At 72.2% G+C, this 112,699-nt stretch carries 101 protein-coding genes, 2 tRNA genes, 1 pseudogene and 1 riboswitch (2 of these 105 only partly in view); of the genes and pseudogenes, 22 read left to right on the top strand and 82 right to left on the bottom strand.

The window, feature by feature from the left end; translation table 11 throughout:
- On the top strand, positions 1 to 1,509 hold the 3' portion of the coding sequence (locus AB0L33_RS22320; RefSeq protein WP_365684044.1) for a S8 family serine peptidase. The gene continues 2,769 nt to the left of window position 1, outside the view; 1,509 of the gene's 4,278 nt are visible here — the last part of the coding sequence; its start codon lies beyond the left edge, outside the window; the stop codon is at positions 1,507 to 1,509.
- A 75-nt stretch (positions 1,510 to 1,584) separates the two neighbouring features.
- On the opposite strand, the gene AB0L33_RS22325 is transcribed toward AB0L33_RS22320, so the two are convergent.
- Positions 1,585 to 2,772, bottom strand: a complete 1,188-nt coding sequence (locus AB0L33_RS22325) for a PP2C family protein-serine/threonine phosphatase (protein ID WP_365684046.1) — start codon at positions 2,770 to 2,772, stop codon at positions 1,585 to 1,587.
- A 177-nt stretch (positions 2,773 to 2,949) separates the two neighbouring features.
- Here AB0L33_RS22325 and AB0L33_RS22330 point away from each other — a divergent pair, with 177 nt between their 5' ends.
- Entirely contained in the window at positions 2,950 to 3,414 is a 465-nt protein-coding gene (locus AB0L33_RS22330; RefSeq protein WP_365684047.1) for an MSMEG_6728 family protein, read from the top strand.
- Positions 3,415 to 3,418: 4 nt separating this feature from the next.
- Here the strand turns inward: AB0L33_RS22330 and AB0L33_RS22335 are convergent.
- A pseudogene (locus AB0L33_RS22335) lies at positions 3,419 to 4,855 on the bottom strand (FAD-dependent oxidoreductase); the annotation flags it as partial.
- A gap of 48 nt (positions 4,856 to 4,903) precedes the next feature.
- Between AB0L33_RS22335 and AB0L33_RS22340 the strand changes: the two are divergent.
- The gene (locus AB0L33_RS22340; protein ID WP_365684048.1) at positions 4,904 to 5,554 is read left to right on the top strand and encodes a TetR/AcrR family transcriptional regulator C-terminal domain-containing protein; all 651 of its coding nucleotides are present in this window, start codon (positions 4,904 to 4,906) and stop codon (positions 5,552 to 5,554) included.
- A gap of 27 nt (positions 5,555 to 5,581) precedes the next feature.
- Here the strand turns inward: AB0L33_RS22340 and AB0L33_RS22345 are convergent, their stop codons facing one another.
- Together AB0L33_RS22345 and AB0L33_RS22350 are read right to left on the bottom strand one after the other, a co-directional pair.
- Positions 5,582 to 6,631 (bottom strand): glucose 1-dehydrogenase, encoded by a 1,050-nt coding sequence (locus tag AB0L33_RS22345; RefSeq protein WP_365684049.1) that lies wholly within the window; start codon positions 6,629 to 6,631, stop codon positions 5,582 to 5,584.
- A gap of 24 nt (positions 6,632 to 6,655) precedes the next feature.
- Complete coding sequence (locus AB0L33_RS22350; protein ID WP_365684050.1) at positions 6,656 to 8,008, bottom strand: peptidase C39 family protein; 1,353 nt, start codon at positions 8,006 to 8,008, stop codon at positions 6,656 to 6,658.
- A 192-nt stretch (positions 8,009 to 8,200) separates the two neighbouring features.
- Here AB0L33_RS22350 and AB0L33_RS22355 point away from each other — a divergent pair, with 192 nt between their 5' ends.
- Both AB0L33_RS22355 and AB0L33_RS22360 read left to right on the top strand, forming a co-directional pair.
- Positions 8,201 to 8,785, top strand: coding sequence for a hypothetical protein (locus AB0L33_RS22355; protein ID WP_365684051.1), 585 nt, complete (start codon positions 8,201 to 8,203; stop codon positions 8,783 to 8,785).
- 381 nt (positions 8,786 to 9,166) lie between these two features.
- Positions 9,167 to 11,056 (top strand): AAA family ATPase, encoded by a 1,890-nt coding sequence (locus tag AB0L33_RS22360; RefSeq protein ID WP_365684052.1) that lies wholly within the window; start codon positions 9,167 to 9,169, stop codon positions 11,054 to 11,056.
- Between the two features lie 154 nt (positions 11,057 to 11,210).
- Here the strand turns inward: AB0L33_RS22360 and AB0L33_RS22365 are convergent, their stop codons facing one another.
- The 10 genes from AB0L33_RS22365 to ribD form a co-directional block, all read right to left on the bottom strand.
- A complete protein-coding gene (locus AB0L33_RS22365) occupies positions 11,211 to 12,377 on the bottom strand; it encodes a hemolysin family protein (protein WP_365684053.1) in 1,167 nt (388 codons plus the stop codon).
- On the bottom strand, positions 12,374 to 13,735 hold the full coding sequence (locus tag AB0L33_RS22370; RefSeq protein ID WP_365684054.1) for a hemolysin family protein: 1,362 nt from the start codon (positions 13,733 to 13,735) through the stop codon (positions 12,374 to 12,376). The genes AB0L33_RS22365 and AB0L33_RS22370 overlap by 4 nt, the downstream gene beginning before the upstream one ends.
- A 186-nt stretch (positions 13,736 to 13,921) precedes the next feature.
- Positions 13,922 to 14,389 (bottom strand): PH domain-containing protein, encoded by a 468-nt coding sequence (locus AB0L33_RS22375; RefSeq protein ID WP_365684055.1) that lies wholly within the window; start codon positions 14,387 to 14,389, stop codon positions 13,922 to 13,924.
- A 25-nt stretch (positions 14,390 to 14,414) separates the two neighbouring features.
- Entirely contained in the window at positions 14,415 to 15,263 is an 849-nt protein-coding gene (gene hisG / locus AB0L33_RS22380) for an ATP phosphoribosyltransferase (RefSeq protein ID WP_018103938.1), read from the bottom strand.
- Between the two features lie 63 nt (positions 15,264 to 15,326).
- Complete coding sequence (locus tag AB0L33_RS22385; protein WP_018103937.1) at positions 15,327 to 15,599, bottom strand: phosphoribosyl-ATP diphosphatase; 273 nt, start codon at positions 15,597 to 15,599, stop codon at positions 15,327 to 15,329.
- Between the two features lie 34 nt (positions 15,600 to 15,633).
- Entirely contained in the window at positions 15,634 to 16,119 is a 486-nt protein-coding gene (gene ribH, locus AB0L33_RS22390; protein ID WP_365684056.1) for a 6,7-dimethyl-8-ribityllumazine synthase, read from the bottom strand.
- A gap of 34 nt (positions 16,120 to 16,153) precedes the next feature.
- Positions 16,154 to 17,452, bottom strand: coding sequence for a bifunctional 3,4-dihydroxy-2-butanone-4-phosphate synthase/GTP cyclohydrolase II (locus AB0L33_RS22395; RefSeq protein ID WP_365684058.1), 1,299 nt, complete (start codon positions 17,450 to 17,452; stop codon positions 16,154 to 16,156).
- Positions 17,449 to 18,093 carry a nicotinamide mononucleotide transporter family protein gene (locus tag AB0L33_RS22400; RefSeq protein ID WP_365684060.1) on the bottom strand — a complete coding sequence of 215 codons (645 nt, stop codon included), beginning with the start codon at positions 18,091 to 18,093 and terminating at the stop codon, positions 17,449 to 17,451. Before AB0L33_RS22400 ends, AB0L33_RS22395 begins: the two co-directional genes overlap by 4 nt.
- A complete protein-coding gene (locus tag AB0L33_RS22405) occupies positions 18,090 to 18,683 on the bottom strand; it encodes a riboflavin synthase (protein ID WP_365684062.1) in 594 nt (197 codons plus the stop codon). Before AB0L33_RS22405 ends, AB0L33_RS22400 begins: the two co-directional genes overlap by 4 nt.
- Positions 18,684 to 19,784, bottom strand: coding sequence for a bifunctional diaminohydroxyphosphoribosylaminopyrimidine deaminase/5-amino-6-(5-phosphoribosylamino)uracil reductase RibD (gene ribD, locus AB0L33_RS22410; protein ID WP_365684064.1), 1,101 nt, complete (start codon positions 19,782 to 19,784; stop codon positions 18,684 to 18,686). It abuts the gene before it with no gap.
- 155 nt (positions 19,785 to 19,939) lie between these two features.
- A riboswitch (FMN riboswitch) is annotated at positions 19,940 to 20,070 on the bottom strand.
- A 276-nt stretch (positions 20,071 to 20,346) separates the two neighbouring features.
- Between ribD and AB0L33_RS22415 the strand changes: the two genes are divergently transcribed.
- Entirely contained in the window at positions 20,347 to 22,692 is a 2,346-nt protein-coding gene (locus tag AB0L33_RS22415; protein ID WP_365684066.1) for a chitinase C-terminal domain-containing protein, read from the top strand.
- Between the two features lie 119 nt (positions 22,693 to 22,811).
- Here AB0L33_RS22415 and AB0L33_RS22420 read toward each other — a convergent pair whose 3' ends face one another.
- Positions 22,812 to 23,984, bottom strand: coding sequence for an ROK family transcriptional regulator (locus tag AB0L33_RS22420; RefSeq protein ID WP_365684068.1), 1,173 nt, complete (start codon positions 23,982 to 23,984; stop codon positions 22,812 to 22,814).
- 121 nt (positions 23,985 to 24,105) lie between these two features.
- Between AB0L33_RS22420 and AB0L33_RS22425 the strand changes: the two genes are divergently transcribed.
- Together AB0L33_RS22425 and AB0L33_RS22430 are read left to right on the top strand one after the other, a co-directional pair.
- Positions 24,106 to 25,335, top strand: coding sequence for an MFS transporter (locus tag AB0L33_RS22425; protein WP_365684070.1), 1,230 nt, complete (start codon positions 24,106 to 24,108; stop codon positions 25,333 to 25,335).
- 153 nt (positions 25,336 to 25,488) lie between these two features.
- A complete protein-coding gene (locus tag AB0L33_RS22430; protein WP_365684072.1) occupies positions 25,489 to 26,880 on the top strand; it encodes a solute carrier family 23 protein in 1,392 nt (463 codons plus the stop codon).
- A 10-nt stretch (positions 26,881 to 26,890) separates the two neighbouring features.
- Here AB0L33_RS22430 and AB0L33_RS22435 read toward each other — a convergent pair whose 3' ends face one another.
- From AB0L33_RS22435 to AB0L33_RS22450, 4 genes are all read right to left on the bottom strand, one after another.
- Positions 26,891 to 28,591 (bottom strand): NAD(P)/FAD-dependent oxidoreductase, encoded by a 1,701-nt coding sequence (locus tag AB0L33_RS22435; RefSeq protein WP_365684074.1) that lies wholly within the window; start codon positions 28,589 to 28,591, stop codon positions 26,891 to 26,893.
- Between the two features lie 55 nt (positions 28,592 to 28,646).
- On the bottom strand, positions 28,647 to 29,444 hold the full coding sequence (locus AB0L33_RS22440; RefSeq protein ID WP_365684076.1) for a carbon-nitrogen hydrolase family protein: 798 nt from the start codon (positions 29,442 to 29,444) through the stop codon (positions 28,647 to 28,649).
- A gap of 277 nt (positions 29,445 to 29,721) precedes the next feature.
- On the bottom strand, positions 29,722 to 30,177 hold the full coding sequence (locus tag AB0L33_RS22445) for an Lrp/AsnC family transcriptional regulator (RefSeq protein WP_073967758.1): 456 nt from the start codon (positions 30,175 to 30,177) through the stop codon (positions 29,722 to 29,724).
- Between the two features lie 94 nt (positions 30,178 to 30,271).
- On the bottom strand, positions 30,272 to 31,738 hold the full coding sequence (locus tag AB0L33_RS22450; protein WP_365684078.1) for a GuaB1 family IMP dehydrogenase-related protein: 1,467 nt from the start codon (positions 31,736 to 31,738) through the stop codon (positions 30,272 to 30,274).
- A 307-nt stretch (positions 31,739 to 32,045) separates the two neighbouring features.
- Here AB0L33_RS22450 and AB0L33_RS22455 point away from each other — a divergent pair, with 307 nt between their 5' ends.
- Complete coding sequence (locus AB0L33_RS22455; protein WP_365684080.1) at positions 32,046 to 33,068, top strand: terpene cyclase; 1,023 nt, start codon at positions 32,046 to 32,048, stop codon at positions 33,066 to 33,068.
- A gap of 175 nt (positions 33,069 to 33,243) precedes the next feature.
- On the opposite strand, the gene AB0L33_RS22460 is transcribed toward AB0L33_RS22455, so the two are convergent.
- The 4 genes from AB0L33_RS22460 to fmt all read right to left on the bottom strand — a co-directional run bounded on the left by AB0L33_RS22460 (position 33,244) and on the right by fmt (position 37,638).
- A complete protein-coding gene (locus AB0L33_RS22460; protein ID WP_018103922.1) occupies positions 33,244 to 34,260 on the bottom strand; it encodes a sugar-binding transcriptional regulator in 1,017 nt (338 codons plus the stop codon).
- Positions 34,261 to 34,407: 147 nt separating this feature from the next.
- The gene (gene rpe / locus AB0L33_RS22465; RefSeq protein WP_365684082.1) at positions 34,408 to 35,091 is read right to left on the bottom strand and encodes a ribulose-phosphate 3-epimerase; all 684 of its coding nucleotides are present in this window, start codon (positions 35,089 to 35,091) and stop codon (positions 34,408 to 34,410) included.
- Positions 35,092 to 35,205: 114 nt separating this feature from the next.
- On the bottom strand, positions 35,206 to 36,639 hold the full coding sequence (locus tag AB0L33_RS22470; RefSeq protein WP_365684084.1) for a transcription antitermination factor NusB: 1,434 nt from the start codon (positions 36,637 to 36,639) through the stop codon (positions 35,206 to 35,208).
- A 66-nt stretch (positions 36,640 to 36,705) separates the two neighbouring features.
- Complete coding sequence (gene fmt, locus AB0L33_RS22475) at positions 36,706 to 37,638, bottom strand: methionyl-tRNA formyltransferase (RefSeq protein ID WP_365684086.1); 933 nt, start codon at positions 37,636 to 37,638, stop codon at positions 36,706 to 36,708.
- Between the two features lie 243 nt (positions 37,639 to 37,881).
- Between fmt and AB0L33_RS22480 the strand changes: the two genes are divergently transcribed.
- Positions 37,882 to 38,358 (top strand): hypothetical protein, encoded by a 477-nt coding sequence (locus AB0L33_RS22480; RefSeq protein ID WP_365684088.1) that lies wholly within the window; start codon positions 37,882 to 37,884, stop codon positions 38,356 to 38,358.
- A 251-nt stretch (positions 38,359 to 38,609) separates the two neighbouring features.
- On the opposite strand, the gene AB0L33_RS22485 is transcribed toward AB0L33_RS22480, so the two are convergent.
- The 14 genes from AB0L33_RS22485 to pyrR form a co-directional block, all read right to left on the bottom strand.
- A complete protein-coding gene (locus AB0L33_RS22485; RefSeq protein WP_365684090.1) occupies positions 38,610 to 40,742 on the bottom strand; it encodes a primosomal protein N' in 2,133 nt (710 codons plus the stop codon).
- Between the two features lie 128 nt (positions 40,743 to 40,870).
- Positions 40,871 to 42,079: a methionine adenosyltransferase gene (gene metK / locus AB0L33_RS22490; RefSeq protein WP_018103916.1), complete on the bottom strand. Its 1,209-nt coding sequence runs from the start codon at positions 42,077 to 42,079 to the stop codon at positions 40,871 to 40,873.
- 239 nt (positions 42,080 to 42,318) lie between these two features.
- Positions 42,319 to 43,521 carry a bifunctional phosphopantothenoylcysteine decarboxylase/phosphopantothenate--cysteine ligase CoaBC gene (gene coaBC / locus AB0L33_RS22495; RefSeq protein ID WP_018103915.1) on the bottom strand — a complete coding sequence of 401 codons (1,203 nt, stop codon included), beginning with the start codon at positions 43,519 to 43,521 and terminating at the stop codon, positions 42,319 to 42,321.
- A 134-nt stretch (positions 43,522 to 43,655) separates the two neighbouring features.
- The gene (rpoZ, locus tag AB0L33_RS22500) at positions 43,656 to 43,928 is read right to left on the bottom strand and encodes a DNA-directed RNA polymerase subunit omega (protein ID WP_003970369.1); all 273 of its coding nucleotides are present in this window, start codon (positions 43,926 to 43,928) and stop codon (positions 43,656 to 43,658) included.
- A gap of 82 nt (positions 43,929 to 44,010) precedes the next feature.
- Positions 44,011 to 44,628, bottom strand: coding sequence for a guanylate kinase (gmk, locus tag AB0L33_RS22505; RefSeq protein ID WP_026171628.1), 618 nt, complete (start codon positions 44,626 to 44,628; stop codon positions 44,011 to 44,013).
- 38 nt (positions 44,629 to 44,666) lie between these two features.
- Complete coding sequence (locus AB0L33_RS22510) at positions 44,667 to 44,990, bottom strand: integration host factor (protein WP_018103912.1); 324 nt, start codon at positions 44,988 to 44,990, stop codon at positions 44,667 to 44,669.
- Between the two features lie 245 nt (positions 44,991 to 45,235).
- Entirely contained in the window at positions 45,236 to 46,075 is an 840-nt protein-coding gene (gene pyrF / locus AB0L33_RS22515) for an orotidine-5'-phosphate decarboxylase (protein WP_365684093.1), read from the bottom strand.
- Positions 46,072 to 47,181, bottom strand: a complete 1,110-nt coding sequence (locus AB0L33_RS22520; RefSeq protein ID WP_365684095.1) for a quinone-dependent dihydroorotate dehydrogenase — start codon at positions 47,179 to 47,181, stop codon at positions 46,072 to 46,074. The genes pyrF and AB0L33_RS22520 overlap by 4 nt, the downstream gene beginning before the upstream one ends.
- 55 nt (positions 47,182 to 47,236) lie before the next feature.
- Positions 47,237 to 50,545 (bottom strand): carbamoyl-phosphate synthase large subunit, encoded by a 3,309-nt coding sequence (gene carB / locus AB0L33_RS22525; protein WP_365684097.1) that lies wholly within the window; start codon positions 50,543 to 50,545, stop codon positions 47,237 to 47,239.
- A complete protein-coding gene (gene carA, locus AB0L33_RS22530; protein ID WP_365684099.1) occupies positions 50,538 to 51,677 on the bottom strand; it encodes a glutamine-hydrolyzing carbamoyl-phosphate synthase small subunit in 1,140 nt (379 codons plus the stop codon). Before carA ends, carB begins: the two co-directional genes overlap by 8 nt.
- Positions 51,674 to 52,249 (bottom strand): hypothetical protein, encoded by a 576-nt coding sequence (locus AB0L33_RS22535; protein WP_365684101.1) that lies wholly within the window; start codon positions 52,247 to 52,249, stop codon positions 51,674 to 51,676. Before AB0L33_RS22535 ends, carA begins: the two co-directional genes overlap by 4 nt.
- On the bottom strand, positions 52,246 to 53,532 hold the full coding sequence (locus tag AB0L33_RS22540; protein WP_365684103.1) for a dihydroorotase: 1,287 nt from the start codon (positions 53,530 to 53,532) through the stop codon (positions 52,246 to 52,248). The genes AB0L33_RS22535 and AB0L33_RS22540 overlap by 4 nt, the downstream gene beginning before the upstream one ends.
- Positions 53,533 to 53,534: 2 nt before the next feature.
- Positions 53,535 to 54,527: an aspartate carbamoyltransferase catalytic subunit gene (locus tag AB0L33_RS22545; protein WP_365684322.1), complete on the bottom strand. Its 993-nt coding sequence runs from the start codon at positions 54,525 to 54,527 to the stop codon at positions 53,535 to 53,537.
- Between the two features lie 84 nt (positions 54,528 to 54,611).
- A complete protein-coding gene (gene pyrR / locus AB0L33_RS22550) occupies positions 54,612 to 55,196 on the bottom strand; it encodes a bifunctional pyr operon transcriptional regulator/uracil phosphoribosyltransferase PyrR (protein WP_365684105.1) in 585 nt (194 codons plus the stop codon).
- A gap of 221 nt (positions 55,197 to 55,417) precedes the next feature.
- Here pyrR and bldD point away from each other — a divergent pair, with 221 nt between their 5' ends.
- Positions 55,418 to 55,918, top strand: a complete 501-nt coding sequence (bldD, locus tag AB0L33_RS22555) for a transcriptional regulator BldD (RefSeq protein WP_018103903.1) — start codon at positions 55,418 to 55,420, stop codon at positions 55,916 to 55,918.
- Positions 55,919 to 56,084: 166 nt separating this feature from the next.
- On the opposite strand, the gene nusB is transcribed toward bldD, so the two are convergent.
- The 14 genes from nusB to AB0L33_RS22625 all read right to left on the bottom strand — a co-directional run bounded on the left by nusB (position 56,085) and on the right by AB0L33_RS22625 (position 69,282).
- Entirely contained in the window at positions 56,085 to 56,516 is a 432-nt protein-coding gene (gene nusB / locus AB0L33_RS22560; RefSeq protein WP_365684107.1) for a transcription antitermination factor NusB, read from the bottom strand.
- A gap of 2 nt (positions 56,517 to 56,518) precedes the next feature.
- The gene (efp, locus tag AB0L33_RS22565) at positions 56,519 to 57,085 is read right to left on the bottom strand and encodes an elongation factor P (protein WP_365684109.1); all 567 of its coding nucleotides are present in this window, start codon (positions 57,083 to 57,085) and stop codon (positions 56,519 to 56,521) included.
- A gap of 51 nt (positions 57,086 to 57,136) precedes the next feature.
- Positions 57,137 to 58,243: a M24 family metallopeptidase gene (locus AB0L33_RS22570; RefSeq protein ID WP_365684111.1), complete on the bottom strand. Its 1,107-nt coding sequence runs from the start codon at positions 58,241 to 58,243 to the stop codon at positions 57,137 to 57,139.
- 69 nt (positions 58,244 to 58,312) lie between these two features.
- On the bottom strand, positions 58,313 to 59,167 hold the full coding sequence (locus tag AB0L33_RS22575; protein ID WP_365684113.1) for a Pro-rich N-terminal domain-containing protein: 855 nt from the start codon (positions 59,165 to 59,167) through the stop codon (positions 58,313 to 58,315).
- Between the two features lie 124 nt (positions 59,168 to 59,291).
- The gene (gene aroQ, locus AB0L33_RS22580) at positions 59,292 to 59,732 is read right to left on the bottom strand and encodes a type II 3-dehydroquinate dehydratase (RefSeq protein WP_365684115.1); all 441 of its coding nucleotides are present in this window, start codon (positions 59,730 to 59,732) and stop codon (positions 59,292 to 59,294) included.
- Positions 59,729 to 60,823, bottom strand: coding sequence for a 3-dehydroquinate synthase (gene aroB, locus AB0L33_RS22585; protein WP_365684117.1), 1,095 nt, complete (start codon positions 60,821 to 60,823; stop codon positions 59,729 to 59,731). The genes aroQ and aroB overlap by 4 nt, the downstream gene beginning before the upstream one ends.
- Positions 60,820 to 61,362, bottom strand: a complete 543-nt coding sequence (locus AB0L33_RS22590) for a shikimate kinase (RefSeq protein ID WP_361025542.1) — start codon at positions 61,360 to 61,362, stop codon at positions 60,820 to 60,822. Before AB0L33_RS22590 ends, aroB begins: the two co-directional genes overlap by 4 nt.
- Positions 61,359 to 62,543, bottom strand: a complete 1,185-nt coding sequence (gene aroC / locus AB0L33_RS22595; RefSeq protein ID WP_365684120.1) for a chorismate synthase — start codon at positions 62,541 to 62,543, stop codon at positions 61,359 to 61,361. Before aroC ends, AB0L33_RS22590 begins: the two co-directional genes overlap by 4 nt.
- Before the next feature lie 145 nt (positions 62,544 to 62,688).
- Positions 62,689 to 63,516, bottom strand: coding sequence for a shikimate dehydrogenase (locus AB0L33_RS22600; RefSeq protein ID WP_365684122.1), 828 nt, complete (start codon positions 63,514 to 63,516; stop codon positions 62,689 to 62,691).
- Positions 63,513 to 65,240: an endolytic transglycosylase MltG gene (mltG, locus tag AB0L33_RS22605; protein WP_365684124.1), complete on the bottom strand. Its 1,728-nt coding sequence runs from the start codon at positions 65,238 to 65,240 to the stop codon at positions 63,513 to 63,515. Before mltG ends, AB0L33_RS22600 begins: the two co-directional genes overlap by 4 nt.
- Before the next feature lie 95 nt (positions 65,241 to 65,335).
- Positions 65,336 to 65,809 (bottom strand): Holliday junction resolvase RuvX, encoded by a 474-nt coding sequence (ruvX, locus tag AB0L33_RS22610; protein ID WP_365684324.1) that lies wholly within the window; start codon positions 65,807 to 65,809, stop codon positions 65,336 to 65,338.
- A gap of 8 nt (positions 65,810 to 65,817) precedes the next feature.
- Positions 65,818 to 68,487: an alanine--tRNA ligase gene (gene alaS / locus AB0L33_RS22615; RefSeq protein ID WP_365684126.1), complete on the bottom strand. Its 2,670-nt coding sequence runs from the start codon at positions 68,485 to 68,487 to the stop codon at positions 65,818 to 65,820.
- Positions 68,487 to 68,834, bottom strand: a complete 348-nt coding sequence (locus AB0L33_RS22620; RefSeq protein WP_365684128.1) for a DUF6167 family protein — start codon at positions 68,832 to 68,834, stop codon at positions 68,487 to 68,489. Before AB0L33_RS22620 ends, alaS begins: the two co-directional genes overlap by 1 nt.
- A 7-nt stretch (positions 68,835 to 68,841) precedes the next feature.
- Entirely contained in the window at positions 68,842 to 69,282 is a 441-nt protein-coding gene (locus AB0L33_RS22625) for a DUF948 domain-containing protein (RefSeq protein WP_365684130.1), read from the bottom strand.
- Between the two features lie 215 nt (positions 69,283 to 69,497).
- Here AB0L33_RS22625 and AB0L33_RS22630 point away from each other — a divergent pair, with 215 nt between their 5' ends.
- Positions 69,498 to 71,642: an AAA family ATPase gene (locus AB0L33_RS22630; protein ID WP_365684132.1), complete on the top strand. Its 2,145-nt coding sequence runs from the start codon at positions 69,498 to 69,500 to the stop codon at positions 71,640 to 71,642.
- Here AB0L33_RS22630 and rpsD read toward each other — a convergent pair.
- The gene (gene rpsD / locus AB0L33_RS22635; protein ID WP_018524225.1) at positions 71,630 to 72,244 is read right to left on the bottom strand and encodes a 30S ribosomal protein S4; all 615 of its coding nucleotides are present in this window, start codon (positions 72,242 to 72,244) and stop codon (positions 71,630 to 71,632) included. The genes AB0L33_RS22630 and rpsD overlap by 13 nt on opposite strands.
- A gap of 188 nt (positions 72,245 to 72,432) precedes the next feature.
- Here rpsD and AB0L33_RS22640 point away from each other — a divergent pair, with 188 nt between their 5' ends.
- Entirely contained in the window at positions 72,433 to 73,134 is a 702-nt protein-coding gene (locus AB0L33_RS22640; protein WP_365684134.1) for a DUF2470 domain-containing protein, read from the top strand.
- A gap of 18 nt (positions 73,135 to 73,152) precedes the next feature.
- Here AB0L33_RS22640 and AB0L33_RS22645 read toward each other — a convergent pair whose 3' ends face one another.
- The 4 genes from AB0L33_RS22645 to AB0L33_RS22660 all read right to left on the bottom strand — a co-directional run bounded on the left by AB0L33_RS22645 (position 73,153) and on the right by AB0L33_RS22660 (position 77,493).
- Positions 73,153 to 74,532: a replication-associated recombination protein A gene (locus tag AB0L33_RS22645; RefSeq protein ID WP_365684136.1), complete on the bottom strand. Its 1,380-nt coding sequence runs from the start codon at positions 74,530 to 74,532 to the stop codon at positions 73,153 to 73,155.
- A gap of 71 nt (positions 74,533 to 74,603) precedes the next feature.
- Positions 74,604 to 75,239, bottom strand: a complete 636-nt coding sequence (locus AB0L33_RS22650) for a vitamin K epoxide reductase family protein (protein WP_365684138.1) — start codon at positions 75,237 to 75,239, stop codon at positions 74,604 to 74,606.
- Positions 75,240 to 75,523: 284 nt separating this feature from the next.
- Positions 75,524 to 76,786 (bottom strand): histidine--tRNA ligase, encoded by a 1,263-nt coding sequence (gene hisS, locus AB0L33_RS22655; protein WP_365684140.1) that lies wholly within the window; start codon positions 76,784 to 76,786, stop codon positions 75,524 to 75,526.
- Between the two features lie 11 nt (positions 76,787 to 76,797).
- Positions 76,798 to 77,493, bottom strand: a complete 696-nt coding sequence (locus AB0L33_RS22660; protein WP_365684142.1) for an MBL fold metallo-hydrolase — start codon at positions 77,491 to 77,493, stop codon at positions 76,798 to 76,800.
- Positions 77,494 to 77,642: 149 nt separating this feature from the next.
- Here AB0L33_RS22660 and AB0L33_RS22665 point away from each other — a divergent pair, with 149 nt between their 5' ends.
- Together AB0L33_RS22665 and AB0L33_RS22670 are read left to right on the top strand one after the other, a co-directional pair.
- Complete coding sequence (locus AB0L33_RS22665; RefSeq protein WP_365684144.1) at positions 77,643 to 78,437, top strand: peptidylprolyl isomerase; 795 nt, start codon at positions 77,643 to 77,645, stop codon at positions 78,435 to 78,437.
- A 172-nt stretch (positions 78,438 to 78,609) separates the two neighbouring features.
- Positions 78,610 to 79,839, top strand: coding sequence for a DUF349 domain-containing protein (locus AB0L33_RS22670; protein ID WP_365684146.1), 1,230 nt, complete (start codon positions 78,610 to 78,612; stop codon positions 79,837 to 79,839).
- A gap of 66 nt (positions 79,840 to 79,905) precedes the next feature.
- Here AB0L33_RS22670 and AB0L33_RS22675 read toward each other — a convergent pair whose 3' ends face one another.
- The 15 genes from AB0L33_RS22675 to pgsA all read right to left on the bottom strand — a co-directional run bounded on the left by AB0L33_RS22675 (position 79,906) and on the right by pgsA (position 95,081).
- Complete coding sequence (locus AB0L33_RS22675; protein ID WP_365684148.1) at positions 79,906 to 82,464, bottom strand: RelA/SpoT family protein; 2,559 nt, start codon at positions 82,462 to 82,464, stop codon at positions 79,906 to 79,908.
- Between the two features lie 150 nt (positions 82,465 to 82,614).
- Positions 82,615 to 83,166: an adenine phosphoribosyltransferase gene (locus AB0L33_RS22680; RefSeq protein WP_365684150.1), complete on the bottom strand. Its 552-nt coding sequence runs from the start codon at positions 83,164 to 83,166 to the stop codon at positions 82,615 to 82,617.
- Complete coding sequence (gene secF / locus AB0L33_RS22685) at positions 83,166 to 84,257, bottom strand: protein translocase subunit SecF (RefSeq protein ID WP_365684152.1); 1,092 nt, start codon at positions 84,255 to 84,257, stop codon at positions 83,166 to 83,168. Before secF ends, AB0L33_RS22680 begins: the two co-directional genes overlap by 1 nt.
- Position 84,258: 1 nt before the next feature.
- On the bottom strand, positions 84,259 to 86,013 hold the full coding sequence (gene secD / locus AB0L33_RS22690) for a protein translocase subunit SecD (protein ID WP_365684154.1): 1,755 nt from the start codon (positions 86,011 to 86,013) through the stop codon (positions 84,259 to 84,261).
- Positions 86,014 to 86,160: 147 nt separating this feature from the next.
- The gene (gene yajC, locus AB0L33_RS22695; protein WP_365684156.1) at positions 86,161 to 86,622 is read right to left on the bottom strand and encodes a preprotein translocase subunit YajC; all 462 of its coding nucleotides are present in this window, start codon (positions 86,620 to 86,622) and stop codon (positions 86,161 to 86,163) included.
- A 165-nt stretch (positions 86,623 to 86,787) separates the two neighbouring features.
- The gene (gene ruvB, locus AB0L33_RS22700; RefSeq protein ID WP_365684158.1) at positions 86,788 to 87,861 is read right to left on the bottom strand and encodes a Holliday junction branch migration DNA helicase RuvB; all 1,074 of its coding nucleotides are present in this window, start codon (positions 87,859 to 87,861) and stop codon (positions 86,788 to 86,790) included.
- Between the two features lie 76 nt (positions 87,862 to 87,937).
- Positions 87,938 to 88,564, bottom strand: a complete 627-nt coding sequence (gene ruvA, locus AB0L33_RS22705; protein WP_365684160.1) for a Holliday junction branch migration protein RuvA — start codon at positions 88,562 to 88,564, stop codon at positions 87,938 to 87,940.
- Positions 88,561 to 89,130, bottom strand: coding sequence for a crossover junction endodeoxyribonuclease RuvC (ruvC, locus tag AB0L33_RS22710; RefSeq protein ID WP_365684326.1), 570 nt, complete (start codon positions 89,128 to 89,130; stop codon positions 88,561 to 88,563). Before ruvC ends, ruvA begins: the two co-directional genes overlap by 4 nt.
- A gap of 132 nt (positions 89,131 to 89,262) precedes the next feature.
- Positions 89,263 to 90,015 (bottom strand): YebC/PmpR family DNA-binding transcriptional regulator, encoded by a 753-nt coding sequence (locus tag AB0L33_RS22715; protein ID WP_365684162.1) that lies wholly within the window; start codon positions 90,013 to 90,015, stop codon positions 89,263 to 89,265.
- Positions 90,016 to 90,076: 61 nt separating this feature from the next.
- Positions 90,077 to 90,670: a pyridoxal 5'-phosphate synthase glutaminase subunit PdxT gene (pdxT, locus tag AB0L33_RS22720; RefSeq protein WP_365684164.1), complete on the bottom strand. Its 594-nt coding sequence runs from the start codon at positions 90,668 to 90,670 to the stop codon at positions 90,077 to 90,079.
- A gap of 6 nt (positions 90,671 to 90,676) precedes the next feature.
- Entirely contained in the window at positions 90,677 to 91,597 is a 921-nt protein-coding gene (gene pdxS, locus AB0L33_RS22725; RefSeq protein WP_073967803.1) for a pyridoxal 5'-phosphate synthase lyase subunit PdxS, read from the bottom strand.
- Positions 91,598 to 91,748: 151 nt separating this feature from the next.
- Positions 91,749 to 92,297: a membrane protein gene (locus AB0L33_RS22730; RefSeq protein WP_018524205.1), complete on the bottom strand. Its 549-nt coding sequence runs from the start codon at positions 92,295 to 92,297 to the stop codon at positions 91,749 to 91,751.
- A 38-nt stretch (positions 92,298 to 92,335) separates the two neighbouring features.
- Positions 92,336 to 93,496 carry a glycosyltransferase family 4 protein gene (locus AB0L33_RS22735; protein ID WP_365684166.1) on the bottom strand — a complete coding sequence of 387 codons (1,161 nt, stop codon included), beginning with the start codon at positions 93,494 to 93,496 and terminating at the stop codon, positions 92,336 to 92,338.
- Positions 93,493 to 94,434, bottom strand: a complete 942-nt coding sequence (locus AB0L33_RS22740; RefSeq protein WP_365684168.1) for a phosphatidylinositol mannoside acyltransferase — start codon at positions 94,432 to 94,434, stop codon at positions 93,493 to 93,495. Before AB0L33_RS22740 ends, AB0L33_RS22735 begins: the two co-directional genes overlap by 4 nt.
- Positions 94,431 to 95,081 carry a phosphatidylinositol phosphate synthase gene (gene pgsA, locus AB0L33_RS22745; RefSeq protein WP_365684170.1) on the bottom strand — a complete coding sequence of 217 codons (651 nt, stop codon included), beginning with the start codon at positions 95,079 to 95,081 and terminating at the stop codon, positions 94,431 to 94,433. The genes AB0L33_RS22740 and pgsA overlap by 4 nt, the downstream gene beginning before the upstream one ends.
- A gap of 375 nt (positions 95,082 to 95,456) precedes the next feature.
- On the opposite strand from pgsA, the gene AB0L33_RS22750 reads away from it, so the two are divergent.
- The gene (locus AB0L33_RS22750; protein ID WP_365684172.1) at positions 95,457 to 97,667 is read left to right on the top strand and encodes an elongation factor G-like protein EF-G2; all 2,211 of its coding nucleotides are present in this window, start codon (positions 95,457 to 95,459) and stop codon (positions 97,665 to 97,667) included.
- Positions 97,668 to 97,822: 155 nt separating this feature from the next.
- Positions 97,823 to 99,493, top strand: a complete 1,671-nt coding sequence (locus AB0L33_RS22755; RefSeq protein ID WP_365684174.1) for a hypothetical protein — start codon at positions 97,823 to 97,825, stop codon at positions 99,491 to 99,493.
- A gap of 81 nt (positions 99,494 to 99,574) precedes the next feature.
- Here AB0L33_RS22755 and AB0L33_RS22760 read toward each other — a convergent pair whose 3' ends face one another.
- Positions 99,575 to 100,135: an HIT domain-containing protein gene (locus tag AB0L33_RS22760; RefSeq protein ID WP_365684176.1), complete on the bottom strand. Its 561-nt coding sequence runs from the start codon at positions 100,133 to 100,135 to the stop codon at positions 99,575 to 99,577.
- Positions 100,136 to 100,201: 66 nt separating this feature from the next.
- Here AB0L33_RS22760 and AB0L33_RS22765 point away from each other — a divergent pair, with 66 nt between their 5' ends.
- A complete protein-coding gene (locus AB0L33_RS22765; protein WP_365684177.1) occupies positions 100,202 to 100,873 on the top strand; it encodes a potassium channel family protein in 672 nt (223 codons plus the stop codon).
- A 100-nt stretch (positions 100,874 to 100,973) separates the two neighbouring features.
- On the opposite strand, the gene thrS is transcribed toward AB0L33_RS22765, so the two are convergent.
- From thrS to AB0L33_RS22780, 3 genes are all read right to left on the bottom strand, one after another.
- On the bottom strand, positions 100,974 to 102,950 hold the full coding sequence (gene thrS / locus AB0L33_RS22770) for a threonine--tRNA ligase (RefSeq protein ID WP_365684179.1): 1,977 nt from the start codon (positions 102,948 to 102,950) through the stop codon (positions 100,974 to 100,976).
- Positions 102,951 to 103,040: 90 nt separating this feature from the next.
- Entirely contained in the window at positions 103,041 to 104,228 is a 1,188-nt protein-coding gene (locus tag AB0L33_RS22775) for a hypothetical protein (RefSeq protein WP_365684181.1), read from the bottom strand.
- On the bottom strand, positions 104,228 to 104,794 hold the full coding sequence (locus AB0L33_RS22780) for a DUF4365 domain-containing protein (RefSeq protein WP_365684183.1): 567 nt from the start codon (positions 104,792 to 104,794) through the stop codon (positions 104,228 to 104,230). Before AB0L33_RS22780 ends, AB0L33_RS22775 begins: the two co-directional genes overlap by 1 nt.
- A 189-nt stretch (positions 104,795 to 104,983) precedes the next feature.
- Between AB0L33_RS22780 and AB0L33_RS22785 the strand changes: the two genes are divergently transcribed.
- The gene (locus AB0L33_RS22785) at positions 104,984 to 105,709 is read left to right on the top strand and encodes a 3'-5' exonuclease (protein WP_161210470.1); all 726 of its coding nucleotides are present in this window, start codon (positions 104,984 to 104,986) and stop codon (positions 105,707 to 105,709) included.
- A 76-nt stretch (positions 105,710 to 105,785) separates the two neighbouring features.
- On the opposite strand, the gene AB0L33_RS22790 is transcribed toward AB0L33_RS22785, so the two are convergent.
- Both AB0L33_RS22790 and AB0L33_RS22795 read right to left on the bottom strand, forming a co-directional pair.
- Positions 105,786 to 105,857, bottom strand: a tRNA-Val gene (locus tag AB0L33_RS22790).
- Positions 105,858 to 105,896: 39 nt separating this feature from the next.
- Positions 105,897 to 106,343, bottom strand: a complete 447-nt coding sequence (locus tag AB0L33_RS22795) for an SRPBCC family protein (protein ID WP_365684185.1) — start codon at positions 106,341 to 106,343, stop codon at positions 105,897 to 105,899.
- A gap of 83 nt (positions 106,344 to 106,426) precedes the next feature.
- On the opposite strand from AB0L33_RS22795, the gene AB0L33_RS22800 reads away from it, so the two are divergent.
- Entirely contained in the window at positions 106,427 to 108,907 is a 2,481-nt protein-coding gene (locus AB0L33_RS22800; protein ID WP_365684187.1) for a hypothetical protein, read from the top strand.
- Between the two features lie 61 nt (positions 108,908 to 108,968).
- On the opposite strand, the gene AB0L33_RS22805 is transcribed toward AB0L33_RS22800, so the two are convergent.
- A tRNA-Val gene (locus tag AB0L33_RS22805) sits at positions 108,969 to 109,040 on the bottom strand.
- Between the two features lie 54 nt (positions 109,041 to 109,094).
- Positions 109,095 to 109,586 carry a TIGR02611 family protein gene (locus AB0L33_RS22810; protein ID WP_365684189.1) on the bottom strand — a complete coding sequence of 164 codons (492 nt, stop codon included), beginning with the start codon at positions 109,584 to 109,586 and terminating at the stop codon, positions 109,095 to 109,097.
- Positions 109,587 to 109,776: 190 nt separating this feature from the next.
- On the opposite strand from AB0L33_RS22810, the gene AB0L33_RS22815 reads away from it, so the two are divergent.
- Together AB0L33_RS22815 and AB0L33_RS22820 are read left to right on the top strand one after the other, a co-directional pair.
- A complete protein-coding gene (locus tag AB0L33_RS22815) occupies positions 109,777 to 110,190 on the top strand; it encodes an SsgA family sporulation/cell division regulator (RefSeq protein WP_003959770.1) in 414 nt (137 codons plus the stop codon).
- A 192-nt stretch (positions 110,191 to 110,382) separates the two neighbouring features.
- The gene (locus tag AB0L33_RS22820) at positions 110,383 to 110,958 is read left to right on the top strand and encodes a CGNR zinc finger domain-containing protein (protein ID WP_365684191.1); all 576 of its coding nucleotides are present in this window, start codon (positions 110,383 to 110,385) and stop codon (positions 110,956 to 110,958) included.
- 4 nt (positions 110,959 to 110,962) lie between these two features.
- Here the strand turns inward: AB0L33_RS22820 and AB0L33_RS22825 are convergent, their stop codons facing one another.
- The 3 genes from AB0L33_RS22825 to AB0L33_RS22835 all read right to left on the bottom strand — a co-directional run.
- Complete coding sequence (locus AB0L33_RS22825) at positions 110,963 to 111,118, bottom strand: hypothetical protein (protein ID WP_199879161.1); 156 nt, start codon at positions 111,116 to 111,118, stop codon at positions 110,963 to 110,965.
- Positions 111,119 to 111,273: 155 nt separating this feature from the next.
- Complete coding sequence (locus AB0L33_RS22830; protein WP_365684193.1) at positions 111,274 to 112,245, bottom strand: acetylxylan esterase; 972 nt, start codon at positions 112,243 to 112,245, stop codon at positions 111,274 to 111,276.
- Between the two features lie 238 nt (positions 112,246 to 112,483).
- Positions 112,484 to 112,699 carry the 3' end of a hypothetical protein gene (locus tag AB0L33_RS22835; protein WP_365684195.1) on the bottom strand. 246 nt of this gene lie beyond the right edge of the window, so only the last 216 of its 462 coding nucleotides appear in the window; its start codon lies off the right edge, out of view — the gene reads right to left on this strand; its stop codon occupies positions 112,484 to 112,486.

Raw genomic sequence — 112,699 nt, forward strand, 5'->3', positions numbered from 1 at the left:
AACCGGTTCGCGCCGGTGACCGCGCACGCGGTGGGCGGCTCGCTGGGCGCGCTGTCCGAGGCCCACCCGACCGTCGCCGACCAGGACATGACCGGCAAGCAGGTCACGGTGCCCCGGGACGCGACGCGCTTCGAGGTGTCGATGGGCAACACGTCGGACCCGGACGCGGACCTGGACCTGTACCTCCTGGCACAGTCGGGGCAGCTCGTCGCCTCGTCCACCAACGGCGGCTCCCGCGAGTCGATCGTGGTGGACAAGCCCAAGCCGGGCTACTACCTGCTCTACATCGCGGGTACGGACGTGCCCTCGGGCAGCACCGAGTTCGACATCCAGGACACGATGTTCTCCTCGTCGCTCGGTTCGGTCACCGTGGACCAGGACAAGCCGGTGCGCCTCGCCGGCGGCGAGTCGACGAAGATCAGCGGCCGTCTGGTCGCCGACACCCTGCCGCCCTCGGGCCGCCGCCTGGTGGGCCGGTTCTCGCTGGCGAACGACACCGGCACCACGCTGGGCAGCGCCGATGTGCTGATCGGCAAGGTGTCCACCCCGCACGCGGAGATCACGTCCTCCTTCGGCCCGGCCCTCGGGTTCAGCCTGGACGACAACGGCCGCGTGGCCGGTTCCAAGCAGGTATCCGGCAAAGGCCGACCGATGCGCTGGGACGCGGACAAGGGGGTCACGCTGCTCGACAACGCCGACGCTCGCGACGGCCACGTCCTCGGCCAGAGCCGCTCCAAGGGGTACGCCACCGGCCAGCTGACGCTCGCCGAGGGCACCCGGGCGGGCGTCTGGGACGCGGACGGCAAGCTCACCACGCTGCCGCTGCCCGACTGGGAGACCTACCGTTTCGCGCGCGGCTTCGCCGTGAACGACTCCGGTACGGTCGTCGGCAACGCCACGGGCTCCGTCACCGACCCGGCGACCGGCCGGTCCATCGAGGTGAACGAGGGCTTCGCCTGGAACGCGGCGACGGGCTTCCGCAAGCTGCCGCACCTCACCGAGCGCCGCAGCCTCACCGAGCCGATCGCCATCAACAACGCGGGCACGGTGGTCGGCCACTCCTCCAAGGACGGCAAGCGCCGCGCCGTCAAGTGGGACGCGGACGGAAAGATCACCGACCTGGGCACGCTCCCGGGCATGGCCGACAGCTACGCGGAGTCGGTCAACGCCTCCGGCGTGATCGTCGGCGCGAGCGGTGACGACGCGTTCGTCCTGAAGCCCGGCGGCACCATGACCCGGCTGCCGGACTTCGGCTTCGACGCGAAGGCGCTCGCGGTGAACGACGCGGGCTGGATCATGGGCACGGCCCAGACCGCGCCGGATTCGGACACCGCGGTCGTCTGGGACCCCGAGGGCCGCATGTACGCCCTCTCGGCGATGACCGGCTCCTCACGCTTCGTTCCGCTGGAGGGCATCTCCCTCAACGACCGGGGCGAAGTGGCGTACTACGCCATGGACACGCAGGACGGGGGCACGACCAAGGTCGTCCTGGCCAAGCTGCCCTCCTGACGCTTCCTCGACCGCCCGCCCTCCCCGCCGCCACCCGGTGGCGGGGAGGGCGGCGTGCTGTCTGCGTACCGCACGTCAGTCCCGCAGTCCGGCGGCGATCGGGCAGTCCCGCACGGCACACACGTCGCACCCGAGCTCCGCCGCCCGGAGCGGAACGTGGGCCCCGCCGCCCCGAGGCGCGTCGACACCCTCCGCCGGGCCCTCGAACTCCAGCAGCAGCAACGCCGAATCGTCCGCGCCGCACTGGGCGGCGTGCCGGTGCACGTCCTCGCGCACCCTGGTCAGGCAGTGGCCGAGCGGTCCGTCGCGCAGCAGGCCGCTGTGCGAGCCCAGCGGGTAGAAGCGGCCGTCCTCGTCCCGGGCCTCGGCCAGGCCGTCGGTGTGGAACAGCACCCGGTCCCCGTCGTGCAGCAGACCCCGGTGGCGTCCCGGCTGCCCGTCGCCCAGGGCGTCGAGTCCGAGCGGCATCCCGGGCCGGTCCGGCTCGGTCCAGGTCACTCCGCCGCCCGCCCGGACCACCAGGGGAGCCGGATGACCGTAATTGAGCACGGTCATCCGGCCGTCCGAGGTCAGCTCGGCGAGTACGGCGGTGGCGAACCGTTCGTCGTCCGGCCTGCGGGCCAGGGCGCACCTCAGTCGCACCCCGACCTCCTCCAGGCTCGGCGACACCGCCGCGTACTCCCGGAACGACCCCAGCAGGGCCGCCGCGAGCCCGGCGGCCCGCAGGCCCTTCCCCTGGACGTCCCCGATCAGCACCCGGACGCCGCCCCGGACGGGCACCACCTCGTAGAAGTCGCCGCCGATCCGCGCAGCGTCCGCCGCCGACTCGTACGACGCCGCGATGCGCACGGGCCCCGCCGTCTCGGGGACCGCCGGGGCCAGGGCGTCCTGGGCGGTGGCGGCCACGTCGCGCATCAGGGCGAGCCCGCACTCGTGGCCCTGCCGGACGCGCGCCGCCGCCGCGGAGACGGCGGTGACCACGGCGACGGCGAGCACCGACACCACCGCCCAGTGGGTGGCGAGCACGCCGTCGTGGTACGCCAGCACGGTGGCCCAGACCGCCGCGAACAGGCCCGTGCCCGCCACGGCCGGGGCACGGCCGCGCGCCGACGCGACGACCGGGCCCACCGCGTAGAGGGCCAGCAGCTTCACCTCCTCCCCGAGGATCAGGTCGAGGAGGGCGACGGCGAGTACGGCCCACGCACCGCCGCAGTCGAGATACTTGAACGCGGCACTGCGGGAAGGACGGGGACGGGTGGCCATGCCCCCGAGTGTTACCGAATGCGGATTCCAGAACAGGCGATGACGGCGTCGCCGGACGGAATTCCGGCGCGCAGCGGCCATTGGGGACATACGACAGGGCCGTTCTGCCCTGTCGCGGACCGACCGAGGTCCCGCACACGGGGAGCGGAACGGCGTCCGTCCGGGTAGACAGGTCGCATGCAGACCTTTCTCCCCTGCTCCGGCTTCGCGGAGTCGGCCGCCGTTCTGGACGCCAGGCGGCTCGGCAAGCAGCGGGTGGAGGCCCTGCAGGTGTTCCGCGGCCTGACCGTGCCCGGTTACGGGTGGCGCAGGCATCCCGCGGTGCGCATGTGGGCCGGGTACGAGGAGGCGCTCGTCCGGTACGGCCTCGACATCTGCGCGGCCTGGACGGCCGAGGGGCGCGCCGACACCTGCGCCGGCACCCTCGTCCACGACTTCCGGGCCCACACGGACGGCGCGCCGGTCCGCCCGCAGCCCGAGCTGGCGGCGGAGGGGGAGCTTCCGCCGTGGCTGGGCGACCCGGAGTTCCACCGGAGCCATCAGTCGGCGCTGCTCCGCAAGGACCCGGAGCACTACCGGGACCGGTTTCCGGGCGTGCCGGACGACCTGCCGTACGTGTGGCCGTCCTCGGACCGCGCGTAGCGCGTCAGCCGGTCGTGGTGAACCGGCGCAGATAGGCGTCGAGGCCGTCCGGCGCGGTGCCGGCCCACCCGATGTACCCGTCCGGCCGTACGAGGAAGAGTCCCGTGCCGTACGCGGCGGGCGCGCTCCCGCCCACCACCCGGGCGACCGGTCCGGCCATGCCGCCGGGTGCGCCGGTCCCGAGCGCGAGCAGCGTCCAGTGCGGCCCCCGGAAGGCGTCGAAGAGCCGTACGCCGTCGACGGTCGCGTCGGGGGCGCGGTCGCCGGCCCGGAGCGCGTCCGCCCCGACCGCCTCCCGCGTCTCCTCGGTGAGCGAGGAGTCGCGGTATCCCAGGCCCAGCTGGCGGGTGGCGCCCCCTCGGCGGACCTCGCCGCGGTGGACGCCGGTGGAGAGGTCGAGCATCTGCGCGGCGACCGGGCGGCGTTCCTCCTCGTAGCTGTCCAGGAGCGTGGCCGGGGCGCTGCCCGTCAGGACCGCGCCCAGCTTCCAGCCCAGGTTGTAGGCGTCCTGGACGCTGGTGTTCAGGCCCTGGCCGCCCGCCGGGGAGTGCACGTGCGCGGCGTCCCCGGCGAGGAAGACCCGGCCCGCCCGGAAGCGGTCGGCCAGGGCGGCGCGGGGGCGGAAGTCCGAGGCCCAGCGCACCTCGGTCACGGCCTCGGCGGGGATGTGCGAGCGTCCGGCGATCACCTTGCGGATGCCGTCCGGGGTGAGGTCGACGTCGGCGCCCTCCTCGAACCGGGCGGTCATCTGGAAGTCCTCCGTGCCGGCCAGCGGGCACAGGGCGAGGAAGCCGGCGCCTTCGCGCGGCGGGAAGATGTGCCAGTTGTCGCGGTCGAGTCCGGTGATCCGGACGTCCGCGACCAGGGTCGGGTGCGGGTCGACGGTCTCGCCGGTCATCCCGATCCCCAGCGCCCGGCGCACCGCCGACCGGCCGCCGTCCGCGGCGACCAGGTAGCGGCCGCGCAGCGCGCCGCCGCCGGAGAGCCGCACGGTGACGCCCTCCGCGTCCTGCGCGAGACCCACGGCCTCCCGGCCGAAGGCGATCTCGCCGCCCAGCTCCGCCAGCCGCTCGGCCAGGATCTCCTGGGTGCGCCACTGCGGCACCATCCAGGGCTTGTTGTACGGCGAGTCCTCGCTCGGCTCGGCCGGGTCGAACATGCGGTGCTCGCCGGCCCGCTCGCCGTCGCGCCAGACCATGCCGACCGGATAGGTGCCGCCCGCCGCGTGGATCGCGTCGATGACCCCGAGGTCGTCGAAGACCTCCATGGTGCGGGGCTGGATGCCCTTGCCCCGGGAGCCGGGGAACAGCTCATCGGCGCGTTCCAGGACGAGCGCGCGCACGCCGCGCCGGGCCAGGTCCACCGCGAGGGCGAGACCGGTGGGCCCCGCACCGACGATCAGTACATCCGCATCCATGACCATTCTCCTTAACGCCGTTAAGTGCTCGGTGGTTCCGAGCGTGCCCTTAACGGCGTTAAGCTGTCAAGCGTGAGTACCGAACGACGCACCCCCCTCGACCGCCGCCGGGTCGCGGACACGGCGTTGAGCCTGCTGAACGAGGTGGGCCTGGACGGGCTGAGCCTGCGCGCCATCGCGAAGGAGCTGGACGTCAAGGCGCCCGCCCTGTACTGGCACTTCAAGGACAAGCAGGCCCTGCTGGACGAGATGGCGACGGAGATGTACCGGCGCATGCTCGCCGGCACCCCACTCGACCCGGCCGACACCTGGCGCGAGCGGCTGCGGAAGACCAACCACGCCCTGCGGACGTCACTGCTCGGCTACCGCGACGGGGCCCGGGTGTTCAGCGGTTCGCGCTTCACGGGCGCGGTGCACGCCGAGCAGATGGAGGAGAGCCTGCGGCTGCTGACCGCCGCCGGATTCACCCTGGCCCAGGCGGTGCGGGCGGCCACGACGACGTACATGTTCACGCTGGGCTCCGTCATCGAGCAGCAGGGCGCCGAGCCCCTGCCGGGCCGGCGCAGGGAGGGCTTCGACGTGGCCGAGCGCGCGCGATTGCTGGCCGCCTACCCGCTGACCGCCGCGGCGGGTGCGGAGATCTTCGCGGACTTCGAGCAGCACTACGAGGAATCGCTCGACCTGGTGATCGCGGGCATCGCGGCGGCCTACGGCGTCGACTGACGGCGGGCACGGCCGACGGGCCCGCCGTCAGTCCAGATCGATGACGACCTTGATGTCCCCGTCCTGCGGGGTGAACGCGTCGGCGGCGTCCCGCAGCGGCACCCGCCGGGTGATCATCCGCTCCAGCCAGGCCGGATCGGCGCGGCCGAGGGCCTCGGCGCCCGCGCGGTAGTGCCGCAGATTGGCGTTGACCGAGCCCACCACGGCGACGTTCCCCCGCACCAGCTCGTTGTTGAGCGCGCCCGCCGCGACCGGCAGCCGATGGGCCTCGGGCGACACGCCGATCAGGCAGACGATCCCGTAGCTCGCGGTCCCCCGCATCGCCCCCAGGACCACGTCCCCGGCGCCCGTCGCCTCGATCACCACGTCGGGCCGGAGGGCGGCGGCCACGTCGTCGACGGCGCCGCTGTGGTACGTGGCGCCCAGCCCGGCCACCAGACCGGGCTTCGGCCCCGAGGCCACCCGGTCGAGGACGTGGACGTCCAGCCCGCGCCCGCGGCCCAGCAGCGCGGCGAGCAGGCCGATCGGCCCGGCGCCGGTGACCAGGACCCGCTCCGGCGCGAACCAGGAGCGCGCGCCGATCCGCTCGATCTGCTCCCAGGCCTTGGCCAGCACGGTGGCCGGTTCCAGCAGGACGCCGACGCGCTCCAGGGACGGGTCGAGCCGGACCGCGTAATCGCTCTCGACGGTCCAGAACCGGCTGGCGTAACCGTGCCGCTCCTTGATCCCGCGCTCGGTGTAACGCCCGTTGCGGCACATGTCGAACTCACCCCGGGCGCAGGCGCCGCACGGTTCCGGGTCGGGGCGCCGCACGACGCCCGCGACCAGGTCACCGGCGGCGAAGCCGCTCCCCGCGGGCGCCTGCCGCACCCGGCCCAGCGACTCATGACCGATGATCAGCCGGTCCTCGCCCTGCGGTGCCCGGCCCAGCGCACCCGCCACGATCTCCCGGTCCGTGCCGCAGACCCCCACGGAGATCCCGTCGACCAGGAGCTCCCCCGCACCCGGCACCGGGTCGGGGACCTCGCGGACCTCAAGGCTTCCGGCGGCCGAGGGCCGGACGGTCACGGCACGCATGCGCCCTCCTTCGTACCGCCGGGCTCAGACCAGCCCGAACGACCGCAGCGCCAACCGCTGCGCCGGGGTCGGGTGGGCCGGCCAGTAGACGTAACAGACCCCGCCGGTCCCGCTCCTGACCTTGCCGCTCGCGTCGTACCGCTTCGTGCGCAGCCAGATGTTCTCCCACTCGCGGCGCCGGTAGACGTGGCGGACCGCGTCGTCGTTCGGCGACGCCGGGTCGTTGGCGATGACGTCGCCGTCGGCGGTGAAGCCGATGACCGTCATCAGGTGGCCCGAGGTGCCGTAGCCCGCACCCGTCAGCTCCTCCTTCAGGAAGGACTGCGAGGTGATGACGGGGATGCCCGCGCGGACCAGGGTCTCCACGTCGTTCAGCGAGCCGAGCCGGGTCACGGCGGCGCTCATCTCGTGGTACGTGGCCGCGTAGGCGGCGTTGAACGGCCAGTTGCCGCAGCCCTCGTACTGGTTGTCGTACGTGAAGCGGGCGGCGTGGCAGACCGAGGGGTCCTGTATGCCGGGCGCCACCCAGGACAGGTCCTCGGCGGAGGGCTCGCGACCCCAGTACTCGATGATCATCTGCGAGGAGGTGGGGCTGCACCACGCCTCGCCGCCGTTGTCGTACTCCGGGTACTGCCCGACGTGGACGTTCTGCGAGTAGCGCGGCACCGGCAGTTCGCGGGCCAGGCCCGGGGTGCTCGCGGGCACCGTGAAGCGGTCAGGGACGTCCGAGGCCATCGCGCCCACCCGCCACACCGTCGGGGTGAGGCGGCTGCCCGGGGTGCGGTACAGCGTCAGCCGGAGGCGGTACGACAGCAGGCGCAGGCCGCTCGCGGCGTCGTCCACCGAGAAGGTGTCCGTCCAGATGGAGCTCTTGCCGTCGCTCTGGTCGTCCACCGAGGTGCGGCGGATGTCCGCGTCACCGGCGGCCCAGCGCCCCATCACGTACCACGGGGTGTCGGTGCCGTCCGAGTAGCGGCCGCTCAGCTCGATCTGGAGCCAGGTGCCCGCCGGGGTCTTTGCGTTCCAGGAGGCGATCACCTCGGTCGCGGGGACGCGGGAGCGGTGGACGGGCGAGGTCCAGGTCGCGTACTCCCAGGAGGCGGTGGTTCCGGTGTGCGGGTCGGTGTAGTCCGTACGGCCCAGCGGTTCGGCGATGACCAGACCGGCACGGCGGCCGGCGACCGCCCGGGTCCCGGCGCGGTCCCCGCAGCGCCAGTCGGTGTACGTGGTCCAGGCGTGGTTGTCCACCGAGGGCGGCGCGGGCCGGGCGCGGCGGGAGGCCGCTGCCGAGGAGGCGGCGGACGACAGCGTTCCGGCACCGGCGGCCGCCACGACGGCGGCGGCGAGCACGGTGCGGCGTGAGGTGGGACTGGGCATGGGCGAGACCCCCGGTCGTCGTCTGCGGAATGGGGCTGCGGTGCACGACAGTGCGCCAACTATCGCGGTTCGCGTCCCGGTTCGGCCAGCGATTCGACCCGTGCCGATCAACCAATATTGGTCTCTACCACTGGCGTGACCTGCGGCTGGGCCGAACGGCCTACCGCCCGCCCCGGCTCGTAGGCTGGACGCATGAACGATCTCGCGCTCCAGGCCGCGCGGCTCACCGCCCTCCCGCCGTCCTGCGGACCGGCGCGGCTGGTCGCCGTCGACGGGCACGCGGGATCGGGCAAGAGCACCTTCACCGGCCGCCTCGCGGCGGCCCTCGGCGACGCGCCCGTGCTGCACCTGGACGATCTCGCCACGCACCAGGAACTGTTCGCCTGGACGGGACGGCTGCGCGAGCAGGTGACGGGCCCGCTTTCGCGCGGCGAGCCCGCGCGCTACGCGCCGTACGACTGGACGGCCCGGACCTTCGGGCCGGTCAGGACCCTGGAGCCCGCGCCCGTGGTCCTGATCGAGGGCGTCGGCGCCGGGCGGCGCGCCCTGCGGCCCCTGCTGGCGCGGCTGTTGTGGATGGACCTGCCCGCCGGGGAGTCCTGGGCGCGCGGGCGACGGCGCGACGGGCCGGGGCTGCGCTCCTTCTGGGACGGCTGGACGGCGGCCGAGACCGCGCACTTCGCCTCGGACCCGTCGCGCCCCTGGGCGGACGTTCTGGTACGGCAGTTGCCCGAGGGGTACGAGTTGCTGGAGGGGCCCGTGCGCCGGCCGCGCTGAACCGTTCCGTCACCCGGTGTGACCGGCTCGCGCCGCCCTCTCGCGCCGCCGGAAAACGGCTCGGAAGTACCTCAACTCCGCTTGACCCGGGGGCGGTACAGGTCTTACGTTCTCAATGTGCGGCTTTTCGGAGCCCCCACAGACGCGAAGCCCCCGGTTGTTCCCCCGTGACCGGGGGCTTCGTCCTGTGCTCGCGGCGCCCTTCCGGCGCCTTCTTTCTCACCCTGGGTCACGGCGCCCCTCCGGCCCGCGGCACCCTTCGTCGGATACTCACCGCACAGGTACGATGCCTCTCGGTGCGGTCAATTCCCGTCCACGGCACAGCGATTCGGCGCGCTTTCGGCGGCGGGACATCCTGGGGGCACGTTTGTGGGGGACCTGATGGACTTCGGTACGCAGGGCGCGCAGGCCCCGGCCGACCTCGCCTGGCTGCGGGGCGTGGACGCCTACACGATGGGCGCGTATCCGCAGGCCGAGGAAGAATTCCGGGCGGCCGTGGGCCAGGACCCCGGCATGGCGGACGCCTGGCTCGGGCTGCACGCCCTGCGCGTCGACACCGCCTCGGCGCTGCTGCACATGCACCGCCACCGCGACCGCTTCGGCGAACAGCGCACCCGCTACCGGCGCACGCTCAACTCCTGGTACTGGCTGGGCTGGTGGGTGCAACCGGTGCTGGAGAGCCCGCGCGACCTGCTCCTCGCGCACGCCTCGCACTGGCTGGACGGCCGCCATGTCGCGGAGCTGGACCGGGCACTGGCCGCGCTGCCACCGGTGGAGACCGATCCCCAGGTCCGCTTCCTGCACGCCTGCCGCTCCTACCTGGTCAAGGACTGGGAACAGCTCGTGCGCCACACCGAGCAGCTGATCGACGACCCCCTGCTGGGCATCGAGGCGGGGCTGTTCGGCGGAATGGCCCGGGTGCGCCTTGAGATGTACGGGCAGGCGGAGCCGATGCTCGCGACGGCCCTGATGCGCTGCCGCAGCGAGCAGCCGCAGCGCAAGGAGCTGCGCTACTGGCTGGCCCGCGCCCACGAGGGCACCGGCCGCAGCGCCGCCGCCCTCCCCCTCTACCGCGCCGTGCACCGCATCGACCCGGCCTTCATGGACACCTCCGCGCGCCTGGCGGCCATCGCGGACTACGACGGGCTCGACGGCTCCGAGGACGTGCCCGGTCTCGCCTCCGTGTCCCTGACCGGTGTGGAGGCGGACGCGTTCTGCACGGAGGGCGCCCCGCCGCCGGGCGCCGACCAGGCGGCGGACGGGCGGGAGCTGCCGCCCGGCGGAGAACCGCAGGACGTGCCCGGTGCCGGGAGCCCGCCGCTGCCCGGCACGGTGCGGGCGAAGTCGTCGGCGCAGCCGTTCCCGGCCGGGCCCAGCGACCCGGCGCTGCTGGCCGAGGCGCTGGCCGAGCTGGAGCGGATGGTCGGCCTGGAGCCGGTGAAGCGGCAGGTCAAGGCCCTCTCGGCGCAGCTCAACATGGCGCGCCTCCGGGCGGGCCAGGGGCTGCCCGTACAGCCGCCGAAGCGGCACTTCGTGTTCTCCGGACCGTCCGGTACGGGCAAGACGACCGTGGCCCGCATCCTGGGCCGGGTCTTCTACGCGCTGGGCCTGCTCGGCGGCGACCACCTGGTGGAGGCGCAACGCGCGGATCTGGTCGGTGAGTTCCTGGGCCAAACCGCCGTGAAGGCGAACGAGCTGATCGATTCGGCGCTGGGCGGGGTGCTGTTCGTGGACGAGGCGTACAGCCTGTCCAACACCGGCTACAGCAAGGGCGACGCGTACGGCGACGAGGCGCTTCAGGTGCTGCTCAAGCGGGCCGAGGACAACCGGGACCACCTGGTCGTCATCCTGGCCGGCTATCCGGAGGGCATGGACCGGCTGCTGTCCACCAATCCCGGGCTCTCCTCCCGCTTCACCACCCGGGTGGACTTCCCGAGCTACCGCCCGCTGGAGCTCACCGCGATCGGCGAGGTGCTGGCCGCCGAGAACGGCGACGTGTGGGACGAGGAATCGCTGGAGGAGCTGCGCTCGATCAGCGGCCACGTGGTGGACCAGGGCTGGCTGGACGAGCTGGGCAACGGCCGCTTCCTGCGGACCCTGTACGAGAAGAGCTGCGCCTATCGCGATCTCCGGCTCTCCGGCTGCACGACGATGCCGAGCCGGGACGACCTGGCCACGCTGCGGCTGCCGGACCTGATGCAGGCGTACGGCGAGGTCCTGTCCGGGCGCGGTCCGGTAGGCCGGGGGCAGCAGGAGCCGCCGGGCATGTGAAGCGGTGCCGCCCGCCACCGGAGACGCGGTGACGGGCGGCACGGACGGACGCGGGGCTCAGCCCACCAGGGGGTGTCTTGTCGCTCAGGGTCGGATCAGGCCGCGGCGTCTGGTGCGGTGCATCGCAAGGCGCCGCAGCGTCTCGATAGCGGAGCTATTGGGGCGTTTCGGCAACGCCGCGAGGTGCCGTGCCAGGCGTCGCGGACCCGGCCATGATCGGCAAGACACCCCCTAGGGCCCCCGCCCCGTCCGGGTCCGTCGTCCGCTCCTCCGTCCGGCGCGGCTCCGCCACCCGGTGCGCGGGGTCGCGGACCTCACCGACCAGCGTCTCCAGGACGTCCTCCATCGCGACCAGGCCGAGCACCCGGCCGGAGGCGTCCGCGACCTGGGCGAGGTGCGTGGCGGCGCGGCGCATCACGGTGAGGGCGTCGTCCAGCGGGAGTTCGGCCCGGACGGTGGCCATCGGGCGCCACAGCTGCTGCGGCACCGCGCGCTCCCGGTCCTCCAGGTCGAGGACGTCCTTGACGTGCAGGTAGCCCATGAAGGGCCCGCCGCCCTCGGCGCAGACCGGGAAGCGCGAGAAGCCCGTGCGGACCGTCAGCTCCTCGATGCGGCGCGGGGTGACCGAGGGGTCCACGGTCACCAGGGCCGCCCGGCGCAGCAGGACGTCGGTGACGGGGCGGCTGCCCAGTTCCAGCGCGTCCTCCAGGCGTTCCTGCGCCTCGGGTTCGATGAGACCGGCCTGCCCGGAGTCCTCGACGAGGCGGTTGAGCTGCTCGCTCGTGAAGACGGCCTCCACCTCGTCCTTCGGTTCGACGCCGAAGAGGCGGAGCACCAGCCGGGCGCAGGCGCCGAGCGCGGCGGTGACCGGGCGGCAGAGCCGGGCGAAGCCGACGAGGCCGGGGCTCAGCCAGAGCGCGGTCTTCTCGGGCGCGGCCATCGCCAGGTTCTTCGGGACCATCTCGCCGATGACGAGGTGGAGGAAGACGACGAGGGCGAGCGCGAGGACGTAGCCGAGCGGGTGGATCAGCCCCTCGGGCAGGTGCACGGCGGCGAACACCGGCTCCAGGAGGTGGGCGACGGTGGGTTCGGCGACGGCTCCGAGGGTCAGGGAGCAGACGGTGATGCCGAACTGGGCCGCCGCCATCATCTGCGGCAGGTTCTCCAGGCCGTACAGCACCTGGCGGGCACGGCCGGAACCGGCCGCGGCGAGGGGTTCGATCTGGCTGCGGCGTACGGAGACGAGCGAGAACTCCGCGCCGACGAAGAAGCCGTTCGCCAGGACCAGGAGTCCGGCGAAGACCAGCTGGACGAGGCTCATCGCGCCGCCTCCAGGACCGCGGGCTCCGAGGCGTCCGCGCCGGCGGCGCCGGCCGTCCGGACGAAGCGGACCTTCTCGGCCCGGTAGTGGCCGACCTGGCGGACGGCGATCCGCCAGCCGGGGAGTTCGGCCCGGTCGCCGGGGGCGGGGATGCGGCCCAGCAGGTCGGCGACGAGTCCGGCGACCGTCTCGTACGGGCCGTCGGGCACGTCGAGTCCTATGCGGCGCAGGGTGAGGACCCGGCAGCTGCCCTCGGCGTCCCAGGCGGGGCTGCCGTCCTCGGGCGGGGCGGGGGCCAGCTCGGGGCGGTCGGCGCCCTCGGCGTCGTGCTCGTCGCGGACCTCGCCGACCAGCTCCTCGATGATGTCCTCCAGGGTGACGACCCCGGCGGTGCCGCCGTACTCGTCGACGACGACGGCGATCGGCTGCTCCTTGCGCAGCCGCTGGAGGAGCTGTTCGACGGGCAGCGTCTCGGGCACCAGGAGCGGCGGCACGGCGATCCGGCCTGCCGTGGTACGCAGCCGGTCGGGGGCCGGGACGGCCAGGGCGTCCTTCAGGTGGATCATGCCGACGACCTCGTCGATGCGCTCCCGGTAGACGGGGAAGCGGGACAGGCCGGTGGCGCGGGTGAGGTTGAGGACGTCCTCCGCGGTGGCGGAGGTCTGCAGGGCGCTGACCTTCACGCGCGGGGTCATGACGTGCTGGGCGGTGAGCCCGGCGAGCGACAGGGTCCGCACGAAGAGATCGGCGGTGTCCTGTTCGAGGGTGCCCGCCTCGGCGGAGTGCCGGGCGAGGGAGACCAGCTCCCCGGGGGTGCGGGCGGAGGCCAGCTCCTCGGTGGGCTCGACGCCGAGGAGGCGTACGAGGCGGTTGGCCGCGGTGTTCAGGGCCCCGATGACCGGCCGGAAGAGGCGGGTGAAGCGGGCCTGGGGTCCGGCGACGAACCGGGCCACGGTCAGCGGGCGGGAGACCGCCCAGTTCTTCGGGACGAGTTCGCCGATGACCATCTGGACGGCCGCCGCGAGCAGCATGCCGGTCACCACGCTGACGGTGGGGACGGCGCCGTCGGGCAGCCCGGTCAGGGCGAGGGGTCCGTCCAGCAGCTGGGCGAGCGCCGGTTCGGCGAGCATGCCGACCACCAGGGAGGTGATGGTGATGCCGAGCTGGGTGCCGGAGAGCTGGAAGGAGAGCTCGCGCAGGGCGTCGGTGACGGTGCGGGCCCGCCGGTCGCCCTCGGAGGCGGCGCGCTCGGCGTCCGCGCGTTCCACGGTGACCAGACCGAATTCGGCCGCCACGAAGAAGCCGTTGGCGAGGATGAGAAGGAATGCCGCGCTGAGCAGCAAGAGGGGGGTTGTCATGCCGCCGCCTCCGCGGAGGGGGCGGCGCAGGTACTACCGGACGATCCGTCCATTGCTGGAGGGAGTCACTCCTCGGGTCGCAGGAAAATCCCCGCCGGCCACGCGGGCCTTCGGGCGGGGCGGGGCGCACACGGGGCGCCACCGCCCTCCAGAGTAATCAACGGGAGGCCCTGCGGGGCAGGGGGCTCAGCCGTTGTTGTCGGTGCCGGTGCCGTGGTTCTCGGCGAGGGCGCGCAGGGCCCGGGCGTCCTGGATGGCCCGCTGCTTGGCGATGCCGGGCTGGATGCCGAGTGCGGGCATGCTGGTGCCGTCGCTGAGGTCGAGGAAGACCCAGGGGTCGCCCACCCGCAGGTTGACGCGGACGATCTCGGCCCAGGAGAGGCGGCGGCTGCGCGTGAGGTTGACCACCGTCACGCCCTCCTCGTCCGCGACCACCTTGGGGCGGCTGAGCAGCGCCAGGACGCCGAAGAAGAGCAGCGCGGTGAAGACGAAGCTGACCCGCTCGCCCCCGCTGAGCTGTTCGAGGGTGAAGGCGACGACGGTGATGACGGCGAACATCACCGCGCCGACGGTCAGCAGGACCACCCGGGTGCGGGTCGGCCGGAAGGTGACCGGCAGGGCCGGCGGGCCGGGCGGGGGCGTGGGGGCTGACATCGTGCTCTTCTTCCGTCTCCCGCCGTCAGAGACGGCAGGCGTGGATCGCGGTGGTGAGGATGGCGCGGGCGCCGAGGTCGTACAGGTCGTCCATGATCCGCTGCGCCTCGGCGGCGGCGACCATCGAGCGGACGGCGACCCAGCCCTCGTGGTGCAGCGGGGAGATGGTCGGCGACTCCAGGCCCGGCGTGAGGGCGACGGCGCGCTCCAGGTGCTCGACGCGGCAGTCGTAGTCCATCATCACGTAGCTGCGGGCCACCAGGACGCCCTGGAGGCGGCGCAGGAACTGCTGGACCTTGGGCTCGTCGGCGGGGGCGCCGGTGCGCCGGATGACGACGGCCTCGGAGGTCATGATGGGCTCGCCGATGACGTCGAGGCCGGCGTTGCGCAGGCTGGTGCCGGTCTCCACGACGTCCGCGATGACCTGGGCGACGCCGAGTTCGATGGCGGTCTCGACGGCCCCGTCGAGGTGGACGACGGAGGCGTTGACACCGGCTTCGGCGAGGTGCTTGGCGACGATGCCCTCGTAGGAGGTGGCGATCGTGAGGCCGTCGAAGTCCTCGGGGCCCGCGACGGTCCCGGGCTTGGTGGCGTAACGGAAGGTGGAGCGGGCGAAGCCAAGCTGGAGGATCTCCTCGGCCTCGGCGCCGGAGTCCAGGAGCAGGTCGCGGCCGGTGATGCCGATGTCGAGGCGGCCCGAGCTGACGTAGATCGCGATGTCGCGGGGGCGCAGGTAGAAGAACTCGACCTCGTTGGCGGGGTCCACCAGGACGAGTTCCTTGGACTCCTTGCGCTGCTTGTAGCCCGCCTCATGGAGCATCGCCATCGCAGGCCCGGAGATAGCACCCTTGTTGGGGACGGCGATGCGCAGCATGAGGTCGGGTTTCCTTTGCGAAGGGTGTGGCGGGATGACGTACGGGAGGGTGCGGGGCCTGGCTCAGAGGTGGGCGTAGACGTCGTCCAGGGAGATCCCGCGCGCGACCATCATCACCTGGACGTGGTACAGCAGCTGCGAGATCTCCTCGGCGGCGGCGTCCTTGCTCTCGTGCTCGGCGGCCATCCAGACTTCGGCGGCCTCCTCGACGACCTTCTTGCCGATGGCATGGACCCCCTTCTCCACGAGTTCGGCGGTGCGGGAGGTGGAGGGGTCGCCGTTGGCGGCCTTGAGCTGCAGCTCGGCGAAGAGCTCTTCGAAGGTTTTGTTCGCCATGATGTGCTCAGAATACGGGGTGCCGCGCCCGCACTCAGCGCCAGGGTTCGCTGACCGAGCGCAGTGTGGCGGCGGTGGCGACCGCGGCGGTGACCGCTTCGTGCCCCTTGTCCTCGTTGGACCCGTCGAGACCGGCGCGGTCGAGCGCCTGCTCCTCGTTGTCGCACGTGAGTACGCCGAAGCCGACCGGGACACCGGTGTCGACGGCGACCTGGGTCAGGCCGTTGGTGACGCCGTGGGACACGTATTCGAAGTGCGGGGTGCCGCCGCGGATGATCACACCGAGGGCGACGATCGCGTCGTACCCGCGCCCGGCCAGCACCTTCGCGACGACGGGGAGCTCGAAGCTGCCCGGGACCCGCAGCAGGGTCGGCTCGTCGATGCCCAGCTCGTGCAGGGCGCGCAGGGCGCCGTCGACGAGCCCGTCCATGACCTTCTCGTGCCACTGCGCGGCGACGACCGCCACACGGAGGTCGCCGCAGTTGCGTACGGACAGTTCGGGTGCGCCCTTGCCGCTCATGTCTCTCCTGGGTTCTCTGTACGGGAGTGCTGCTCTACTGGTTGCCGCAGGCGGACGCGGGGACCGCGTCGAGCCAGGGCAGGTCGTGTCCCATGCGGTCGCGCTTGGTGCGCAGGTACCGCAGGTTGTGCTCGCCGGCCTGGACGGGCATCGGCTCGCGCCCGGTGACGGTCAGTCCGTGCCGGGTGAGCGCGGCGGTCTTGTCCGGGTTGTTCGTCATCAGGCGCAGGCTGCGCACGCCGAGGTCCGCGAGGATCTGTGCGCCCGCCGCGTAGTCCCGGGCGTCGGCGGGCAGGCCGAGCTCCAGGTTGGCGTCGAGCGTGTCGATGCCGCGCTCCTGGAGCTCGTACGCGCGGAGCTTGGAGAGCAGGCCGATCCCCCGGCCCTCGTGGCCGCGCAGATAGACGACGACGCCGCGCCCCTCGTCCGTGATCCGCTCCATGGAGGCGTGCAGCTGGGGGCCGCAGTCGCAGCGCTCGGAGGCGAAGATGTCGCCGGTCAGGCATTCGGAGTGGACCCGGACCAGGACGTCGTCGCCGTCCCCGAGGTCGCCGTGGACCAGTGCGACGTGTTCGACGCCGTCCACGGTGGAGCGGTAGCCGTACGCGGTGAACGCGCCGAAGCGGGTGGGGAGCCGGACCTCGGCCTCGCGGCGGACGGTGGGCTCACTGCTGCGGCGGTACGCGATCAGGTCCTCGATGGAGATGATCGTGAGGCCGTGCTTGCGGGCGAACGGCACCAGCTGGGGGAGCCGCAGCATGACCCCGTCCTCGCCCGCGATCTCGACGATCGCCCCGGCGGGCCGGAGTCCGGCGAGCCGGGCGAGGTCGACGGCGGCCTCGGTGTGGCCGTTGCGCACGAGGACCCCGCCGGAGCGGGCGCGCAGCGGGAAGACGTGACCGGGGCGCACGAAGTCGCCGGGGCCCGCCACGCCGCCGGCGAGCAGCCGGAGCGTGGTGGCGCGGTCGGCGGCGGAGATGCCGGTGGAGACGCCGTGGGCGGCGGTGGCGTCCACGGAGACGGTGAAGGCGGTCTTCATCGACTCGGTGTTGTGGTCCACCATCTGGGGCAGTTCGAGCCGTTCCAGCTCGTCGCTCTCCATGGGCGCGCAGATCAGTCCGCGGCACTCGCTCATCATGAACGCGACGATCTCGGGGGTGGCCTTCTCGGCGGCGATGACGAGGTCGCCCTCGTTCTCGCGGTCCTCGTCGTCCACGACCACGACGGGCCTGCCCGCCGCGATGTCGCGGACGGCCTGCTCGACGGGGTCCAGGGCCAGGTCCTCGACGGGCTCTTCGTGGTCCCGGTGCAACCAGGCGGGCTGGGCAGTCATGCCGTGGCTCCTTCCAGAGCGGGTGTCCGCGTGCGCAGCCACCAGTCGCGCATGCCCCACAGGACGAGGGCGCCGTAGACGACGTAGATGAGTCCGGAGAAGGCGAGTCCGCTGTGGAAGTTCAGCGGGACGCCGACGAGGTCGACCAGGAGCCAGGCGAACCAGAACTCGACCATGCCGCGCGCCTGGGCGAGCATCGCGACCAGCGTGCCCGCGAAGATGTACGCGTCCGCCCACGGGCTCCAGGAGAGCGAGGGGAAGGCGGTGAACAGGCCGCCGACCGCGAGGGTGCCGAGGGCCGCCCCGCCGACCAGGTAGCCGCGTTCGCGCCAGGTGGCGAACCGGACCGCAATGGAGCCGTCCTGCGCCCGCTGCCGGCCCCGGGTCCACTGCTGCCAGCCCCAGACGGCGACCGCGATGACGATGACCTGCTTGCCGACGCTGCCCGCCTGCTGGACGGAGACGTTGGCGGCGACCAGCACCACGCCGGACAGGAGCTGGGCGGGCCAGGTCCACACCGAGCGCAGCCAGCCGAGCGCCAGGGCGATCAGGCCGACGGTGTTGCCGATCATGTCGGACCAGATGATGTGCTGGTCGAGGACGGTGAACGCCTCGGAGTTCAGCCAGTTCAGCGCGCTCACTTCGCGCCCTCCAGAAGTCGCTCGACGTACTTCGCGATGACGTCCACTTCGAGGTTGACCGGGTCGCCGGGCCCCTTGATGCCGAGCGTGGTCAGCGCCAGGGTGGTGGGGATGAGGCTGATGGTGAAGTAGTCGGGTCCGGCGTCCACCACGGTCAGGCTGACGCCGTCGACGGTGATCGAGCCCTTCTCCACCACGTAGCGGGTGAGGGCGGCCGGGAGCGAGATCTTGACGATCTCCCAGTTCTCGGAGGGCCGGCGCTCCAGGATGCGGCCGGTGCCGTCGACGTGGCCCTGGACGATGTGGCCGCCGAGGCGTCCGCCGAGCGCCATGGGGCGTTCGAGGTTGACGCGGGAGCCGGTGGTCAGGGCGCCGAGGCTGGAGCGGTTCAGCGTCTCGGCCATCACGTCGGCGGTGAACTCGTGCTCGCCGAGGTCCACGACGGTCAGGCAGACGCCGTTGACGGCGATGGAGTCCCCGTGCTTGGCGCCCTCGGTGACGACGGGTCCGCGCAGGCGGAAGCGGGAGGCGTCGTCCAGTTGCTCGACGGCGGTGACCTCGCCCAGTTCTTCGACGATTCCGGTGAACATTCAGTTCTCCTTCCGGGCGCGGCCGGGGACGGCGGTGACGCGCAGATCGGGGCCGATGCGGACGGTCTCCGTCACGTCGAGGCGCAACGCCTCGGTGATCGTGGAGATTCCGGCGTCGGCGAGGGCGGCGGGGCCCGCGCCGATGAGGACGGGTGCGAGATAGCCGACGACCTTGTCGACGAGTCCCGCGGCGACGAAGGCGCCGGCCAGGACCGGGCCGCCTTCGAGGAGTACGGAGCGCACTCCGCGCTCGTGGAGGGCGGCGAGCAGGGCGGCCGGGTCGAGACCGGGGCCCCCGGCCGCGCGGGGCAGCCGCAGGACCACCTCGTCGGGCAGGTGGCCGGTGTCCGCGTCGTCGGCGACCGCGACCAGGGTGGGCGCGGTGGCGTCGAGGACCCGGGCGCCGGGCCGTACGGCGGTGGCGCGGGTGTCCAGGACGACGCGCAGGGGCTGGACCGCGCCGTCGATGCCGCGCACCCCGAGCTGGGGGTCGTCGGCGCGGGCGGTGCCGGAGCCGACGAGGACCGCGTCGGCCTCGGCGCGCAGCCGGTGCACGTCGGCGCGGGACTCGGCGGAGCTGATCCAGCGGCTGGTGCCGTCGGCGGCGGCGACCCGGCCGTCCAGGCTCGCCGCGTACTTCCAGGTGACGTGCGGGCGGCCGCGGCGGACGGAGGTGAGCCAGGCGGCGTTGCCCGCCTCGGCCTCGTCGGCGAGGAGGCCGGCCTCGGCCCGGACACCGGCGGCGCGGAGCGTGTCGGCGCCTCCGGTGGCCTGCGGGTTCGGGTCGCCGACCGCGTACACGACACGGGCGATCCCGGCCTCGATGAGCGCCCGGGCGCAGGGGCCGGTGCGGCCGGTGTGGTTACAGGGTTCGAGGGTGACGTAGGCGGTCCCGCCGCGGGCCCGGTCGCCGGCCGCGCGCAGGGCGTGGATCTCGGCGTGCGGGCCGCCGGCGCGCTGGTGGAAGCCCTCGCCGGCGGTCGCTCCGGCGGCGTCGAGGACGACGCATCCCACGACCGGGTTGGGGCTGGTGGAGCCGAGGCCGCGGGCGGCGAGCGCGATCGCTCGGCGCATGGCGGTGATGTCGGCTGCGGTGTCCACCGGGTCCTCCTGCCTCTTCGGGCACGGACTCCGGGGCCTGTCGATGACGACAGAAGAAGCGGAACGCACGACGGGGACGCCTGAAGCCGGAAAACACGGAGGGGTCCGGTGATCCGGAACCTCCGCCGACGGCGGCGTACCCGCGAAACGGCCCGCCGCGCACTGCCTCCCATCCGGACTTTAACCGTCGGTCCAGGAATTTCACCTGGTCAACCGGCCGCTGGATGCGGACGGGTCGCGGACTGTAACCGCCGGTTCGGAATTGCACCGACCCCGGAGTGCGCTGCTGCTGGTACACGATCAGTGTGCCACGACCCGGCGGGGGCCAACCGGGTGAACGCTGTGGAGTGGCTCACAGACAGCACGTGACAAGAACTCTTTCGGACATCCGCACGGAAAGTCCCGCGATTGGTCCAGACCTATTGACGCACTGGTCTAGTCCTCTTAATCTCTGCGTCACCTCCGAGGAGCGGTTCCGCGGTGTGCGCACGCCCGGGACCAGGCACGACCCGCCCCCCTTTGTTCAGTTGTGTTCTGCCGACCTCCCCAGGAGGAACCGAACGTGCTGTCCCCCACCCGTGCGAGAGCGTCGCTCCTCGCCGCCGGCGCAGGCATCGCCGCGCTGCTGATCGGCTCGCTCTCCGCGACCCCCTCACAAGCCGCCGACCAGGAGTCCTGTCGCCCCGACGGGCTCTACGAGACGCCGGGCGTCTCCGTCCCCTACTGCTCCGTGTACGACTCCGAGGGCCGCGAGAAGATGGGCGCCGACCACCCCCGGCGCGTCATCGGCTACTTCACCAACTGGCGGACGGGCAAGGACGGCAAGCCCGCCTACCTGGCCTCCGACATCCCCTGGGACAAGGTCACCCACCTCAACTACGCCTTCGCCCACGTCGACGGGTCGAACAAGCTCTCCGTGGGCGCGGACGGGCCGGAGAACGCCTCCACCGGGATGACCTGGCCGGGCGTCAAGGGCGCCGAAATGGACCCGGACCTCCCCTACAAGGGCCATTTCAACCTGCTCAGCAAGTTCAAGAAGCAGTACCCGAACGTGAAGACGATGGTCTCCGTCGGCGGCTGGGCCGAGACCGGCGGCTACTTCGGCGACGACGGCGAGCGGGTCGGCTCGGGCGGCTTCTACTCGATGGCCACCAACGCCGACGGCTCGGTCAACCAGGCCGGGATCGACACGTTCGCGAACTCGGCGGTCGACTTCATCCGGAAGTACGGCTTCAACGGCGTCGACATCGACTACGAGTACCCGACCACGATGAAGGACGCGGGCAACCCGCTGGACTGGACGCTGTCCAACGCCCGCCGCGCCGGTCTGGTCAAGGGCTACGCCGCGCTGATGAAGACCCTGCGCGAGAAGCTGGACCGGGCGTCCGCCGCCGACGGCCACCACTACCTGCTCAGCGTCGCGGCCCCCTCCTCGGGCTACCTGCTGCGCGGCATGGAGACGTTCCAGGTCCAGAAGTACCTGGACTACGTCAACATCATGTCGTACGACCTGCACGGCGCCTGGAACGAGTACGTCGGTCCGAACGCCGCGCTCTACGACGACGGCAAGGACGCGGAACTCGCCCAGGCGAGCGTCTACTCGACCTCGCAGTACGGCGGCACCGGCTACCTGAACACGGACTGGGCCTACCACTACTTCCGCGGTTCGATGCCGTCCGGCCGCATCAACATCGGCCTGCCGTACTACACCCGCGGCTTCAAGAACGTGCAGGGCGGCACCAACGGCCTGTGGGGCAAGGCGGCTTCGACCGACTGCCCGGCCGGTGCGGGGCTGACCAAGTGCGGTGACGGTGCCGTCGGCATCGACAACCTCTGGCACGACCTGGACACCAACGGCAAGGAGTCGCCGGCCGGGTCCAACCCGATGTGGCACGCCAAGAACCTGGAGAAGGGCATCGTCGGCGACTACGTCACGGACTACGGGTTCCCCGCGGACACGAAGCTGACCGGCACCTACGTCCGCAACTACGACTCGACGCTGGTCGCGCCGTGGCTGTGGAACGCCGACAAGAAGGTCTTCCTCTCCACCGAGGACGAACAGTCCGTACAGGCCAAGGCGGACTACGTGGCCGACAAGGGCATCGGCGGCACGATGATCTGGGAGCTGGCCGGCGACTACGGCTGGAACGCGGACAAGGGTCAATACGAGCCCGGCTCCACGCTCACCTCGACCATGTACGACACCTTCAAGAAGGCCGCCCCGTACGGGGCGAAGCGCTCCACGATCGACCTGCCGACGCAGGCGCTGGACATCGACGTCTCCTTCGGCCAGTTCCCGCTGGGCGACTCCAACTACCCGATCAGCCCCAAGCTGACGATCACCAACCACACGAAGGCGACGCTGCCGGGCGGTACGGAGTTCCAGTTCGACTACTCCACCTCGGCGCCCGCCAACGCCAAGGACCAGTCGGGCTTCGGCACCACGATCGTGCGCAGTGACCACACGGCCGCGAACAACGTCGGCGGGCTGAAGGGCGACTACAACCGCGTCTCGCTGAAGCTGCCGTCCTGGCAGAGCCTGGCGCCCGGCGCGTCGGTCCAGGTCGACTTCGTGTACTACCTGCCGACGTCCACCCCGTCCAACTGGACGGTGACCTTCGGCGGCAAGTCCTACGCGCTGGCGGCGGACCTGGCCCGGGGCACGACCCTGGTCGAGCCGGACACGGGCTCGACCCCGGCACCCGACCCGTCCGGCTCCACCGGCCCGAGCCCCGACCCGTCGGGCGGCACGTGCACGGCTGCGGCGTGGAGCGCGAGCACGGAGTACGGCACCGGTTCGACGGTGAGCCAGGACGGCCACCAGTGGAAGGCGAAGTGGTGGACGAAGGGCGAGAAGCCCGGCACCACGGGTGAATGGGGCGTCTGGCAGGACCTCGGCGCCTGCTGAACCCCGGGGCGGGGCCGCGCGGCCCCGCCCCGTACCGACCAAGCCCGTCCGGCGATCGAGGACGGAACCGGCAGCGCCGGTCCGGGGCCACCCGCGAGGGCCCCGGGCCGGGACCGGGATCAGGCGCCCGTCGCGAACAGCGCGTCCTGCGCCGCGTCGCGCGCCGCGAGCAGCGCCCCCCGGCGGACCGCCGTGCCGCCCAGCAGCCCCGCCCGCACCCCGGTGCGCAGCGGGGACATCGCCTCCAGCCGCTCCTCGACGCGGGCGGCCAGCACCTGGCCCCCCGCGTGGCCCACCTCGCCGGAGAGCAGGACGAGCCCCGGATCGAGCACCGAGGCCACCGCCGCGGCGCCCAGCGCGATGCGGTCGGCCAGGGCGCCGAGGAAGCCCTCGCTGTCGCCCTCCCCCGCGAGCGCCGCCCGGACGGCCGCCGCCGCACCGGGTTCCTGGCCCTCCCCCGCCACGGCGATCCCGTACCCGGCGGCCAGCTCGCACAGCGGCACCGAGGCGGCCAGCGAGTGGAATCCCCCCTCGCAGTTGACGGCCGAGGGCGTGCCCGCCGTGCCCGGGACCGGCAGGAAGCCGAGTTCGCCCGCCCCGCCCGAGGCCCCCCGGCGCACCTTGCCGTCGAGCATGACCGCCGCCCCCACCCCGTGGCCCAGCCAGAGCAGGACGAACGTGTCGTGGTCGCGGGCCGCGCCGACACGGTGCTCGGCGACGGCCGCGAGGTTCGTCTCGTTCTCGACCAGCACCGTCGCCGGCAGCCGCTCCTGCAGCGCCCGGACCAGACTGCGGTGCCAGGACGGCAGACCGGTGCTGTCCCGGAGCTCCCCCGTGACCGGGTCGATCAGCCCGGGCGCGCCGATGCCGACGCTGTGCAGGGGGGCGCTCCCCGCGCTGCGGACGGTGCTCGTCAGCAGGGCGACGGCCTGTTCCACGGCGTCCTCCTCCGCCTCACCGACGGGCAGCGTCGCCTCGGCCAGGGTCGCGCCCAGCAGATCGGCGACGACGACGGCGACGCTGTCGGTGCGCACGTCGAGCCCGGCCAGCAGCGCGCGGTCCGCGACGATGCCGTAGAGCCGGGCGTTGGGCCCCCGGCGGTCGGCCCCGGTCTCGCCGACGACATGGATCAGGCCCGCGCCCCGGAGGCGTTCCACGAGGTCCGCGACGGTGGGCCGGGAGAGCCCGGTCAGGGTCTTCAACTGCGTGGCCGTCAGGGGGCCGTCCTGCTGGAGGAGCCGCAGGGCGAGCCGGTCGTTGATGGCCCGGGCGGTGCTCGGTGATGCGGGCATGCCGGAATCCTTCCAGATCACCGCCGGACCGGAGACGTACGGGCGGTCTATTTATCAGGCAGGGTTCCTGATAGTTTATCGCCCGCATCGTGGAACAGGACTTCAGGGGAGGGACGGCGGTATGACAGCCACATCCACGGCTACGGTCTTCGGCACCAAGGAGGTGCGGCGGGCCAGGTACGCCATCGCGTCCGTCTTCACCGTGCACGGGGCGGTGACCGGCAGTTTCGCCACCCGGGTCCCCTGGATCCAGGACCATGCGGGCGTGAGCGCGGGCCAGCTGGGCCTCGCGCTGGCCTTCCCCGCGATCGGCGCGTCGGTCGCGATGCCGCTGGCCGGCGCGGTGAGCCACCGCTTCGGCGCGCGGACCGCCCTGCGTGGGCTGCTCAGCCTGTGGACGCTGGCGCTGGTCCTCCCGGCCCTGGCGCCCAATCTGCTCACCCTGTGCGCGGCACTGTTCGTGTACGGAGCCTCGTCCGGCATGTCCGACGTGGCGATGAACGCGCTCGGGGTCGAGGTGGAGAACCGTCTCGACAAGTCGATCATGTCCGGACTGCACGGCATGTGGAGCGTGGGCGCCCTGCTGGGCTCGGCGGCGGGCACGGTGGCCGCCCACGCGGGCACGGACGCCCGGCTGCACCACGTGACGGCCGCCGTGCTGCTGACCCTGCTCGGCCTCACCGCCTGCCAGTGGGTGTTCGACCTGCGCAGCCGGCCGGACGAGGAGCCGCCGCCGCGCTTCGCGCTCCCGCCGAAGTCGGCCCTGATCATCGGCGCGGTGGGCTTCTGCGCGGTCTTCGCCGAGGGGGCCAGCCTCGACTGGTCGGCGGTCTACCTCCGCGACACGCTGGACAGCTCGGCCGGTCTCGCGGCGGTGGCCACCACCGCGTTCGCGCTGACGATGGCGGTCGCCCGGATCGCCGGGGACCGGGTGGTCGACCGCTTCGGCGCGGTGCGCACCGTACGGGCCGGGGGCGTCCTGGCCACGGCCGGCGGGGTCCTGGTCGTCACCGCCCCGCACGTGGCCCTCGCGATGTGCGGCTTCGGGCTGATGGGGCTCGGCATCGCCGTGGTGGTCCCGCTCGCCTTCGCGGCGGCCGGGCGCAGCGGGCCCAAGCCGGCCCAGGCCATCGCGGGCGTCGCGACGATCACGTACACCTCCGGCCTCATCGCCCCGTCGGCCATCGGTTCGCTGGCCGAGGCCACCTCGCTGGTCGTGTCCTTCGGCCTGGTGTCGGTGCTGGCGTTCGGCCTGGTCCTGGGGGCAGGGGTGCTGCGGGCCGGTGACCGCAAGCCTGCGTCCCGGGGCGCGGCAGTACCGGACACGGCGGCGGGCAGCCCCGGCGCCTGACCCTTTCCGGAAGCCACCGCACCGGAGAAACGGAACGGGTGGGTCCGGGCGGGGCGCGCGGGCCGGGCACCACTACCATGGCGCTGATCTTTTCCGCGATGAGCGCCGTGCCCGGACGGCACGGGCTCACGCACCTACACACAGGGAGCAACCATGGGCCTCGGCGTGCGCTGGACCTTGCACGGCGACGGGAAGACGCCCGCACCCGGAGCGGTGGTCCGCCCCGACGAGCGGCTCTCCTGGCCCCGCACCTTCGGGCTCGGCGCGCAGCACGTGGTCGCCATGTTCGGCGCCTCGTTCGTCTCGCCGGTCCTGATGGGGCTCGACCCCAACCTGGCGATCATGATGTCGGGTGTCGCGACGGCCATTTTCCTGCTGGCGACCCGCGGCCAGGTGCCGAGCTATCTGGGCTGTTCGCTCTCGTTCGTCGGGGTCGCCGCGACGATCCGGGCGAGCGGCGGCGACAGCGCGGTGGTGACCGGCGCGGTCTTCGTGGTCGGCGTGGTGCTGTTCCTGGCCGGGCTCGCGGTGCAGCGGTTCGGCGCCCGGATCATCCACGCGGCGATGCCGCCCGTGGTCACGGGCGCGGTGGTCATGCTCATCGGGTTCAACCTGGCGCCGGTGACCGCGTCGACGTACTGGCCGCAGGACCAGTGGACGGCCCTCCTCGTGATGCTGTTCACCGGTCTGGCCGTGGTGTGCCTGCGCGGCTTCTTCTCGCGGATCGCGATCTTCCTGGGGCTGGTCTTCGGTTACGTCCTGTCCTGGCTGCTCGACCTGGTCTTCGGGAAGATCCACTCCCCGGCCGGCGGCGCCGAGTCCGTGGACCACTGGCGACTGGACCTGTCGGGCGTCGGAAAGGCCGACTGGATCGGGCTGCCCTCGTTCCACGCGCCGAGCTTCGAGTGGTCGGCGATCCTGGTCGCCCTGCCCGTCGTCATCGCCCTGATCGCGGAGAACGCCGGGCACGTGAAGGCGGTCGGCGAGATGACCGGCCGCTCGCTGGACGGCAAGCTGGGCACGGCCATCGCGGCGGACGGCGCCGCCTCGATGCTGTCGACGGCGGTGGGCGGCCCGCCGAACACCACGTACTCCGAGAACATCGGCGTGATGGCCGCGACCCGGGTGTACTCCACCGCCGCCTACTGGGCCGCCGCCTGCTTCGCCCTCCTCTTCGGCCTCTGCCCGAAGTTCGGCGCGGTCGTGGCGGCGATCCCGGGCGGGGTGCTCGGCGGCATCACGGTCATCCTGTACGGCATGATCGGCCTGCTCGGCGCCCAGATCTGGCTGAACGCCAAGGTGGACCTGCGCAATCCGCTGAACCTGGTGCCGGCTGCGGCGGGCATCATCATCGGCGTCGGCGGGGTCAGCCTGAAGATCACGGACAACTTCGAGCTGAGCGGGATCGCCCTCGGCACGATCGTCGTGATCACCGGCTACCACGTGCTGCGCGCCTTCGCCCCGGCGCACCTGAAGACGCAGGAGCCGCTGCTCGACTCGGGGACGTCGGCGTACGACGAGGAGCCTCCGGCCACGCGTTCGTGACCGGGCCCGCTCAGTCCTCCGGGAGTTCGACCGGGGCCAGCTCGTCGAAGCGGTCGCCGGGGCCGGGGTTGGTCGCGTCGGTCGCGCCGCCGAAGTGGGTCATCACGCCCCACACGGCGTTCAGCGCGGTCTGCACGGCCCCCTCGGCCCAGCCGGCCGTCCACGAGATGTCGTCACCGGCCAGGAACAGGCCCCGCTTGTCGGCGGGCAGCCGGTCCTGCATGAAGTGGGTGAACAGGCGCCGCTGGTAGCGGTAGTGGCCGGGCAGGTTGGCCTTGAACGCGCCCATGAACCAGGGCTCGTTCTCCCAGGAGACGGTGACCGGGTTGCCGGTGATGTGGCTGCGGATGTCGACGTTCGGGTAGATCTCGCCGAGGGACTTCAGCATGACGTCCATCCGCTCGGTCGCCGAGAGCGGCAGCCACTTCAGACTGTCGTCGCACCAGGTGTACGAGAGACAGATGCTCGCCGGCCGGTCCGGCCCGTCGTCCAGCAGATAGGTGCCCCGGGTCATCCGGTCGGTCAGCGTCATCGACATCGTGTCGCGGCCGGTGGTCTCGTCCTTGTCCAGCCAGAACGGCCGGTCGACGGGCACGAACAGCTTGGACGACTCCATGTAGTGCGTGCGCTCCATCGCCGTCCAGTGGTCGATCGGGAAGAGCGCGTCGTCGCAGGCGATCTTGGAGAGCAGCAGCCACGACTGCCCGGTGAAGACGGCCGCCCGGAAGGTGCGGATGTCGCCGGAGGCGTCGGTGACGGTGATCCTGTTGCCGGCCGTGCGGTTGAGCCGGGTGACGGCCCCGCGCGGCTCGCCGCCGTGCAGCGAGGACAGCGAGGTGCCGAGCGGCCAGTGCGTGATCTTCCGCGGCTCCCGCTCCCACAGCCGCAGCGGAAGCTGCTGGCTGCCGCCGACGATGGAGCGGTGGTGGTCGTCCGCCTCGGTGTAGACGACGCGCAGGATCTCCAGGATGGAGTTGGGGAAGTCGGTGTCCCAGCCGCCGGTGCCGAAGCCGACCTGGCCGAAGATCTCGCGGTGCCGGAAGGACTTGAAGGCGTCGGAATCGCAGAGGAAGCCGTAGAAGGTCTGGTTGTCCAGCTTCTCGACCAGCCGGGACCAGATCTCCCTGATCCGGGGCACGTCGCGCTCGCGCATCGCCCGGTTCATGTCGGAGAAGTCGGCACCCTCCTCCAGGCAGCGGTTCCAGGCGTCCATCACATCGCGGTAGACCTGCGGGAGTTCGTCGATGGTCCTGGCGTAGTGGGACTCGCCCTTGAGGTCGACCACGGTCGAAGGGGTGGCCGAGCAGAGCGGGTTGGGGAACGGCTTCGTCTCCAGGCCCACGAGGTCGATGTAGTGCTGGAGGGCGGTCGAGGAGGGCGGGAAGCGCATCGCGCCCATCTCGGCGGTGAGCGGCTCGCCGTCGGTGGCGCAGCCCTCGAACTCGACGGTGCGCAGCCGTCCGCCGATGCGGTCGGCCTCGTAGACGACCGGCTTCAGGCCCATCTTCATCAGTTCGTACGCGGTGATGATGCCGGAGAGCCCGCCGCCGATGACGGCCACCTCGGTGCCGTGCTCGGTCGCCGGTATCTGGCCGAGGCCCGCCGGATGGGCGAGGAAGTCGTCGTACGCGTACGGGAAGTCCGGCCCGAACATCGTGATCGGCGGGGCAGCTTCCTCGGTGTGCTGGACGGCGGGGGGCACGGCGGTCATGGGGCGGGGGCTCCTTGGACGGAAGGGCGAAGACGCGGGACAGGGATGTACGGGCTCAGACCAGGGAGCCGTACAGGCCGGGACGGCGGTCGCGGAGATACGGGTTGGCGGCCCGGGAGCCCGCGAGCAGGGCGGGGTCGACGTCGGCGGTGACCAGTTCCTCGCCGCGCCCCGCGCGGGCGCGGACCGTGCCGTCGGGACCGGCCAGGCAGCTCAGCCCGGTGAAGTCGAACTCGCCTTCCGGGCCGGTGCGGTTGACGTACGCGATGTACAGCTGGCTCTCGAAGGCGCGGACCGGGACGAGGGATTCGGCGACGAACGAGAAGGGGTGCATCAGTGCGGTGGGGACCAGCAGGAGGTCGGTGCCGGCCAGGGCGTGCGCCCGCACGTTCTCCGGGAACTCGACGTCGTAGCAGGTCAGCAGGCCGATGCGGACCCCGTCCAGCTCGGCCTGGACCACGGGCTGGCCGCCGGGGGTGAACCAGCGCTGCTCGAAGTCGCCGAAGAGGTGGGTCTTGCGGTAGTTGGCGAGCGTGGTGCCATCGGGGCCGATGAGCTGGGCGGAGTTGTACAGGGTGTCGCCCTCGCGCTCCGGGTAGCCGTAGTGGACGGCGATCCCGTGCCGCACGGCGATCTCGGCGACGGCGCGGGCGGCGGGCCCGTCGGCGGGCTCGGCCAGCCGGGGGACGTCGTCGCCGATGGCGTAGCCGGTGAGATAGAGCTCGGGGCAGACCAGGAGCCGGGCTCCGGTGGCGGCGGCGCGGCGCGCGGCGTCCGCCAGCAGCTCGACGGACCCGGCGACCGAGCCGGGGCGCCCGGAGCTCTGGAGCAGGGCGGTGCGCAACGGCGGCATGGCTGACCTCGGACGATGCGGGCGGGGCGGGGACGTAGAAACGGTACGTTCCGTCCTTCGGCCCGAACAAGACGCGACCGTTGCGCACCGACGGCCGATCCGTTGCGCGGTTCGCGCGGGACGCGAAGATTTATTGCGCGACGCCAACGGCATCCCCGGCCCGTCGCGCCCGTCCCCGCTCGTGCGCCCACCCCAGCCCGTCGCGCCCACCCCAGCTCGTCCGGCGATTGAGGACGGAACCGTTGCCGGAGGACCGGGCCCACCCTGCGGACAGGCCCTATCCCGGGGACCCTGAGGAAAAGCGCCGCAACAGCGGCGAGAGCACCAGCACGGACTTCGTCCGTTCCACGTACGGCTCCCCCGCGATCCGTTCGAGCACCTGCTCGAAATGCCGCATGTCCGCCGCGAAGACCTGCACCAGCGCGTCCGCGTCCCCGGTCACCGTGGACGCGGAGGCGACCTCGGGATAGCGGGCCAGGCCCTGCTTGATGGACTCGGGGGACGTGTTGCGGCTGCAGTAGATCTCGATGTACCCCTCGGTCTCCCAGCCGAGCGCCGCCGGGTCGACCCGCACGGTGAACCCGGTGATGGCCCCCTCGGCGCGCAGCCGGTCGACCCGGCGTTTCACGGCGGGTGCGGAGAGCCCGATGATCGAGCCGATGTCGGCGTAGGAACGGCGGGCGTCCTCGGCCAGGGCGTGGACGATGCGTTCGTCGAGGTCGTTCAGTCGCACGTCGTACGGGTCACTTCTCTGCGAGGCACGGACGGAGCCGGGCATGACTGTGCCGGGGAGCGGCAGATGCCACCCCCCGGCAGTAGACCACGGGTCAGCTCCAGCTGGCGTGCAGCGGCTTGCCCTCCGCGTAGCCGGCAGCGCTCTGCACCCCGACGACGGCCTTCTCGGCGAACTCGGCGAGGGAGGCCGCGCCCGCGTACGTGCAGGAGGAGCGGACGCCCGCGATGATCGAGTCGATCAGGTCCTCGACGCCGGGGCGCGCCGGGTCCAGGAACATCCGCGAGGTGGAGATGCCCTCCTCGAAGAGCGCCTTGCGGGCGCGGTCGTACGCGGATTCGTCGGAGGTCCGGTTCTTCACGGCGCGCGCGGACGCCATGCCGAAGGACTCCTTGTAGAAGCGGCCGTCGGCGCTCTGCTGGAGGTCGCCCGGGGACTCGTAGGTGCCGGCGAACCAGGAGCCGATCATGACGTTGGACGCCCCGGCCGCGAGCGCCATGGCGACGTCGCGCGGGTGGCGGACCCCGCCGTCGGCCCAGACGTGCTTGCCGTACTTCTTCGCCTCGGCGGCGCACTCCAGCACGGCCGAGAACTGGGGGCGGCCCACGCCGGTCATCATGCGGGTGGTGCACATGGCGCCGGGTCCGACGCCGACCTTGATGACGTCCGCGCCGGCCTCGATGAGGTCGCGCACGCCCTCGGCCGCGACGATGTTGCCCGCCACGATCGGCACCTGCGGGTCCAGCGCCCGGACCGCGCGCACCGCGCTGATCATGGACTCCTGGTGGCCGTGCGCGGTGTCCACGACGAGGGTGTCCACACCGGCGTCCAGCAGCTGCTTCGCCTTGCCGGCCACGTCGCCGTTGATGCCGACGGCGGCGGCGATCCGCAGCTTGCCGGCCGCGTCGGTGGCCGGGGTGTAGAGGGTGGCGCGCAGGGCGCCCTTGCGGGTGAGGATGCCGACGAGCCGGCCGTCCGCGTCGACGGCGGGGGCGAGCTTGCGATTGGCGCCGTCCAGCTTGTTGAAGGCGTCGCGCGGGTCGATGTCCGCGTCCAGAACGACCAGGTCCTTGGACATGACCTCGGAGAGCTGGGTGAAGCGGTCCACGCCGGACAGGTCGTGATCGGTGACCACACCGACGGGGCGGCGGTCCGCGTCCACGACGACCCCGGCGCCGTGCGCGCGCTTGTGCAGCAGCGACAGCGCGTCGGCGACGGTCTGGCCGGGCGACAGCTCGATGGGCGTGTCGAGCACCAGGTGGCGCGTCTTCACCCAGGAGATGACCTCGGTGACGACCTCGATCGGGATGTCCTGCGGGATGACGACGAGGCCGCCGCGGCGGGCGACGGTTTCGGCCATCCGGCGCCCGGCGATCGCGGTCATGTTCGCGACGACGAGGGGGATGGTGGTGCCGCTGCCGTCGGGCGAGGACAGGTCGACACCTTGACGCGATCCGACCGCCGACCGGCCCGGGACCATGAAGACGTCGTCGTACGTGAGGTCGTACGGGACGGAGGGGGACTCTGTGTAGCGACCGGTGCCGGGCTCAAGAAAACGCATAACACTCATTTTTTCATACGAAATGGCGCAGGTCGCTTCCACGAAGACACAGCAAATGACTCCTGCGCTCGTATGTTCCTACGAAGGAACCGCTGCGGGAGTCCCGGGCAAGTGCCACCTGCCTTACCCCCGGACCTTACCCGAACAGCTTTCAACCATTCCCGATCATCTGCCCTGGACCTGGTGACAGGGGGTCAGGTAGCTTCAAACCCGCAGGTCCCGTGGGTCACCACAACGCCCCGGAGGAACGGACGGATCGTGCTCAACTTCCGTCACCCGTACGACCGGAGAGGATCACGACCCGCCCGTGGAGAACGAACTGCCGGACATTTACTGCCCGTTCCCCCAGCGGACGAACCCGCACGTCGCCCACGTACGGGAGCACCTGGACAACTGGACCCGCAAGACCGGTCTGGTGCACCGGGATTCGGCCAGGGAGCGCTTCGAGCAGGCGGACTTCGGCGCGTTCGTCGGGATGGTCTATCCGACCGCCGACAGCGAGAATCTGGACCTGGTCGCCGACTGGTTCGTCTGGCTCTTCCTCGTCGACGACCAGCTGGACGACGGCCATCTCGGCCGGAGCCCGGAGCGGGTGCGGGACGTCGTCGCCCTGATGCTGGCCGTGGTCGAGGGCAGCCGCACCGGCGTGCTGGAGAACGAGGAGCTGCCCGCCGCCGTGGTGGCCCTCATCGACCTGTGGCAACGTACGACGCGGACGGCGGCGGTGCACTGGCGGCGCAGGTTCGCCTGGCACTTGCGGAAGTACCTCACCACCGCCACCACCTGGGAGGCGGGAAACAGGGCGGCGGGCGTGGTGCCGTCGGAGGAGCTGTACATAGAGAAGCGCCGCCACACGGGCGCGATCATCGTCTGCATGGACCTGATAGAGATCGTCGCGGGCATCGAGGCACCCTCCTCGATCCACAACGACCCCCGGTTCATCACCGCCCTGGAGGCGTCCTGCAACCACGTCTGCTGGGCCAATGACGTGTACTCGTACGAGAAGGAGCAGGTGCTCGGCGAGATCCACAACCTCGTGCACCTGGTGCGCCACCACCGCGGCTACGGCAAGCGGGAGGCGTTGGAGCACGTCTGCGCGGAGATCGCCGTGGAGACGGAGCGCTTCCTGAGGGCGGAGACCGAACTGCTGGAGGCGTATCCGCAGCTGACGCCGATGCTGGAGCCCTATCTCGACGGCATGCGCAGCTGGATGCGCGGCAACCTCGACTGGTCCCGGCAGACGCCCCGCTACAACCCGGCCGACGTCAGCCAGTACGAGCAGCCGGAGCAGTATCTGGAGTCCACGGTCCTGGGCGTCTCCCAGGACTGAGCACCGGGCATACGGGAGAGGGGCGAGGGGGCCCCGACCCCCCGCCCCACGCCCGGATGCCGGTGCGCCTCAGTCGGCGTCCGGGTGCGCCCGCCCCCCGCCCGCCGCCCCGGCCAACGGCGAGCGGGCCGCGCGCGCCCCCCCCCCCCGCCCCTCTCCCGTATGCCGGTACGCCTCAGTCGCCGTCCGGGTCCGCGCGCTCCAGGGCCGGCCGGCGCGGGGCGGCGGACTCGGTGAGGAGGTAGTCGGCAGCGGCCGTGTCCGTCACCAGGCTGGTCACCAGGCCGGACCGCAGCACCGCGCCGATCGCGGCGGCCTTGCGCTGCCCGCCCGCGATGGCCACCACCTCGGGAATCCGGCGCAGCCGGTCCGCCTCGACGGTGATGCACCGCTCGCCGAGGTCCCGGCCGACCCGGCGGCCCTCCGCGTCGAAGAGGTGGGCCGACATCTCGGCCGCGACACCGAGCGAGGCGTAGTGGCGCCGCTCCTCGTCGGAGAGCATGTCGTGCACGGTGGAGATGCCCGGCTCCCAGGAACCGATGGAGACGGCCGCGACCGTCACCTTGTCGAAGTACTCGAAGGCGCGGGCGATCCCCGTCTGGTGGCGGAGCGCGGCGGCCGTCGCCGGGTCCGGCAGCAGCATCGGCGCGTAGATCGGGTGGGCCTCGCCCCCGGAGACCTGGGCGGCACGCCGCACGGCCTCCACCGAACCGCGCTCGGCGGTGCCCGCGTCGTACACCCCGGTGAGCTGCACCACCGTGCACGGGGGCAGCCGGTCGAGGGCGGCGGCCATGTGGATGGTGGAACGGCCCCAGGCGAGCCCGAGCACATCGCCCTCGTTCACCAGTTCGCCGAGCAGGTCGGCGGCGACCTCGCCCAGGTTCTCCGGGTCCGCCGCGTCGTCCTGCTCCTCCGCCGGGGACTCCACGACGACCGCGTGGCGCAGCCCGTAGCGGGCCCGGAGCGCGTCGGAGCGCTCGGCGTCCAGCTCGGCGGGGACCCGGATCTCGATGCGTACGAGGTCACGCTCCAGGGCGGTCTCCAGGACCCGGGCGACCTTGAAGCGGCTGACGCCGAACTCCTCGGCGATCTGGATCTTGGACTTGCCCTCGAGGTAGAAGCGGCGGGCCATGGCCGCCGCCTGCACCAGCTCCGCGGGCCCCATCCGCAGGGCGGACCGGCCCGCCGACATTGCAGACACCGCGTTCTCCTCACTGCTGTTCACGCTCTTGATACGCCGTTCATCCTGTCAGAAACGGCGACCCCTGACCGGTCCCGTCGGACCCCGTTCATCTGCCCTTGGCCCGGCCGCCGCTCACCGGCCCCGGCCGCCCCGGGCTCAGTGCGCGCAGGCCCATCCGGCCGAGCCGATGGCCCCGTCGGCCTTGGCGCGCAGGGCCCGCACCGCGGCGGCCGGGTCGCCCGCCCCGTACACCGCCGATCCGGCGACGAAGACGTCGGCACCGGCCTCGGCACACCGCTCGATGGTGGACTCGGAGACCCCGCCGTCGACCTGGAGCCACAGATCGAGGCCGTGCTTGGAGATCAGCTCACGGGTGCGGCGGATCTTCGGCAGCATGATGTCCAGGAACGCCTGGCCGCCGAAGCCCGGCTCCACGGTCATGATCAGCAGCATGTCGAGCTCGGGGAGCAGGTCCTCGTACGGCTCGATCGGCGTCGCGGGCTTGAGCGCCATGGAGGCGCGGGCCCCCTTGGCGCGGATCTCCCGGGCCAGCCGCACGGGGGCGGCGGCCGCCTCGGCGTGGAAGGTGACCGACCCGGCCCCCGCCTCGACGTACTGCGGTGCCCAGCGGTCCGCGTCCTCGATCATCAGGTGGCAGTCCAGCGGCGTGTCCGTGGCCCTGCTCAGCGATTCCACGATCGGAACGCCGAGGGTCAGATTGGGCACGAAGTGGTTGTCCATGACATCGACATGGAGCCAGTCGGCACCTTCGACGGCCTTCGCCTCATCGGCGAGGCGTGCGAAATCGGCGGAGAGAATACTCGGGTTGATCTGGGCCATGGGCCAAGCCTGCCATGTTCTGCGTCACTTCCCGGCCTCGGTGCGCTCCAAAGGCTCACGGGATCATTACGGTTCGCGCATTCCCGGCGTTTCGCCCCGCCCGGGGGCGTGCGGTCAGGCGGTACGACGGAGCAGCGCCAGGTACATCGCGTCGGTGCCGTGCAGATGCGGCCAGAGCTGGACGTCGGGCCCGTCGCCCAGCGCGGGCACGCCCGGCAGCAGCGGACGGGCGTCGATCCACTCCGCCTCGACGGGCGCCCCGCCGCGCCCCTTGAGCACGTCCTCCACGACGACCCGGGTCTCCGCGAGGTGCGGCGAGCAGGTCGCGTAGCCGACGACACCGCCGACGCGCACGGCCTCGAGCGCCTCGCGCAGCAGGCCGCGCTGGAGCGGAGCGAAGCCTTCCAGGTCCTCCGGACGGCGGCGCCAGCGGGCCTCGGGGCGGCGGCGGAGCGCGCCGAGCCCGGAGCACGGCACGTCCATCAGGACCCGGTCGAAGCTGCCGGGGCGCCACGGCGGGCGGGTGCCGTCGGCGGTGATCACCTGGTACGGGCCGGGGTTGCCGGCCAGCGCGCGTTCCACGAGGCGGGCGCGGTGCGGCTGCTTCTCGGCGGCGAGCAGGGCGGCGCCCCGGTCCGCGGCGAGGGCGGCGAGCAGGGCGGCCTTGCCTCCGGGGCCCGCGCACCCGTCGAGCCAGCGGGCGTCGGGGCCGTCCAGCGGGGCGGCCGCCAGGGCGGCGGCGACGAGCTGGCTGCCCTCGTCCTGGACCCCGGCCCGGCCCTCGCGCACGGCGGTCAGGGCGCCGGGCTCGCCGCCCTCGGCCATCCGCACGGCATACGGCGACCAGCGGCCGGGCAGCGCGTTGTCCTCGCCCAGTTCCTCGGTGAGCTCGTCCGTGGTGGAGCGGCCGGGGCGGGCGACGAGGGTGACCTCGGGGCGCTCGTTGTCCGCTTCGAGCAGGTCCTCGATCCCGGCGCGGCCTCCGCCGAGCGCGTCCCAGAGCGCGGAGACGACCCAGCGCGGGTGGGAGTGGACGACCGCGAGGTGGTCCTCGGCGTCGTCCTCGTAGGGCGGGGCCACCTTCGCGACCCAGCCGTCGAGGTCGTCGGCGGACACCTTGCGCAGGACGGCGTTGACGAACTTGGCGCGCCCCTCCCCCAGCACCACCCGGGCCAGCTCCACGCTCGCGGAGACCGCCGCGTGGGTCGGGATGCGGGTGCCGAGGAGCTGGTGCACGCCCATGTTCAGCACGTCCAGCACCGGCGGGTCCACCTCGCGCAGCGGCCGGTCGATGCAGGCGGCGACGATCGCGTCGTACGTCCCCTGGCGGCGCAGCGTCCCGTAGACCAGCTCGGTCGCCAGGGCCGCGTCGCGGTGGTCGAAGTCGCCCTTGGCCCTGGCCTTCTTCAGCAGCGGGGGCAGGACGAGGTTCGCGTACGCGTCGCGCTCGTCCACCGCCCGCAGGACCTCGAAGGCGAGGAAGCGGACCGGGTCCTTCTTGGGACGGCGGTGCGGCTTGGCGGGACGGCGACGCGGCTGGTCGTTCACGTGAAAGGTGCTCCGCTGAAAATCGAGAGGACGAACCCTCCCAGCCTACGTCCCGCCCCGCGGGGCTCAGCTCCCGACCAGCTCGCCGGGGACGATGCGCACCCCGCGCGCCCAGTCCGCCGCGCGCATCGGCTTCTTGCCCTGCGGCTGCACCCACAGCAGTTCGACCGCGTGCGACCCGGTGCCGACGAACACGTTGTTCTTGCCCACCGACAGCTCACCGGGCGCCAGCTCGGACCGGTCGACGGCGGGGGTGGCCTGGACGAGCTTCAGGCGCTCGCCGCGGAACAGCGTCCAGGCGCCCGGGGCCGGGGTGCAGGCGCGGATGACGCGGTCGACGCGGAGGGCGGGCGCGGACCACTGGACCTGGGCGTCCTCGACGGTGATCTTCGGCGCGAGGGTGACCCCTTCGGCGGGCTGCGGCACGGCGTGCAGGGTGCCGTCCTCGATGCCGTCCATGGTGGCGGCCAGCAGCCCGGACCCGGCGAACGCCAGCCGGGTCAGCAGGTCGCCGCTGGTGTCGGTCGGGCGGACCTCCTCGGTCAGGACGCCGTAGACCGGCCCGGAATCCAGGCCCTCCTCGATCAGGAAGGTGGACGCCCCGGTCACCTCGTCGCCGGACATCACCGCGTGCTGCACCGGGGCCGCGCCGCGCCAGGCGGGCAGGAGCGAGAAGTGCAGGTTGACCCAGCCCTTCGGCGGAATGCCGAGCGCCGCCTTGGGCAGCAGCGCGCCGTACGCGACGACCGGGCAGCAGTCCGGCGCGATCTCCCGCAGCCGCGCGAGGAAGTCCTCGTCCCGGGGCCTGGCGGGCTTCAGCACCTCGATCCCGGCCTCCTCGGCGCGCTCGGCGACGGGGCTGGCCACCAGCCGCCGGCCACGCCCCGCGGGCGCGTCGGGCCGGGTCACGACGGCGGCCACCTCGTGCCGGCCGGAGGCGATCAGGGCGTCGAGTGCGGGAACGGCTACCTCGGGGGTGCCTGCGAAGACGAGCTTCATGGGTGGCTGACTGCCTCTCAGGCCGGACTCTCAGGCCGAAACGTTACGGTGACGAGCAACGCACAAGTCTATGGGGCGGCGGGCCGGGGGGCGTACGCACAGTCGCGCGCCCCTCGCGGGTGCGCATACGCCCCCCGAGCGTGACCAGATCCCCCGGTGCGGCGTTGGTCAAGAGAGATTGACCGAAGCGAGCCGCCCTGGTGCGGCCCGATCCCTTTCAACGCCGGTTCGAGAGGCTTCTTCATGGCCGACCACGCAACCCACGACGCCCAAGCGCGGGCCAGCCTGCATCTCCTGGTGCGGGACATCGAGCGGGTCCGGCGGCAGGTGGACGCACTGCGCACGCTCACCGCACAGCTGGGCAACGTCTACCGTCCGCGCCGCACCGGCCCGTCCGCGGGCTTCGTCGTCTACGGCAGGGCCCCGGCCCCCACCGTGAGACTGGCCCAGGAACTGCGGGACAGCGTCGAGACGCTGGTCACGGCGGCCGTGGACTTCGACCGCTCCCTGGGCTTCTCCTGGGACGCGGTGGGCTCCGCGCTCGGGGTCACCAAGCAGGCCGTCCACCGCCGTTACGGATCACGGCGCACGACCCCGCAGCCCGCGGCGCCCGAGTCCGCGGAGGTGGTCCTCCAACGCGGCCCCACGGTCCCCACCGCCCGAGCGCCCCAATCCCCCACGGACCGCCCGAACCCGTTCCCGGGCCCCCGCAACGGCTGACCGGCGGACGAGCGGGCCGCCCCGTCGCAGACGCGAAGGAGCGGCCCGCTCACGCCTCAACCACTCACGCACCAAACCACGCCCGCGCCCGCACCAAACGCGCCCGCGCCCAAGCGCACCCGCACCAAATCAAGCCCACCCGCAAAATCCAGCCCGTCCGGCGCTTGAGGACAAGGCCCCGGCCGAGACGCGCCCGCGCCCGAACACCCGCCGCACCAATCCCAGCCCGTCCGGCGCTCGAGGACAACACCTCAGCCGATGTCCACCGGATCCACCCGCACCCGCACCGCACCCCCACCGCGCGCCACGCGCGCGAGCCGCAACGCCGCGGCCAACGCCGCCCCGCTCCCGGGCGGCACCCGCACCAGCGCCCGTTCCCAGACCTCGCCCGGCGGCGCCTCGAACGCCCGCCGGGGCCGCCCCGGCTCCGCGGCCGGCACGGGCACGGGCCCCAGCACCTCCGCGTCCGGTGGCAGCTCCGCCCCCGCGAAGAACGCGGCCAGCGCCTCCGGCTCCCCCGTCACCGACGCCATCCGGGACACCGGCGGAAAGCCCAGCTCGGCCCGCTCCGCCAGCTCCCGCCGGGCGTGCCCGACCGGGTCCCAGCGGACCAGCGCCTGCACCGGCCGCAGCGTCGGCTCGGCGACGACCACCACCGTGCCGCCCTCCGGCCGCCCCCGGACCAGCGCGGCGGCGGCCGTCCACCGCCGCAGCGCCTCCTCCCCGGCGCGCAGGTCGGGCCGGCCGACCATGGCCCAGCCGTCGAGCAGGAGCGCCGCCGCGTACCCGCCCTCGGCGACCGGCTCGGCGCCCGGCGTGCTGACGACCAGCGCGGGCTGGTCCGGCACGGAGTCGAGGACATGGTCGCGCCCGGACGTCCGCACCGGCACCGCCGGGAACGCCCGGCCCAGCTCCTCCGCCGTGCGCCTGGCCCCCACGATCTGGGCGCGCAACCGCCGGCCGCCGCAGGCCACGCAGTGCCAGGACGTCTCGGCCCGCCCGCACCACGCGCAGTTGAGGTCCTGCTCGTCCGGCGCCTCCAGTGGCCCCGCGCACTGCCGGCACCGAGCGGGCTCCCGGCAGCGCTCGCAGGCCAGCCGGGGGGCGTAGCCCCGGCGCGGCACCTGGACCAGCACCGGACCGGTCCGCAGCCCGTCCCGGACGGTCTGCCAGGCGAGACTGGGCAGCCGGGCGGCCCGCGCGGCCCCGTCCCGCGCGAGTTCGCCGTCGCCCACGGTGCGGATGACGGGCGCCGCCACCCGCACCTGGTCCCGGTCGGCGCGCAACGGCAGCGCCCACCCGCTCTCCACCAGCTGCGCGGCCTCCACGGTGCAGCTGACGGAGCCGAGCAGAAAGGCGCACCGGCCGTGCGTGGCCCGCAGCTCCAGGACCTCGCGGACGTGCGGGAAGGGAGCGCGGTCGTCGCTGTGGCTGGAGTCCCCGTCGTCCCAGACCACGACGAGCCCGAGGTCGGCGACGGGAGCGAACATCGCCGCCCTGGTCCCGACCACCGCCCGGACGGACCCGCGCCGCACGGCGAGCCATTCCCGGTACCGCTTCCCGGGCCCGGAGCCGGCGGTGAGCAGCGCGTGCCGCCCCTCGCCGAGCCGGGCGGTGAGCGCGGCGTCGACCCGGGCGGCGGCCCGCCCGTCGGGGACGACGACGAGCGCCCCGCGCCCGGAGGACAGGGTCGCGGCGACGGCCGTGGCGATCTCGGCCGGCCAGTGCGGACCGGGCAGGGCGGTCCACACGGCCCGGGGCGCGCCCCCGTCGGCCAGCGCGGAGAGGAACGCGGGCCCCTGCGCGTACCGCTCCCAGCTCCCGGGGGCGGGGGGCTCGGGGGCGGGCAGGGGCGGGGGCGACGGCTTGGCCTCGGCCTGCGCGTTGCGCGGGGGAATGGCGAGCTGGAGGACGTCGGCGAGGCTGCCCGCGTAACGGTCGGCGACGGCGCGGGCGAGGGCGAGGAGGCCGGGGCCGAGGACCGGCTCGGGCGAGACGACGGAGGCGAGCGCGGCGAGCGCCCCGTTGTAGTCGGACTCGGCCAGCCGCTCGATGAGGAAGCCGTCCACGAGCCCGCCGCCCTCGCGCCGTCCGCCGCGCACATTGCGGCCCCCGGCGCCGAAGCGGACGCGGACGCGCACCCCGGGCCGGGCGTCGGCGTCCAGCTCCTCGGGGACGGCGTAGTCGAAGTACTGGTCGAGGTGGAGAGCGCCCTTGTTGACCAGGACGCGGGCGACGGGCAGCTCCTTGGCGAGGGCGGCCCCGCGCCAGGTGCGCGGTTTGGCGCGCGGCACGTCCGCCCGGCGGACGGCTTCCCGGATCAGCGCAAGCTGTTCCGGCGCCCCGGCCCCTGGCTCGTCGGACCGCTCGTTCTCGCTGCTCACAGCTCCATCCCTACCAGACGCCTCGGACAACGGCGCCGCCCGTCCCGTACCCTCCCGCCGTGAAACGCCGGAGCCCGGACACCGTGAGGGCGTCCGGGCTCCGGCGGAAGACCGCCTGGGTGCGGTGGTTACAGACCGGCGGCGGCGCGCAGCGCGTCCACCCGGTCCGTGCGCTCCCAGGTGAAGTCGGGCAGCTCGCGGCCGAAGTGGCCGTAAGCGGCGGTCTGGGCGTAGATCGGGCGCAGCAGGTCGAGGTCGCGGATGATCGCGGCCGGGCGGAGGTCGAAGACCTCGCCGATGGCGTGCTCGATCTTCTCGGTCTCGATCGCGGCGGTGCCGAAGGTCTCCACGAAGAGGCCGACCGGCTCGGCCTTGCCGATCGCGTACGCGACCTGGACCTCGCAGCGGGCGGCGAGGCCGGCGGCGACGACGTTCTTGGCGACCCAGCGCATGGCGTAGGCGGCCGAGCGGTCCACCTTCGACGGGTCCTTGCCGGAGAAGGCACCGCCGCCGTGGCGGGCCATGCCCCCGTAGGTGTCGATGATGATCTTGCGGCCGGTGAGGCCGGCGTCGCCCATCGGGCCGCCGATCTCGAAGCGGCCGGTCGGGTTGACCAGGAGCCGGTAACCCTCGGTGTCGAGCTTGATGCCGTCCTCGATGAGCTGGTTCAGCACGTGCTCGACCACGAACTCGCGGATGTCGGGCGCGAGCAGCGAGTCCAGGTCGATGTCGCTGGCGTGCTGCGAGGAGACGACGACGGTGTCGAGGCGGACGGCCTTGTCACCGTCGTACTCGATCGTGACCTGGGTCTTGCCGTCGGGGCGCAGGTACGGGATGGTCCCGTTCTTGCGGACCTCGGACAGCCGGCGGGAGAGCCGGTGCGCGAGGAAGATCGGCAGCGGCATGAGCTCGGGGGTCTCGTCGCAGGCGTAGCCGAACATCAGGCCCTGGTCGCCGGCGCCCTGCTTGTCGAGCTCGTCCTCGTCGCCCTCGACCCGCTTCTCGTACGCGGTGTCGACGCCCTGGGCGATGTCCGGGGACTGGGCCCCGATGGACACCGAGACGCCGCAGGAGGCGCCGTCGAAGCCCTTCTTCGAGGAGTCGTAGCCGATCTCCAGGACCTTGTTGCGGACCAGCGTCGGAATGTCGGCGTACGCCTTGGTCGTGACCTCACCCGCGACGTGCACGAGACCGGTGGTGATCAGGGTCTCGACGGCGACGCGGGAGGACGGGTCCTCGCGCAGGAGCGCGTCGAGAATGGTGTCGCTGATCTGGTCGGCGATCTTGTCGGGGTGGCCCTCGGTCACGGACTCCGAGGTGAAGAGACGGCGGGACACATCGCTCCCTGGGGTTGCAGCGGCTGCTGGCTGATCATTGGCCGGACGGTCCGGGAGCTGCGCCCGGCACGGTCCAGGGTGCAGTTTATCGGTCGGCTCCGGTCGCCGGACAACGTGTCTCGCCCTTTGGCCGTCCTGTGACGAGTTCCACCAGGGCCGGAAGGCCCGGGAAGCCTGCTGGCGCAAGGCCCCGGACCGTGTCGCGGGGGTGTCGCCGGCCCCGGCGTGTCACCTGGAATTCATCCGAGGCGCGCCGCGACCAGGTCCCACACCGTGTCGGCCAGGGCCTCCTTCGGCCCGTACGGGACGGGGGTCTCGGTGCCGTCGGCGGCGAGCACCACGGCCTCGTTCTCCTCGGAGCCGAAGGTCTTGCGCTCCCCGACCTCGTTGACCACCAGCAGGTCGCAGCCCTTGCGGCGCAGCTTCTGGCGGCCGTTGGCCAGGACGTCGTCGGTCTCGGCGGCGAACCCGACGACGATCTGCCCGGGCGTGGCGCGCTCGGCGGAGACCTCGGCGAGGATGTCCGGGTTGCGGACGAGCGCGATCGGGGCGGGCTCCTGGCCGTCCTTCTTCTTGATCTTGCCGGTGGCGTACTCGGCGGGCCGGAAGTCGGCGACGGCGGCCGCCATGACCACGACGTCGGCGTCCCGGGCCGCCTTCAGCACCGCCTCGCGCAGCTGCGTCGCGGTGCCGGCCCGGACGACGTCGGCGCCGGACGGGTCGGGCAGCCCGGTGTTGGCCTCGACCAGGGTGACCCGCGCGCCGCGCGCGACGGCGGTGCGGGCGAGCGCGTAGCCCTGCTTGCCGGAGGAGCGGTTGCCGAGGTAGCGGACCGGGTCGAGGGGTTCCCGCGTGCCGCCGGCGCTGATCACCACGTGGCGGCCGGCGAGGTCGGGGGCGGCCGTGCCCCGGGCGAGGACCCGGCGGCAGACCTCGTAGATCTCGCCCGGGTCGGGCAGCCGGCCCTTGCCGGTGTCGACGCCGGTGAGGCGGCCGACGGCGGGCTCGATGACGACGGCGCCCCGGCGGCGCAGCGTCGCGACGTTCTCCTGGGTGGCGGGGTGTTCCCACATCTCGGTGTGCATGGCCGGCGCGAAGACGACCGGACAGCGGGCGGTGAGCAGGGTGTTGGTGAGCAGGTCGTCGGCGAGGCCGTGGGCGGCCTTGGCCAGCATGTCGGCGGTGGCGGGGGCGACGACGACGAGGTCGGCGTGCTGCCCGATCCGGACGTGCGGCACCTCGTGGACGTCGTTCCAGACCTCGGTGGAGACGGGGTGGCCGGAGAGCGCCGACCAGGTCGCGGCGCCGACGAAGTGGAGGGCGGACGCGGTGGGGACGACCCGTACGTCGTGGCCGGACTCGGTCAGCCGGCGCAGCAGCTCGCACGCCTTGTACGCGGCGATGCCGCCGCTGACCCCCAGAACGACCTTCGGCTTGTCCACTGCGTCTCCCCGCACTCGGTTGCGTACGCCCCCATGCTGCCTCACCGGTCCCCGCACCGGACGGTCGGGCCGGAGACACACCCAGGGCCCGGCGGATGTCCGCCGGGCCCTGGGTGAAGGTGCGTCGTCGCTGCTTACTGCGCGGGGCCCTCGATGGCCTCGGACGTGAGCAGGCCCGCGTTGATCTCGCGGAGCGCGATCGAGAGCGGCTTCTCGTGCACGTGGGTGTCGACGAGCGGACCGACGTACTCGAGGAGGCCCTCACCGAGCTGCGAGTAGTACGCGTTGATCTGGCGCGCGCGCTTGGCGGCGTAGATCACGAGGCTGTACTTCGAGTCGGTTGCTTCGAGGAGCTCATCAATCGGCGGGTTGATGATGCCCTCGGGCGTGGTGATGGAAGAGGACACGCTCTGCCTTCCGAAGGGGATGAAGATCAAAGAATTCTTTGACAGTCAGGGGCCTTGGTGCCGGGCCCCCGCTGCCGGTGTTTCACTCGCCGGCGGCGCGGTGGCCGGAAGCCTCCAGCATCAAGGCTAGCAGCTCACGTGCCACGTCCTCGACGGAGGTGTTGACGAGGGTGGTGTCGAACTCCGCTTCGGCGGCCAGTTCCACCTTGGCGGCGCCGAGCCGGCGCTCGATCACCTCGGGCGCCTCGGTCCCCCGGCCGGTGAGCCGGCGGACCAGCTCCTCCCAGCTCGGCGGGGCGAGGAAGACCAGCTGGGCGTCGGCCATGGACTGGCGGACCAGCCGGGCGCCCTGGAGATCGATCTCCAGGAGCACCGGCTCCCCCGCCTCCAGCCGCTCCTGCACGGCGCGGCGCGGCGTGCCGTAGCGGTTGCCGGCGAACTCGGCCCACTCCAGCAGTTCACCGTTGGCGATCAGCTTGTCGAACTCCTCGTCGTCCACGAAGAAGTAGTGGACGCCGTTGCGTTCGCCGGGGCGGGGCTTGCGGGTCGTCGCCGACACCGAGAGCCACACCTCGGGGTGGACCTTGCGCATATGCGCGACGACCGTGCTCTTGCCGACCCCCGAGGGGCCGGAGAGCACGGTCAGCCGCGGACGTACGTCCGGGGGTACGGGGGACGTCCCCCGGGATGTTGCAGCCATGAAGCGATTATCCAGGTTCTCAGGGGTGCCCGAGAACGTCAGGCGGCGGTGCCGCCGAACTCACGCTCCAGGGATGCGATCTGGTTGGAGCCAAGACCCCGCACACGACGGCTCTCGGAGATGCCGAGCCGTTCCATGATCTGCTTGGCACGGACCTTGCCCACACCGGGCAGGGACTCCAGCAGGGCGGAGACTTTCATCTTGCCGATGACGTCGTTCTCCTGGCCCGACTTGATGACCTCGTGGAGGGAGGCGCCGGAGTGCTTGAGTCGATTCTTGACCTCGGCCCGCTCCCGGCGAGCCGCGGCGGCCTTTTCGAGCGCGGCTGCGCGCTGTTCAGGGGTAAGGGGCGGAAGAGCCACGCCTACGTCACCTCGGATGTCGATCTGTCGGATACGGACCGGTGAGGCGGCGGGATCGCCCCTCACCTGGTGAGCCGCGAACACCCCGTGCGCGTCGGCTCTCGACGGAGACTAGCGGCCAAGGCCGCCGGAGTCAGCGAGAACAGACGAAAAGTCCTGGTCAGCCTCTGCCGACCAGGACTTTTCAGGCATAACCACCGAGTTTTTTCGTCAGGATTCCGTCAACACACGGTTACGTGGCAGTGTCAGCGGTCCGAGACGGCCGCGCGGACCTCGTCCGCGAACCGTTCGGCGGCCCCGCGCAGCCCCGCCACGTCCGGCCCGTGGCGCAGCACGCCCCGGCTGACGCTGGGCACCACGTCGCGGACCGCGTCGCCGAAGACGCCCGGCAGATCGGCCGGGGTCGCCCCCTGCGCTCCGATGCCCGGGGCGAGCAGCGGGCCGTTGATCGCGAGGTCCACGCCCGCGTCGCCGAGCGTGGCGCCGACGACCGCGCCGACCGAGCCGAGCGGGGTGGCGCCCGCGTTCTCGGCGGCCATGTGGTCGAGCATCAGCTGCGCCAGCGGTCGGCCGTCGGCGGCCGTGGCGCGCTGCACCTCGGCGCCCTCCGGGTTGGAGGTCAGCGCGAGGACGAAGACACCGGCGCCGGAGACCGCCGCCGCGTCGAGCGCGGGCCGCAGCGAGCCGAAGCCGAGGTACGGCGAGACCGTGACCGCGTCCGAGAACAGCGGCGAGTCCTTGTCCAGGTAGGTCGCCGCGTAGGCGCCCATGGTCGAGCCGATGTCGCCGCGCTTGGCGTCCATCAGGACCAGGGCCCCGGCCGCGCGGGCCTCCTCGACGGCCTTCTCCAGGACCGCGATGCCGCGGGAGCCGAACCGCTCGAAGAACGCGGACTGCGGCTTGAGCACGGCGACCCGGTCGGCCAGCGCCTCGACGACCGTACGGGTGAAGCGCTCCAGGCCCGCGATGTCGTCGCTCAGCCCCCAGGCGGCGAGCAGCGAGGCGTGCGGGTCGATGCCGACGCAGAGCGGGCCTCGGGTGTCCATGGCGTGGCGCAGCCGGGCGCCGAAGGGTTCCAGGGTCATTTCGCTGCCTTCCGGGATTCCGCGCCGACGGCGTCGGCGAGCGTGGCGTACGGGGAGGCGGCCAGGCGCGCGGCCAGGCCCTTGTGGATCGCGCGGGCGTAGAACGGGCCCTCGTAGATGAAGGCGCTGTAGCCCTGGACGAGGGTGGCTCCGGCCAGGATGCGCTGCCAGGCGTCCTCGGCGTTCTCGACTCCCCCGACGCCCACCAGGGTGATCCGGTCCCCCACCCGCCGGTGGAGGCGGCTCAGGACCTCCAGGGAGCGTTCCTTGAGCGGGGCGCCGGACAGGCCGCCGGTCTCCTTCACCAGGGCCGCCGGGGACTTCAGGCCCAGCCCTTCGCGGGCGATGGTGGTGTTGGTGGCGATGATGCCGTCCAGGCCCAGCTCGACGGCCAGGTCGGCGACCGCGTCGACGTCCTCGTCCGCGAGGTCCGGGGCGATCTTGACGAGCAGCGGGACGCGGCGGTGGGTGACGGTGCGGTCGGCCGCCTCGCGCACGGCGGTGAGCAGCGGGCGCAGCGACTCGGTGGCCTGGAGGTTGCGCAGTCCGGGGGTGTTGGGCGAGGAGACGTTGACGACGAGGTAGTCGGCGTGGGCGGCCAGGCGCTCGGTGGACTTCACGTAGTCGGCGGCGGCGTCGGCCTCGGGGACGACCTTGGTCTTGCCGATGTTGACGCCGACGGTGGTGCGGAAGACCGGGTTGCGCGCGGCCAGGCGCGCGGCGACGGCGGCCGAGCCCTCGTTGTTGAAGCCCATGCGGTTGATCAGCGCGCGGTCCGCGACCAGGCGGAACAGCCGCTGCTTCGGGTTGCCGGGCTGCGGTTCGCCGGTGACGGTGCCGATCTCGACGTGGTCGAAGCCGAGCATCGCCATGCCGTCGATCGCGACCGCGTTCTTGTCGAAGCCGGCGGCGAGCCCGAAGGGGCCGTGCATCCGCAGGCCCAGCGCCTCGGTGCGCAGTTCCTTGTAGCGGGGGGCGAGGGCGGCGGCCAGGAAGGTGCGCAGTACGGGGACGCGGGCGGCGAGGCGGATCCAGCGGAAGGCCAGGTAGTGGGCCCGCTCGGGGTCCATCCGCTTGAAGACCAGCTGGAAGAAGAACTTGTACATCACGGTGTCCTCATGAAGAGGGGGACACCGTTTCCGGTGTCCCCCTGTGGGCTTCCTAGTCGCGGGCCGCGGTCAGATGTTCCGCGTGTTCCTGGAGGGAACGGACGCCGACGTCGCCGTTGTTGAGGGCGTCGATGCCCTGGACGGCCGCGGCGAGTGCCTGGACCGTGGTCAGGCAGGGCACGGAGCGGGAGACGGCCGCGGTGCGGATCTCGTAGCCGTCGAGCCGGCCGCCGGTGCCGTACGGGGTGTTGACGATGAGGTCGACACCGCCCTCGTGGATCAGCTGGACGATGGTCGGCTCGCCGTTCGGGCCCGTCCCCTCGGACTGCTTGCGCACGACCGTGGCGTTGATGCCGTTGCGCTTCAGGACCTCGGCCGTGCCGGAGGTGGCCAGCAGCTCGAAGCCGTGGGCGACCAGCTCGCGGGCCGGGAAGATCATCGAGCGCTTGTCGCGGTTGGCGACCGAGATGAAGGCGCGGCCCTTGGTGGGCAGCGGCCCGTAGGCGCCGGCCTGCGACTTGGCGTACGCGGTGCCGAAGACCGAGTCGATGCCCATGACCTCGCCGGTGGAGCGCATCTCCGGGCCGAGGATGGTGTCGACGCCCCGGCCGTGGATGTCGCGGAAGCGCGACCACGGCATGACGGCCTCCTTGACGGAGATCGGCGCGTCCAGCGGCAGCGTGCCGCCGTCGCCGCTCTTCGGCAGCAGGCCCTCCTCGCGCAGCCCGGCCACGGTCGCGCCCAGCGAGATCCGGGCGGCGGCCTTGGCGAGCGGGACCGCGGTCGCCTTCGAGGTGAAGGGGACGGTCCGGGAGGCGCGCGGGTTGGCCTCCAGGACGTAGAGGATGTCACCGGAGAGTGCGAACTGGATGTTGATCAGGCCCCGGACGCCGACGCCCTTGGCGATGGCCTCCGTGGAGGCGCGCAGCCGCTTGACGTCGTGGCCGCCGAGGGTGATCGGGGGCAGCGCGCAGGCGGAGTCGCCGGAGTGGATGCCGGCCTCCTCGATGTGCTCCATGACGCCGCCGAGGTAGAGCTCGGTGCCGTCGTAGAGGGCGTCGACGTCGATCTCGATGGCGTCGTCCAGGAAGCGGTCGACCAGGACCGGCCGGGTGGGGCTGATCTCGGTGGACTCGGAGATGTACGCCGAGAGCCGGGTCTCGTCGTACACGATCTCCATGCCGCGCCCGCCGAGCACGTACGAGGGGCGGACGAGGACGGGGTAGCCGATCTCGTCGGCGATCTCCTTGGCCTCGGCGAAGGTGGTGGCGGTGCCGTGCTTGGGAGCGGGCAGGCCGGCCTCGGCCAGGACGCGGCCGAAGGCGCCGCGGTCCTCGGCGGCGTGGATCGCCTCCGGGGAGGTGCCGACGACGGGCACGCCGTTGTCCTTGAGCGCCTGGGACAGGCCCAGCGGGGTCTGGCCGCCGAGCTGGACGACGACGCCCGCGACCGGGCCCGCCAGCGACTCGGCGTGCACGATCTCCAGCACGTCCTCGAGCGTCAGCGGCTCGAAGTACAGGCGGTCGGACGTGTCGTAGTCGGTGGAGACCGTCTCCGGGTTGCAGTTGACCATCACGGTCTCGTAGCCGGCGTCGCTGAGCGCGAAGGAGGCGTGGACGCAGGAGTAGTCGAACTCGATGCCCTGGCCGATGCGGTTGGGGCCGGAGCCCAGGATGATCACCGCGGGCTTGGTGCGGGGCGCGACCTCGGTCTCCTCGTCGTAGGAGGAGTAGAAGTACGGCGTCTTCGCGGCGAACTCGGCGGCGCAGGTGTCGACCGTCTTGTAGACCGGGCGGATGCCGAGCGCGTGGCGGACCTCGCGGACGACGTCCTCGCGCAGGTCGCGGATCTCGGCGATCTGGACGTCCGAGAAGCCGTGCCGCTTGGCCTCGGCCAGCAGCTCGGGGCCGAGCTTGTCGGCGGCGGCCAGCTCGTCGGCGATCTCCTTGATCAGGAAGAGCTGGTCCACGAACCAGGGGTCGATCTTCGTGGCGTCGAAGACCTCCTCCTGGGTGGCACCGGCCCGGATCGCCTGCATGACGGTGTTGATGCGGCCATCGGTCGGGCGGACCGCCTCGGCCAGCAGCTCGGCCTTGTCGCCGGGGTCGCCGGTGAAGGTGAACTGCGAGCCCTTCTTCTCCAGGGAGCGCAGGGCCTTCTGCAGGGCCTCCGTGAAGTTCCGGCCGATCGCCATGGCCTCGCCCACCGACTTCATGGTGGTGGTGAGGGTGGAGTCGGCGGAGGGGAACTTCTCGAAGGCGAAGCGCGGGGCCTTGACGACGACGTAGTCGAGGGTCGGCTCGAAGGAGGCCGGGGTCTTCTCGGTGATGTCGTTGGGGATCTCGTCCAGCGTGTAGCCGACGGCCAGCTTGGCGGCGATCTTGGCGATCGGGAAGCCGGTGGCCTTGGAGGCGAGCGCCGAGGAGCGGGAGACGCGCGGGTTCATCTCGATGACGATGACGCGGCCGTCGGTGGGGTCGATCGCGAACTGGATGTTGCAGCCGCCGGTGTCGACGCCGACCTCGCGGATGATCGCGATGCCGATGTCGCGCAGCCGCTGGTACTCGCGGTCGGTGAGGGTCATCGCCGGCGCGACGGTGATCGAGTCGCCGGTGTGGACGCCCATCGGGTCGAAGTTCTCGATGGAGCAGACGACCACGACGTTGTCGTTGCGGTCGCGCATCAGCTCCAGCTCGTACTCCTTCCAGCCGAGGATGGACTCTTCGAGGAGCACCTCGGTGGTCGGGGAGAGCGTGAGGCCCTGGCCCGCGATGCGGCGCAGCTCCTCCTCGTCGTGGGCGAAGCCGGAGCCGGCGCCGCCCATGGTGAAGGAGGGGCGGACGACGACGGGGTAGCCGCCGAGGGTGTCGACGCCGGCGAGGACGTCGTCCATGGAGTGGCAGATGACCGAGCGGGCGGACTCGCCGTAGCCGATCTTCTCCTTGACGGCCTCCACGACGCCCTTGAAGAGGTCGCGGTCCTCGCCCTTGTTGATGGCCTCGACGTTGGCGCCGATGAGCTCGACGCCGTACTTCTCCAGCACACCGTTGTCGTGCATGGAGATCGCGGTGTTCAGCGCGGTCTGGCCGCCCAGGGTGGGAAGCAGCGCGTCGGGGCGCTCCTTCGCGATGATCTTCTCGACGAACTCGGGGGTGATCGGCTCGACGTAGGTGGCGTCGGCGATCTCCGGGTCGGTCATGATCGTCGCCGGGTTGGAGTTCACCAGGATGACGCGCAGGCCCTCGGCCTTGAGCACGCGGCACGCCTGGGTACCGGAGTAGTCGAACTCGGCGGCCTGCCCGATGACGATCGGACCGGAGCCGATGACCAGGACGGACTGGATATCGGAGCGCTTAGGCACGCTGGCCCTCCATCAGGGAAACGAAGCGGTCGAAGAGGTACGCGGCGTCGTGCGGGCCGGCGGCCGCCTCGGGGTGGTACTGGACGCTGAAGGCCGGCCGGTCGAGCAGCTGAAGGCCCTCGACCACCTGGTCGTTCAGGCACACGTGGGAGACCTCGGCCCGCCCGTAGGCGGTGTCGGAGACCTTGTCGAGGGGGGCGTCGACGGCGAAGCCGTGGTTGTGCGCGGTGACCTCGACCTTGCCGGTCGAGCGGTCCTGCACGGGCTGGTTGATGCCGCGGTGGCCGTACTTCAGCTTGTACGTGCCGAAGCCGAGCGCGCGGCCCAGGATCTGGTTGCCGAAGCAGATGCCGAAGAGCGGGGTCTTCCGCTCCAGGACGCCCTGCATCAGCGCGACGGGGTGGTCGGCGGTGGACGGGTCGCCGGGGCCGTTGGAGAAGAAGACGCCGTCCGGGGCGACCGCGTAGACCTCCTCCAGGGTGGCGGTGGCGGGCAGCACGTGGACCTCGATGCCGCGCTCGGCCATCCGGTGCGGGGTCATGCCCTTGATGCCGAGGTCGACCGCGGCGACCGTGAACTTCTTGGTGCCGATCGCGGGGACGACGTACGCCTCCTTGGTGGCGACCTCCGCGGACAGGTCGGCACCCTTCATCTCGGGGGCCTCCTGGACGCGGGCCAGCATCGCCGCCTCGTCGGTGACGGCCTCGCCGGAGAAGATGCCGACGCGCATGGCGCCGCGCTCGCGCAGGTGGCGGGTGAGGGCGCGGGTGTCGACGCCGCTGATGCCGACGACGCCCTGGTTCGCCAGCTCCTCGTCCAGGGTGCGGCGGGAGCGCCAGTTGGAGGGCGTCCGGGCGGGGTCGCGGACGACGTAGCCGGAGACCCAGATCCGCTGGGACTCGGGGTCCTCGTCGTTGACGCCGGTGTTGCCGACGTGCGGGGCGGTCATCACGACGACCTGGCGGTGGTACGAGGGGTCGGTCAGCGTCTCCTGGTAGCCGGTCATGCCGGTGGAGAAGACCGCCTCGCCGAAGGTCTCCCCCACAGCCCCGTAGGCGCGGCCGCGGAAGGTGCGGCCGTCCTCCAGGACGAGTACGGCGGGAACCTGGGCTCCCCGGGTGGAGGTCGTCATCGTGCGATGCCTTCCGTAGTGCTGGTGAGGTGGTTGACGGCGTCGACCCAGGCGGGGTGTTCGGCCGAGTGGTCGGAGCGGAAACCGGAGTCGATCAGCCGGTCGCCGAGCGCCCAGGTGATGACGAGGAGTCCGCCCTCGGGCAGGACCTTGCCCGCCAGTGCCCTTTCGGTGCGGGCGCCGCGCAGGTCGGCGGCCGGGACGAAGAAGTCCGCGGCGCCGGGCCGTACGACGTCGAGGCCCTCGGCGGTGAGGGTCAGCTCGACGCGGCTGCGGGTGCCGAGGCCGTGGGCGACGATCCGGTCGAGCCACTGCCCGGCCGTGGTCGACGCGTGGTAGCGGCCGTAGAGGGTGAGCAGCCGCTCGCCGTCCGCGAAGCCCTCCGGCGCGGTGGCCGGGGCGGGCAGGTCGGACTGGAGGTTCCCGCGCCACTTCCAGCCCTGACGCATCAGCCAGTAGACGAACACGACGAGGACGACGAGTCCGATCACCCAGCTGATCCGCGCGGACCAGTCGGTCACTTCCGCCGACTTCTGCTCGGCGGCGAGTTGGTACAGGGTCTGTGTTGTCACGCGAGCTTCCCGTCGACGACCGTGGCACGGCCCCGCAGGAAGGTGTGGGTCACTCGGCCCGGCAGCTCGCGACCCTCGTACGGGGTGTTGCGGCTGCGGGAGGCGAAGCCCGCGGGGTCCACCTCTCCACGGTATGCCGGATCGACCAGGGTGAGGTTGGCGGGCTCACCGGCCGAGACGGGGCGGCCGTGTCCTTCGAGCCGTCCGATGGCCGCGGGGCGGGCCGACATGCGGTCGGCGACACCGGCCCAGTCGAGCAGCCCGGTCTCGACCATCGTCTGCTGGACCACGGACAGCGCGGTCTCCAGGCCCACCATGCCCATGGCGGCCGCGGCCCACTCGCAGTCCTTGTCCTCGTGCGGGTGCGGGGCGTGGTCGGTGGCGACGCAGTCGATCGTGCCATCGGCCAGGGCCTCGCGCAGCGCCCGCACGTCGCCCTCGGTGCGCAGCGGCGGGTTCACCTTGTAGACCGGGTTGTAGGACCGGACGAGCTCGTCGGTGAGGAGCAGGTGGTGCGGGGTGACCTCGGCGGTGACGTTCCAGCCCTTGGACTTGGCCCAGCGCACGATCTCCACGGAGCCCGCGGTCGACAGGTGGCAGATGTGGACCCGGGAGCCGACGTGCGCGGCGAGCAGGACGTCGCGGGCGATGATCGACTCCTCGGCGACGGCCGGCCAGCCGCCGAGGCCCAGCTCGGCCGAGACGACGCCCTCGTTCATCTGGGCGCCTTCGGTGAGGCGGGGCTCCTGGGCGTGCTGGGCGACGACGCCGTCGAACGCCTTCACGTACTCCAGGGCGCGGCGCATGATGACCGCGTCGTCCACGCACTTCCCGTCGTCGGAGAAGACCTTCACCCCGGCGGCGGAGTCGTGCATCGCGCCGAGCTCGGCGAGCTGCTTGCCCTCCAGGCCGACGGTGACGGCCCCGACGGGCTGGACGTCGCAGTAGCCGGACTCCTTGCCGAGGCGCCAGACCTGCTCGACCACACCGGCGGTGTCGGCGACCGGGAAGGTGTTGGCCATGGCGTGGACGGCGGTGAAGCCACCGGCCGCGGCGGCCTTGGTTCCGGTGAGGACGGTCTCGGAGTCCTCGCGGCCGGGCTCGCGCAGGTGGGTGTGGAGGTCGACCAGGCCGGGCAGCAGGACCTGGCCCGCCGCCTCGATCACGGTGGCGCCCTCGGCGTCGAGGCCGGTGCCGACCGCGGCGATGGTCTCGCCGTCGATGAGGACGTCCTGCGGGTCGCCGCCGAGTACCTTCGCACCGCGGATAAGGATCTTGCTCATGGTTACTTGTTCTCCTCGGTACGGGCGGCGGTGGGCGACGGGTGGGCGGATGACTCGTAACCGCCGAGCAGCAGGTAGAGCACGGCCATGCGGATGGAGACGCCGTTGGCGACCTGCTCCACGACCGTGCAGCGGTCGGAGTCGGCGACCTCGGCGGTGATCTCCATGCCGCGGACCATGGGGCCCGGGTGCATGACGACGGCGTGCTCCGGCATCCTCGCCATCCGCTCGCCGTCCAGGCCGTAGCGGCGCGAGTACTCGCGCTCGGTCGGGAAGTAGGCGGCGTTCATCCGCTCGCGCTGCACACGAAGCATCATCACAGCGTCCGACTGGGGCAGCACCTCGTCCAGGCCGTAGCTGACGTCGCAGGGCCACTGCTCGACGCCGACCGGGACCAGGGTGGGCGGGGCGACGAGGGTGACGTGGGCGCCGAGCGTGTTCAGCAGGTGGACGTTGGAGCGGGCGACCCGGCTGTGCAGGATGTCGCCGACGATGGTGATCCGGCGGCCGTCGAGGTCCTTGCCGAGCCCGGCGTCGGCGCCGACGAGCCTGCGGCGCATCGTGAACGCGTCCAGGAGTGCCTGGGTGGGGTGCTCGTGGGTGCCGTCTCCGGCGTTGACGACCGCGCCGTCGATCCAGCCGGAGGTGGCCAGCCGGTACGGGGCTCCGGAGGCGCCGTGGCGGATGACGACGGCGTCGGCACCCATCGCCTCCAGCGTCAGGGCGGTGTCCTTGAGGGATTCGCCCTTGGAGACGGACGAGCCCTTCGCGGAGAAGTTGATGACGTCGGCGGACAGCCGCTTGGCGGCCGCCTCGAAGGAGATGCGGGTACGCGTCGAGTCCTCGAAGAAGAGGTTGACGACGGTCCGGCCGCGCAGGGTCGGGAGCTTCTTGATCGGCCGGTCGGCGACCCTGGCCATCTCCTCGGCGGTGTCGAGGATCAGGACGGCGTCGTCGCGGGTGAGGTCGGCGGCCGAGATGAGGTGACGCTTCATCTGGGTGTTCTCCGGGTGGCTGGAGGTTTCAGGCATGCGGGCGCGCGGAAGCCGCCGCACGGCGGGCGGCCGTACGGGCGTGAGCTAGCGCTCGACCGCGGGGGCGGCCTGCTCGACCCCGAGCAGCACGGCGTCGCGGCCGTCCTCCTCGGCGAGCTGGACCTTGACCGTCTCCCGCAGCGACGTGGGGAGGTTCTTGCCGACGTAGTCGGCGCGGATCGGCAGTTCACGGTGGCCGCGGTCCACGAGGACCGCGAGCTGCACGGCGCGGGGCCGGCCGATGTCGCCGAGCGCGTCGAGGGCGGCGCGGATGGTGCGGCCGGAGAAGAGGACGTCGTCCACCAGAACGACCAGGCGGCCCTCGATGCCGTCGCCGGGGATCTCGGTGCGGGCCAGGGCGCGCGCGGGGCGCAGCCTCAGGTCGTCGCGGTACATCGTGATGTCGAGGGAGCCGACCGGGATCGTGCGGCCGGTGATCTCTTCGAGCTTGGCGGCGAGCCTGCCGGCGAGGAAGACCCCGCGAGTCGGGATGCCGAGGAGCACCACGTCGTCGGCGCCCTTGGCGCGTTCGACGATCTCGTGGGCGATGCGGGTCAGGACCCGGGCGATGTCGGGAGCCTCCAGAACGGGGCGTGCCGCATTGCCGGTGGCGTCGTGCTGTGCGTCCATAAGAAACGGACCTCCTTCTCCGCCTCACGGGACGGACCTTAAAGGACGTCGAAATTGCGTCATCCACGTTACCAGGGCCCGTGCCGGAGCTCGCCCGCACCCCCGGGTGAGGCCGGTACGGACCATCTCAGCTTGACGCGACCAAGTAACGCTGCGTAACCTCACAGTGAGTTACCAGCCACGCGGCCCAGCCGCGTACGTTCCAGCGTCCGGGGAGCCTTATGTCCAGCGAATACGCAAAACAGCTCGGGGCCAAGCTCCGTGCCATCCGCACCCAGCAGGGCCTCTCCCTCCACGGCGTGGAGGAGAAGTCGCAGGGCCGCTGGAAGGCCGTCGTGGTCGGTTCGTACGAGCGCGGCGACCGTGCCGTGACCGTGCAGCGCCTTGCCGAGCTGGCGGACTTCTACGGCGTTCCGGTCCAGGAGCTCCTGCCGGGCACGACGCCCGGCGGTGCCGCCGAGCCGCCGCCGAAGCTGGTCCTCCAGCTGGAGCGCCTGGCGCACGTGCCGCCGGAGAAGGCCGGCCCCCTCCAGCGTTACGCGGCGACGATCCAGAGCCAGCGCGGCGACTACAACGGCAAGGTGCTGTCGATCCGCCAGGACGACCTGCGCACGCTGGCCGTGATCTACGACCAGTCGCCTTCGGTGCTGACCGAGCAGCTGATCAGCTGGGGCGTGCTCGACGCGGACGCGCGCCGCGCCGTCGCCCACGACGAGGGCTGAGCAGCCCCTCGGAGAAACGTGCCGCCGGGTTCGGCGGGACACCCGTTCGGGTGCCCCGCCGGGCCCGGCTTTTTTCGCGCCCCGTACCGCCCGGGGGATGCGCGCCGACATGCCGAAGGGCCCACGGCTTCTGCCATGGGCCCTTCGTCGGCGGAATGCCGCCGGGTCACTGCTCCCGGCGGAGATTCGGCTTGAGGTCCTTGAAACGGGCCAGCAGGCCGTTCACGAAGGACGGGGAGTCGTCGGTGGAGAACTCCTTGGCGATCTGCACCGCCTCGTCGATGACCACCGCGTCCGGGGTCCCGTCGACCCAGATCAGCTCGTACGCACCGAGCCGCAGGATGTTCCGGTCGGCGACCGGCATGCGGTCGAGCTCCCAGTCCACGGCGTAGGTGACGATGAGGTCGTCGATGCGGTCCGCGTACTGCGCGTACCCCTCCACGAGCTCCATCGTGTACTCGGTGACCGGCGGCTGGCGGGTGTCGGACCGCGAGTGCCGTACCCAGTCCGCGAGGACCGTCAGCACGGACTCGCCGCGCTGGTCGGCCTCGAAGAGGATCTGGAAGGCGCGCTTGCGCGCCGTGTTGCGAGCAGCCACGACTACTTGTTCACCCGGCTGAGGTACTCGCCGGAGCGGGTGTCGACCTTGATCTTCTCACCCGTGGTGATGAAGAGCGGAACACCGATCTCGTAGCCGGTCTCCAGCGTGGCCGGCTTGGTGCCGCCGGTGGAGCGGTCGCCCTGGACGCCCGGGTCGGTGTGCTGGATCGTCAGCTCGACGGCGGCCGGCAGCTCGACGTAGAGCACCTCGCCGTCGTGCTGGGCGACGGAGGCCGTGAAGCCCTCGATCAGGAAGTTGGCGGCGTCACCGACGGCCTTGCGGTCGACCATCAGCTGGTCGTAGGTGTCCATGTCCATGAAGACGAAGTACTCGCCGTCCATGTACGAGAACTGCATGTCGCGCTTGTCGACCGTGGCCGTCTCGACCTTGATGCCGGCGTTGAAGGTCTTGTCGACGACCTTGCCGGAGAGCACGTTCTTGAGCTTGGTGCGCACGAAGGCCGGGCCCTTGCCGGGCTTGACGTGCTGGAACTCGACGACGGACCAGAGCTGGCCTCCGTCGAGCTTGAGCACCATGCCGTTCTTGAGGTCGTTCGTGGAAGCCACGGTTGCGGAATCTCCTGGGCTGAAGCTGGTGGAACGACCGAGGGACGCGCGCTAGAGCGCGAGCAGTTCCTTGGTCGTAATGGTGAGTAGCTCGGGTCCGCCGTCCGCCTCGGGGCGCACGACGAGCGTGTCATCGATCCGGACCCCGCCCCGGCCCGGGAGGTGGACCCCCGGTTCGACGGTGACCGGCACACAAGCGTCCAGTTTACCCATGGCGGCGGGTGACAGCTGCGGGTCCTCGTCGATTTCGAGCCCCACCCCGTGGCCCGTGTACGGCGCCAGGCCCTCACCGTGGCCCGCGGAGTCCAGGAGATGGCGGGCTGCCCGGTCCACGTCGCGGTACTCGGCGCCGGGCAGCAGGGCTTCGCGGCCGGCCCGCTGAGCGGCGAAAACCAGCTCGTACAGCTCGATCTGCCAGTCGGCGGGCGCCGTTCCGATGACGAAGGTCCGGCCGATCTCGCAGCGGTAGCCGCGGTAGTTGGCGCCCAGACAGACCGAGAGGAAATCTCCTTCCTCGACCCTCCGGTCCGAGGGCCGGTGGCGGCCCCGTCCGGAATTGGGGCCGGTGGCGACGGAGGTCGCGAAGGCGGGGCCGTCGGCGCCGTGGTCCACCAGCCGGCGCTCCAGCTCCAGCGCCAGGTGCCGTTCGGTGCGGCCGACGAGGATCGATTCGAGGAGTTCGCCCAGGGCCTGGTCGGTGATCTCGGCCGCGATCCGCAGGCAGCCGATCTCCTCCTCGTCCTTGACGATGCGCAACTGCTCGACCGTCGCGCCCAGGTCGGCCAGCCGCAGCCTGGGCGCGACCGAGGCCATGGCCCGGTGCCGGGCGACCGTCAGGTCGTGCTCCTCGACGGCCAGCGACTCCGCCCCGGCCGTCGCGGCGAGGTCGGCGGCGGCGACCACGGGGTCCCCGCCCGCCACCGGCAGCGGGTCGACCCGCAGGTGCTCGTCGGTGCGCCCGTCGGCCGGGTCACCGGTGGGCGGGCGTGGGCACAGCAGGACGTCCTCGCCGGGGCCGAGCAGGAGCACGGCACCCGGGGGCGCTCCCCCGGCCAGGTAGCGGACGTTGGCGGGGCGGGAGACCAGGGCGGCCGCGGATCCGACTGCGGCGCACCGGTCGCGGAGCAGCCCGCGTCGGACGGCGTACACCTCTGACATGCGTCGAGCGTACGAGCGGGGCGCCGGGACCGCCCGGCGGGCGCATCCGACCGGGGGGCGGCCGCCGCCTCACCAGGAAGGAGGGCTGGCCAGGGACCGGGCGAGTATGTCGTCGAGGACCCGGGCGGTGGTCTCCACGTCGTACGTCGAGTTGTCGATGATCGGGAGCCCGGAACCGTACCAGCCGGCCATCCGGCCGTGGATGCGGGCGACCTCCTCGTCGGAGAGGCGGCGGTTGCCGCTTCGCTCCGCGTTGCGCTCCAGGACGATCTCCAGGCCGGGCAGCAGCACGACGGGCAGGAGCCCGGGGCCGACGTGCCGCTTCCAGCCGCCGAGGCCGACGACCGGCCGGTCCGGGAACACGGCGTCGTCCAGGATGCAGGAGATCCCGTTGGCCAGGAAGTTGCGGGCGGCGAAGCCGCAGGTGCGGCGGGCCAGCCGGTACTGGGCCTCCGACTGGTCGTTCCACCCGGCCTGCGGGTCCGCGAAGCCGGAGCAGACCCACTCCCGGACGTCGTCCAGGCTGACGTGCGCGGTGGGCACCCGGCGGCGGGCCGCCCAGAGCCGGGCCACCGTGGTCTTGCCGGCGCCCGCCGGGCCGATGAGGAGCACCGCGAGCGTCGCGTTGCCCGTGCCGGGCCCGGCGGGCGGGGCCGGCAGCGGAACGGGCCTGCCGGGCGGCAGCTGGATGTGCCCGGTGGTCTCGCGGGCGGCCGGGGCCGGAGTCTGCTGCGGCGCCGGTCCGCTCCAGCCCTGCCCCTGCGGCGCGGGCGGGCCCGAGGGCGGCGGTCCGGGGTGCCCGGCGGGCGGGCCGGCCGGGGGCTGGTGCGGCGGGCCGGGGTGCTGGGCCTGGTGCGGCCAGCCGACGGGGCCGTTTCCGGGACCCTGGGGCGGAGGCAGCGGGGCCCCCACTGCGTGCTGCATCCGGTGCAACTCCGTCTCGTACAGGCAACTGGCGCTGGTGCAACGGCAACCGTACCTTCCCCGGCCGCCACACGGACAACGGCCGGGACAGGTACGGAGTGCCCGGGGCTCCGTGCTGCCCTGCTCAGTCCGCGAGTTCCTCCGCCAGGGCGCGCAGGGCGAGACGGTAGGAGCCGATGCCGAATCCGGCCACGGTCCCGGTGGCGACCGGGGCGATCACCGAGGTGTGGCGGAATTCCTCCCGTGCGTACGGGTTCGAGATGTGGACCTCGATCAGCGGAGCGGTGCGCTGGGCGGCCGCGTCCCGCATGCCGTACGAATAGTGCGTGAAGGCACCGGGGTTGATGACGACCGGAATCGATCCGTCGGCGGCCTCGTGGAGCCAGCGGATCAGCTCGCCCTCGTCGTTGGTCTCGCGCACGTCGGCGTCGAAGCCGAGTTCCTTGCCGAGGGCACGGCACGCCTCCACGAGGCCGGCGTACGACGTGGAGCCGTAGACGTCGGGCTCGCGGGAGCCGAGGCGGCCGAGGTTGGGGCCGTTGAGCACGAGGACCCGGCGGGTCATGCCGAGACCTCCCCGTAGGCGGCGAGCAGGACGGCCGGGTCGGGGCCCTCCAGGACGGCGGGCTTGCCGAGGCCGTCCAGGACGATGAAGCGCAGCAGGTCGCCGCGCGACTTCTTGTCGACCTTCATGTTCTCCAGCAGCTTGGGCCACTGGTCCCCCCGGTAGGTGAGGGGCAGCCCGACGGATTCGAGGATCGCGCGGTGCCGGTCGGCGGTGGCGTCGTCCAGGCGGCCGGCCAGCCGGCCCAGTTCGGCGGCGAAGACCATGCCGACGGAGACGGCGGCGCCGTGGCGCCACTTGTAGCGCTCGTTCTTCTCGATCGCGTGGCCCAGGGTGTGGCCGTAGTTCAGGATCTCGCGGAGTCCGGACTCCTTGAGGTCGGAGGAGACGACGTCGGCCTTGACCCGGATGGAGCGCTCGATGAGCTCGGCGGTGTGCGGTCCGGCCGGGGTACGGGCGGCCTGCGGGTCCTGTTCGATCAGGTCGAGGATCACCGGGTCGGCGATGAAGCCGGCCTTGATGATCTCGGCCATGCCGGAGACGTAGTCGTGGACGGGCAGCGAGTCCAGGGCGGCCAGGTCGCAGAGGACGCCGGCCGGGGGGTGGAAGGCGCCGACGAGGTTCTTGCCCTCGGCGGTGTTGATGCCGGTCTTGCCGCCGACCGCCGCGTCGACCATGCCGAGCACGGTCGTCGGTACGGCGATCCAGCGCACCCCGCGCAGCCAGGAGGCGGCGACGAAGCCGGCCACGTCGGTGGTGGCGCCGCCGCCGACGCCGACGATGACGTCGGTGCGGGTGAAGCCGGTCTGGCCGAGCGCCTTCCAGCAGTAGGCGGCGACCTCGACGGTCTTGGCCTCCTCGGCGTTGGGCAGCTGGATCGCGATGGCCTCGTAGCCCTGGCCGGCGAGGTCCTGGCGGACCGCCTCGCCGGTCTCGGCGAGCGCCTCGGGGTGGAGGACCGCGACGCGCTTGGCCCGCTCACCGATGAGCCCGGGCAGCTCGCCGAGGAGCTGCCGGCCGATCAGTACCTCGTACGGGTCGGTGCCCGCGCTGCCTGCGATGCGGACGCGGGTGGGTGCCTGCTGGGTCATGGTGTGTTCTCCCGGCCGGACGGGGCACCGTCCGGCAGCTCCAGTGCGTCGAGGACCGCCTGGGCGACCTCTTCGGGTGTGCGCTCGTCGGTGGCGACGACCGTGCGGGCGACCTCGGTGTAGAGGTGCCGGCGGGCCTCCATCAGCTCGCGCCACTGCCGGCGCGGGTTGACCGCGAGCAGCGGGCGGGCGGTGTTGAGCCCGACCCGCTTGACCGCCTCGTCCACGTCCATCGAGAGGTAGACGACCGGGTGACCGGCGAGCAGCGCGCGGGTCGACTCGTCCAGGACGGCCCCGCCGCCGAGCGAGAGGACGCCGGTGTGCTCGGCGACGGCGGCGCGGACGGCCTCCCGCTCCAGCGCCCGGAAGTGGTCCTCGCCCTCGTCGTAGAAAATCTCGGCGATGGGCTTGCCCGCGGTCGCGACGACGTCCGCGTCGGTGTCCCGGTAGCCGGTGCCCAGCCGGCCCGCGAGCAGTTCGCCGACCGTGGACTTGCCGACGCCCATGGGTCCGACGAGGACGACCAGGGGTCCGGTCATCGGATCTGGAGGTGGTCGAGGTACGACGTCACGTTGCGGCGGGTCTCGGTGACGCTGTCGCCGCCGAACTTCTCCGCCACCGCGTCGGCCAGGACCAGGGCGACCATCGCCTCGGCGACGATCCCGGCGGCCGGGACGGCGCAGACATCGGAGCGCTGGTGGTGGGCCTTGGCGGGCTCACCGGTCACCACGTCGACGGTGGCGAGGGCGCGCGGCACGGTGGCGATCGGCTTCATCGCGGCGCGGACGCGCAGCAGTTCGCCGGTGGAGAGCCCGCCCTCGGTGCCGCCGGCCCGGCCGGAGGCGCGCTTGATGCCGTCCTCGGTCACCAGGATCTCGTCGTGCGCCTTGGACCCGGGCACCCGGGCGAGGTCGAAGCCGTCGCCGACCTCGACGCCCTTGATGGCCTGGATGCCCATGAGCGCCCCGGCGAGGCGGGCGTCGAGCCGGCGGTCCCAGTGCACGTGCGAGCCGAGGCCGACGGGCACGCCGTACGCCAGCACCTCGACGACGCCGCCGAGGGTGTCGCCGTCCTTGTGGGCCTGGTCGATCTCGGCCACCATCGCCTTGCTCGCGTCGGCGTCGAGGCAGCGCACCGGGTCGGCGTCGAGCCGCTCCACGTCGGAGGGGACCGGGTAGACCCCGTACGGCGCCTTGGCGGCGGCCAGCTCCACGACGTGGCTGACGATCTCGATGCCCGCGGTCTCCTTGAGGTAGGAACGGGCGACGGCGCCGAGGGCGACGCGGGCCGCGGTCTCCCGGGCGCTGGCGCGCTCCAGGACCGGGCGGGCCTCGTCGAAGCCGTACTTCTGCATGCCGGCGAGGTCGGCGTGGCCGGGGCGGGGCCGGGTCAGCGGGGCGTTACGGGCCTGCTCGGCCAGCGCCTGGGGGTCGACCGGGTCGGCCGACATGACCTGCTCCCACTTGGGCCACTCGGTGTTGCCGACCATGACGGCGACCGGGGAGCCCATGGTGAGGCCGTGCCGGACGCCACCGAGGAAGGTGACCTCGTCCCGCTCGAACTTCATCCGCGCACCGCGGCCGTAGCCGAGCCGTCGCCGGGCGAGCGCGTCCGCCACCATCTCCGTGGTGACCGGGACGCCGGCGGGAAGGCCCTCCAGCGTCGCCACCAGTGCGGGGCCGTGCGACTCCCCCGCGGTCAGCCAGCGCAACCTGCTCAACGGTGCTCCTCATGCTCGCGCCTGAAATCCAGCGGCGCGACCGGGTGCGCGGCCCTGGCCCGCCGCCCCCGATCCTCCCACGACCGGGGCCCCCGGACGGCCGCCGGTCCAGCAGACGGACGGCACGGGCGGGCCCGGCCGGGCCTCAGCGGGCGGCCAGCGCCTCTTCCCCGGCCCTGCGCATGGCGGCGAGCGGGGCGGGCGAGCGGCCCGTCATCTGCTCGACCTGGAGGACCGCCTGGTGCACGAGGAGGTCGAGACCTCCGACGACTGCGCCGCCGTGGTCCGCCCAGGCGGACGCGAGCCGGGTCGGCCACGGCTCGTACAGCACGTCGAAGAGCGTGCCTGCCCGGTCCGGTACGGCCCCGGCCAGCGCGTCGGCCGTGCCGGCGGGGGTGGTGGCGATGACGAGGGGCGCGGTCAGCGCCCGGTCGGCCTCGGACCAGTCGGCGATGCGGACGTCGACGCCGAGCCGTTCGCCCCAGCCGCGCATCTCGTCGGCGCGGGCCGCGCTGCGGACGTACGCGGTGACGGGTCCGGCGCAGATGCCGGACAGGGCCGCCAGCGCGGAGGACGCGGTGGCGCCGGCGCCGAGGATCGCGGCTGACTCGACCTTCTCGACGCCGCGTTCACGCAGGGCGGCGACCATGCCCGGGATGTCGGTGTTGTCGCCGGTGCGGCGGCCGTCCTCGCCGAAGACCACGGTGTTCACGGCCTCCACGGAGGCGGCGGTGTCAGTGATCCCGTCGAGCAGCGGGATGACCGCCCGCTTCAACGGCATGGTGAGCGAGAGCCCGGCCCAGCTCTCGTCCAGCCCCTCGATGAACCCGGGCAGCGCCTGCTCGTCGACCTCGAACCGGTCGTACGACCAGGTGTCGAGCCCGAGTTCCGCGTACGCGGCCCGGTGCAGGACCGGGGAGAGCGAGTGGGCGATGGGCGAGCCGAGGACGGCGGCGCGGTGGTGGGTGCTCACTGCCCCGACTGCTCCTTCTTGTACTTCTCGCGGTTCCGCTCGTGCTCCTCGTTGGTCACGGCGAAGACCGTCTTGTCCTCGGTCACCGAGACGAAGTAGTACCAGGGGCCGGGGGTGGGCTTTATGGCGGACTGCAGGGCCGCGTCGCCGGGGTTGTTGATGGGGCCCGGCGGCAGGCCGTGGATGTAGTACGTGTTGTACGGGTGCTTGAAGTTCCGGAGGTCCGAGACGGCACCGGTGTCCAGCGTGCTCTGCTTCTTGGCGTAGTTCACCGTGGAGTCGAAGTCCAGCAGCCCGTTGGTCTCGACGTTGTTGGGCTTGAGCCGGTTGTAGACGACCCGCGCGACCTTGTCGAAGTCGTGCTTGTACTTGCCCTCGGCCTGGACGAGGCTGGCCACGGTGATCAGCTGCCAGGGGCTCTTGAGCTTCAGCTTCTTGGCGTTCTCCGCCAGGTCCGCCTTCTCGTATTCCTCGTTGGCGCGGGAGACCATCGACTTGAGGACGGTCTCCGGCTTCATGCCCTTGGTGACCGGGTAGGCGGCTGGATAGAGGAAGCCTTCCAGAGGGTCGAGGACGCCCTCGTGATCCTTCGCCCAGCCCGGGAGGCCGAGGCTGCCGGACTCCTTCTCCGCCACCTTCGCGGTCGTTCCCTTGGCGACGCCCAGCTTGGTGTCGATGGAGGCGTAGACCAGCCGGTTCGGGGTGCCCTCCGGAATCACCAGAAGATTCTGGCTCTTCGGGTCGACCATCATCTTTACGGCCTCGGCCGCCGACATCTGCGAGTGGAGAAGATAGACCCCGGCCTGGATTCCCTTGCCCTTCGGGTTCTCGTTCTGCGCCGAGACGAAGGCGTCGACGCTCTTCACGACGCCCGCCTTCTTCAGGATGTTGCCGATGTCGTACCCGAACGCGCCCTTCGGGATCTCGACCTCGACCGAGCCCGTGCCGCTGCCCGAGTAGTCCGGGGCGGGGCCGAAGCGGTCCTGGTAGAAGGAGTAGCCGTAGTAGCCCGCGCCGCCGACGCCGGCGACCAGGACGAGGGAGACGACCAGACACGCGCAGCCGCCGCGGCCCTTCTTCTTCTTGCCCTTGCCCCGGCGCTCGCCGCCCCCGTCGCGGTCGTCGTCATCGCCGTCGTAGTCGTAGTCGTCGTCCCGGGGCGCCTTGCGGTCGTCCTTCTCGTCCACGCCCGTGAAGAAGGGGTGGGTCTCCTCCGGCGGCTCCTGAGGGTCCCAGTCCGGAGCGGGCTCCGGGGCCGGGGCCGGTGCGGCCTCGCGGCGGCCCGGGGGCTGCGGGGGCGGGTACGCCTCAGGGGTGCCGTAGTAGTCGTTCGTCTCGCCGTAGCCGTAGGTGGCGACGGGCTGCCCGTCGTACGGAGGCACCGCGTGCTGGCCCGTGTCCCAGCCGGGCTGCGGCTGCTGGGGCTGTTGACCGTACGGGTCCTGCGGGTGCTGGTTCCCGTACGCCTGCTGCTGGTACTGCTGCTGGGCGTACGGGTCCTGCTGCTGGTGCTGCTGCGCGTACGGGTCCTGCTGGTACTGCTGCTGGTACGGGTCGTAGTGCCCCTGGCCCTGCGGGTACTGCTGCTGGGTGCCGTACTGGCTCTGGCCGTCGTACTGGGCCTGGCCGTGGGCAGGCTGCTGGCCGCCCCACCCCTGGTCCCCGTACAAGGGGTCCTCGGGATGCCACGGTTCGGAGCCGGGGCCCCGGCCATACTCAGTCATCGATCCCCTTGAGCCGCGAGACGATGTTCCGTCTCTTTGCTGTGCGGTGCATGTTCGAACACCGCCGCATCGCGCGGAACGTTACCGTATTGCGATCAGACCACTACTTCGACGGCCTCGCCCGGCGGATTGCCCGAAGCGCGCTCCGACTCCAGAGCGTTCTGCAGGATCACCACAGCGGCAGCCTGGTCGATGACGGAACGGCCCTTTTTGGACTTCACGCCCGAGGCACGGAGCCCCTGACTCGCCGTTACTGTGGTCATCCTCTCGTCGATCAACCGCACCGGAATGGGTGCGACCGCTCGGGCGAGCACGTCGGCGAAGGCGCGGACCTTGGCGGCGGCCGGGCCCTCGCCGCCGCCCAGGGAGCGCGGCAGCCCGACGACGACCTCGATCGGTTCGTACTCCGCGACGATCTGTCCCAGCCGCCGGTGGGCGGCCGGGACATCGCGTCCCGGCACGGTCTCCACCGGCGTCGCGAGGATCCCGTCGGGGTCGCACGAAGCGACCCCGATCCGGGCGTCCCCGACGTCGATCGCCAGTCGGCGACCGCGGCGCATCTGCGTCATGTCCGGCGTCACGCCGTCTCGGTGACGAGGCGTTCGACGGCGGCGACGGCGTCGCCGATCGCCTCCGGGTTCTGGCCGCCGCCCTGCGCGACGTCCGGCTTGCCGCCGCCCCCGCCGCCGAGGGTCTTGGCGGCGGTACGGACGAGGTCGCCGGCCTTGAGGCCGCGCTCGCGGGCCGCCTCGTTGGTCGCGATGACGGTCAGCGGGCGGCCGTTGGCCGTCGTGAACAGCGCGACGACGGCCGGACGGCCGCCCTGGATGCGGCCACGCACGTCGAGGACGAGCTTGCGCAGGTCGTCGGCGGAGGTGCCGTCCGGGACCTGACCGGTGACCAGGGCGACGCCCCGGACGTCGATCGCGGAGTCCACGAGACCGGCGGCGGCCGCGAGGACCTTCTCCGCGCGGAACTTCTCGATCTCCTTCTCGGCGTCCTTCAGCTTGCCGAGCATGCCGGCGATCTTCTCCGGCAGCTCCTCGGGGCGGCCCTTGACCAGCTCCTGGAGCTGGGCGACGACCGTGTGCTCCCGGGCCAGGAAGTTGTACGCGTCGACGCCCACCAGGGCTTCGATACGGCGCACGCCGGACCCGATGGACGACTCGCCGAGCAGCTTGACCAGGCCGAGCTGGGCGGTGTTGTGCACGTGCGTACCGCCGCAGAGCTCCTTGGAGAAGTCCCCGATGGTGACGACCCGGACCCGCTCGCCGTACTTCTCGCCGAACTCCGCGATGGCGCCCTGCTTCTTCGCCTCGGCCAGCGACATGACCTCGGCCTGCACGTCGAGCTCGCGGGCCAGGACCTCGTTGATCTTCTGCTCGACGTCGGTGAGGACCGTGCCGGGAACGGCGGCGGGCGAGCCGAAGTCGAAGCGGAAGCGGCCCGGGGAGTTCTCCGAACCGGCCTGGGCGGCCGTGGGGCCGAGCGCGTCGCGCAGCGCCTGGTGCGTGAGGTGCGTGGCGCTGTGGGCACGCGCGATGGCGCGGCGGCGGGTGGAGTCGATGGCCGCGTACGCGGACGCGCCGACCGTGACCTCACCGACCTGGACCGAACCCTTGTGCACGGAGACGCCCGGGACCGGCTGCTGGACGTCGCGGACGACGATGACCGCGCCGCTGTCGAGCCGGATGCGGCCCTGGTCGGCGAGCTGGCCGCCGCCCTCGGCGTAGAACGGGGTGCGGTCGAGGACGACCTCGACCTCGTCGCCCTCGGTGGCGGCGGGCGAGGGGACACCGTCCACGAGGAGGCCGACGATGGTCGACTCGCCCTCGGTCATGGTGTAGCCGGTGAACTCGGTGACGCCGGAGTTGTCGGCGACCTCGCGGTAGGCGGAGAGGTCGGCGTGGCCGGTCTTCTTGGCCTTGGCGTCCGCCTTGGCCTTGGCCCGCTGCTCCTGCATGAGGCGGCGGAAACCGTCCTCGTCCACGGAGAGCCCCTGCTCGGCGGCCATCTCCAGGGTCAGGTCGATCGGGAAGCCCCAGGTGTCGTGGAGCAGGAACGCCTTGTCGCCGGCGAGGACCGTGCCGCCGGCGGCCTTGGTCTCGGTGACGGCGGTCTCCAGGATGTTGGTGCCGCCCTTGAGGGCCTTGAGGAAGGCGGCCTCCTCCGCGAGCGCGACGGTCTCGATGCGCTTGCGGTCGGTGATCAGCTCCGGGTACTGCTGCCCCATCGTGTTGACCACCACGTCGACCAGCTCGCGGACGACGGAGCCGGTGGCACCCATCAGGCGCATGTTGCGGATGGCACGGCGCATGATGCGGCGCAGCACATAGCCGCGGCCCTCGTTGCCGGGGGTGACGCCGTCGCCGATGAGCATGACGGAGGTGCGGATGTGGTCGGCGACCACGCGCAGCGAGACGTCGGTGCCCTCGGCGGCCCCGTAACGCACCCCGGTCAGCTCGGTGGCGCGGTCCATGACGACGCGCAGGGTGTCGGTCTCGTACATGTTCTGCACGCCCTGCAGGATCATCGCGAGGCGTTCGAGGCCGAGACCGGTGTCGATGTTCTTGGAGGGCAGGTCGCCGAGGATCGGGAAGTCGTCCTTGCCCTCGCCGGCGCCGCGCTCGTACTGCATGAAGACCAGGTTCCAGATCTCCACATACCGCTCGTCGTTGACGGCCGGGCCGCCCTCGACGCCGAACTCGGGGCCGCGGTCGTAGTTGATCTCGGAGCACGGGCCGCAGGGGCCGGGGACGCCCATGGACCAGAAGTTGTCCTTCTTGCCCAGGCGCTGGATGCGCTCGGCCGGGACGCCGATCTTGTCGCGCCAGATGGCCTCGGCCTCGTCGTCGTCCAGGTAGACGGTGATCCACAGGCGCTCGGGGTCGAGCCCGAAGCCGCCGTCCGCCACGGAGCTGGTCAGCAGCTCCCAGGCGTACTCGATGGCGCCTTCCTTGAAGTAGTCGCCGAAGGAGAAGTTGCCGCACATCTGGAAGAAGGTGCCGTGCCGGGTGGTCTTGCCGACCTCCTCGATGTCCGGCGTGCGCACGCACTTCTGCACGCTGGTGACGCGCGGGGCGGGCGGCTTGACCTCACCGAGGAAGTAGGGCTTGAACGGCACCATGCCGGCGGGGACCAGCAGCAGAGTCGGGTCGTCCGCGATGAGCGACGCCGAAGGGACAACGGTGTGACCGCGCTCCTCGTAGAAGCTCAGCCAGCGGCGACGAATTTCTGCCGACTCCATCAGTGGTCCTCATTCCGGTTGTACGAGTGGTAGGGGAGCTTGCGGTAGGTGGCGGGGGCCGGGTCCGCGTCGGCCGCCTCGACGGCCGGGCGGCGGGCCGGCGGCAGTTCGCGGGGGTCCGCCGCTTCGAGGCCCAGCGCCTCGCCGAGTTCGGCCTCGCGCCTGACCATGCCCTCGCGGACGTCCAGCGCGAAGTCCCTGAGCTTGTGACCGGCCACGATCGCCTTGTCGGCGGCCTGCGCCGCGAGGCTTTCGGGGGTCAGCTGCTTGATCTTGCGGTTGACCTTGGTGGTGGCCCACACCCCGGCGGCTGCGCCGGCGGTGAACCAGAACGTACGGCGGAACATCGCTGCGTCAGTCCTTCGATCCGCGGGAGTTTCGGCCGCCGCGCTTCCTGCCGCGCGCGGACGGGACGGTCCGGCCGACGATCACCGAGCGCCGGGAGCGCGCCTCCGGTTCGGGGCCGGACCGGCGGCCGATGGCCTGCCGGACCCCGTAACCGAACGCGGCGACCTTGACCAGCGGGCCGCCGAAGGTGGAGGCGACCGTGGTGGAGAGCGCGGAGGCGTTGGAGGTGACTTCCTGCACGTCCGTCGCGATGGCGTCGACCTTGTCGAGCTGGGTCTGCGCGGAGCGCACGGTCGCGGAGGCGTCCGCGAGCAGCGGGACGGCCTGCTCGGTCACGTCCGCCACGAGTTTGGTGGTCGCCCTGAGCGTCTGGGCGAGCCTCACCAGCACGACGGCGAGGAACGAAACCAGGATCGCCCAGAAGACGGCCACCAGGATCCCGGCCACCTCACCACCGGACACAGTGCACCGCGCTCTCTGGCTTGTCGTCTGTCTCTGTCTTGTTCTCTTGCTCCGGTGAGGGCCTTCGTGGTGGCCCGTCACCTTCCCCCGAGCCTATCGCGCCGGGGCTCACGCCCCGCACCGCGTGAACCGGGCGTGCGGCGTGGACGAGCGGGACGAGATTGTACGGAGCGCTTTCAAGCCAGTACTCTGCGTGTCTCATGCGACGCCCTCAGAATCCGCACCCGGGCAATCTGCCCGCCGAGCTGAACGACTTCGTGGGCCGGGAGAGCGAGCTGGACGCGCTCGCCCGATCACTGGCGGAGTCCCGGCTCGTCACCGTGACCGGGGTGGGCGGGGTCGGCAAGACCCGCCTGGTCACCAGAGCCGCGACCCTGTTGGAGAAACGGTACTGCGACGGGGTGTGGCTGGTGGAGCTGTCGGCCGTCCACGACGCCGGACTGCTGGAACACGCCGTGGCCGAGGCGCTGGGCCTCACCGACCACACCGCCCGGCCGCCCCGCGCCGCGATCGTGGAGCACTGCGCCGACCGCGCCCTGCTCCTGGTGATCGACGGCTTCGAGCACCTGGTGGACGACTGCGCCGCGCTGGTACGGGAGCTGCTGCGCCGCGCCCCGCGGCTGCGGGTCCTCGCGGCGGGCCGGCTGCCGCTGGAGCTGGCGGGCGAGGCCGTCCACCCGCTCGCGACCATGACCGACGAGGACGCGCTCCGGCTGTTCACCGAGCGGGCCGCCGGGGTCCGCCCGGACTTCCGGCTGGCCGACCACGACCGCGACCACGCCCGGGAGCTGTGCCGTCGGCTCGACGGCATCCCGCTGGCCCTGGAGCTTGCGGCGGGCCGGCTGCGGGCCCTGTCGACCGAGCAGGTGCTGCAACGGCTGGACGACCGCTTCCGGCTGCTGACCGGGGGCGGCCGGGGCGCGCTGGAGCGGCACCAGACCCTGCGGACGGCCATCGGCTGGAGCCATGAGCTGTGCGCGCCGCCGCAGCGGCTGCTGTGGGCCCGGCTCTCGGTCTTCGCCGGGCAGTTCGACCTGGAGGCCGTCGAGTACATCTGCAGCGGGCCCGACCTCCCCGCCGACTCGGTGCTCGACGTGCTGTCCGGGCTGCTGGCCCAGTCCGTGGTGCTGCGTGAGGACTCCCCCGCCGGGACCCGCTACCGGATGCTGGACACCGTGCGCGAGTACGGCGCCGAGTGGCTGGCCGCCACCGGGGACACCGACCGGCTGCGGCGGCGGCACCGCGACTGGTTCCTGGGGCTCGCGACCTGGTGCGAGCTGGACTGGTTCAGCCCCCGGCAGGCGGAGGTGGCGGCCCGGGCCGAGAGCGAGCTGCCGAACCTGCGGCGGGCCATGGAGTGCTCGCTGGAGAGCCCGCAGGAGGCGCATCTGGCGCAGTACCTGGCGGGCACGCTGTGGTTTCTGTGGGTCGGCTGCGGACGCCTCTCGGAGGGCCGGCACTGGCTGGAGCACGTACTGGAGGAGGACACTCCGTACGACTCCTCCCGGCTGAAGGCCCTGTGGGTGCTGGGGTACGTGGCCGTCCTCCAGGGGGACCCGGTGGGGGCGATCTCCGCGCTGACGGAGTGCCGGGAGGAGGCCGAGGCGGCGGGTGACCCCACCGCCGCCGCGTACGCCGTGCACCGCACCGGATGTCTGGCCCTGGTCACCGACGACATGGAGCGCGCCCGGGGTCTTCTGGACGACGCGCTCGCCCGCTACCGGGAGCTGGGCGAGCTGAACAGCAACGTCCTGATGGCCCAGGTCGAACTGGCCATGGCCACCGGCTTCCTGGGGGACGCGGAGCGGGCCGTCGCGATCTGCGAGGAGGTCCGGGACATCTGCGAGGACCACGGCGAGCGGTGGGCCCTGAGCTACGCGCTGTACGTGCTGGCCTACGCCGCCCTGGAGCGGGCCGAGCCGGAGCGGGCCCGGGGGCTGCTCCTCGAATCGCTGGCGATCAGCCACGGCTTCCATGACCTGCTCGGCACGGTCCTGGTCCTCGAACTGCTGGCCCTGGTCACGGTCACCGAGGGGGACGCGGCCGAGGCGGCGCTGCTCCAGGGCGCCGCCGACCGGATCTGGCCCTCGGTGGGACTGCCGCTGTTCGGCTCGGCGTACTACGGGGCGCCGCGGGCCCGCTGCGAGGAGCTGGCGCTGCGGGAGCTGGGCGGCGCGCGGTACGCGGCGGCGCTCGGCGCGGGCGGTGAGCTGGCGCCGGAGGCGGCGGTCGCCCGGGCGCTGCGGACGAGGGAGAACGCGAAAGCCCGCCACCTCCCCGAGGACCGGGGAGGGGCGGGCCGGAGCGCCGGTGAAGAGCGGCTACGCCTGGATCAGCGGGCGTAGTACTCGACGACGAGCTGCTCGTCGCAGATCACGGGAATTTCCTTGCGGTTCGGGTCCCGGTCAAGGCGGAAGGCCAGGGCCTTCAGGTTCACCTGCAGGTAGCGCGGGGTCTCGCCGTCGGTGTCGTAGCCACCCTCGCGGGCCACCTGGAAGGGCACCTTGGAACGGCTGCGCTCGCGGACCTGGACGACGTCGTCCGGGCGGACGCGGAACGACGGCTTGTCGACCTTGCCACCGTTGACCTCGATGTGGCCGTGGACGACCATCTGGCGGGCCTGGTAGATGGTCCGGGCGATGCCCGAACGCAGGACCAGCGCGTCGAGACGGCGCTCGAGCTCGACGACCAGCGCCTCGCCCGTCTTGCCCTCGGCCTTCTTGGCGCGGTCGTAGGCACGCGCCATCTGGCGCTCGCTGATGTCGTACTGCGCGCGCAGACGCTGCTTCTCGAGCAGACGGACCTTGTAGTCCGAGTTCTGCTTGCGGCCGCGGCCGTGCTCGCCCGGCGGGTAGGGGCGGGCCTCGAAGTACTTGACCGCCTTCGGCGTCAGCGCGATGCCGAGCGCACGGCTCTTCTTGACCTTGGGACGCGACTGATTAGGCACGTTCTCCAGACCTCCGTTGTAGGTTAGGTTAGGCTCACCTTACTCAAGGAGATCGCATGTCTCGCCCTGGGAACACCACACACGTCACGGACAGCACAGACAGCATCGACGCGACTGAAGGCGTCGAGATGACGGAGGACCGATCAGATCGTGGTCAGCCGCGTCCCAGCGGGCTTGAAATCACACGGATGCCGTCAGCAGCCGAGCGCACACGAACTCTCGTACAGAGTACCTGCTCCGCGGTACTGCTCGTTCCCGGGCTCGAATCCGCGGGCTCGGACCAGCTCATGCCGCTGTCCAGGGGCGTGGGCCCGGACGGCGACCTGTTCCTGGAATTCCCCGCGGACTCCCCGGCCGTACGGGCCGCGACGCGCGCCCAGGACGACGAGCTGCCCGCCGTGCTGGAGATCACGGACGTCGCTCCGGTCTCCGTACCCCACCGCATCCGGGGCCGGGCCCGGGTCAGCGGCCGGCTGACCGCCGTCCCCGGGATGGCGGGCCCCGGCCGGGCGATGCTCCGCCTGGAGACGCACGAGGCGCACATCGACGACCTGTGGGGTGTGACGGACGTCGAGGCCGAGAGCTTCCGCGACGCCGCCCCCGACCCCCTCGCCACGCACGAGACGGAGCTGCTCCAGCATCTGTACGCGGCACACCGCGAGGAGCTGGCGACGCTGTGCGGACTGCTCGGCGAGCGGGCGGTGTGCACCTGCGCCCGGCACCGGCCGGACGTGGTGCCCCTGGCGCTGGACCGGCTCGGACTGCGGGTGCGCTTCCGCGAGCGGGGCGGCAGCTGCTTCGACGCGCGCTTCGATTTCCCCCGGCCGGTACGGGACGTGGAGGAGCTCAGCCACGCCATGCACACGCTCTTCGCGGCCGCCGCGCGCTGAGGAGCCCGCGCCGGGGACTCAGGCCGTGGCGCCCGCCCCGTCCTCGCCGTCCGTCCGGCCCAGCCGCTCCCTGACCCGGTCCACCACGTCCGCGTACCGCGCCTCGGCGCCATAGCGGGTGGGGCGGTAGTACTGCTTGTCGCTCACCGCGTCCGGCGCGTACTGCTGGGCGGCGATGCCGCCGGGGACGTCGTGCGGGTAGACGTAGCCCTGGGCGTGGCCCAGCTTGGCCGCGCCCTTGTAGTGGCCGTCGCGCAGATGGGCCGGGACCGGGCCGGCCAGCCCCTTGCGGATGTCCTCGCGGGCGGCGGAGATGGCCAGCGTCGCCGCGTTGGACTTGGGGGCGAGGGCCAGGGCGATGGTGGCGTGGCTGAGGGTGAGCGCCGCCTCGGGGAAGCCGATCAGGGCCACCGCCTGGGCGGCCGCGACGGCGGTGGGCAGCGCCGTGGGATCGGCGAGGCCGATGTCCTCGCTGGCCGAGATCATCAGGCGCCGGGCGATGAACCTCGGGTCCTCCCCCGCCTCGATCATGCGGGCCAGGTAGTGCAGGGCGGCGTCGACGTCGGAGCCCCGGATCGACTTGATCAGGGCGCTGGCCACGTCGTAGTGCTGGTCGCCGTCCCGGTCGTACTTCACGGCCGCCCGGTCGACGGTCTCCTCCAGGGTGAGGAGCGTGATCTCCTCCTCCTGCTTGGACAGGGCCGCCCCGGCGGCGGCCTCCAGGGCGGTCAGCGCGCGGCGGGCGTCGCCCCCGGCGATGCGCAGCAGGTGCTCCTCGGCGTCCTCCGGGAGACGCACCGCGCCGCCGAGACCGCGTTCGTCGCCGAGGGCGCGGCGCAGCAGGCCGCGCAGGTCGTCGTCGGTCAGGGGCTCCAGTGTCAGCAGCAGCGAGCGCGAGAGGAGCGGCGAGATGACGGAGAAGTACGGGTTCTCCGTGGTCGCGGCGATCAGGGTGACCCAGCGGTTCTCCACGGCGGGGAGCAGGGAGTCCTGCTGGGCCTTGGAGAAGCGGTGGATCTCGTCCAGGAAGAGGACGGTCTCCTTGCCGTAGCCCCCGGTGGCGCGGCGGGCGCCCTCGATCACGGAGCGGACTTCCTTGACACCCGCGGTGATCGCGGAGAGCTCCACGAATCGCTTGTTCGTCGCCTTGCTCACCACGTACGCGAGGGTGGTCTTGCCGATCCCGGGCGGGCCCCAGAGGATGACCGACGAGGGGCCGGCCGGTCCGCCGCCGCTCTCCCCGACCAGCCGGCGCAGGGGCGAGCCCGGCTTGAGCAGATGCTGCTGGCCGACGACCTCGTCCAGCGTACGGGGACGCATCCGGACGGCCAGCGGGCTGCTGGACGGATCCTTCTCCTGGCGGTCTTCGGCAGCGGCGGTAAAGAGGTCGGGCTCCACGTCCTGAAGCCTATGCCACCGCACTGACAACGCCGCCGGGCCGGTGCTCCGGCCCGGCGGTACGGCGGTGGTCAGCTGGTCCAGAAGTCCCACCAGCGGGTCAGGATCAGCATGCCGATGATGCCGATCCACAGCACCGGGGGCACCCAGTGGAACTCGGTGAGGCCGTTGCGCAGCCAGGAGGGCGCGGGGATGATCCCGTGCCGGATGTTGTGCGTGGTGACGTAGCAGAACATGAAGATGGTGGCGACCCAGGCCAGGCAGCACCACAGGCACAGCGAGTTGATGTTGTACAGCGACTGGTACTGGAGCCAGGTGCAGAAGCCGACGCCGAACAGCGTGCCCGCGTTCATGCCGAGCCAGTACCAGGGGCGGAAGCGGGCTCCGGCGAGCAGGGCCAGGCCGATGGCGATGATCACCGGGTAGGTGACCATGCCGAGCCAGGGGTTGGGGAAGCCGAAGGCGGACGCCTGTTCGCTCTTCATGATGTTGCCGCAGGCGACCACGGGATTGAGGCTGCACCCGGGGACGAAGGAGGGGTCCTCCATCATCTTGAGCTTGTCGAGCGTGATGACCCATGCGGCGAGCGTTCCGGCGGCACCCGTGATCATGAGCAGGATGGCCAGTGCGCGGCTGCCGCCGATGGTCCGCTTCCCGCCCCTCTCGTCCTGGTCGGAGGAGGGATGGTCAACCGCTGCAGTCGTCATATCGCCGTTTCCGTCACTGAGTAGCCTGCTGGGGCAGGGTCATTGTGCCGCACGGCGCGGCCGCTCTTCCGTTCGATGCACATAAAGACGCACCCGGCCCGGTGGGCCCGTCCGGAAGCGGATCCCGGGCCCCGCAGCCGCGACGAGGGCCGTCCAGCCCCGCACGCCCTTCCCTCGGGCGTCACATCCCGCACGGACGGAATCACCGTGCGGGATGAATCCGCGCCCGCTCCGTTGACGTGAGGGTCGGCGAGGGGCGGGCGCACCGCCCGCCCCTCCGCGTCTCAGACGAGGCGCGCGCGGACCGTCTCGACCACGTCGGAGACGGGGACCGGCGTCTGCTCGCCGGACTCCATGTCCTTGAGCTGGACGTGCCCCTCGGCCAGGTCGCGCTCGCCGGCCACGATCGTGAACCGGGCGCCCGAGCGGTTGGCGCTCTTCATCGCGCCCTTCAGCCCCCGGCCGCCGAACGCGAAGTCCGCGGCCACGCCCTCCCGGCGCAGCTGGGTGACGACGCCGAAGAGCACCCGCCGTGCCTCCTCGCCGAGCGGGACCGCGAAGACGCTGGTGGTGGAGGGCAGGTCCAGCTCGATGCCCTCGGCCTCCAGGGCGAGGACCGTGCGGTCCACGCCGAGCGCCCAGCCGACCGACGGGAGCGCCGGGCCGCCGATCATCTCGGAGAGCCCGTCGTAGCGGCCGCCGCCGCCCACCGCGGACTGCGAGCCCAGACCGTCGTGGACGAACTCGAAGGTGGTGCGGGTGTAGTAGTCGAGGCCGCGGACCAGCTTCTCGTCGTCCTCGTAGATCACACCGGCCTCGTTGAGCAGGTCGCGGACCTGCTCGTGGTAGGCCTTGCACGCGTCGCAGAGGAAGTCGCGCAGCACCGGGGCGCCGGTCAGCTGCTTCTGGACCTCCGGGCGCTTGTCGTCCAGGACGCGCAGCGGGTTGATCTCGATGCGGCGGCGGGTCTCCTCGTCCAGGTCCAGCTCGCGCAGGAAGCCCTGGAGCGCGTCCCGGTAGACCGGGCGGCACTCCTTGTCGCCCAGCGAGTTCAGCAGGATCCGGAACTCGCGCAGGCCCAGCGCGCGGTACGCCTGGTCGGCGAGGATGATCAGCTCGGCGTCGAGCGCCGGGTCCTCGGCGCCGATGGCCTCCGCGCCGACCTGCGAGAAGTGGCGGTAACGGCCCTTCTGCGGGCGCTCGTAGCGGTAGTACGAGCCGGAGTACCAGAGCTTGACCGGCAGGTTGCCCAGCTTGTGGAGGTTGGCCTCCAGGGCCGCCCGGAGCACCGACGCGGTGCCCTCGGGGCGCAGGGCGAGCTGGGAGCCGCCCTTGGTGGTGAGGGTGTACATCTCCTTGGTCACGATGTCGGTGGACTCGCCGACGCCGCGCGAGAAGAGGGCCACGTCCTCGAAGCCGGGGGTCTCGATGTAGCCGTAGCCGGAGTTCTTCAGCGGGGCGGCGATCGCCTCGCGCACCGCCAGGAACTTCGCGGAGTCCGGCGGGGTCAGGTCGTACGTGCCCTTGGGGGCCTTGAAGGTGCTCACAGTCGCTCTCGTCACATTCCTCGTCGGGGCGCGTCCGCACCGGTCATTCCGGTCAGAAACGGGTTGGTGGCGCGCTCGCGGCCGATGGTCGTCTGGGGACCGTGGCCGGACAGCACCACGGTCGAGTCGTCGAGCGGCAGGCACACACGGGCCAGCGACTCGAGGAGCTCGGCGTGGTCGCCGCCGGGCAGGTCGGTGCGTCCGACGGAGCCGGCGAAGAGCAGGTCGCCCGAGAAGAGGACCGGGGGGATCTCCGGGCTCTCGGGCATCCTGAACGTCACCGACCCCTTGGTATGGCCGGGCGCGTGCGAGACGCCGAACTCCATGCCCGCGAGGCTCAGCCGGGCGCCGTCGGTCAGCTCCTGGACGTCGTCCGGCTCCCCCACCGTCAGCTCGCCCATGAGCGGCATCCCGATGGAGCGGCCGAGCGCCTTCTCCGGGTCGCTCATCATGTAGCGGTCCTCGGGGTGGATCCAGGCGGGGACGTCGTGCGCGCCGCACACCGGGACGACCGAGGCGACGTGGTCGATGTGGCCGTGCGTGAGGACGACGGCGACGGGCTTGAGCCGATGCTTCCTCAGCGTCTCCTCGACTCCGGCGGCGGCCTGGTGGCCCGGGTCGATGATCACGCACTCCTCACCCGCGGCGGGGGCGACCAGGTAACAGTTGGTCCCCCAGGCCCCGGCGGGGAACCCGGCAATCAGCACGTTCGTCCTCAATCGGTAGTCCTGCGCGGAAGAGCGACCGTGAGGTCACAGCAGTTCAGAGCCTACCGGCGCTCCTCATTCCACAGCTAACCCATATACGGTACGGGGCGACCCAGGCCCGAACACACGACGTACAAGGAGAACACCCGGTGGTCACCAGCGATCAGCGGCGGCGGCAGCTCGCCCGGGAGAAGTACGAGCGGCAGCAGCGGCGCCGGGAGGAGGCCCGGCGGCGTACGAGGCGGCTGACGCTCGCCATCACTTCGGCGGTCGCCGTGGTGGCGGTCATCGCGGGCGCGACGTACCTCGCCACCAGCGGGGACGACGACAAGGACAAGACGGACGCGGCGGCGAGCCAGAGCCCGTCGGCCGAGGCGTCGCCCTCCCCGACGGAGGAGGCGAAGCCGGAGCCGGCGATGAAGATCGACAAGAAGGCCAAGTACACGATGTCGCTCAAGACGAGCCAGGGCGACATCGCGTTCACCATGGACGCGTCGAAGACCCCGCACACGACGAACTCCTTCAAGTCGCTGGCCGACAAGAAGTTCTTCGACGGCACCAAGTGCCACCGGCTGACCACGGAGAACATCTACGTCCTCCAGTGCGGCGACCCCAAGGGCGACGGAACCGGCGGTCCGGGCTACACCATCCCCGACGAGAACCTGACCGCGCTGGGCAAGGCCGGCGCCGACGGCTCCGTGACGTACCCGGCCGGCACGGTGGCGATGGCCAACACCGGCCAGCAGCACACCGGCGGCAGCCAGTTCTTCCTGGTCTACAAGGACAGCAAGCTGCCGCCCACGTACACGCCGTTCGGCACGATGGACGCGAAGTCGCTGAAGGCCGTCGAGGCCGTCGGCAAGGCCGGAGTGGACGGCGGCGGACCCGACGGTGCGCCGAAGAAGGCCGTGAACATCTCGAAGCTGACCGTCGACAAGGTGTGATGCGGGGGCGGGCGGGCCGGGCGGCGAATAAATCCAGCCGTGCTGAGTGCGGACAGCCGGGCGGCCCGTCGCCTAGATTGGCGTCGTGCAGGGCGGGCGGTGCCCGCCCCAGGAAACTGTGGACGATGCCAGGGGGGTGATCCCCTCGCGGGCATCAGGTGGAGGAGGCGCTGTGAGCAGCGACCCGTGGGGCCGTGTCGATGAGACGGGCACCGTGTACGTGCGTACAGCCGACGGCGAGCAGGTCGTCGGATCGTGGCAGGCCGGTTCGCCTGCGGAGGCCCTGGCCTACTTCGAGCGCAAGTACGAGGGCATTGTGGTCGAGATCGGCCTCCTCGAACGGCGGGTGAAGACCACCGATCTGTCCGCGAAGGACGCGACGACCGCCATCGAGCACCTGCGCACGCAGGTCGACGAGCACCACGCGGTCGGCGACCTGGACGCGCTGCGCAAGCGGCTGGACGCGCTCGTCGCGACGGTCGAGTCGCGCCGCGAGGAGCGCAAGGCCCAGAAGGCGAAGCAGGCCGACGAGGCGAAGCACGCCAAGGAGGCCCTGGTCGCCGAGGCCGAGGAGCTGGCGCAGAGCGAGCAGTGGCGCTCCGCGGGCGAGCGGCTGCGCGCCCTCGTGGACACGTGGAAGGGCCTGCCCAGGCTCGACCGCAAGTCCGACGACGAGTTGTGGCACCGCTTCTCGCACGCCCGCTCGGCGTTCTCCAAGCGCCGCAAGGCCCACTTCGCCTCGCTGGACGCCCAGCGCGAGGAGGCCCGCAAGGTCAAGGAGAAGCTGGTCACGGAGGCCGAGGCGCTCTCCGGGTCCACGGACTGGGGGGCCACCGCCGCCCGCTACCGCGACCTGATGACCCAGTGGAAGGCGGCGGGCCGCGCCCAGCGCGAGGCCGAGGACGAGCTGTGGAACCGTTTCCGCGGTGCCCAGGACGTCTTCTTCGCCGCCCGTGGCGAGGTCTTCGCGGAGCGCGACGCGGAGCAGGGCGAGAACCTCAAGCTGAAGGAGGAGCTCGCCGACGAGGCCGAGAAGCTGGTGCCGGTGACGGACCTGAAGGCGGCCAGGGCCGCGTTCCGGGGCATCAACGAGCGCTGGGAGGCCATCGGCCACGTACCGCGTGACGCCCGTCCGAGGGTCGAGGGGCGGATGCAGGCGGTGGAGCGGGCGCTCCAGGAGGCCGAGGAGGCCGAGTGGCGCCGGACGAACCCGGAGGCGCGGGCCCGCGCCGCGGGTCTGACCGGTCAGCTCCAGGCGGCCGTGGACAAGCTGCGCGGCCAGATCGACGCGGCCCGTGCCTCGGGCAACAACGCCCGCGCGGACAAGCTGGCCCGTGAGCTGGAGGGCCGGCAGGCCCTGCTCGACCAGGCGCTCAAGGGCCTGGAGGAGTTCGGCGGCTGACAAGCACACGAGAGGGGCCCTTCCGCGTTCGCGCGGAAGGGCCCCTCTCGTCGTATGTACGCCTGGCTAGGGCCGGCGGGCCGAGGTCACCCGGTAGACGTCGTAGACGCCCTCCACGCCCCGTACCGCCTTCAGGACGTGGCCGAGGTGCTTCGGGTCGCCCATCTCGAAGGTGAAGCGCGAGGTGGCCACCCGGTCCCGGGAGGTCTGGACGGCGGCGGACAGGATGTTGACGTGCTGGTCCGAGAGGACCCGGGTGACGTCCGACAGGAGCCGGGACCGGTCCAGCGCCTCGACCTGGATGGCGACCAGGAAGACCGAGGACTGGGTGGGCGCCCACTCGACGTCCAGGATGCGTTCCGGCTGCTGGGAGAGGGAGTCCACGTTCACGCAGTCCGCGCGGTGCACCGAGACTCCGCTGCCCCGGGTGACGAAGCCGATGATGGGGTCGCCGGGCACGGGCGTACAGCAGCGGGCGAGCTTGACCCACACGTCGTCGACGCCCTTGACGACGACCCCGGGGTCGGCGTTGGAGCGGCGCTTGGTGCGGCTGCGGGAGGGCGGGGTGCTCTCCTCCAGGTCCTCGTTGGCCGCGTCCTCGCCGCCGAGGGCCTGGACCAGCTTCTGCACGACGCCCGCGGCGGCGACGTGGCCCTCGCCGATGGCCGCGTAGAGGGACGAGATGTCGGGGTAGCGCATCTCGTGCGCCAGGGTGACCAGCGAGTCGCCGGTCAGGATGCGCTGGATCGGCAGGTTCTGCTTGCGCATGGCCCGCGCGATGGCGTCCTTGCCCTGCTCGATCGCCTCGTCGCGGCGCTCCTTGGAGAACCAGGCGCGGATCTTGTTGCGGGCCCGGGGCGACTTGACGAAGCCCAGCCAGTCGCGCGAGGGCCCGGCGCCGGCCGCCTTGGAGGTGAAGACCTCGACCAGGTCGCCGTTGTCGAGCGTGGATTCCAGCGGCACGAGCCGGCCGTTGACCCGTGCTCCTATCGTCCGGTGGCCGACCTCCGTGTGGACGGCGTAGGCGAAGTCGACCGGGGTGGCCCCGGCGGGCAGCGCTATGACGTCGCCCTTGGGCGTGAAGACGAAGACCTCGTTGCGGGAGAGGTCGAAGCGCAGGGACTCCAGGAACTCGCTGGGGTCCTCGGTCTCCTTCTGCCAGTCCAGGAGCTGGCGGAGCCACGCCATGTCGTTGACGGTGTCCTGGCCGCGCCCGCTGTTCTTGGGGACGTCGGTGCGGACCTTGGAGGCGCCCGCGACGGCCTCCTGCTTGTACTTCCAGTGCGCGGCGATGCCGTACTCGGCGCGGCGGTGCATGTCGAACGTACGGATCTGGAGCTCGACGGGCTTGCCGCTGGGGCCGATCACCGTGGTGTGCAGCGACTGGTACATGTTGAACTTGGGCATCGCGATGTAGTCCTTGAACCGGCCGGGGACCGGATTCCATCGCGCGTGCACGGTGCCGAGCGCCGCGTAGCAGTCGCGGACGGTGTCCACGAGGACGCGGATGCCCACCAGGTCGTAGATCTCCGCGAAGTCGCGGCCCCGCACGATCATCTTCTGGTAGACGCTGTAGTAGTGCTTGGGCCGCCCGGTGACGGTGGCCTTGATGCGGGCGGCGCGCAGATCGGCCTGGACCTCGTCGGTGACGACGGCGAGGTATTCGTCGCGCTTGGGCGCGCGCTCGGCCACCAGCCGCACGATCTCGTCGTACATCTTGGGGTAGAGGATCGCGAAGGCGAGGTCCTCCAGCTCCCACTTGATGGTGTTCATGCCCAGGCGGTGGGCGAGCGGGGCGTAGATCTCCAGCGTCTCGCGGGCCTTCTTCTCCTGCTTCTCCCGCTTGAGATACCGCATGGTGCGCATGTTGTGCAGCCGGTCGGCGAGCTTGATGACCAGGACGCGCGGGTCCTTGGCCATGGCGACGACCATCTTGCGCACGGTCTCGGCCTGGGCGGCCTCGCCGAACTTGACCTTGTCCAGCTTGGTGACGCCGTCCACCAGCAGGGCGACCTGGTCGCCGAAGTCGCGGCGCAGGGTGTCCAGGCCGTATTCGGTGTCCTCGACCGTGTCGTGCAGCAGCCCGGCCATCAGGGTGGCCGGATCCATGCCCAGCTCGGCGAGGATCGTCGTCACGGCGAGCGGGTGCGTGATGTACGGGTCGCCACTCTTGCGCTTCTGGCCGCGGTGCCAGCGCTCGGCGACCTGGTAGGCCCGCTCGATCTGGCGCAGCGTGGAGGTCTCGGTCTTGGCGTCGTTGCCGCGGACGATCCGCAGCAGCGGTTCGAGCACCGGGTTGTACGGGCTGGAGCGCTGGACGCCGAGCCGGGCGAGGCGGGCCCGGACGCGGTTGGAGGAGCCGCCGGAGCGGGAGGCCGGGCCGGTGGGCGAGGCGGCTGCGGCGGCAGGCTTCGCTGGAGGCTTCGGTGCGGTCGGAGCGGGCGCGGCCGGCTGCGCGGGGGAAGCGGGCGCGGGACCGTTGGCCTCGGCGGGCGCGGGGCCCGTGCCGGGCTGGGGCGCCGGAGGCTTCGGCTTCTCCGCGGACTGCTGCTTCGCGGGCGTGGCGGAGGCGCCCCCGGGCTTGTCGGGCTGCGGGGCGGCGACTGGCTGGGCCTCGTCTGGCAAGAGCGCTCCTCGTGCGGATCCGGACACACCCGGAAGGGCCATCGTAACGACCCGGCGGCCGGTCCTCCCCCGGGGACCGTGAGAGCCCTGACAACGCCGACGGGCACCCGGTTGTTCCCGGGTGCCCGTCGGCGTCGGTGCGGCAGGTCCTCAGACCGTGATCAGGGCCTCCAGCGGGGCTCCGCGCAGGCTGTCGGCCAGGCGGGCCCGGCCGGACAGGAAGCCCAGCTCCATGAGGACGGCGACCCCGGCGACCTGGGCGCCGGCCCGGCGGATGAGCTCCAGGGAGGCGTCGGCGGTGCCGCCGGTGGCGAGCACGTCGTCGATGACCATGATCCGGTCGTCGGCCGACAGGTCCTCCGCGTGGATCTCGATCTCGGCGGTGCCGTACTCCAGCTCGTAGGCCTGGCTGAGCGTGGCCCCCGGCAGCTTCCCTGCCTTGCGGACCGGTACGAAGCCGAGGCCGGCCCGGACCGCGACGGGGGCGGCCAGGATGAAGCCGCGGGCCTCCAGGCCGACGATCTTCGTGGCGCCGTGCCGCCGGCACAGCTCCGCGAGGGCGTCGGTGAGGGCCGTGAAGGCGACCGGGTCCGCGAGCAGGGGGGTGATGTCCTTGAACATCACGCCCGGCTTCGGGTAGTCCGCCACGTCACGGATGCGGCTGAGCAGGAGCTCCCTGACGCTGTCGGTGGTGCTGGTCATCAGCGCTTCCCCGGGGTCCGGCCGTGGCCCCTCGGCTGCTGGCGCTGTCCGACGACCGCGCCTGCCGGAGCCGCGTCCTCGTAGTCGTCCTCGCCCCGGTCGTCCTCGGTCTCGCCCTTGGCGGCGGCGGCCGCGCGCTTGGCGAGGACCCGCTTCTTGAGGGCCTTCATCTGCGGCTCGCGTTCCTTGAGGTCGGCGACCAGCGGGGTGGCGATGAAGATCGAGGAGTACGCACCGGCCGCGAGGCCGACGAAGAGGGCGAGCGAGATGTCGTTCAGCATGCCGGCGCCGAGGACGCCGCCACCGATGAACAGCAGACCGGCGACCGGCAGCAGCGCGACGACGGTGGTGTTGATCGAGCGGACCAGCGTGCTGTTGATGGAGCGGTTGGCGACGTCGCTGTACGTCCACCGGGTCTGCTTGGTGATCCCCTTCGTGCCCTCCTTGAGGCTGTCGAAGACGACGACCGTGTCGTAGAGGGAGTAACCGAGGATGGTGAGCAGACCGATCACGGTGCCCGGGGTGACCTCGAAGCCGACCAGGGCGTAGACACCGACCGTGATGGTGATGTCGTGGATCAGCGCGACGAGGGCCGCCACCGCCATCCGCCACTCGAAGGCGATGGCCAGGTAGATCACGACCAGGATCATGAAGACCCCGAGGCCGGTCCACGCCTTGTTGGCGATCTGCTCGCCCCAGCTGGGACCGACGAGGTCGGCCGCGATCTTCTCGCGCGGGACGTCGAGGTCCTTGGCGAGCTTGTCCTGGATCTCGTCCGACTTCTGGGTGTCGACCTCGGTGATCTGGATGCGCAGCGCGCCGTTGCCGAGCTTCTGGACGATGGCCTGGTGGCCGGAGGCCTCCGACGCCAGGTCCTCGGCCTCGGAGACGGAGACGCTCGTCTTCGGGGTGGTGAAGACGGCACCGCCCTTGAACTCGATGCCCATGTTCAGGCCGCTGACCACCAGGCCGAGGACGGCCGTGATGGTGATCAGGACGGAGACGCCGTACCAGATCCTGCGCTTGCCGATGAAGTCGTAGCCGACCTCGCCTCGGTAGAGACGGGCGCCGAGATTCCCGAGTCGCGACATCTCACGCCTCCTTCGGTTCGGTGGGGGCGTTGACACGACGGGAGCGGCGCAGCGGCGGCTTGGCGCCGAGACGCTTGGGGTCCAGACCGGACCACGGGTGGCCGCTGGCGAAGAACTTCTTGCGCGCCATGATCGTCATGAGCGGCTTGGTGAAGAAGAACACCACGACGACGTCCAGCAGGGTGGTGAGACCCAGCGTGAACGCGAAGCCCTGGACCTTGCCGACGGTGACCACGAAGAGCACGGCAGCGGCGAGGAACGACACGAAGTCGGAGACCAGGATGGTCCGCCGGGCGCGCGGCCAGCCGCGTTCCACGGCGGGGCGCAGCGTACGGCCCTCGCGGATCTCGTCCCGTACGCGTTCGAAGTACACGATGAACGAGTCCGCGGTGATGCCGATGGCCACGATGGCACCGCAGACGGCCGGGAGGTTCAGCGCGAAGCCGATGGCCGGGCCGAGCAGCGACATGATCGTGTAGCTGAGGATGCCGGAGACCAGGAGGCTGAGCAGGGCGATGAATGCCAGGCCGCGGTAGTAGGCCACCAGGTAGATGACGACGAGGGCGAGGCCGATGGCGCCGGCGATGAGCCCGGCCTTCAGCTGCTCGCCGCCGAGCGCGGCGGTGACGGTGGTGACGCTCTGCTCCTTGAAGGAGAGCGGGAGCGCACCGTAGGAGAGCTGGTTGGCCAGGGCCTCGGCGGAGTCCTGGTTGAAGCTGCCGGAGATCTCGGCGCTGCCGCTCAGCTGCTCGCTGACCCGGGGGGCGGAGACGACCTCGCCGTCCAGGGCGATGGCGAACTGGTTCTGCGGCTCCTGCTGCGTGGAGAGCTTCTTGGTGATCGTCTGGAACTGCTTGGAGCCCTTGCCGGAGAACTCCATCTGGACGATCCACATGCCGCGCTGCTGGTCGAAGGCCGCCTTGGCCGACTTGACCTCGGTGCCGGAGACCTCGGCCGGGCCGAGCACGTACTTGGCGTCGCCCTCCTGGCTGCACGCCACGACCGTGTCACCGGCCTTGCTGCCCTGGGCGGCCTTGGAACGGGACGCCTTGCTGGAGCAGTCGAGCGACTCGAACTGCTTCTGGAGCTTGGCGGCGGCGGCCTGGTCCTCGGCGGACGCGGACTCACTGGCCTTCGGCGTGGCGCTGGCCTTCGGCGACGGCGAGGAGTCGGCCTTCAGGGCGCCGGTGACCGCGCGGCCCTGGGTGGTGGCACTGGCACTCGGCTTCGACGAGGGGTCGGCGGCCTTGTCGCCGTCCGTCGCCTTCTCGGAGGCGGACGCCTTCGGCGAGGGCGAGGTGCTGGCCTTGCCGGAGGGCGAGGCGCTGGGGTCCGGGGTGGGCGTGCCCTGGGCGACGGTGAGCACCGGCCGGAAGTACAGCTTGGCGGTGGTGCCGACCTGCGCCCTGGCCTCGGCGGAGTCCGTGCCCTTGGGGATGTTGACGATGATGTTGCGATCGCCCTGGGTCTGGACCTCGGCCTCGCTGACCCCGAGACCGTTGACACGGCGGTTCATGATGTCGACCGCGGTGTCCATGTTGGTCTTGTTGATCGCCTTTTCCTGGCCGGGCTCGGCCTTGGCCTCCAGCGTGATGGAGGTGCCGCCCGCCAGGTCGATGCCGAGTCGCGGCGTCGGCTGGTCGGCCAGGAACATCCCGCCGGTGAGGGCGACCATGGCGATCAGGATCAGCGCCAGGGAACGCCCTGGCTTCCCCTGACCACCGGCCGCGCCTCGGCCCTTCTTCGGTGCTGCCACCTTGTCGTTTCTCCCTGTCCAACCGCCCCGCGCCGGGTATGCGTCCGAGCGGCCACGAAGTTTAGTGGGGACCCGCCCCCGCGAAGGCACGCACGCACCGGGGTGCCGGACGCCTGTGGGCTCACGGCATCCCCGGGTCGCGGTGTGCTACTTCGCGTCGGCCTCGCCGTCGGCCTTGCCGTCGGACTTCTTGTCGTCCGCGGCCTCGGCGTCGACGTCCTCGTCCGAGTCGGTCTTCTTGACCAGGTCGGTCTTGGCGTCGTCGGCCTCGGTCAGCGAGGAGGCGTCGTCCGGCACGACCGCGCCGTCGACGTCGAGCTCCGGGTCGTCGCCGTGGACGATGCGGTTGTACTCCGCGTCGTCCAGGACGGCGCCGATCGCGTTCTTCGCGTACACGGCGTGGACGCCGGGGGCGACCTCAAGGAGGACCGTGTCGTCGTGAAGCTCCTTGACGGTGGCGTACATGCCCCCGATCGTGCGGACGCCGGTGCCGGGCTGCATCTCATTGCGCATGGCCGCAGCCGCCGCCTGCTTCTTCTTGGCGGACCGCGTCATCAGGAACATGGCCCCGATGAGCACGATGAAGGGGAGGAGAGTCACGGGATTCACGGGACGAATTTCCTTCGCACGACCGCACTGGAGAACGGCCTGGTCTACGGGGGTGGGTACACCGACCCGTTACGGGCGGCATCGGCGGAGTCTAAGCGAGTCCGCATCGATGGAACAACGCCCAGCATGGCACCGTGGTTCCGCTTGCGGTCAACCTGTGACGCATCACGCCCCGAACAAGCCCTGTTGTCCCGTTACGCCGTGCTGCGGAGGAACCAGTCCCAGGTGGGCCCACGCGGCAGGGGTGGCGACCCGTCCGCGCGGCGTCCTGGCCAGCAGTCCTTCCCGTACGAGGAAGGGCTCGGCGACCTCCTCGACGGTCTCGCGCTCCTCCCCCACGGCCACCGCGAGCGTGGACAGGCCCACCGGCCCCCCGCCGAACAGCTTGAGCAGGGCCCCCAGGACCGCCCGGTCCAGCCGGTCCAGGCCCCGGGCGTCGACCTCGTACACCCCGAGGGCCGCCGACGCGACCTCCCGGTCGATCCGGCCGTCGGCCTTGACCTGGGCGTAGTCCCGCACGCGGCGCAGCAGGCGGTTGGCGATACGGGGTGTGCCCCGGGAGCGGCCGGCGATCTCGGCGGCGCCCTCGGCGTCCAGCTCGACGTCCAGCAGGCGGGCGGAGCGGTGGATCACCCTTTCCAGCTCGGCGGGGGCGTAGAACTCCATGTGCCCGGTGAAGCCGAAGCGGTCGCGCAGCGGGGGCGGCAGCAGCCCGGCCCGGGTGGTGGCGCCGACCAGCGTGAAGGGGGGCAGCTCCAGCGGGATCGCGGTGGCGCCAGGGCCCTTGCCGACGATGACGTCGACCCGGAAGTCCTCCATGGCCATGTACAGCATCTCCTCGGCTGGCCGGGACATGCGGTGGATCTCGTCCAGGAACAGCACCTCGCCCTCCTGGAGCGAGGAGAGGATCGCCGCGAGGTCGCCGGCGTGCTGGATGGCGGGGCCCGAGGTGATCCGGATCGGGGCGTTCATCTCCGCCGCGATGATCATGGAGAGGGTGGTCTTGCCGAGGCCGGGCGCGCCGGAGAGCAGGACGTGGTCCGCGGTGGCGCCGCGGGCGCGGGCGGCCTTGAGGACCAGGTCGAGCTGTTCGCGGACCTTTTCCTGACCGACGAACTCGTCCAGGTCCTTGGGGCGCAGCGCGGCCTCGACCGCGGTGTCGTCGCCGTCCGCGCCGGCGTCGACCAGCCGCTCGTCGAGCCGGTCGTCCGTGCCGGCTCCGGTGTCGTCCCAGTTCATCTCGTCTGTCCGCCTCGGATGTATCGGTGCCCGGCCGGGGGTGGCCGGCCGGGCGGAGAAGGGGTGCCCGTGCCGCTCAGCGCGCCCGGTTGAGGGTCTGCAGGGCGGCGCGCAGCAGCTGCGGCACGGGTGCCTGGCCCCCGGCGGCGAGGGCTTCCTCGGCCTGGGGTGCGACGGCGGCAACCGCCTCGTCGGCCTCGCGGGTGGCGTAGCCGAGGCCGATCAGGGCGGCCTGGAGCTGGTCGCGCCAGGAGGCGGAGACGGCGGTGCCGATGCCCTGACCGGGGGCGTGGGCACCGATCGGTTCGCCCAGCCGGTCCTTCAGTTCCAGCAGGAGCTTCTGGGCGCCCTTCTTGCCGATGCCGGAGACGGCGGTGAGCGCCTTCTCGTCGCCGGTGGCCACGGCGAGCCGCAGGGCGTCCGGGGTGTGCGTGGCCAGCATGGCCTGGGCGAGCCGGGGGCCGACGCCGCTGGCGGTCTGGAGGAGCTCGAAGACCTGCCGCTCGTCGTCGTCGGCGAAGCCGTAGAGGGTCAGCGAGTCCTCGCGGACGACGAGCGAGGTGGCGAGTCTCGCCTCCTGGCCGACGCGCAGGGCGGCCAGGGTGTTCGGCGCGCACTGGACGGCCATGCCGATGCCGCCGACCTCGATGACGGCCGTGGTCGGGGCGAGAGCGGCGACGGGGCCGGTGACGAAGGCGATCATCGGGGGACCTTCCGGACGGGTACGGCTGCGGTGCGCGGGAGGCGCGGGGTGCGGGCGGCGGCCGCCGCGTGCGCCTGCTGGAGTCGGTTGAGGGCGGGGGCGCGCCAGATGTGGCAGATGGCGAGCGCCAGGGCGTCCGCGGCGTCGGCCGGTTTCGGCGGGGCGTCCAGCCGCAGGAGCCGGGTCACCATGGCTCCCACCTGCGCCTTGTCCGCGCGTCCGCTGCCGGAGACGGCGGCCTTGACCTCGCTGGGCGTGTGCAGGGCGACGGGGAGGCCGCGCCGGGCCGCGCAGAGCATGGCGATCGCGCTGGCCTGGGCGGTGCCCATAACCGTACGCACGTTGTGCTGGGCGAAGACCCGTTCCACGGCGACGCAGTCGGGGCGGTGTTCGTCCAGCCATTCCTCGATGCCGCGCTCGACGGCGACCAGGCGGTGACCGAGCTCCGCGTCGGCGGCGGTGCGCACGACGCCCACGCCGAGCATGGTGAGCGGGCGGCCCGCGACGCCCTCGACCACGCCGACCCCGCACCGGGTCAGACCCGGGTCCACGCCGAGCACGCGCATGGTCGCCCCTCCCTGCCGATCGGTCAACTGTTCCAGTGTTTCAGCAGGCTATCGGTCGCCACCGACAATGCGGACGGGCCGACGGGGTGTGTCCCCCGCCGGCCCGTCCGCAACGGCTGTGTCGGACGCGGCTCAGGCGTCGACCTTCGCCATGACCTCGTCGCTGACGTCGAAGTTGGCGAAGACGTTCTGCACGTCGTCGCTGTCCTCCAGCGCGTCGATCAGCTTGAAGATCTTGCGGGCGCCCTCTTCGTCCAGGTCGACCTGCATGGTCGGCAGGAAGTTGGCCTCGGCCGAGTCGTAGTCGATGCCCGCCTCCTGGAGCGCGGTGCGGACCGCGACCATGTCGGTGGCCTCGCTGACGACCTCGAAGGTGTCGCCGAGGTCGTTGACCTCCTCGGCGCCCGCTTCGAGAACGGCACCGAGCACGTCGTCCTCGGTCAGCTCGCCCTTGGGGACGATGACGACGCCCTTGCGGTTGAAGAGGTACGAGACGGAACCCGGGTCGGCCATCGAGCCGCCGTTGCGGGTCATGGCGACCCGGACGTCGGACGCGGCACGGTTGCGGTTGTCGGTCAGGCACTCGATGAGCACCGCGACACCGTTGGGCCCGTAACCCTCGTACATGATCGTCTGGTAGTCGACGCCGCCCGCCTCGAGACCGCCACCGCGCTTGACCGCGGAGTCGATGTTCTTGTTCGGGACCGAACTCTTCTTCGCCTTCTGGATCGCGTCCACGAGGGTCGGGTTGCCCTCGGGGTCCACACCGCCGGTGCGGGCCGCGACCTCGATGTTCTTGATCAGCTTCGCGAAGAGCTTGCCGCGCTTGGCGTCAATCACGGCCTTCTTGTGCTTCGTCGTAGCCCATTTAGAGTGGCCGGACATCTGCCTTCTCCTTCGCGTCACCAAATTCCGTACGAACCCGAGAGATCCTACCGGGATCGAGTCACCCGGCCGCGCGCACCATCTCGGTGAAGTACGCGTGGAGCCGGTGGTCGCCGGTCAGTTCCGGGTGGAACGACGTGGCGAGGGCGTTGTTCTGCCGCACGGCGACGATGTGTCCGCCGTGCTCCGCGATCACCTTCGCCCCGGCGCCCACGGACTCGACCCAGGGGGCCCTGATGAAGACGCCCTCGACCGGCCCGCCGTCGATCCCGGCGACGTCGACGGCCGCCTCGAAGGACTCGTTCTGCCGCCCGAAAGCGTTACGGCGCACGATCATGTCGATGCCGCCCAGCGTCTCCTGGCCGGACCGGGGGTCGAGGATCTTGTCGGCGAGCAGGATCATCCCGGCGCAGGTGCCGTACACCGGCATCCCGGCCGCGATCCGCTCGCGCAGGGGGTCCAGCATGCCGAAGAGGGCGGCCAGCTTGGACATGGTGGTGGACTCGCCGCCGGGCAGGACCAGGCCGTCCACCTCGGCCAGTTCCCCGGGACGCCGGACCGGCCTGGCCAGGGCGTCCGCCGAGGCCAGGGCGATCAGGTGTTCCCGGACGTCGCCCTGGAGGGCCAGGACTCCGATCACAGGGGTGTCGTTCATCGGTGACTACCAGCCGCGGTTGGCGTAGCGCTCGGCCTCGGGCAGCGTGTCGCAGTTGATGCCGACCATGGCCTCGCCCAGGTTCCGGGAGGCGTCCGCGATGATCTTCGGGTCGTCGTAGAAGGTGGTGGCCTTCACGATGGCGGCGGCGCGCTTGGCCGGGTCGCCGGACTTGAAGATCCCGGAGCCGACGAACACGCCCTCGGCACCGAGCTGGCGCATCAGCGCCGCGTCGGCCGGGGTGGCGACACCGCCGGCGGAGAACAGCACGACGGGCAGCTTGCCCAGCTCCGCGACCTCCTTGACCAGCTCGTAGGGGGCGCGCAGGTCCTTGGCGGCGGCGTACAGCTCGTTGTTGTCGAAGCCGCGCAGCCGGGCGATCTCGTTCTTGATCTGGCGCAGGTGGCGGACGGCCTCCACCACGTTCCCGGTGCCCGCCTCGCCCTTGGAGCGGATCATGGCCGCGCCCTCGGCGATCCGGCGCAGCGCCTCGCCCAGGTTGGTGGCGCCGCAGACGAAGGGGGTGGTGAAGGCGAACTTGTCGCTGTGGTTGACCTCGTCGGCCGGGGTCAGGACCTCGGACTCGTCGATGTAGTCGACGCCGAGGGACTGGAGGACCTGCGCCTCCACGAAGTGACCGATGCGGGACTTGGCCATCACCGGGATGGACACCGACTCGATGATCTCCTCGATCATGTTCGGGTCCGACATCCGGGCCACGCCGCCGTCCTTGCGGATGTCGGCCGGCACCCGCTCCAGGGCCATGACCGCCACGGCGCCCGCGTCCTCGGCGATCTTCGCCTGCTCGGCGTTGACGACGTCCATGATCACGCCGCCCTTGAGCTGCTCGGCCATGCCGCGCTTGACGCGGGCGGTGCCGGTGGCCGGAGCGTCGGCGGACTGCGGGGTGCTGGGAAGCGTGGACACGGATGACCTCACTGGGGGGAGCGGATGCGGACGCGCCGAATGACGCAGTGCCGAGCAAACTCCCCCGCACCAGTCCACAGCAAGGGCCAATGGAAGGCCGGTGGATCGTTTTTCGCCCGCGTCCCCGCGTACGGGAACGGGGCACTGTCCGTCAGCTGCCCGGCCGGTCCGCCAGGGCCACCGGCGGCTCGTCGTCCATCTCGAAGGCCAGCGGGAACGGCGCGTGCCCCGCCAGCCGGAACCACCGCACCGTGCGGTGCCGGCGCAGCGCCCGCGCCGCCCGCACCGCGTCGTTGTGGAAGCGGCGCGCCATCGGCACCCGCCGCACCGCGGCCGCCAGCTCGGAGGCCGCCTCCTGGCCCCCGGGGATCTCCCGCACCGCCTCCACCTGCGCGCTCTCGCCGAACACCGCGCGCAGGGCGGCGCTCAGCTCGCTCTCGGCGACCTCGCGGTGGTCCTGGGGCGACTGCCTCGCGGCGTGCGCGGCCTCGTAGAGCACGATCGACGCGGCCGGGTCGAGGACGCCGGAGGTAGCGAGCTCCTGGGTGACCGAGGCCCGGCGCAGCAGTTGCGCGTCGAGGGCCGCCCGGGCCGCGTCGATGCGGGTGTGCAGCCGGTCGAGGCGGCCCGCGGTCCAGCTGAGGTACAGGCCGATGGCGACGAGCACCACGACGGCCCAGATGATGAGGGTTACGGTCACGGGCGGCAAGGCTACCGGGGCGAAGGCCCCGCCAGGCGCTACTCCCGGGCCAGCCCGAACCTGGCCCGCAGCCCCGTCCGTTCGTCCGCCGCCACCGAGGCGGCGCCGTCCGTCACCGTCTCGTACACCGCGAGGATGTCCGCCCCGACCGTCGACCAGTCGAAGCGCCGCACATGGGCGCTCCCCCGCTCGCGCAGCCCGGCGCGCCGCTCCGGGTCGCCCAGCAGCCGGATCGCCGCCGCGGCCAGCGCGTCCGCGTTCTCGTTGGCGAACAGCTCGCCCGCCGCGCCCTGGTCCAGGACCTGCGCGAAGGCGTCCAGATCGCTGGCGAGGACCGGCGCGCCCGCCGACATGGCCTCGACCAGGATGATCCCGAAGCTCTCGCCCCCGGTGTTGGGCGCCACGTACAGGTCGACGCTGCGCAGCAGTCGCGCCTTGTCCTCGTCGCTCACCATGCCCAGGAACTCCACGCGCGAGCGCATCTCCTTCGGCAGCGAGGCGACGGCCTCCTCCTCGTCGCCCCGGCCGGCGACCAGGAGCCTGGTCTCCGGACGGGCGGCGAGGATCGCGGGCAGCGCGCGCATCAGCACGGGCAGGCCCTTGCGGGGCTCGTCGATGCGGCCGATGAAGCCGATCGTGCCGCCCTGCCACTCGGGCCGGGGCTCGGCCCGCGCGAAGAAGTCGACGTCCACCCCGTTCGGGATGACCACGGCGTCGCCGCCCAGGTGCTCGACCAGGGTCCGGCGGGCGTACTCGCTGACCGCGATCCGCGCGCTGATCTTCTCCAGCGCCGCCTGCAGGATCGCGTACGCGGCGATCATCGCCCGGGAGCGCGGGTTGGACGTGTGGAACGTGGCGACGATCGGCCCCTGCGCCGCCCAGCAGGTCAGCAGCCCCAGCGACGGCGAGGTCGGCTCGTGGATGTGGATCACGTCGAACGTGCCCTCGTGCAGCCAGCGCCGCACCCGGGCCGCCGACAGGAACCCGAAGTTCAGCCGGGCCACCGAGCCGTTGTACGGGACCGGCACGGCCCGGCCCGCGGAGACCACGTACGGCGGCAGCGGCGTCTCGTCGTCGGCCGGGGCCAGCACCGAGACCTCGTGGCCGAGCCGGATCAGATGCTCGGCCAGGTCGCGGATGTGGAACTGCACACCGCCCGGGACGTCCCAGGAGTACGGGCAGACGATGCCGATCTTCACGTCGGGTCTCCGCTCCGGTCCGCGCGGGGTTCGAGGTCGGCGAGCCAGAGCCGTTGCAGCATGTGCCAGTCCTCCGGGTGCTCGGCGATGCCCACGGCGAACGCGTCGGCCAGGGCCTGTGTCATCACCGCCGTCTTCGCGGCGCGGTCGCCGGACTCCGGCACCTCGACCGGCGGGTGGATGCGTGCCTTCATCACCGGCGTGTCGTCATAGCTGAGCGTCACGGGCAGCAGCAGCGCGCCGGTCTGCTGGGCCAGCAGCGCCGGGCCGGCCGGCATCCGGGCCGTGTCGCCGAAGAACGACACCTCGATGCCCGACGAGGACAGATCGCGGTCGGCGACCAGGCAGACCAGACCGCCCGACCGCAGCCGCCGGGCCAGCGTCCCGAACGCGGCGCCGCCGGTGTGCGGCAGCACCTCCATGCCCAGGCCCTCGCGGTAGGCGACGAACCGGTCGTAGAGCGATTCCGGCTTCAGCCGCTCGGCGACGGTGGTGAACGGCACCTTCAGGTCCGTGGTCACCCACGCCCCGGCCAGATCCCAGTTCCCCAGGTGCGGCAGGGCGAGGACGACCCCGCGCCCGGAGTCCAGCCCGTCCGTCAGCCGGTGCGCGTCCGTGACGTCGATCGACGCCTTGATCCGCTCCGGGCTCCAGGTGGGCAGCCGGAACGACTCCATCCAGTAGCGCATGTACGAGCGCATACCGGCCCGCGACAGGGCGGCCAGCCGGGCCGGATCGGCATCCGGCACGACCCGCTTCAGGTTGGCCTCCAGCCTGAGCACGCTCTTGCCGCGCCGCTTCCACACCTGGTCGGCGAGGGTACGGAAGAGGGCCCGGGCAGCCGGTTCGGGCAGCGTCTTGACCGCCGCCCAGCCCAGCCCGTACAGCGCGTCGCTCAGGCGCTCCCTGGCGCCGGGCCGCGCCTCGGCGCCGCTCACTGCCCGCCCGAGTCCGCCGCGTCCGCCTCCGCCGCCTCACGGCGCACGGTGACGACCCGCTGGACCAGCGTCACGAGGCTGCCGACGGCGACGATCCACAGCGCGATCGGGAGCAGCACCTGGATGCCCGGCACCCCGAACTTGTGCAGCCCCGCGAAACCGGCCGCCACCAGCGAGATCACCAGCCGCTCGGCACGCTCCACGAGCCCGTTGACGGCCACCGGCAGCCCGATCGCCTCACCGCGCGCCTTGGTGTACGAGACCACCTGACCGCTCGCCAGGCAGAAGATCGCGACGGCGCACAACGTGTTGTCGTCGCCGCTGCCCGCGTACCAGAGGGCGAAGCCGCCGAAGATCGCGCCGTCGGCGACCCGGTCGAGCGTGGAGTCCAGGAACGCGCCCCACCGGCTGGAGATGCCCGCCTGGCGCGCCATGTTCCCGTCCACGAGGTCGGAGAACACGAAGATCGTGATGACGATCGTGCCCCAGAAGAACTCCCCCATCGGGAAGAAGACCAGCGCACCGGCCATCACCCCGGCCGTACCGATCAGGGTGACCGCGTCCGGGCTCACACCGAGGCGGAGGAGGAGTGCGGCGAACGGCGTGAGGACACGCGTGAAAAAGGCACGCGCGTACTTGTTCAGCATGGCCTTCCCGAGGGGTAGCTGGGCCGCGTGACCCCGTCGGCCACCGGCTGGGAGGATGCTGAAGGCCCTGGCCGGATCAGGGAGCGCTGGCCGGTGCGTGCGGCTGCAAGGCGCCGGAGCGTCTCCCTGGCGGAACCATGAAGACGTTTCGGTAACGCCGCAGACGTGCGTGCCGGGCGCCGCGAGCCCGGCCAGGGCCTTCAGCACCCTCCGGGGCCATGTTAGTCACGCCCAGCAGCGGTCACCCTACGGGCACCCCGGGCCGGTGCGGGCCCCCCATATGGACGTGGTGCCGAGGCGGTGCCAAGCTCGGAATACCGCGGGCGTCGCCGCCCCCGGGCGCCTGCCCGTACGCCACCGCCGGGAGGCATGATCATGGGCGACAAGGCACGCGCACGCACCGGAGCCGCCGGAGGAACACCGGCGGTCGGCCACCACCCCCGCGCCCTGCGCAACGTGGCCCTGGTCGGCCACAGCGGTTCCGGCAAGACCACACTGGTCGAAGCCCTCGCGCAGACCGCCGGGGCCCTCGGCCGCGCGGGCCGCGTCGAGGACGGCACGACCGTCTCCGACCACGAGGAGATCGAGCACCGCCAGAACCGGTCCGTCCAGCTCTCCCTGGTCCCCGTGGACTGGGACGGGCACCGCGTCAACCTGCTGGACACCCCCGGGTACGCCGACTTCGTCGGGGAGGTCAGGGCCGGGCTGCGGGCGGCGGACGCGGCCCTCTTCGTCGTCTCGGCCGCGCAGGAGCCCGAGGCCGTCGCCGCGACCACCCGGGCGCTGTGGGAGGAGTGCGCCGCGGTCGCGATGCCCCGCGCCATCGTGATCACCCACCTCGACACCGCCCGCACCCCGTTCGGCGCGATGACCCGGATCTGCGGGGAGCTCTTCGGCGAGGACGACCCCGACGCCGTCCTCCCCCTCTACCTGCCCGTGCTCGGCCCGGAGACCGCCGACGGGCACGCCCCGCTCACCGGCCTCACCGGCCTGCTCACCGCGCGCGTCTACGACTACTCCGGCGGCGAGCGCGCCGAACACCCACCGACCGGCGACGCGCGGGCGCCCCTGGCCGAGGCCCGCGCCCGCCTCATCGAGGGGATCATCGCGGAGAGCGAGGACGAAACACTGATGGACCGCTACCTCGGCGGCGAGCCCATCGACACCGGCACCCTGATCACCGACCTCGAACGCGCCGTGGCCCGCGGCTCCTTCCACCCCGTCCTCGCCGCCGCCCCCGCCGCCGAGGGCGCCCGCCAGGGCATCGGCACCGTCGAACTCCTGGACCTGATCACCGGCGGCTTCCCGACCCCGCGCGAACACCCGCTGCCCGCCGTCACCACCCCGGACGGCTCCCCGCTCCCCGCCCTCGACGGCGACCCCGAGTGCCCCCTGGCCGCCGAGGTCGTCAAGACGTCCTCCGACCCCTACGTCGGCCGGCTCTCCCTCGTCCGCGTGTTTAACGGCACCCTGCGCCCCGACGACACCGTGCACGTCCACGGCCACGGCCTCCGCTCCCCCGCGGACGAGGACCGCCCCAGCCACGAGGCGCGCACCCGGGCCGGCGCCCTCACCTCCCCCTTCGGGAAGCAGCAGCGGCCCCTCGACGCGTGCGTCGCCGGTGACCTGGCCTGCGTCGCCCGGCTGGAGACGGCCGAGACCGGCGACACCCTCTCCGGCACCGACCACCCCCTCCTCCTCGCCCCCTGGACCACCCCCGACCCCCTCCTCCCGCTCGCGGTCCGGGCCCACAGCAAGGCCGACGAGGACAAGCTCTCCCACAGCCTGTCCCGCCTCGTCGCCGAGGACCCCGCCCTGCGCCTCGAACAGAACCCGGACACCGGACAGCTCGTCCTGTGGGGCCTGGGCGAAGCCCACCTGGGCGTCGCCCTGGACCGGCTGCGCGACCACTACGGCGTGCGGGTCGACACCGTCCCGCACCGCGTCGCCCTCCGCGAGACCTTCGCCGGACCGGCCACCGGGCGCGGCCGCCACGTCAAGCAGTCCGGGGGCCACGGCCAGTACGCGGTCTGCGAGATCGACGTCGAACCGCTGCCCGCCGGCTCCGGCGTCGTATTCGAGGACCGGGTCGTCGGCGGCGCCGTGCCCCGCGCCTTCATCGCCTCCGTGGAGAAGGGCGTCCGCGCCCAGGCCGCCCGGGGCGTCGCCGCCGGACATCCCCTGGTCGACATCCGCGTCGTCCTGCGCGACGGCAAGGCCCACTCCGTGGACTCCTCCGACGCCGCCTTCCAGACCGCCGGCGCCCTGGCCCTGCGCGAGGCCGCCGCCGAGGCGCACGTCCAGTTCCTGGAACCGGTAGCCGAGGTCGGCGTCCTGGTGCCCGACGACTACGTCGGCCCGGTCATGAGCGACCTCTCGGGCCGCCGGGGCCGGGTCACCGGCACCGAACAGTCCGGCTCCGGACGCACCCTCGTCCGCGCCGACGTGCCCGAACTGGAGATCGACCGGTACGCGGTGGACCTGCGGGCCCTCACCCACGGCACCGGCCGCTTCCAACGGTCGTACACCCGCCACGAACCCATGCCCCCGCAGCTCGCCGACCGCGTCCACGCCGGCCGGGGGTGAGGCGAAACGGGCCACTCCCCCCGAACGTTGTCCACAGGGCCGGACGGCGGACGTATCCGGACGATACGCTGAGACCCCAGCTCAGAAAGTGTGCCGGGCACGGCAGTTGGGAAACAGCCGCAGGAGCGGTTCCTCGGTGGCGAGTGGGGGCGACAGTGGCCAGCAACGGATTCGATTTCTCACCCGGAGCGCAGATTCCGCTCCAGGGATCGGCAGGCGCAGCGGTGGCGACCAACGCCCTCGCCTCCGCCGCGTACCGCGACAGCCCGGTGGAGGAGATCCTCAAAGCCAACAGCGAGTGGCACAAGTCCGAGGTGAAGGCGGGCCGTTCCGGCTTCCTCAAGTCCGACTACTTCAAGCCCAACCTCGGCGAGGCGTTCGCCCGCGCCGTACAGGAGCGCATGCTCGGCGGCGCCCGCAAGGACCTCATCCAGTCCTTCGGCACCGACCCGCAGACCGTGGTCGAGCACTGCCTCTCCGCGAACAGCCTCCGCAAGCAACGCGACACCCGGCTCACCGCTGTCACCGTGCTGTTCGGCTTCCTGTTCCTGCCGGGCATGCTGCTGTGGATCATCGCCTTCCGGCTCCGCGACGGCTTCGCCAAGACCAAGGACAGGCTCCTCACCACCCTCGGCAACAGCCTGCTGCCCCTCGTCGGCATCGGCGTCGTCATCCTGATGATCCGACTGCCCCTGACCGGACTCCTCGCCCTCTACCTGCGCGCGATGCTCGTCGCCCCGGTCATCGGCTGGTACATCGCCAAACGGATCGCCGAGAGGTCCGCCCAGGACATGCGCGCCCGCTGGGAGGGCCTGCTCTCCGGCGGCGGCGTCACCGCCAAGATCCCCGAGTCCGTCCCGAAGAACCCCAGCGAGACCGCCCGCGAGGCCCTGCGCCAGGGCCTGGAGAAGCTCTCCGCCGAACAGCAGTCGAACTCCGTCTTCTACGCGGGCCCCAAGGGCATCCTCGGCATGGGCACCCGCTGGGGCAGCTGGCAGCTCGCCGAAGACCTCGTCCCCAAGGAACCGGGCAAGGAGATCCACCAGTTCCGCAGCTGGGACGTCATCCGCGTCATCCACGACCAGCTCAAGCTGCTGGAACGCGGCCCGCTGAACACCGGCGGATTCCCCACCCCCTCCGTCAACCACTGGATCGTCACCCCCATCGGAGAGAACGCGGACAGCGTCACCCGCCCCCAGGGCGAGGACGTCGCCACCTACCAGATCAAGCCCCACGAGATACAGCGGATCTGCAACCACCAGCAGTTCGGCGGCGGCAACCGCCACTACCTCGGCGTCCAGTTCACCCTCTGGGACGGCCAGCTCGTCATCACCATGATGATCACCGTCACCGTCCTCTACGAGACCCTGCGCATCGAGGTCACCGGACACGCCCTCGGACCCGTCCACTCCCTCTTCACCACCAAGCCCGCCGCGAAGACCCGGACCGTCAACAAGACCGTCCGGTTCTGGGAGACCCGCGACATCACCCTCGCCCTGGTCGACGCCCACGAGGTCACCCGCCTCGCCCTGCGCGCCCCCTTCACCTGGTATCCGCCGCTCCTGGACTACCTCGGCGGCAAGATCGCCCTGCCCGAGCCCTTCGGCCTCCGCCACGCCTGGGCCGAGAAGCCCTGGCGCCACCGCTTCATGGCCGACGACGCCATGCGCGCCGCCACCCCCGTCCTGCGCGTCGTCCACAACGCCGCCATCAAGGTCCTGGAGGAGCACGGCGTGGACACCGAGCGCTTCGACTCGCGCTCGTCGGTCCTCAGCGGCCTCGTGCAGGCCCCGACGCCCGGCAAGGCCGACCTCTACGACGCGTAACCACCCGCGTACGCGACGGGGCGCCCCGGAAGAAGACCGGAGCGCCCCGCACGGCGAGCAAGGAGAAGGAGACCAGGAGGGTCAAGCGGCCGGCCAGGCGTCCGCCAGCATCTTCCGCGTGTCCGCCAGCAGCTGCGGCAGCACCCGGGTGTGCCCCACCACCGGCATGAAATTGGCGTCACCGCCCCACCGGGGCACCAGATGCTGGTGCAGATGCGCGGCGATGCCCGCCCCCGCCACCGCACCCTGGTTCATCCCGATGTTGAAACCGTGCGCACCCGAGGCCGCCCGCAGCGCGGTCATCGCCCGCTTCGTGAAATCGGCGAGCTCCGCCGTCTCCGGACCGTCCAGCTCCGTGTAGTCCGCGACATGCCGGTACGGCACCACCATCAGGTGCCCGCCGTTGTACGGGTACAGATTCAGCACGGCGTACACCTTCGCACCGCGCGCGACGACGAGCCCGTCCTCGTCCGACTTCTCCGGAATCCCGCAGAACGGACAGCCGTCCCCCGCCTCCGGGCCGGTCGGCTTGTTCTCGCCCTGGATGTACGCCATCCGGTGGGGCGTCCACAGGCGCTGGAACGCGTCGGGCGTCCCCACTCCGATCTGCTGTTCCGGCTCACTCGTCATGCCGGCCAGCATATTGCTTCACCTGTGCGGAGCGTGTCGCCGGGGCCGATCCCGCACACGCACCGCGATGCTGGGCCGATGAGCGCGCGCACCCCGCCCCCTCCCGCCCTCACCCACTGGGAGCGGCGCACCGAGGTCCCGCTCCTCGCGGCCGCCCTGGTCTTCCTCGCCGGCTACGCGTTCCGCGTCCTCGCCCCGTACGACGCCCAGCCCTGGCACGACATCTCCCTCGCCCTCGTCGGCGCGACCTGGCTGCTGTTCGTCCTCGACTACGCGGTGCGCCTGCGCCTCAGCGGCCTCGGCCTCCGCTTCGTCCGCGTCCGCTGGCTCGACACCCTCGTCCTGGCCCTGCCGCTGCTGCGCCCGCTGCGCATGGTGCAGGTCTACACCGCGGTCCAGGAGAAGCGGGACCGCCCCCGCCTCGGCCTGTACGCGCGAGTGATCTCGTACGCCGGGATGACCGCCGTGCTCCTGGGCTTCTCGGCGGCCCTCAGCGTGTACCACTGGGAGCACGACGCCCCGGGCGCCTCGATCCGCACCTTCGGGGACGCGGTCTGGTGGGCGTGCGCGACGCTGACGACGGTGGGTTACGGGGATGCCGTGCCGGTGACGGCGGGGGGCCGGATCATCGCGGCGGGCCTGATGGCGTGCGGCCTGGCGCTGCTGGGGGCGGTGACGGGCGCGTTCTCGTCGTGGCTGATCCAGGTGTTCCGCAGGGAGGACGAGAAGGAGCCCCCGGCGAGCGCGTAGCTCGGCCGGGGGCTCATCCCCGCTTGCGCGGGGAGCAGGTCGTCGGCAGGTGCGGCCCACGGCACAGGTCCGGGTCACCCCCGCTCGCGCAGGGAACGCATCACACCTGAACGCGACGCTCCACCACGTCAACGAGCTTGGCGATCGCTTCGTCACGGGCGATGCCGTTCTCCTGCGACCCGTCGCGGTACCGGAACGACACCGTGCCCGCGTTCATGTCGTCGTCGCCGACGATGATCATGAACGGCACCTTGGCCTTCTGGTGGTTGCGGATCTTCTTCTGCATCCGGTCCGACGACGCGTCCACGTCGACGCGCAGGCCCTTCTTCCGGGCCTCCGCCGCGAACTCCTGGAGGTACGGGATGTGCGTGTCGCCGATCGGGATGCCGACCGCCTGGACCGGGGCCAGCCAGACCGGGAACGCACCCGCGTAGTGCTCAAGGAGCACCGCGAAGAAGCGCTCGATGGAGCCGAACAGGGCGCGGTGGATCATGACCGGGCGCTGCTTGGAGCCGTCCGGACCGGTGTACTCCAGGTCGAACCGCTCCGGCAGGTTGAAGTCGAGCTGGATGGTCGACATCTGCCAGGTCCGGCCGATGGCGTCCCGCGCCTGCACCGAGATCTTCGGGCCGTAGAACGCGGCCCCGCCCGGGTCCGGGACCAGGGGCAGGCCCTGCTTCTCGGCGACCTGGCGCAGCGTCTCGGTGGCCTCTTCCCAGGTCTCGTCGGAGCCGACGAACTTGGTCTCGTCCTTGGTGGAGAGCTCCAGGTAGAAGTCGGTGAGCCCGTAGTCACGGAGCAGGTTCAGGACGAAGGTGAGCGTCCGGTCCAGCTCCTCCGCCATCTGCTCACGGGTGCAGTAGATGTGCGCGTCGTCCTGCGTGAAGCCGCGCGAGCGGGTCAGGCCGTGCACGACGCCCGACTTCTCGTACCGGTACACCGTGCCGAACTCGAAGAGCCGCAGGGGCAGTTCACGGTACGAACGGCCGCGCGCGTCGAAGATCAGGTTGTGCATCGGGCAGTTCATCGGCTTGAGGTAGTAGTCCACCCCGTCGTCGAGCTGCATGGGCGGGTACATGCCGTCGGCGTACCAGTCCAGGTGGCCGGACTTCTCGAAGAGCTTGCCCTTGGTGGCGTGCGGCGAGTAGACGAACTCGTAGCCCTCCTCCTCGTGGCGGCGGCGCGAGTAGTCCTCCATGGCCCGGCGGATGACGCCGCCCTTGGGGTGGAAGACGGCGAGGCCGGGGCCGATCTCGTCCGGGAAGGAGAAGAGGTCCAGCTCGGCGCCCAGGCGGCGGTGGTCGCGCTTGGCGGCCTCCTCCAGGAACTCCAGGTGCGCCTTCAGCTCGTCCTTGGTCGGCCAGGCGGTGCCGTAGATGCGCTGGAGCATCGGGTTGCGCTCGCTGCCCCGCCAGTACGCGGCGGCGTTCCGCATCAGCTTGAACGCCGGGATGAACCGGGTGGTCGGCAGGTGCGGACCCCGGCAGAGGTCCCGCCAGCACAGCTCGCCGGTCTTCGGGTCGAGGTTGTCGTAGATGGTCAGCTCGCCACCGCCCACCTCGACGTCAGCGCCGTCGTCCGAGGAGGCGGAGCCCTTGATGCCGATGAGCTCCAGCTTGTACGGCTCGTCGGCCAGCTCCTCGCGGGCGGCCTCGTCCGTCACGACCCGGCGGGAGAACTTCTGGCCCCGCTTCTGGATCTCCTGCATCTTCTTCTCGATGGCCTTGAGGTCCTCGGGCGTGAACGGCTTCTCGACGTCGAAGTCGTAGTAGAAGCCGTCCTTGACCGGCGGGCCGATGCCGAGCTTGGCCTCGGGGTGCAGCTCCTGCACGGCCTGGGCCATCACGTGCGCGGTGGAGTGGCGCAGGATGTTGAGGCCGTCCTCGGAGGAGATCTCGACGGGCTCGACGGTCTCCCCGTCCTTGAGCTCGTACGCCAGGTCCTTCAGCTCGCCGCCGACGCGGGCGGCGACGACGGTGCGCTCGCCGGGGAAGAGCTCGGCTGCCGTAGTGCCCGTCGTCACCACGCGCTCTTCCCGCTCGGAATCGCGTTGGATGGTCACACGGACGTCTGACACCGGTCTCTCCTGACTCAGGGGGCGCACCGCACTCCTCTGGCGCGTGCAGAAGGAATCGTACCGAGCCGAGGGCCCCCAGTGCGAAAGGCCCTAGTCCCCCGCGCACGCCTCCTCGAAGAAGTCCACGTTCTCCTGGAGCGACTTCATCAGCCGGTCCCGCTCCTCGTCGTCCACCTGTACGGGAACGACCTGCGAGGCGCCGGTCAGCCGCCGGAAGCCGCCCCGGCTCTCCAGCCGCCCCTCCACCCGGACCGGCAGCCCGACCAGATGGGCCTGGCCCGCGATCCGGTACGCCTCCTCGTCCAGCTCGATCCGGACGTGCGGCACCTCGGCCCCGGCCAGCACCCGCAGCCGTACGATCCCGGCCCCGCGCGGCCCGGACCGCCGCAGCCGGACGACCGCCCCGGTGATCCGTACGGTGACGGCGGGCTCGTCGCGGAGGTAGCGGGCCCCGGCCCGGCGCAGCGCGGGCAGGTCGCCCGGGGTGAACTCGACGGGTTCGGGGCGGGCCGGGCAGCCGGGGGGCGTTCCGGCGGCGGGCGCCCAGTCCAGTGCGACGGCGGCGCCCTCCGAGCCCCGGACGAGGGCGACGACCGCCTCGGTGAGCTCCCGGCTGACGCCCGCCGCGACGGCGTTGTCGAAGGCTTCCATGCCGCCGGTGGCCCGCTGGTAGTCCACCGCCTCGCGGGTGGCGTGCAGGGCGTGGTGGAGCCGGACGGCGACGGGGCGGCCCGGGTCGACCGGGACGAAGGCGGTGAGGGACCGGCCGCCGGGGCCGGGGCCGGTGAGTACGGGGCCGAGGGCGGTCAGGGCGCGGCTGCGGCGGCGGGCGCCGTGGTAGCCGGCCGTGCCCCGGACCGCGAGCGCGCCCGCCAGCAGGATCTGGCGTGCGGCGCCGTGCAGTTGCTCCGCGCCGAGCCAGTCGGCGGCCCCGGCGGCGGGTTCGGGGACCTCGCGGTGCCAGCGGATCTCGTCGCTGGGGACGGCGAGGGCGACCAGGATCTCGCGGGCGGAGGGGGCGGCGCTGCGGGCGAGCGCGGTCAGGGCCTCGGCGAGCAGGTCCTCGCTGTCGGGGAAGGTCCTGGTCCGGGGCACCAGCAGGCTGGTGGTACCGCCGGGCGGGGTCCAGCGGCTGTAGGGGCCGGTGCCCGGCCCGCGCCGCCGCCAGCCGTGCCGGGCGAGCAGGGCGCCGAGGACGGCGGGGTCGACACGGGCGGGGTCGGGCAGGCCCCAGGGGGGCGGGGCGGCCTCGCCGTGGACGTGTACGGGCTCGTGCATCAGGGTCTCCCTCCCGCCCCGACGCGGGTCATGATCTCGCAGAGCGCCCGGTCGTCGAAGACGCGCGAGGTCAGGAGCCGCACGGTGGTCCGGTGGCGACCGGTCACGGGGTGGCCGGCCAGGTTGGTCCAGTAACAGCAGTGCCGCAGGTCGAGGCTGTCGGGGCCGGCCCGCAGCCAGTCGTCCTGGCTGCGCGGCACGAGCATCACGACCAGGATCTTGTGCACCGACACGGGCGTCCTGGCGAGCTTCACCAGGTGGGCGTTGTCCAGCGTGAAGGCGAAGGTCCGGCCGGGCGGCCGGGGCGGTATCTGGTAGGTGCACTTCAGCTGGACCTTGACGGTCACCTCGTCGTCCACGAGATGGCCGGGGGAACCGTGGCTGACGTGCCAGTCGATGCCGTTGTCGGGGAAGGGCTGCGACAGCGAGCAGCCCGCCGCCGCGGCGACGGCGTGGAGGTAGCCCACCTGGAGGGTCTCCATGCAGGCGGTGGTGGCGAGTCCGCCGCGCAGCGGTGCGGTCCGCTGGGGCAGCAGCCCGCTCGGTTCGGGCTGCGCGAGCGCCATGGCTCCGTAAGCCTTCCGGGCCGTACCGATGGGGATGAGAGGTGCCGGGCGGTCAACTTCCGCTGCCGGTACTTGTGTTGTCACCGCACGGGACCGTGCGCAAACGGCGTATCAGGCAAAGGGTGCGGGTATCACCGCACCGGGCAGAGGAATCCCGCCATCTGCCGTGCGCGCGCGAGGAGTTCGGGGATGACTCATTGGTACGAGGGGCCACTGGCCGCTTTCGACACGGAGACGACGGGTGTGGACGTCGAGGAGGACCGGATCGTCTCGGCCGCCCTGGTGATCCAGGACCGGTCGGACGGCCCGGTGCGCGTCACCCGCTGGCTGGTGAATCCGGGGGTGCCGGTCCCCCCGGGGGCGACGGAGATCCACGGGCTGACCGACGACCACCTCCAGCGCAATGGCCGCTGGCCGGCGCCGGCGGTGGAGGAGATGGCGCGGGCGCTGGCCGAGCAGTGCGCGGCGGGGCGGCCGCTCGTCGTGATGAACGCGCCGTTCGATCTGACGCTGCTGGACCGGGAGTTGAAGCGGCACCGGGCGTCGTCGCTGGGGGCCTATCTGGAGCGGTCGCCGCTGTGCGTGCTGGACCCCCGGGTGCTGGACAAGCACCTGGACCGCTACCGCAAGGGCCGGCGCACGCTCACGGACCTCTGCGAGCTGTACGGCGTGCTGCTGGACGGGGCGCACGACGCGGCGGCGGACGCGGCGGCCTCGCTGGAGCTGGTCCGGGCGGTGGGGCGGCGCTTCTCGGCGCGGCTCGAACGGCTGACCCCGGCGGAGCTGCACACGCTCCAGGCGGTGTGGCACGCCGCCCAGGCACGGGGGCTCCAGGCGTGGTTCGCGCGGAGCGGGACGCCGGAGACGGTGGATCCGGCCTGGCCGCTGCGCCCGGAGCTGCGCACGGCGGCGTGAGCCCGGGCGGCCGAGAGGGGTCCGGACATGCGGAGGCCGGTCCGTCGATGACGCTGACGGACCGGCCTCTCCGGGGTGGGCGATACTGGGTTCGAACCAGTGACCTCTTCGGTGTGAACGAAGCGCTCTCCCACTGAGCTAATCGCCCGGGAACGGGTTGAACCATACAGGGCAGGACCGCCACGGTTCAAACCGCTTCCAGCCGGGCCGCGAGTCCGCGCCGCCCGGCCCGCATCATCAGGGCGTGGTTGGCGCGGAAGACCGGCCGGCAGGGCACCGCGAGGACCCGCAGCAGCCTCCGGCGCACCTCGACCTCCTGCTCGTAGACGACGCGGGTGCAGGAGCCGTGGGGGACGACCGTCCACCGCACCCAGCCGTCGAGATCGCCGCCGAGCGCGGCTTCGAGGACGCCGCGCGCCGGGTCGCGGAGGCGTTCGCGCACGGTCGTGACGAGGTCGTACGGGAGGAGGGAGCGGATGCGGGTGGTGCCCGTGTCGCGGCCGGACCGGGTGGCCTCGCGGACCTGCGGCCACCACCGCGGATAGTCCTCGACGCGTTCGAGCTCGGCATAGACGGCGTCGGGCGGCGCCCGGAACTCCCACACGCTGACGAATCGGTAGTGGTTCCAGTTCATTTACCCAGGATGCGCGTACTCAGGCGGCCATCTGAGTACGCGGACGCATGTTCGGCCACGTGGCGCGCAGCACACTCGCGTCCATGGAACATGTGCCGCCGCCCGCCGAGGAATTGGCGCTCCTCGATCGTGAACTGGCCCGGCTGGACGCCCGCCGGGCCCAGCTGCTGACCCGCCGCGCCTGGCTGCTGCGGGCGCTGGAAGCCCCCGGACCCACCGCCCCCTGGGGGCCGCCCCGGGGGCCGGTCGCGCCCTGGGGCCCGGGGCCCGGGGGGTTCGCCCCGGCGCGTCCGGCTCCCGAACGCAGCGTGCAGAACGTGCTGCTGGTCCTCGGCGGGCTGCTCCTCGCGGTCGCGGCCCTCGCGTTCACCCTGGTCAGCTGGGGAGACATGGGCATCGGCGGGCGCAGCGCGGTGCTGACCGCGGTGACGGCCGGGGCGCTGGCCGCTCCGGCGACGCTGCTGCGCCGGGGCCTGGCGGCGACGGCGGAGGCGCTGGTGGCGGTGGCGTCGGTGCTGATGGTGCTGGACGCGTACGCGGTGTACGCGGTGGCGGTGCCGGACGCGGACGGCGCGGCGTACGCGGGGACGGCGGCGGCGGTGCTCGCCCTGCTGTGGACGGCCTACGGGCTGCTCCTGGGCGGGCTGCGGCTGCCGCTGCCGCTGGCGGTCGTCTCCGCGCAGCTGCCGCTGGTGTTGTGGGTGTGGGCTGCGGACGGAGGGCCGCTGTGGTTCTCGGGGGCCCTGCTGGTGACGGCCGCACTGGACGGCGCGGTGGCGCTGAGGGCCGGGCGGGCGTCGGTGCGGGTCGTGGCGTGCGTCGCCCTGTGCGCGACGGGCGGGGCCGGGCTGCTGGTGGCGCTGGTGGAGTCGCTGACGGCGGCCGGGCCCGTCGGTGCGGTGGCTCCGGGAGCGCTGCTGCTGGCCGGTGCGGTGCTCGCCCTGGCGGGGGCGCGCAGCGCTCCGGTCGCGCTCGCGACGGCGGGCGGTGTGGCGGCTGGTCTCGCGGCCGTGGCGGCGGTGGGCGGGGTGCTCGCGGCCGCGGTGCCGGAAGGCTGGCCGGTGGTGGCGTACCTGCTGGGTGCCGGGGCACTGCTGTTCTCCGTACGTGCTCCGCTGGGCGTCGCGGTGGTCCGGGGGCTCGCCTGGTCGTCGGCGGTCGTGGCGGCCGGCGCGGTGCTGGTGTCGCTGGTGCCGGTGACGGTGGTGGCGGCGGGCCCGGTGACGCGGCTGGGCGCGGTGTGGTCCGGTGCGCCGCGCGGCGGGGCCCGGGGTGCGGTGGGTGCGAGGGACCTGCCGTGGGACGGGATGGCGTCCGCCCCGGTGGTGCTGCTGCTGGTGGCCGTGGCGCTCGGCGCCGTGTGCCGCTGGTGGGAGGGGCTGCTCCGGTGGGCCGGGCAGATGCCGGCGCCCGGGCCCGCGTGGCGGGGTGCGGCGGGGTCGGCGGCGGTGGCGCTGGGCTGGGCGGGGCTGATGGTGCTTCCGGCCGCGCTGGACCTGTCCTTCGCGGCGGCCCTCGCGGGGCAGCTGGTCCTGGCCGTGGCGGCGTTCGGCCTGGTGGTGGCCGGGCTGCGGGCCGGGGCGGGGGGTGTGGCGGTGACCGCGGGTGCGGTCGGGGTGGCCGGTGCGGTGGGCGCCGGGCTGCTGTCGCTGGCGGCCGAGTCGGCCACGTACACGGCGTTCGGTCTGCTGGTGGCGGTGTTCGTGGCGCTCTCGGTGGCCCTGGACCGGCAGGAGGGCGCCTCGCCGGTGGTGGTGTCGGCGGCGGCCTGTGCGGCGGTGGTGTGCGCCGTGGTGCCGGTGGCCGCGCTGGGGTCCTCGCTGGGCTTCGCGGTGTACGAGGCGGCCGTGCCGGTGCTGGTGGTGCCGGCGGTGACGGTGCTGGTGGGGGCGCGGCTGAAGGGCCACCCGGTGGCGGTGCCGGTCGAGGTGACCGGCGCGGCAGCGGCTGCGGTGGCGGTCGCCATGGCGGTGGGCGACGCGCGGTTCCTGGCGCTGGTGCTGGCGGTGTGCGGGGTGCTCGCGGCGGGGACCGCGCTGCGTCCGGAACGGCGTCCGTTCGCGGGGTACCTGGCGACGGTGCTGTTCGTGGCGGCGGCGTGGGTGCGGCTCGCGGTGTCGGGGGTGTCGGCCCCGGAGGCGTACACCCTGCCGGTGACCGTCCCGGCGCTGGTGGTCGGGGTGCTGCGCCGGCGCCGCGATCCGTCGGCCTCGTCGTGGGCGGCGTACGGGGCGGGGCTGGCGGTGACGCTGGTTCCGTCGCTGGGCGCGGCCTGGACGGACCCGGACTGGACGCGCCCGCTGCTGCTGGGCGTGGCGGCCCTGGGGGTCACGCTGGCGGGGGCGCGACTGCGGCTCCAGGCACTGCTGGTGCTGGGCGGCGCGGTGCTGGCGCTGGACGCGCTGCACGAGCTGGCGCCGTACGTGGTGCAGGTGGCGGGGGCGCTGCCGCGGTGGGTGGCGCCGGCACTGGCCGGGGCGCTGCTGCTGGCGGTGGGGGCGACGTACGAGAAGCGGCTGCGGGACGCCCGGCGGCTGAAGGAGGCGCTGGGGCGGATGCGGTGAGGTGAGTGCGGGAACGCCGAAGGCCCGGAAGCTCTTGGAGCTTCCGGGCCTTCGGTCCGGGTGGGCGATACTGGGTTCGAACCAGTGACCTCTTCGGTGTGAACGAAGCGCTCTCCCACTGAGCTAATCGCCCGGGCGCACGGCAAACATTACCCCATGTCAGCGGCGCCCCATGACCACCTCGGGGTCACTCGTGGATCTTCCACGGCATGACGATCCCGAACTTCCACACGTAGATCCCGACGAGGGCCGCGACGATCACGAGTCCCGTCACCGTGAGGATGATGTTGCGCCGGCGGACCTTGGGGTCGAGCGCCCGCTGGGCGGCCTCGGTGACCTTGCGCCGGGTCCAGCGCAGCACCAGCTGGGCCCAGACGAACTCGGTCGCCCAGATCGCCATGCCGCCGAAGATCACCAGCCAGCCGGGGCCGGGCAGCGGCAGCATGATGATGCCGGCCACCACGACGGCGAGGCCGACGACGAAGACGCCGACCTGCCAGCTGATGTGCAGTGCCCGGGACGCCTTGATGAAGCCGGGCGCTCTGGAGCCGAGCGCCGGATCCTCCTTGGTCACTCCCGGTATGACGTCCCCCGTCGCGTCGCGGGGCGCTTCCCCCGCGGCGGGAGCCGGTGTCCGCGCCGCGGCGCCACCGTCCCGCTCGTCACTCTCCGCATTCATGTATCCAACCTACCGGACCGGCTCGCGTTCACTGGAATGGCCGCATGACGCAAAGTTACACACCGCTGTACGAGCTACCCGAAGCATCTCAAAACGGTCAGAGGGGTTTACAACGCCACCGTAGGTGGCATGTCGATTTCGCCGACGTGCGAATCCCCGAGCGCACACTGAGCGAAAGGCCCTGGCGCTTATGAACACCACGGTCAGCTGCGAGCTGCACCTGCGCCTCGTTGTGTCGAGCGAGTCCTCACTGCCTGTACCCGCGGGCCTGCGGTATGACACGGCCGATCCGTATGCCGTGCACGCCACCTTCCACACCGGAGCGGAGGAGACGGTCGAGTGGGTTTTCGCCCGCGACCTCCTTGCCGAGGGGCTGCACAGGCCCACCGGCACCGGAGACGTACGTGTCTGGCCATCCCGTAGTCACGGTCAGGGCGTCGTCTGCATCGCGCTGAGCTCCCCAGAGGGCGAAGCACTGCTCGAGGCCCCGGCACGGGCCCTGGAGTCGTTCCTGAAGCGGACCGACGCCGCGGTTCCACCGGGCACCGAACACCGTCACTTCGACCTCGATACGGAGCTCTCACACATCCTGGCCGAGAGCTGAGCCAGGCCGAGAGCTGCACGACGCCGTCCGACTCGGGGAGACGGCGTCGCGCGGACAACCTCATACGGCTGACACCGGCGCCGGTGCCGCGGATCCACCGCGGTGACCGGCGCCGGTCCGCGTCGCGGCCGAGCCAGTAGAGTCGTCCGGCATCGGCGGGCGCCCGCACGCCGGAGGCCAGGGAGCGAAAGCGTGCTGATCCCCCACGACACCCGGATCGCCCTCGACCTAGTGGTCGATCTGGTGAACACCGCGCCGGACAGCGAGCCGGAAGGGGGCGGGGCGCCGGCCGACGGGCTCGCCGACGTCGCGGCACTCCACGCGTTCGCCGCGCGCCACCGCGTGAGCGGGATCGGCGTGCTCGACGAGCGGGACCTGAGGGCCGTGCACGACGTGCGCGCCCGGTTCGCCGAGGTCTTCGCCGCCGGGGACGCGCACACCGCCGCCGGGCTGGTCAACGCCCTGGTGGCCGAGGCGGGCACCACACCGCAGCTCACCGCCCACGACGGCTACGACTGGCATGTGCACTACTTCTCGCCGGACGCCTCACTCGCCGACCATCTGGCGGCCGACTGCGGCATGGCCCTCGCCTTCATCATCGTGGCGGGCGAGACGGAGCGGCTGCGGCGGTGCGAGGCGCCGGACTGCCGGAACGCCTTCGTGGACCTCTCGCGCAACCGCTCCCGCCGCTACTGCTCCAGCCGCACCTGCGGTAACCGCCTGCACGTGGCCGCGTACCGGGCACGCCGCCGGGAAGCGGCCGGCTGACGGCTCACAGCAGGAAGAGATCGTGCAACGCGGCCATCAGCAGCAGGGTGCCGATGACCGAGAGGAAGATCATCAGAGGGGGCTGGGAAAGCGCGAAGAGGCAGCCGCGCGGCTCTTCGCCAGGGGGTGCGGGGGCGTCGCCCCGAGAGGTGTCCACCATTTCGGGACGATCATGACGCAGTCCGGGGGGTGCTCCGTACCAACATGCCTCTTCATGACGGGAGTTCACCCGTCATGGGGGGCTCGTTAATCGCTCCGGCGTGCGATGGTCCAGCACATTTCCCAACCCCGCTCCCGCTTTTCCAGCCCGTCGGCTCAGCGCAGCTCGCGCAGCCTCCGCAGCTGGACCTGGCGCTGGACGCCGGTGCCGCCCTCGTGACCGTTCCAGGGGTAGATCTCGATCTCCTTGGGTCCGGCCCAGCGGTTGTAGGCGGCGAAGACCGTGGAGGGCGGGCAGATCGCGTCCATCAGGGCGACCGAGTAGAGCGCGGGTACGGTCGCGCGGGCGGCGAAGCTCACGCCGTCGAAGTACGAGAGGGTGCGGAACACCTGGGCTTCCGCGCCGTGCCGGGTGGCGAGGAAGCGGACGATCTCCTGGTACGGGTCCTCGTCGGTGATCTCGACGGCCCGCCGGAAGTGCGTCAGGAACGGCACGTCCACGAACGCGGCCTTCACGTGCGGGCTGAGGGCCGCCACGGCCTGGGAGATGCCGCCGCCCTGGCTCGCGCCGTTCACGACGATGCGGGCGGGGTCGACGGCCGGGTGGCTGCGGGCGACCTCGACGGCGCGCACCGCGTCCGTGAAGACCCGGCGGTAGTAGTACGTCTCCGGGTCGAGGATGCCGTTGGTCATGAAGCCGGGCGCCTGCGGATTGGCGGCGCCGTACGGGTCCGGGGTGGCGCCCGCCGAATGGTGGTTGACCGCGCCCTGGCCCCGGGTGTCCACGATCAGCGCGGCCCAGCCGGCCGAGGGCCACACCAGGTGGTCGTGGGGCAGCCCGCGCCCGCCGCTGTAGCCGAGGTAGTGCACGACGGTCGGCAGGGGGCCCTCGGCGCCCGCGGGGACGTTCAGCCAGGCGCGTATCCGGTGCCCGCCCCAGCCGGCGAACGAGACGTCGTACGAGTCGACGGCGGCCAGCGCTCCGTCGTAGGGCGCGAACTCGGCGTCCAGCGGGTGGGCCGCGGCCTCGTCCAGGGTGAGCCGCCAGAAGGCGTCGAAGTCCTCCGGCTCCTCGGGATCGGGCCGGTAGCCACGCAGCTGGTCCAGGGGCAGGTCGAACAGGGCCATCGCTTCTCCGTTTCGGGCACGCGGAGGGGGCGGCGTCCGCCGCACAGTCCACGCGTCCCGCCCCCGGTGTCATGGGCTCCGAACGCATGGGTTCACAGCCCAGCGGGACGCTATGCGGACCCGCCGGGCAGGGTCAAGGAATTCCCGGACGCCCCGGGCGAAACGATTCAGCTGGTGAGACGGCGAGGGCCCCGCCGCGTGGTGCGGCGGGGCCCGTGGGCCGGAGCGGCTTCCGGTGTCAGATGCCGTGCTTCTTCAGGATGGCCTCGATGTCGCTGAAGTCCTCGCCGGTCCCGGCCGAGGCGGACTGCTTGCCCTGCCTGCCCCGCGCACGCGTGGCTTCCGGCGGGGAACCCGCGCCGAGCGAGGGGGCCGAAGCGCCCGGCTCGACGGCCTCGCCCCGGGCTGCCCGGGCGGCGGCCCGGCGCTCCTTGCGGCTGCCGCCGCCCCGGCG

This window comes from Streptomyces sp. NPDC052299, assembly GCF_040679335.1.
GTDB lineage: Bacteria > Actinomycetota > Actinomycetes > Streptomycetales > Streptomycetaceae > Streptomyces.

Excerpts from the sequence above, each read along its gene's own strand:
- AB0L33_RS22325 (WP_365684046.1), bottom strand. The coding sequence starts at position 2,772 with ATGGCCACCCGTCCCCGTCCTTCCCGCAGTGCCGCGTTCAAGTATCTC.
- AB0L33_RS22330 (WP_365684047.1), top strand. The coding sequence starts at position 2,950 with ATGCAGACCTTTCTCCCCTGCTCCGGCTTCGCGGAGTCGGCCGCCGTT.
- AB0L33_RS22345 (WP_365684049.1), bottom strand. The coding sequence starts at position 6,631 with ATGCGTGCCGTGACCGTCCGGCCCTCGGCCGCCGGAAGCCTTGAGGTC.
- AB0L33_RS22350 (WP_365684050.1), bottom strand. The coding sequence starts at position 8,008 with ATGCCCAGTCCCACCTCACGCCGCACCGTGCTCGCCGCCGCCGTCGTG.
- AB0L33_RS22355 (WP_365684051.1), top strand. The coding sequence starts at position 8,201 with ATGAACGATCTCGCGCTCCAGGCCGCGCGGCTCACCGCCCTCCCGCCG.
- AB0L33_RS22360 (WP_365684052.1), top strand. The coding sequence starts at position 9,167 with ATGGACTTCGGTACGCAGGGCGCGCAGGCCCCGGCCGACCTCGCCTGG.
- AB0L33_RS22365 (WP_365684053.1), bottom strand. The coding sequence starts at position 12,377 with ATGAGCCTCGTCCAGCTGGTCTTCGCCGGACTCCTGGTCCTGGCGAAC.
- AB0L33_RS22370 (WP_365684054.1), bottom strand. The coding sequence starts at position 13,735 with ATGACAACCCCCCTCTTGCTGCTCAGCGCGGCATTCCTTCTCATCCTC.
- AB0L33_RS22375 (WP_365684055.1), bottom strand. The coding sequence starts at position 14,389 with ATGTCAGCCCCCACGCCCCCGCCCGGCCCGCCGGCCCTGCCGGTCACC.
- hisG (WP_018103938.1), bottom strand. The coding sequence starts at position 15,263 with ATGCTGCGCATCGCCGTCCCCAACAAGGGTGCTATCTCCGGGCCTGCG.
- AB0L33_RS22385 (WP_018103937.1), bottom strand. The coding sequence starts at position 15,599 with ATGGCGAACAAAACCTTCGAAGAGCTCTTCGCCGAGCTGCAGCTCAAG.
- ribH (WP_365684056.1), bottom strand. The coding sequence starts at position 16,119 with ATGAGCGGCAAGGGCGCACCCGAACTGTCCGTACGCAACTGCGGCGAC.
- AB0L33_RS22395 (WP_365684058.1), bottom strand. The coding sequence starts at position 17,452 with ATGACTGCCCAGCCCGCCTGGTTGCACCGGGACCACGAAGAGCCCGTC.
- AB0L33_RS22405 (WP_365684062.1), bottom strand. The coding sequence starts at position 18,683 with ATGTTCACCGGAATCGTCGAAGAACTGGGCGAGGTCACCGCCGTCGAG.
- AB0L33_RS22420 (WP_365684068.1), bottom strand. The coding sequence starts at position 23,984 with ATGCCCGCATCACCGAGCACCGCCCGGGCCATCAACGACCGGCTCGCC.
- AB0L33_RS22425 (WP_365684070.1), top strand. The coding sequence starts at position 24,106 with ATGACAGCCACATCCACGGCTACGGTCTTCGGCACCAAGGAGGTGCGG.
- AB0L33_RS22430 (WP_365684072.1), top strand. The coding sequence starts at position 25,489 with ATGGGCCTCGGCGTGCGCTGGACCTTGCACGGCGACGGGAAGACGCCC.
- AB0L33_RS22435 (WP_365684074.1), bottom strand. The coding sequence starts at position 28,591 with ATGACCGCCGTGCCCCCCGCCGTCCAGCACACCGAGGAAGCTGCCCCG.
- AB0L33_RS22440 (WP_365684076.1), bottom strand. The coding sequence starts at position 29,444 with ATGCCGCCGTTGCGCACCGCCCTGCTCCAGAGCTCCGGGCGCCCCGGC.
- AB0L33_RS22450 (WP_365684078.1), bottom strand. The coding sequence starts at position 31,738 with ATGCGTTTTCTTGAGCCCGGCACCGGTCGCTACACAGAGTCCCCCTCC.
- AB0L33_RS22460 (WP_018103922.1), bottom strand. The coding sequence starts at position 34,260 with ATGTCGGCGGGCCGGTCCGCCCTGCGGATGGGGCCCGCGGAGCTGGTG.
- rpe (WP_365684082.1), bottom strand. The coding sequence starts at position 35,091 with ATGGCCCAGATCAACCCGAGTATTCTCTCCGCCGATTTCGCACGCCTC.
- fmt (WP_365684086.1), bottom strand. The coding sequence starts at position 37,638 with ATGAAGCTCGTCTTCGCAGGCACCCCCGAGGTAGCCGTTCCCGCACTC.
- AB0L33_RS22480 (WP_365684088.1), top strand. The coding sequence starts at position 37,882 with ATGGCCGACCACGCAACCCACGACGCCCAAGCGCGGGCCAGCCTGCAT.
- gmk (WP_026171628.1), bottom strand. The coding sequence starts at position 44,628 with ATGGCTGCAACATCCCGGGGGACGTCCCCCGTACCCCCGGACGTACGT.
- pyrF (WP_365684093.1), bottom strand. The coding sequence starts at position 46,075 with ATGACCCTGGAACCCTTCGGCGCCCGGCTGCGCCACGCCATGGACACC.
- AB0L33_RS22520 (WP_365684095.1), bottom strand. The coding sequence starts at position 47,181 with ATGTACAAGTTCTTCTTCCAGCTGGTCTTCAAGCGGATGGACCCCGAG.
- carA (WP_365684099.1), bottom strand. The coding sequence starts at position 51,677 with ATGACGACCTCCACCCGGGGAGCCCAGGTTCCCGCCGTACTCGTCCTG.
- AB0L33_RS22540 (WP_365684103.1), bottom strand. The coding sequence starts at position 53,532 with ATGAGCAAGATCCTTATCCGCGGTGCGAAGGTACTCGGCGGCGACCCG.
- AB0L33_RS22545 (WP_365684322.1), bottom strand. The coding sequence starts at position 54,527 with ATGAAGCGTCACCTCATCTCGGCCGCCGACCTCACCCGCGACGACGCC.
- pyrR (WP_365684105.1), bottom strand. The coding sequence starts at position 55,196 with ATGGACGCACAGCACGACGCCACCGGCAATGCGGCACGCCCCGTTCTG.
- bldD (WP_018103903.1), top strand. The coding sequence starts at position 55,418 with ATGTCCAGCGAATACGCAAAACAGCTCGGGGCCAAGCTCCGTGCCATC.
- AB0L33_RS22570 (WP_365684111.1), bottom strand. The coding sequence starts at position 58,243 with ATGTCAGAGGTGTACGCCGTCCGACGCGGGCTGCTCCGCGACCGGTGC.
- AB0L33_RS22575 (WP_365684113.1), bottom strand. The coding sequence starts at position 59,167 with ATGCAGCACGCAGTGGGGGCCCCGCTGCCTCCGCCCCAGGGTCCCGGA.
- aroQ (WP_365684115.1), bottom strand. The coding sequence starts at position 59,732 with ATGACCCGCCGGGTCCTCGTGCTCAACGGCCCCAACCTCGGCCGCCTC.
- aroB (WP_365684117.1), bottom strand. The coding sequence starts at position 60,823 with ATGACCCAGCAGGCACCCACCCGCGTCCGCATCGCAGGCAGCGCGGGC.
- AB0L33_RS22590 (WP_361025542.1), bottom strand. The coding sequence starts at position 61,362 with ATGACCGGACCCCTGGTCGTCCTCGTCGGACCCATGGGCGTCGGCAAG.
- mltG (WP_365684124.1), bottom strand. The coding sequence starts at position 65,240 with ATGACTGAGTATGGCCGGGGCCCCGGCTCCGAACCGTGGCATCCCGAG.
- ruvX (WP_365684324.1), bottom strand. The coding sequence starts at position 65,809 with ATGACGCAGATGCGCCGCGGTCGCCGACTGGCGATCGACGTCGGGGAC.
- alaS (WP_365684126.1), bottom strand. The coding sequence starts at position 68,487 with ATGGAGTCGGCAGAAATTCGTCGCCGCTGGCTGAGCTTCTACGAGGAG.
- AB0L33_RS22620 (WP_365684128.1), bottom strand. The coding sequence starts at position 68,834 with ATGTTCCGCCGTACGTTCTGGTTCACCGCCGGCGCAGCCGCCGGGGTG.
- AB0L33_RS22630 (WP_365684132.1), top strand. The coding sequence starts at position 69,498 with ATGCGACGCCCTCAGAATCCGCACCCGGGCAATCTGCCCGCCGAGCTG.
- AB0L33_RS22640 (WP_365684134.1), top strand. The coding sequence starts at position 72,433 with ATGCCGTCAGCAGCCGAGCGCACACGAACTCTCGTACAGAGTACCTGC.
- AB0L33_RS22650 (WP_365684138.1), bottom strand. The coding sequence starts at position 75,239 with ATGACGACTGCAGCGGTTGACCATCCCTCCTCCGACCAGGACGAGAGG.
- AB0L33_RS22680 (WP_365684150.1), bottom strand. The coding sequence starts at position 83,166 with ATGACCAGCACCACCGACAGCGTCAGGGAGCTCCTGCTCAGCCGCATC.
- secF (WP_365684152.1), bottom strand. The coding sequence starts at position 84,257 with ATGTCGCGACTCGGGAATCTCGGCGCCCGTCTCTACCGAGGCGAGGTC.
- ruvB (WP_365684158.1), bottom strand. The coding sequence starts at position 87,861 with ATGAACTGGGACGACACCGGAGCCGGCACGGACGACCGGCTCGACGAG.
- ruvA (WP_365684160.1), bottom strand. The coding sequence starts at position 88,564 with ATGATCGCCTTCGTCACCGGCCCCGTCGCCGCTCTCGCCCCGACCACG.
- ruvC (WP_365684326.1), bottom strand. The coding sequence starts at position 89,130 with ATGCGCGTGCTCGGCGTGGACCCGGGTCTGACCCGGTGCGGGGTCGGC.
- AB0L33_RS22715 (WP_365684162.1), bottom strand. The coding sequence starts at position 90,015 with ATGTCCGGCCACTCTAAATGGGCTACGACGAAGCACAAGAAGGCCGTG.
- pdxT (WP_365684164.1), bottom strand. The coding sequence starts at position 90,670 with ATGAACGACACCCCTGTGATCGGAGTCCTGGCCCTCCAGGGCGACGTC.
- pgsA (WP_365684170.1), bottom strand. The coding sequence starts at position 95,081 with ATGCTGAACAAGTACGCGCGTGCCTTTTTCACGCGTGTCCTCACGCCG.
- AB0L33_RS22750 (WP_365684172.1), top strand. The coding sequence starts at position 95,457 with ATGGGCGACAAGGCACGCGCACGCACCGGAGCCGCCGGAGGAACACCG.
- AB0L33_RS22760 (WP_365684176.1), bottom strand. The coding sequence starts at position 100,135 with ATGCTGGCCGGCATGACGAGTGAGCCGGAACAGCAGATCGGAGTGGGG.
- AB0L33_RS22765 (WP_365684177.1), top strand. The coding sequence starts at position 100,202 with ATGAGCGCGCGCACCCCGCCCCCTCCCGCCCTCACCCACTGGGAGCGG.
- AB0L33_RS22775 (WP_365684181.1), bottom strand. The coding sequence starts at position 104,228 with ATGCACGAGCCCGTACACGTCCACGGCGAGGCCGCCCCGCCCCCCTGG.
- AB0L33_RS22780 (WP_365684183.1), bottom strand. The coding sequence starts at position 104,794 with ATGGCGCTCGCGCAGCCCGAACCGAGCGGGCTGCTGCCCCAGCGGACC.
- AB0L33_RS22785 (WP_161210470.1), top strand. The coding sequence starts at position 104,984 with ATGACTCATTGGTACGAGGGGCCACTGGCCGCTTTCGACACGGAGACG.
- AB0L33_RS22795 (WP_365684185.1), bottom strand. The coding sequence starts at position 106,343 with ATGAACTGGAACCACTACCGATTCGTCAGCGTGTGGGAGTTCCGGGCG.
- AB0L33_RS22800 (WP_365684187.1), top strand. The coding sequence starts at position 106,427 with ATGGAACATGTGCCGCCGCCCGCCGAGGAATTGGCGCTCCTCGATCGT.
- AB0L33_RS22810 (WP_365684189.1), bottom strand. The coding sequence starts at position 109,586 with ATGAATGCGGAGAGTGACGAGCGGGACGGTGGCGCCGCGGCGCGGACA.
- AB0L33_RS22815 (WP_003959770.1), top strand. The coding sequence starts at position 109,777 with ATGAACACCACGGTCAGCTGCGAGCTGCACCTGCGCCTCGTTGTGTCG.
- AB0L33_RS22825 (WP_199879161.1), bottom strand. The coding sequence starts at position 111,118 with ATGGTGGACACCTCTCGGGGCGACGCCCCCGCACCCCCTGGCGAAGAG.
- AB0L33_RS22830 (WP_365684193.1), bottom strand. The coding sequence starts at position 112,245 with ATGGCCCTGTTCGACCTGCCCCTGGACCAGCTGCGTGGCTACCGGCCC.